The sequence below is a fragment of the Verrucomicrobiia bacterium genome, assembly GCA_019634625.1.
In the GTDB taxonomy this organism is placed as follows: Bacteria; Verrucomicrobiota; Verrucomicrobiia; order Limisphaerales; family CAIMTB01; genus CAIMTB01.
This window is the reverse complement of record JAHCBA010000011.1, coordinates 1-115,343: the sequence shown is the minus strand read 5'-3', so window position 1 is coordinate 115,343 and position 115,343 is coordinate 1. Positions and strand designations below refer to the sequence as shown.

Here is a 115,343-nt window from a genome sequence, read left to right as displayed (position 1 = left end):
GTGTTCCTCGCCGGTGAGGAGGAAGCCGCGCTGGCCCGTTTCGGCGTCCTGGAGGAGCGAAAGCAGTTCGTCGAGGTCCTCGAGGACCTTGTAGGCCTGCACCTGCCAGTGAACGGTGCGGGTCAGTCGGCGCACGCTGAGCAGGGCGACGGTGTCCACAAGGAGCAGGAGCGTGAGGGCGACGGCGAATCCGGCGCGGACTTTGGCTTCGGTGGACCAGGGCATAAGGCGCGGCGGCCTGGGGTTGGGTCGTCCGGTCCGGGCGATGGGATGGGGATACGGACCGGAACTGGGGGATCGGGGGTGAGGGTATCCGGCGAGAAGGATTCCCGCAATGACTGCGGGCCGCCGGCCGGCGGGCGTGCACATCTCCATGCTTCAGAAACTCGATGGCGCCGTGGAAATCGCTTCCTGCCGCGGATCGGACAATCGACAGGGCGACCCGGACGGCTTCTGGATGGTCCAGGTAGGGTTGGGCGTCGGTGAGGAGCTGGAAGGCGATGGAGCGCCGCCGACCGCCGAAGGAGTCGCGGGCTCGCCGGAATGCGAGGCATTCAACCGCATACATCACAAGTTCACCCAGAACCTCCCGTCGATTCCTCGTATCGGGCGGCGGGACGGCCGACAGCTCGTCGCTGGACCAGTAGGCGATCGAGGCGAGCGACTTCATAAGATGCTCCTCCGCGCTGGTGCTGCCGGGTCCGGGGCATTCCCGAACGGCGCGGACCGTCTCGATGAGCGCTCTCGTCTTGTCCGGATCGCTCGCCATCGCCCGGACGAATCGGTCCACTCCCCAGGCAGCGCTCCGGAGGGCATCGTCCCGATCCTCCATCGGCGGATCGACGAGGCACCGGCGGATGTCCATCAGGGCCAGTTCGAACTTGCGACGTTGTGGGGTCACGGTGGCTGCCGCCGATTTCCAGGGGACGCCGAGGAATCCCACGTGGGTGCTCTACTCCAGTGTCTCCCCGAGATCGGGCAGGTGACAGTCCAGACGGAAGTCCGACTGAATGCGTTCCGCCAGGGCGCGGCGGGGTGCGTCTTCGCCGTGGGTGAGGATCACCCTGGGCCGGGAGGGTGCGAGGTGGGAGAACCACTTGAGCAGGTCGCTTCGGCCGGCATGGGCGCTGAAGCCGCCGAGCGTGTGGATCCGGCCCCGGACGGCGATGCGTTCGCCATGGATGCTGACGTGTTCCTCGCGCTCGACGAGGCGGCGTCCGAGGGAGCCCCGGGCCTGGTAGCCGACGATCAGCACATGGGTGTCGGGCTTCCAGAGGTTCTGCTTGAGATGGTGCAGGATGCGTCCGCCGGTGCACATGCCCGATCCGGCGAGGATGACACACGGCCCGGCAAGATCGTTGAGCGTCTTCGACTCCTCGGCGGTGACCGTCGCGCGGAAATGGGCGGCGTGGAACGGTTCCACACCGCGGTCGCTGAGTGCCTGCATTTCCTCATCGAACAGCTCCGGATGCCGCACATACACGCGCGTCGCCTCGACCGCCATGGGACTGTCGAGGATGACGGGGAACCGCGGGAGGGTGCCGTCACGAAAGAGGACGGCGAGGTGATAGAGGATCTGCTGGGCGCGACCGACGGCGAAGGTGGGCACGAGGATCTTGCCTCCCTGCTGCACGACGCCGGAGACGATGCCGGTGAACTCGGCGACCGTTTCCGGGTAGCCGCGATGGTCGCGGTCGCCGTAGGTGGATTCGAGGAACACCCAGTCGGCCCGTTCGGGGGGTGCGAATTCACGAAGGATCGGCAGGGTGGTGGGGCCAAGATCCCCGGAGAAGACCAGGGTCCGCGTCGTGCCGGCGTCGTCCACGATCAGTTCGAGGCTTGCGGACCCGAGGATATGGCCGGCCTCGAAGAACCGGCCCCTGACCCCGCGAGCCACCTCGAACGGGGTGGCCAGCGGGTGGGTGCGGGCCAGGTCGGCCAGGGGCTCGACGTGTTCCGGTCCGTACAGGGGTTGAACGGGGTCTTCGCCGGCCCGTTCCCGCTTGCGATTGATCCGGATGGCGTCCTGCGCCTGGAGCTTGGCCGAATCCAGCAGGATGATGCCGGCCAGTTCCATGGTGGCCGGCGTCGAGAACACCGGGCCCTCGTATCCCAGCTTCACCAGGAGCGGGAGGCGCCCCGTGTGGTCGAGGTGGGCATGGGTCAGCACCACGGCATCGATCGAGGATGGCGGCACCTCGGCCGGCCAGGTATTGCGGCCGTCGTCGGAGTCCGCCCCTTGAAAGAGACCGGCATCGACCAGCACGGTGGCGTGCGCGGTGCGAACGAGATAGGCGGAGCCGGTGACTTCGCCGCCGGCGGCGCCGAGGACTTGGATCTTCATGCGGTGCGGTGCCGTCCATGGCAGGCTTGGGGAAGACAGGCAAGACCCGGTTCCACCGGTCAGGGGCGACCCGTTCATCCCGGAGTTGGGGGGAGCGGTGCGAGCATCGGGAATCGCGGCCCCGGAGGGCCGGGATCCACGAGGCCGCAACGGTGTGGAGCGTTGGGCTGAGGACTCGCGGAGCTCGTCCCTCGGATTCGCTGCCTCCTCACCCACCACTCCGGGACGCACGGGACAGCACGGCACGGAATACACGGCACTTGCGGGCGACGCCACGATCCGTCTACCTAGACCGCAATGCTCTACGATCGGTGGCGCCAGGTCGTTCAGGCCCGATCCCGTGAGGTGGCGGTGGTGGACCTGGCGGAAGGGCAAAGTCTGACCTTCAACGAACTCGACGGCGCGGCCGGAAGGCGTCCCGCCACCGCAGGTCTGGCACTCCCGTCCGGAACCACGACCGGGTTCGTGCTGACCGTGCTGCGTGCGTGGCGGGACGACCGGCCCGTCTGCCCGTTGGACCGTGGACAGAGCCTTGACCGGATGCCGGCTGTGCCGACCGGGGTGGCGCATCTGAAGCTCACGTCGGCGACCACCGGCCCCCCCCGCCTGGTGGCCTTCACGGCGCAACAGCTCGCGGCCGATGCGGACCAGATCGTCGCCGGGATGGGGTTAAACGCCGAAAGCCCGAACCTCGGGGTCATCTCGCTGGCGCACTCGTACGGTTTCTCGAATCTCGTGCTGCCCCTGCTGCTCCACGGGATTCCCCTGATCCTCGGCGAGTCGCCCCTGCCGGAAGCAATTCGGCGGGCTGCGGTCAACCGGCCGCCCCTGACTCTTCCCGCGGTCCCGGCCCTGTGGCGAAGCTGGCACGATGCGGACGCCATTCCGGCCAATGTCCGGCTCGCGATCTCGGCCGGGGCGCCGTTGTCCGTTGCGCTCGAGGAGTCCGTCTTCCGCAGGCAGGGCCTGAAGATCCACAACTTCTACGGCGCCACCGAGTGCGGCGGGATTGCCTACGACGCCACCGCGATCCCGAGGCGCGGCGACGGAGGGGTCGGAACGACGCTGCCCGGAGTTCGTGTCGGCCTGGACCCCGATGGCTGCCTCGAAGTCAGGAGCCCGTCGGTGGCGCTCGGCTACGTGCCTCCCGAGCCCGCCCATCTCGGGCATGGACGCTACCGCTCCCGGGACGTCGCCGAACTCGACGAAGCCGGGGTGCGGTTGCTGGGGCGGCTCGGCGACCTGATCAACCTGGCGGGACGCAAGGTGGCCCCGGAGACCGTCGAGGCCGTGCTGGCCACCCACCCGGATGTCGAAGCGTGCCTGGTGTTCGGCGCACCGGATCTCCGGGATGTCCGTGAAGAGCGCCTCGTCGCCGTGATTGCACCCCGTCCGCGGGCGACGGTGTCGGAGTCGGACCTCCGCGCCCATGCGCTCCGGCGTCTGCCGGCATGGCAGGTGCCGCGCGAGTGGCGGTGGGTGGCGGCGATTCCGGTCAATGGCCGGGGCAAGGTCTCACGGCTCGCCTGGCGGCAACGCTACCTCGCGGGCGACGTGGCGTGATCGGGTGAGGCGTCGCCGGCCAGCGTCAGTTCACAACGAGCCACCGGGACGCCCCGGACATGCGCCGCGGCCCGCGCCTGGATCAGGGGTCCAAGGCGCCCGGTGACCTCGGCGGTGACCGCGACGATTTCTCCCGGAACGGCGGAACCGAGCAACCGGGCACCGCGGACCGCCGCCAGCTTGAGGTTCGTCAGGGGCACCCGGCCGGGGTCGCTCTGGGCCACGATCCCGGCGAGCTGGGCGCAGGCCTCGATGAGCAGGACGCCGGGAAAGAGGGGCGCATCCGGGAAGTGCCCGGCGAGGAACGGTTCGTCGCCGCGCACCCGGTATTCGCCGGCGCCGCGGACCCCGGGTTCGAGAGAGGTCAACCGATCGACAAAACGAAAGGACGGCCCGTGGGGAAGGCGTGACAGGGCGTGTTCCAGGCCGGGCGGCTCCCCGTTCACGGCCCCTCCCGACGCTGCGGTTCGACCACGCGAATGGCGGGGTCCAGTTCCAGCGAGAACAGGTCGGGATCCAGTGACGGATTGATCCGGCCGCCGCTGAACTCATTGAGCAGCGACGAACCGTCCGCGAAATGCATCTCCGCCGACCGCAGTTCGAGATCCGCGACGGCCAGCACGATTCGAAGGCGGCTGAGCCAGCGGCGGCCGGCGGCGGTCCGAGGTTCGAGCAGCAGGGTCACCTGATCCCCTTCGACCCGTTGCGACGCCACCCGGAACCGGCGCCGGAACGCCTCGCGGGAATCCGGGAACCCGGCCTCGAGCAGGGCAACCGCCTGACGCCACGGACCTTCGCCCGTGAGGGAGTAGCGTTCCGCCCGGCCGAGCGGCGGGTAGAGCAGGACGATCCCGTCCCCCTGGCGCACAGCCACCGATTCGACCGGCTCGCCCAATTCCCAGCGGAACCGGTCGGGGGTGGCGAACCAGACCCGACCGGTCGTGACCAGCGGTTGGGCGAGCGCCTTGAAGCTGCGGGTCTGGGTGAACCCGGCCGACCACGTCCGAACCTCCCGCCGCCGTTCCAGCCAGCGTTCCACCCAGTCCTCCGTGGCCGCCCCGGCGACGCCGGACAGCGACGCCGTCACGGTCAGGGCGAGGACGGCCAGACGGGAACGAAGTGAAACCATTGGTCCGGATGCTGCCGCAGCGCGGGCTCGAAGGCACGCAGGATGTCCTCCGTGAACCGACCCTGGTTTTCGCGCGGGCGCAGGGACGCCGCATCGTAGGGCACCGGCGGATACAACTGGGCGGCGTACCGGCCCTCGACCTCGACCATCACCGTGGGCAGCACCGTGCAACCGGTGGCGCGGGCCAGTTCGGCGACCGCCACCGACGCGGCAAAGGGACGGCCGAACCACTGCACCGCCACGGACCGGGCGGGTGGCGGCCGGTCCATGAGCAGGGCCACCACGGCGCCGTCCCGCAGCCGACGGCTGATTTCGACCGCATCGAACGGGTCCTCGCCGACGATCACCGTCTCGATCCCCCGCTGCGCCCGGGCCGCTCGGCGGTGTTCGGTGAACCCCGCTCCCGGTTCCGGGCCGCTGATGACCACCACAGGAATGCCGCGCGAGGCGAGCAACGGCGCCCCCAGTTCCCAGTTGCCCACGTGCAGGGTCACGAGGAGCACGCCCCGCCCCCGTTCCCGGGCCGCCACCAGGTGCTCCCACCCGGAGAACGTGGCGAACCAGCGGTCCACGGTTGCACCCGATTCGCAGCCCCACAGGTCCACCAGCTTTCCACCGAACCGCGCAAACACCCGCCAGGCCGCTCGCCGGGCGGCCCGGACGTCGCCATTCACCAGGGGAAGGAGATTCCCGGCCACCACGCGACGTCGTCCCGGTCGGAGGGCTGCGTAGGTCAGCGCCACCACCGCCGCCGCCCGTCGCAGCCACGGGCGGGGGAACGTCCGCGCCAGCCGGCACGCGGCCCGCCAGGTTCGCGGGCCATACAACTCCGAAGGGCGCGGATCCGCCTTCCGATGCCACCGGCGCCACCACGCGGGGAGCAGTTGGCCGGAGACGAGATAAATGCAGATCAACCCGGCCGCGCAGACGCTTCCCAGACTCGCCAGCCCGGCGTTGTTCGATCCCGACAGGGAGGCGAATCCAACCGCCGTGGTGGCGGCGCAAAGCAGGATGGCCCGGCCGACGGTGCGCTGGACCGCCGCCAGGTCCCCGCCGTGCCGCCGCAACGCCAGTTGCAGATGGATGGCGTAGTCGGTGCCCGCCCCCACGAGCAGCGGCAGGGCCATCAGGTTCATCAGGTTCCATTCCCAACCCGCCACGGCCATCCAGGCCAGCAACAGCAGCGTGCCGCCCCCCACCCCGGCCGCTGCCAGCACCACGCCGAGCACGGACCGAAACGCCAGCCACAGAAGGATCGCCCAGACCAGCGTGCACAGCCCCCCGACCCAGACCAGTCGCGAGGCCACCCGGTCGATCAATTCCTCACCCAGGCTCTCCCAGCCGCCGATCGAAATCCCGTCGCTCCGCAACGGCGCCTGCCATTCGCCCATCCCCGGGCCCGGATCGGACTGCACCATGCCCAACGCCAGCCACACGTCGCCGGTTCGGGACGTCGGGTCCCGCGCGGTGAACCGGGACAGCAGCCAGGCATTCGAGTCGCCTGCGGGCCAGGTCACACCGGTATCCGGAGCCGCGCGGACCCAGAACTCCAGGAGCGCGTCCGCCGTCCGGAACGCCTCCTCGGTGAATCCCGCCTCCAGCACGGCGGAGCGAAGGCGTTCCCGCTCGAGCCCCAGCGCGGCGAGGCGGGGACGGTTGATCGCCTGGCGTTCGGGATCCGGCCACAGCGCCGTCGGAAGCTGGTGGCGGATCGACGCTCCGGCCCGGGCAGCATCCTCCAAACGGCGTTCGGCAACCCGCAATTGCGCCGCGACGGATCCCACATCCGGCCCCGACGCCACCAACCATCGGACCCGCGTCCAGTCGGTGCCCTGCGCCCGGGCCATCTCATCCCATGCGTCCTGCGCCTCGCTGCGGCCGGGGCGCAGGGGATCGGCCGTGCGATCGATTCGCGGCCAGCCGGCCACCGCGAGAACCCCTCCGGCGACCACCGGCAGCAGGATCGTCAACACCCATGCCGCCCGGTCCGGCAGGTGCAGTCCGCGCCCGGGCGGCGCATGACTTCGATCCACCCGGATCCGTCCGGGATAGAACGCGAGCAGGATTCCCGCGCCCAGCAGGGCTCCGCCCGCCACCAGCACGCCCAACTGGACCAGCCCGGGCAGGCCGCTGAAGCCCAGCATCCCGAAGGCCGCCGCCGTGGTGGCCGCCGCCCACGCGATGCCCGGCCCCACCCGGCGCCGAACGGTATCGGGCGCCGCCTCCGGATGCGCCGCCGCCTCCTGGTACAGCACCAGGCCGAAGTCCGCGGCCAGGCCGAGCAGGATGGCCGCGAATCCGAGACTCACCGCATTGAGCCGTCCGAGCACCAGGCCGCCCGCCGACAGCGTGGCCACGAGGGTGAGTGCCAGCAGCGCGAGAAGCCAGGCCAGCGGTCGGAGGCGCCGATGCATCCAGCCGAAGGCGATCGCAATGAACGCCGCCGTACCCAGGGCGGAGCGTCGCATGTCCCGTTCCATCCCCGCGGAGATCTCGGCCGTGAAGGCGGGCCCGCCCGTGTACCGGAACTGCAGGTCCTCCTCCGGGAAGCCGCTTTGCCGCACGCCGTCCACCACCGAACGCACCTGCCGGAGCCATTCGCGGGTCTCCCGGTATCCGGCGAGCCGCGCCGGCGGCGTGACATGCACCCATCGCCACCGGCCATCGTCCCGGGCGAAGCGAAGCGGTATCGGCCCCGCTCCTTCATCCCCGCCCGGTCCCTCGAGGAGCCGCATGGGATCGTACCCGCGCCGGGCGAGGAGGTCCGGGGACAGCGCCGTAGCCAGTTCCCGACGCGCGGCGGCAAGCGTTGCCGCCAACGGGTCCGGGGCCAGGCGGGCGACGAGGCGTTCGACCTCCGCGGGTTCGCCCTGCAGCCATGCGAAGGCCACCGTCTCGATGGCGTCCTCGGGATGTTCCTCCCAGGGGGCGGTCCAGACCGCCCATCGGACCAGTCCCGGAACGCCCCTCAGGGCCTCGGCCACGGTCCGTGCGGCTTCCCGGTTGACGTCCGGATCGTCCCCTTCAATTCCCAGCACGAGGTCGCGCTGGGGAGTGAAGTGTCGATCCTGCAGCTTCAGCGCCGCCACGGTCGGAAGATCGTCGGGAAGCAGCCCGAGCACGTCCGTGTCGAGCCGTAATCGAAGCAGCCCCGCCGCCAGCAGCAGCCCCAACGCCCCGCCGATCAGCCATCGCCAGCCTCTCATGGAAGGCGGGTCCCCATCAGCCATTCGCCCGTGGTGCGATGTTCCAGCCGCCATTCCCCCTCGATCGAACCCGTCCAGTCCCATGGATCCCCCGGCGCACCGCCCGCCAGCACCCGGAGCAGCGCCGTCCACACTCCCCGGTCCGGAACCCCGCGGCTCCCCCCAATGGGCGGGAATCCGGGCCGGTTCGCCCTCCAGCGGTCGCCGTCGGATCGCGCCTCGACCAGGGTGAGGGGTCCCTTGGCGAACTGGATGTACGCACGGCGGGGCGGGGCGGACGCCGCGAGGAATTCGCCGGTCCATTCGAGGTCCGCCCCCGCCGGCTTCCACACCGCAAGGCCCCGGTGGGACTGCCAGTCCGCAGCGGTCAGGTCGATGGGATCCGGCTGCCAGGTCCGGCAGCCCGCCAGCGCCGCGAAGGGCGCGGCGACCAGCGCCCGCAACAGCGCGCGCCGCGCCAGAGGACGGACGGCGGATCGGCGGAACGGCTTGGAAACGGCGTCAGTCAAAGGTGAGTCTCGGGACCAGCGGCCAGCGCCGCTGGAGGCGGACCAGCAGGAAGAACAGGCGCAACCGCCAGCGAATCGTCCAGTTGCCCTCCAGTTCCCCCGCCAGGAAGGCGTTGACCGCGCCGGGCAACTGAAGGCGATGACGCGGTTGCAGGAACAGCTCCATGAACGGCCGCGTGTAGAAGGCCTCGACCATCCGCCAGTAGAAGCGCATGGCCCCCATCACCCGGCGTTCGTACCGGACCAGACTCCGCTCCCGCCCGCCCGGTCGCCGCGCGCAATCGAGCAGCGTCTCCGCCGCCAGTTTCCCGGAGAACATCGCGAGATACACCCCCGCCGAGAAGATCGGGTCCATGAATCCCGCCGCATCGCCCGCCCGCAGCAGCCTCCGGCCGACCAGGCGCCGGTTGACGTACGAGAAGTCCGCCGTGGTCTGCAGCGCCCCCAGCGACACGGCGTCTCCCATGCGTTCCTGCATCGGAGGCGAGCGGTCGATCGATGCCCGGAACAGATCCGCCGGCCTCACGTCCCCGCCCAGCCTCGAGGCCTCGACGACCAGGCCGACGCTGGTCCGCCCGGGCGACAACGGAATGATCCAGAACCAGGCGTCCGCGAGCCGGATGATGACGGTGTCCCCGCCGGACGGACCCGGGTCGCGCCGCACGCCGGAGAAATGGCCGAAGATGGCGACCTTGCGATGCCGCGGATGGACGATCCGGAGTCCCTCCTGGTTGCCGGTCACGTTGCCCCGTCCACTGGCATCGATGAGCCAGTCCGCCGTCAACCGGACGGTGCGCCCCCGATCATCGGCGGCCTCGACGGTCACGCCCTCAGAATCCTCATCGAATCGGCGCACCGTCCACGCCTCCCTCACGACCGCGCCCGACGACTCGGCATGCCGCAGCAGCACGGTGTCGAATGTCGCCCGGTCCACCTGGAACGCCTCGGGTTCGCGGGTGAAACAGCCTTCCCGAAAGACGAAGGCCGTGCCCGTCGAGCCGTTGCCAAGATGGAACTGGGCGCCGTATTTCCGCTGGAACCCGGCCGCTTCGAGCTGCGGCAGAACCCCCAGCGCCTCGAAGATCCCGCGGTTGTAGGGCAGGAGCGACTCGCCAATGTGAAAGCGCGGAAAGCGTTCCCGTTCGAGCACCAGCACCCGCCGCCCGGCCTTCGCCAGGAACGTCGCCGCCGTGCTCCCCGCCGGCCCGCCTCCAATCACCAGCGTGTCCCAACGGTCCTCGCTCGACACCAGCGCATTCAAGGGCCCCGGCTCCATCGGTGGCAAGCGGCGAAGCCCCAGTCCCCTTGGCTGGTCCGTCGCCAATTCGCTTCGCTCCCACCCGGCCCCGTGATTCATTCCGCCCATGGCGGCCTTGGGACGGCGGCGTTGGATCGTGAACGCGGATGACTTCGGCGTCAGCGCCTCGGTGAACGCCGCCGTGCGCGACGCCCATGACCGCGGCGTACTGACCTCCGCGAGCCTCCTGGTCAACGGAGCCGGATTCGAGGAGGCCGTGGAGATTGCCCGGGCCCGACCGGGGTTGGGAGTCGGACTTCACCTCGCCCTGGTCCAGTCCGCCGCCACCCTCCCCGCCGCGCGGATTCCGGGCCTCGTGGATTGGCGGGGACGTTTCCCTGAAAGCGGATTCCGGACCGGGTGGCGGTATTGGCAGGACCGGCGGCTGCGCCCGGAACTCGAGGCCGAGATCGGGGCGCAGTTCGAACGGTTCCATTCCACCGGCCTGACGCTCGATCATCTCGATGGACACCTGAACCTCCACCTTCACCCGGTGGTGTTCGACCTTCTCATGGTCAACCGGGACCGCTGGCGCATCCGGCACATGCGCCTGGTCCGCGATCCCCTACGGCACAACCTGCGGCTGGCCTCCGGACGCCTCCTCTCCCGCGTCCTGCTGGCGACCGCCTTCGGCGCCCTCGCCCGCCGTGCCGCACCGCGCCTCGCGGCGGCCGGCATCCGGCATCCGGACTCCGTGTACGGCCTGCTTCAGAGCGGAAGGGTGGACGAGCCGTATCTCTTGCGCCTCCTGGCGACCCTGCCGGAGGGGGATCACGAGTTGTATTGCCACCCGGATCTCGCCCCACCGCGGACCGAGTTCGAGGCCCTGGTCAGCCCGCTCGTGCGCCAGGCCCTGGTCGATAAGGGCGTCACGTTGATCCGGTACCAGGACCTGTAAGAACATCCCCTGTGCGAGTTTCCCGCCGGGCGGTCGCCGCAACGCATGCCGGCGCCTCGGTGGGCCGGGATCTCCGCCGCGCCGATCCCGATCCCACGGCAACCAGGCGCCCGCCTGCCGTCACCCGGTACCTCCGGTCCTGCCAGACCACTCCCCGTCCGATCCACGCGAAGGCCCAAATCACCGCCCGCAGCAGATCGATGCCCGGCATGCACCACACGATCCCGGCCCCCGAACGGCCACCCGTCATCCGGCGATGCAAACCCCGGGCAACCGCCAGCCTCAGCAGCGTGGCCGCCAGCAGCAATCCTGGCGCCAGAGAGGACCCCGCCATGGCGATCCCCCACAGCACGGGCCAAAGGGTCGCGTTGGCCAGAATACTGAAGGCATAGGGCACGGGTTGGCAGAACCGGATCGTCCGCGCCCACCGAAGCTGCCGGCGCCAGACCGTTCCCCAGGACAGTCCGGGAGGAACGAGGCAATCGACCACCACGGTCGCGAGTTCGACCCTCAACCCCGCCCGGCCCATGCGACGGCCCAGTTCATAGTCATCGGCGAGATGGTGCCCCACCCGGGCGAGTCCGCCGATCGAGGCCAGCGCCGACCGGCGGGTCATCACGACCGCGCCCAGCGCGAACTGGATCCGGCCAAGGGAACGTCCCTGAAGCACCTGACCCCAGAAGTCCGCATTGACCAGGAGTTCCTCGACCCGCCCCGGCCAGCCGTCGCGCGACACCACCCTGAACAGGCAATACACCAGGCCGACCGACGGATTCCGAAGCCGGGACAGCTCCTGACGCAGCAGGTCCGCCGGCGCCCGCACGTCGGCATCGGCAATGACCACCCAGGGCGTCGTCACGCACGACTCCATCTGCAGCAGCATCGCCACCTTCGGGTTCGGCACCGGCCGTTCCGGGCAGACGACCATCCGGATGTCGCGGTCCGGATGGTCCGTCCGCAGGGTTTCCACAAGGGCGACTGCTGGATCCTCCGCGGATTCCACGCCGAACAGGATCTGCATCGGACCCTCATGCTCCTGCCGCACCCAGCTCTCGAGGCATTCCCGTGTCGTCGCATCCACCCCCCGCAGCGGCTTGAGAATCGTCACCGCCTCGCTGCCCTCGAGTGGCACCCGACGTTCGTGCACCGGAAACGCCCGCGCGACGCGGTGCTGCCACGCCAGCAGGAGCAGACTCACACCGGCCGCCAGGGCGAGGACGATTTCCATGGGCAAGACTCCGTCCCGCACGGGTCGGATCGAGCCGAGAAACGCACACCGCACCGTCCCGTGGCAAGCGGCCCCTGCCCAGCCTGATCCAGTCCAATCCTTACAGGCCTCTTGTGGAGCATGGCCTTGCGCCTTGGACGACGGGAGAACGAGTCACTGAGCCGGTCTCATCGGACGCCTGGAGACCGGTTCATAAGACCGATGCCAGCGAACATTCCACATCGCCTCAAGGGGTACCTGACGGACATGGCCGTCGAAGAAGCCCACATTGGAAGCCCCGGGCAGGCGCTGCCCGGGTTCCCAACGTTCCGGGATCCGGGCCGGACGCCGCCCGTGACGGCAGAGAAGCGTGCGATCGATCCCCGTGCTTGAAGTCCCCAAGCCGGGCAAGGAAACCATGGGGTGGACATCCGGAACATGTTTCCAGGTCGGCGGGAACTCCGGGCCGGGCTGTGGTCTTGGCTGGGGAAGGTAACTCGACGCAATGTTATCGGACAGCAATGGGGTGTTCGAGGGCTGAAGGATCCCGAGTTCGGTCATGAAGGAATGCGTCGGGATCGGGACGGTCAGCATGCTTCCGTAGGCGGGTTCGTGGAATTGATCGAAAGTCCGGAACAGATGGAGATTGAGGCCGTAACTGCCGACGGTCACATGGTCCGGATCCGGAACGGGCGTACCCGGACGCAGTCGCCACGCGCCGTTCCCCCAGGCCTGATCGACGCGCCCCCAGTAGGGGCCAAAAGGCGCCTGCCGGTCCAGGCGCGGAGGTGCACTGGGGCAGATCCACACCTTCCCGCGTCCCACCGTCGCAAAGTACCAATCCGCCACCGCCGGTTCATCCAGCCGATCCCCGGGGTCCTCATCGAGGGCGAGGCGGTGGGAAAGGGTGATCTGTCGCTGATTGCTGAGGCACTGGACGCCGTGGGCGGTGTGGCGGGCCCGGCCGAGGGCGGGAAGGAGCAGACTGGCCAGGATCGCAAGGATTGCGATCACCACCAGCAGTTCGATGAGCGTGAAGGCATCCGGAGGACGATTCGAAACACGGGACCCGACTCCCCAATTCCCCAGCCGCCGCCGCCGGGGCGCTGCCCTTTGAACGACGAAGCGCAAAGGTTGAGGCAGCCCGGGCATTTCATCGGCTCGTATCCGAAAACGGAAAACGGCTGTCAATGGTTTTCCGTGTTCCCAGATGCGTCCGATGCGCCCGGGAGGGCGGGCAGGGTCTTTGGCATGGTCCCCAAGGATGACCTGAGGCTTTTGATCAACGCCGACCTTCAACCCGCTCCCGAAGAGCGGCGCATCCGACATTCCCAGAACTCTTGGAACCCGCCCAAACCACCCCTCGCATGACTCGTACTCAGCCCGAAGGGCGGTACTCGTACTCGTCATCGATCCCGCAGGCGCACCTCTTCATTGGGGACTCGCAGAGCTCGTCCCTCCGATTCGTTGCCTCCTCACCCACGACTCCGGGATGCACGGGATCGGCGTCAGCAAGGGGGGTGATCCCCCGGTTGACCCCCGGGGCCCTTCATGGGTATCTACCCTTCGCGCCGCGCCCCGGGGCCGGCCACCTGAAACCCTTTCATTGCCCAGGCTGACCATGACCACCTACGTGTACGAGATCGTCCCACAGAACCCCGGCGATGCCCCCCGCCATGTCGAGATCCGGCAAAGCATGAAGGACGAGCCCCTGACCCGGCATCCCGAGACCGGCGAACCGATCCGACGGGTCGTCTCCGGTGGTCTGGGCCTGATGGGAACCCGCTCGGCCGAACCGGCGCCGAGTTCGGGTCATTCGTGCTGCAGACGCTCCAACTGCTGCGGCTGAGCCCCGCCGCCGTCGGGGCACGCCTTCCCGACTCGTCCCCGTTTCGCCCCAGACTGCTTGTTCAAACCTTCCGGGCGGCGGAAAAAGGGTTCAACCCTCCCGCCCCATGAACGCGCACCTTCAGGCCTGGGCCATCCCCGCGGAAGCGTTTCCCAGCGACGGCTTTCTGTCGGACCGACTCGAGTTTCTCCTCCGCTACGCCATCCTCGCGCCGTCGCCGCACAACACCCAGCCCTGGCTCTTCCGCCTCAACTACAACGACGTCGAGATCCTTGCCGACCCCGGCCGGCTCCTCCGCGTCGTGGACCCGCACGGCCGTCAGCTTCACCTCGCCTGTGCGGCGGCCCTGTTCAATCTCCGCGTGGCCGCCGAGTACTTCGGGCAGGGCTGGACCGCCGACATCCTTCCGGACCCCGCCCATCGAACCTTCCTCGCCCGCTTCACGCTTCATGCCAGCATCGACACCAGCGCGGAGGACGTCCTGCTTTTCCACGCCCTGACCCGCCGCCGCACCCATCGCGGCCCGTTCCAACCGGACCCTCTGCCCCGCGACCTTCCCGGGGAACTTGCCCAGGCCGCCTCCCGGGAAGGGGCCTGGTTGTCCGTCATCGACGCCGAAGACGGTCGCCACGCCCTCGCGGAACTCATCTCGGAAGCCGACCGGCTCCAATGGGCCGACCCTGCGTTCCGTCGCGAACTCGCCGAGTGGCTTCGTTCCGACGAATCCCGGCCCGATGGCATCCCGGTCCGCGAACTCGGCATCCATGACTGGATGGCCTTCGCCGGACCCGCCCTGATCCGGACCTTCGACCGTGGGAAGGGCCAGGCCGCCCGCGATGCCGACATCGCCGTTCACTCGCCCGCCCTTGCTGTCCTGGGCACCGCCGAGGACGATCCCCGCGCCTGGATGGCGGCGGGACAGGCTCTGCAAAGCGTCCTGCTCCGCGCCCAGTCGGCGGGAATCGCGGTCTCGCATCTCAATCAACCCATCGAGATCGATGCCCTGCGATCCCGGGTGGCCCAGCTTGCGGGTCGGGAAGGCCATCCCCAGGTGCTGCTTCGTCTCGGGTACGGCGCCGGGGTGCCGCCCACCCCCACCCCGCGTCGCGAGCTGCACCGCGTGCTGTTGGCCCAGGACACTTCGAAGGCACCGCCTCACTGACCGCTCCCGACGACCCGTGCTGCCGGCCTGTTTGGGTTGCCTGCCGGCTCGCGGGTCCGCGAATCTCCCGCGATGATCCCGGCTCGGCGGACAACCTGCCCCCTCCGGCTTGCCGCGCTCCTTGGCATCCTCCCTGCCGCCTTCTCCTCCGAGCCCCCGCGGACACGGCTCGCCGACGAGTTTCTGCCTCGTCCTTACACCAAGGAACACGGCCTGCCCGACAACGAGGTGCGCTCCATTCTTCAGACACGGGACGGTTCCCTCTGGGTCGTCACCCAGCGCGGGGTGGCGCGGTTCGACGGATTGCGCTTCGTCAATTTCGAGCGGATTCACGCTCCGGAGATCGAGGACGAACACCTGCATCACCTGGCGGAGGACTTCGACGGCCACCTCTGGATCGGTGCCCGCGATCGCCTGCTCCTCTACTCGGAATACCGGTTCCGTGCCTGGCGACGCTCGGAGGGCTGGCGACCCGGCGCGGTCCTGTGCCTCGAACCCAGCCGCAAGGGAGGGGTCTGGAGCGGCGCCCAGGGGATTCTCGCCCACACCAACCGTGATCGGTCGGAGTGGTTCGGTGAGGAGATCGGACTGGACCCGGGCCATGCCATCTTTGCCCTGAACGAATGCCCCGCGGGAACGCTCTGGATCGGCACCATGGCCGGGCTTTACCGGCTGGATCCCGGGCATGCCCGCGCCGAACCCGCCGATCCCGTCCCGCGTCCACCCGGCCACCTCCTTCCCACGGTCGCGCTGCATCGCAACCGGGCCGGAGATCTCTGGGCGCTGTTCACCGATCTGGATCCGGCCAAGGCCTACCACGGCACCAACGCATGGCTAGGCCGGCTCCGAGAGGGGCGGTGGGAACGCCATCCCGCCTCGGACACCTTTCCCATCACTCAGGGACCCCAGGTCATCCTGGAAGACAGCCGCGGCGATGTCTGGCTCTCCGCGACGGGAGATCGGATTCGCCGCGTCCGGAACGGCTCCGTTCAGCCTCTCGATCTTGATCTGCCCGACGGCCCGGACGGTGTGATGTGCCTCCATGAAGACGGCGAGGGCAACCTCTGGATGGGAACCGGCTGGAGCGGCCTCTGGCGCTGGCAACCGCGACGGGTCACCACCCGCACGGTTCTCGCCGGTCTTCCCCATGACAACACCTGGACCCTCTGCCAGACCTCCGACGATGCCGTCTGGATCGGCACCGATGGCGGCCTCGCCCGCCTGGACGAGGGCACCGTACAAACCTGGACCGCCTCGGACGGACTCGCTCGCGCTCATATCCGGGCCCTGGCCGTCGATCCCGATGGCACCCTCTGGATCGGCACAGGTTCCGGCCTGCATTCCCTGCGCGATGGCCAGCTTCACGATCACCCGTTCCCGGGAGAATGGTTCGACGGCAAGATCCGCGCCCTCCTGGCCTCGAAGGACGGCTCCCTCTGGGTGGCCACCGCAACCGCCCTGCACCGCCTCCAGGGGGCGTACCGAACCACCTTCAACACCGCCGACGGACTGGCCCACCCGGACGTCCGGGCCCTCCACGAAGAGGCCTCGGGCACCCTCTGGATCGGCACCTTCGGAGGGGGTCTGCAACGCCTGGACCAGGAGGGGTTCCGGACTTACGACACGGCCGACGGCCTTTCCGATCCCTACGTCTGGGCCCTCCACGAAGATGCCGATGGCACCCTCTGGATCGGCACGGCCTCCGGCCTCAACCGCCTCCGCCATGATCGGCTCACCGCCTTCTCCACCCGGCATGGGCTGCCGGACAACCTCGTGAACTTCATCCTCGAAGACCACCTCGGCCGGCTCTGGATCAGCCACGATCGCGGCATCTACCGGGTCGCCCGCGCCGAACTCAATGCCGTTGCCGAAGGTCGTGCCCACCAGGTCCGCTGTGTGTCGTACACCACCGCAGACGGGCTTCCCAGCGAGGAAACCAACGGCCAGAAGAGCTATCCCGCCGGCCTCAGGGCCCGTGACGGGCGCCTCTGGTTCCCCACCACCCGCGGCGTCGTCATCTTCGATCCCGCACTTCATCACGAGGAATCCGCCCCGCCCGCCTCCGTCATCGAACAGGTCCGCGCCACCGGCACCCTCGTCCACAACACCCTCCCCCGTGATCCGTTTGCACCACCCCCGACGATGCTGCCCCGTCACCGGGACGGACTCCCGCGTCTGCCAGCCGGAAGCGGGCGGGTCATCGAGTTTCAGTTCACGGCCAATACCTTCGTCAGCGCCGACCACGCCCGCTTTCGGTGTCGTCTTGTCGGGCTCGGCGAGGAATGGCTCGATCTGGGCACCCGGCGCGAGGCCTTCTTTACCAATCTCGATCCGGGCCGGTACCGCTTCGAGTTGATCGCCGCCAACCACCACGGCGTCTGGCAGGACATCCCCGCGGTGTTCGCCTTCCACCTCGCCCCGGCCTTCCATCAAACCGCCGCCTTCCGGACCGCCGGCGCCGCGGCCATCGTTCTCTCGGTCGTCGCATTCCTCCGCTGGCGGACCCGTGCCTGGCGCGAACGCCAGCAGCTCGAACAGGCCCTCGCCCTCGCCCGCGAACGCGCCCGTATCGCCCAGGATCTGCACGACAACCTCGGTGCCAACCTCACCCAGCTCTCCCTCATGGCCAACCTCAGCGGTGGTGACCCCGTGGAACCTCACTCCCTACACGAACGTTTCCGGCACCTGTCCCATCATGCCCACCAGACCATCCACGCCCTCCGCGACCTTCTCTGGCTCGCTCATCCCCGCCACGACACCGTCGCAAGCCTCGTCCACCGCCTTTCCCAGCACGTCCAGAACGCCCTCACCCCTGCCGGCATCCGCTGCCGGATTCATGTCCCTCCCTCCCTCCCCGACGCCCCGCTCCCCCCCGACCAACGCCATCACCTCTTCCTCGCCATCAAGGAACTCGTCACCAACATCCTCAAGCACGCCCGCGCCACCGAAGCCCGCTTCGTCGTCCAGAGTCAGCCATCCGTACTCCGGCTCGAACTCCACGACGACGGCCGGGGATTCGATCCCGCGCCGGCATCCCTCCCAGGCCCGACGGGCTACGGCCTCGAAAACGTCCGCTCACGCATCTCCCAGCTCGGCGGCCGCTTTCATCTCACCAGCACCGCCGGTCATGGCACATGCGCCCGCATCGAGGTTCCAGTCCCTGTTTCCTCCGTCAGATGACGTAGTTCCTTTGCCTATCTCGGGGAGGAAAGCGTGAAACGGGAGAATTAGGACTCGACACGGCGTGCGTTCCCCGGACTTATACGTTTCCACCAAGGAGCGCCGGTCTTCCCTTCCTTCGAAGGTCGTCTTCCGTGCGTTGCATCACGCGTCATCCCCATCCCCATCCATCCCTGCTTACCATGGAACAACTCATCGGAGAGATCCGCATGTTCGCCGGCAACTTCGCGCCCCGAGGCTGGGCGTTCTGTGACGGTCAACTCCTGCCCATCGCCCAGAATGCCGCCCTGTTCTCCCTCCTGGGCACCACCTACGGCGGCGACGGCCGTACCACCTTCGCCCTGCCGGATCTCCGCGGCCGCCTCCCGATGCATCCCGGCAATGGCCCCGGGCTCACCCCACGGACCCTCGGTGAATCCGGCGGCTCTGAGTCTGTGACCCTGATGGCCTCCCAAATGCCCGCTCACAACCATTCGGTGGGCTGTCACAGCAACGCCGACCAGGCCGCCCCGGCCGGCCATCTCCCCGCCACAGAAGTCTCCGGCGCCGCCCCCATCTACTCGGATCAGCCCGCCGACGGCACCATGAACCCCGCCATGATCGGCCTGGCCGGCGGCAGCCAGCCCCATGACAACATGTCTCCGTTCCTGTGCGTCTCCTTCATCATCGCCCTGGAAGGCATCTTCCCGTCGCGGAACTGATCCCGTATTCGACGCATCCCCTCATCCGGAGGGACGAGCTCCGCGAGTCCACAACGCCATGCACCACCCCCTTGCGGCCTCGTGGAACTCGGCCCTCCGAATTCATGCCCTCGATTCCCTTCGACCTCATGACTCCGCCTGATCCGGAGAAACGCGCTCCCACGGGGCTTCTCCTGTTCGCCATCGCGTTCCTGTTGGCGATGAGCCAGGCGACACCCGCTGCCGCCGCCACGCTCTACTTCACCCAGGCCAGCGGCACCGCATCCCTGGATGCCCTCAAGTCCGCCAATCTGGATGGCTCCAGCCTGACCACGCTCGCTTCCGATTCCGGCAACTTCATCCAGCCCAGAGGCCTCGCCATCGACGCCGCCAACGGCCATGTGTACGTCGCCGATGCCTCGGTCACCGGCGCGGGGATCGTACGCTACAACCTCGACGGCTCCGGCCGCACCGTGATCGTCGCCCCTACCGCCACGGCCCTTTACAACGGCGTGACCGTCGGCGGCGGCAAGCTGTACTTCACCCAAGGCAGCGGTACGAGCTCTCTCGATGCCCTCAAGTCCGCCAATCTCGATGGCTCAGGGATCGTCACCCTCGCCTCGGACTCCGGCAACTTCACCCAGCCCAACGGCATCGCGCTCGACCTCGCCAACAGCCACCTCTACCTCGCCGACACCCTCGGCATTCTGCGCTACAACCTCGACGGGACAGGCCGCACGGTGGTCATTGCCCCCACCGCCTCGGCGACCTACTCCGACGTGGCGGTCGCCGGTGGCAAGCTCTACTTCACCCAGGGCAGTGGCACGTCCTCCCTCGACGCCCTCAAGTCCGCCAATCTCGACGGCTCGAGCATCGTCACCCTCGCCTCCGACGCCGCCCACTTCGCCCAACCCAGCGGCGTGACCGTGGACACCGTCAACAACCACCTCTACGTCGCCGACGGGAGCCCCCCAACGGCAGGCCAGGGCCTGTTGCGCTACAACCTCGACGGGACGGGCCGCACGCAAATCGTCGCCCCGGTGACTTCCGCGACCTTTCAGATGGTCGCCATTTACCGCCCCCCGCCGCCCAATCCTCCCTCCACCCCCGACCTCGCCGCCGCCAGCGATACCGGCGCGTCCTCGACCGACAACATTACCGCGGACAACACCCCGACGTTCATTGGTACCGGACCCGCCGGTGCCACGATCACCGTCTCGAGCAGCGTCCACGGCACAGTGGGCAGCGGCCCCGCCGACGGCAGCGGCAACTGGTCCGTCACCACCTCCACCCTTTCCGACGGCACCCATCTCATCACCGCCACCGCCACCACCGGCGCCGGCACCAGCGTCCCGTCCGACGCCCTTTTCGTCACCATCGACACCCTCCCGCCCACGGTCCTCATCGGCGCCCCGTCCCTTTCCCAGACCACGGCCGGCGGGGGTCCGGTGACTTACACAATTTCCTACGGTGGCGCGCACTCCGTCAGTCTCGCTACCGGGAACATCACCCTCAACACCACCGGATCCGCCGCCGCCACCACCGTCGAGGTCACCGGCTCCGGAGCCGCCGCACGGACGGTCACGCTCTCGGGGTTGTCCGGGGTCGGCACGCTTGGGCTCTCCCTGGCAGCGGGAACCGCCACCGACCTCGCGGGGAATTCCGCGCCCGCTGCCGGGCCCGGGGACACCTTCCATCTACTGGGTCTCGATTTCGGCGACGCCCCCACCGCCGCCCAGTCCGGCTTCGCCTCGAGTTATCCCGTGCTCCTTGCCCACGACGGCGCCCGTCATCGCATCCCTCCCGGAGGCGCCACCCTCCACCTCGGAACCGTGCCCCTGGATGCCGAACCGGACGGACAACCCGATGCCACGGCGACCGGCGACGACCTCGCCGACACCGCGGACGAGGACGGTGTCTCGCTCCCCGTCTCCTTTCCCGGGGGGCTGGCGGTCAATCTGACCGTGACCGTGACCGGCTCCGGCACGCTCAACGCCTGGATCGACTGGAATCGGGACGGCGACTGGAACGACGCCGGTGAACAGGTCTTCACCGACCTCGCCCTGTCCGAGGCCGGCAATCCCCACGTCCTGGCCGTCAGCGTCCCGTCCGGCGTCGTCAGCGGCGTCACCTTCGCCCGGTTCCGGTTCAGTTCCGTGGCCGGCCTCAGTCCCCTCGGCGAAGCCTCCGACGGCGAGGTCGAAGACTATGCGCTGACCCTTCTCGCCAATGGGGTTCCCACCGCAGGCACCGACACGCTCCAGACCGACGAAGGCGCGCCGTCGGCCGTCTTTGTCGCCAAACTCCTCGTCAACGACACCGATCCCGACGGAGACGCGCTCTCGATCACGGCCGTTGATGCCACCAGCACCGCGGGCGGAACCGTGGCCCTCTCCGATGGCGTGGTCACCTACACGCCCCCAGCCGATTTTTCCGGCGACGACTCATTCACCTACCTGCTCTCCGATGGCCGCGGCGAAACGGCCGTCGGCACCGTCCTCGTCAACGTGCGCGATGCGGAGGCCGCCGGCGACAATCCCGCCCGCGTGGTCCCGACTGAAGATGGGTTCCTGATCCGTTTCGCCGGCATCCCCGGCGTCGCCTACCAGGTCCAGTGGTCGGATAACGTGAACGGTCCCTGGCTTCCCCTCGGCGATCCCGCCACGGCGGATGCCCAGGGACGCATCGAGGTCGAAGACACCACTGCGCCCCAGCCGAACCTGCGATTCTACCGGATCATTCCGCTCCCCGGCGCGCCCTCCTGAACCGACTTACCCCCTGCCGCCCCTCGCCATGAACGCGCCCGCCTCCCATTATCCCAGGCCTGCCGAAAGCCCGTCCTACCGCGTGTCCGCTGTGCCCCGGCGGACCTGGTCGTCTGCCGCGCTGGCGGCCGGGCTTCTTCTCCCGATCGCCCTCTGCGCCCAGGTCATCCTCGAATCCCAGTCGTACACCCCGGGCCTTGCGGTCCCCGACGGCTCGCTGGTCGGCATCTCCCACACGATCCAGTTTCCCGCCACCATCGCCGATATCACCGGGGTGTCGGTTGAACTCGAGATCACGGGCGGGTTCACCGGCGACTTCTATGCCTACCTGCAACACGACACGGGTTTCGCCGTATTGCTGAACCGCCCTGGCCGCACCTCGAACACGGGCCTCGCCAGCCTCGGCTACCTGGATTCGGGCTTTCAGGTCTCCTTCGCCGACGACGCCGCAAACGGCGACATCCACTTCTACCAATCGGTCAGCGACCCGGCCGGGGGCGCTCTCACCGGCCTGTGGCAGCCGGATGCCCGCGCCACCAGTCCCCTGTCGGTGGTTGGCACCGAACCCCGGGACGCCCTCCTCGCCTCCTTCGTCGGACTCGCGTCCGGCGGTGCCTGGACCCTGTTCGTTGCGGACCTTTCGCCGGGAGGTGTGGGCACCCTGGATGCCTGGAGCCTGCACGTCACGGGAGTCGCCGTTCCCGAACCTCGCACCCTGGTGTCCCTGGCCGGAATGGCGCTCCTTGCGATGGCGGTCCTGCGTCGTCGGACTGGGACACGGCGCGAACCGGTAGGTTGAGCTCCGGGAGTCCGCAATCCATCGCACCGCTCGCTCGCGGCCTCCTGGAACTCGGCCCTCCGATTTCACACCCCAGCTCCACCCTTCGGAGGGACGAGCTCCGCGAGTCCTCAAGCCATTGCACCACTCCCCACGACTCAGGGATGCACGGGTCGTGATTGGCCATGGCCGATGTGCCCTTGGACCGACAGGTGCACCGTGCTAGCCTGCTGCGGAATCCCGGGAGGCATTCCCAACCGGACAACGGAGCAACCGACCATGAGCGACTGCAAGATTCACCCTGACCACGCCCACCAGCACGGACCCCACTGCGGCCACGTCGCCGTCGAACACGCCGGACACGTCGATTATCTCCACGATGGGCATCTCCATCATCCCCACCAGGGGCACGTCGATGAACACGTCATCGAGGTGGACGCCCAGCATCCCGACCGGTGCACTCCCGATCACCAGTGCGCCGGGCACGAAAAGGGCCATGTCCACGGGCCGGGCTGCGGTCACCCGGCGGTGCCGCACGGGGATCATGTGGACTACCTGGTGGACGGCCATCTCCATCACCCCCACGGCGACCACTGCGACGACCATGGCGCGGTGAAGGTTGTTTCGGGTGGTTGAAGAGCCCTGGCTTCACCTTTCGGAGCGGAACCATTCGATGGTCCGGCTCAATCCTTCGCGGAGCGGCACCTTGGGTTCCCATCCGAGCAGGGCGCGGGCACGTCCGGCATCGGCGACCATCCGCCAGATTTCGGTGGGCCGGTAGGGCAGGGCCCCGATCTCGATCGGCGAGGTGGTGCCGGTCAGTTCGGCAATCAGCATCACGAGATCGCGGATGGGGACTTCAACGCCGGTGGCAAGGTTGAGAGGACCTTCGATCGGGTGGGGATGGAGGGCGGCGCGAACCAGGCCGTCCACGATGTCGGTGACGTAATTGAATTCGCGGGTCTGTTCGCCGCGGGTGGTCCGGACGGGAATCCCGCGCAGGCATTGGTCGATGAGTTCCGGGATGACGGCCTTGCTGCTCTGGGAGGGTCCGAAGACGTTGAAGGGGCGGACGATGACGATGGGGAAGCTGCCGGCGACGCGCTGTTTCATGCGGCAATAGAGTTCGCCGGCGTACTTGGTGATGGCGTAGGGCGACAGCGGGTCGGGCGTCATCTTCTCGACAAACGGCACGGCGGTCTGATGGCCGTACACCTCGGACGTGGACATGTACACGAAGCGGTCCACGGGCCCGCAGGTGTCGAGGACATTGGCGGTGCCCTTGGCGTTGACGTCGAAGCACTCCTCGACCTGGGTGAAGCTCTGTCCGACGTGGTTGTAGGCGGCGAGATGGAAGAGGATGTCGGGTTTCCACTGCCGGACCTGTTCGAGGGCGCCGCGATTGCGGAGATCGGCCTCGATGATATCGAGGTCGTCCCACCAGGCGCGGAGACGCTCGTTCTTCACGACATTGCCGTAGCGCACGGTGACGGCCACGCGGGCGCCGTCGTCGAGGCAGCGGCGCGCGAGGTGGCTGGGGATGAAGCCGGAGCCGCCGGTGATGACGACGCGGCGGCCGTGGAGGGAGGGGTTCATGGGACGGTGATCATCCGGGCGAGCTGCCGTTCGGCGAGGGCGCGGTCCTGTTCGGTGTTGACGGTCAGGTGGCGGCCTTCGTGCCGGTGGGCGTACAGGCGGCCGGTGGCAGCGAGGCGGGCCAGGAAGGCGGGCATGTCGGAGCCGCGTTCGAGCGGGTGCCAGGCGGCGGGTTCGAGGACGAGGTAGCCAATGTTGATCCAGTAGGGGAGGACGGGTTTCTCGCGAAAGCGGTCGATCCGCCCGTCGTCATCGGTGTCCACGACCCCGTACGGGCTCTCGAATGGAAACGTGGCGAGCGTGGCGAGGGCGTTCCGGCGGCGATGGGCGTCGAGGAGGGCGGAAAGGTCCACGTTGGCCAGGGTGTCGCCGTAACACACCAGCGCCCGGCCTGGCACGTGGGGCTGCGCGTCCAGCAACCGGTCGGTCATGCTGGCGTCACCCGAGTCCACCACCCGGATTCCCACGGACTCCGGGAACTGGGCGGCGAGAAAGGTCCGGATCATTTCCGCGCGGTACCCGACGCAGAAGACGAAACGTTCGATGCCGCCGGCGCGGAGGGACTCGATCAGGTGCTGGAGGATGGGCTTGCCGGCGAGCGGGACCAGGGGTTTCGGGCAATTCTCGGTCAGGGGCCGCAGGCGTTCTCCCTTGCCCCCGCACAGAAGTATTGCCGTCAGGTCCTCCACACCGCCGATTGCAGCCCTGCCGGGCGCGGAGGTCAATGATGCCGTCGCCATGGAGCGTGGCGGATGGCGCGGCAATGGTCATCGAAGGTGCCCGCCGTCCGGGCCAGAACCGCCCAGCGCCCGAGAGCCTGTTCCACCTCGAGGATGCGCGGGTCGCCTTCCCCCCCGCGACGCCGCCAGGTCCGGGGCCAATGGGCCATCCAGCGCGGCAGGATCCGGAGTTCGCGCAGCACCGCCATGAGCCAGGTCCGGCGCCACGCGGGCACGCCACGCCATTTCGGGTCGAGTTCGTGCCAGTACGGATCGAGGAAGGTGGCGCCGAATCCCCGGTTGAGCCGGCGCAGGTAGGTCCATTCGAGGCGGGACCGCGGAATCCAATGGTCGAGGCGCAGACCGGGATCGTACCACAATTGCCAGCCGGCCAGCCGGAGGGCCAGGCAGAGTTCGGTGTCTTCGCCTGCCTCCAGCCGGCCCAGGGTGCGCCCCATCGACAGGGGTTGGAAACCGCCCTCGCGAAGCGTTTCGAGGGCGGACCGGCGGAGGACCAGACCCGCACCCCAGAGTTGGGAACGTGGGCCGGGTTCGTCCGGCCCCCCTCCGCCCTGCGGACCGACGGCGTAGGCATGGGCATGCCTCGGGAACCAGTCCGGGGGCGGGACCTCGCAGACGGCTTCCGACCGGCCTCCGCAGGCGGCCACCTCGGGATGGTCCGTCATGAGGCGTGCCGCCCGCTCGAGGTAATCCGGGGCAAGCCAATTGTCGTCGTCGATGAAGGCCACCAGTGGCCAGCAGGATTCACGCAGCCCGCATTCCCGGGCCCGTCGCAGGCCTGGGTTCGGCTCCGTCACCACCCGCAACCGGGCCGGGGCCCCCGGGGGCCAGCCGCTCCGGGCGGTTGCGGCGGTGTCGTCGGTGGATGCGTTGTCGATGACGAGCACCTCCCAGGGCAATCCGGGCGGGGTCTGTTGCGCGGCGAGATGCCGCAATGTCGCGGGCAGGCGCGCGGCGGCATTGTGGGCGCAGACCAGCACACTGATCCCGGAGGTCTCCGAAGGCATCGAGGGGCTCACCCTGCCGATGCGGAAGGAGGGGCTCAAGCCGGGGGGAATGGGGAGTGGGGAATGGGGAGTGGCGATGCCCCATTCCATCTCCTCAGGCGTCCACTTTGCGTCCTGGCGTCTTCGCGTGAGATGATGTCCTCATCCCGATGCACCACTCGTTTGCGGCCTCGTGGAACTCGGCCCTCCGAATGCGGACCCCTGATCGGGCCAACCTGGAAATGGGCGCTTGCGTAATCGGCGACGACACCGCGAGGGTTTAGGGCAGTGACGGAGCGGCGCGGCGGGAATTGTTCCTGACGGCAGCGTGCTCGTTCGACCGGACATGAGCCGGCCCCCCCAGGTTCCCGAACCCGATCCGACCAACACCTCGCACGGCCCCGAGCGGCAGGAGGTGATGACGCTGGTCTTTACCGATCTGGTCGGTTCCACGCGGCTGAAGGAGGAGTTGGGGAACAGCGAGGCGTTGCGGCTGATCCTGGAGCATCACCGGCTGGTCCGGGACCTGTTGCGGGAGTATCAGGGCGGGCTGGAGGTGAGCACCTCGGGGGATTCCTTCTTCCTGGCGTTCCGGCGTCCTTCGGATGCGGTGGCCTTCTCGCTCCGGCTTCAGGCCAGACTGCACGCGTGGAACCGGGAGGCGGGACGCCCGGTGCAGGACCGGGTCGGGGTGCATGCGGGGGAGGTGACGGTCGAGGCCAACGCGCAGGGGGGAATCCATGATCTGCACGGGCTGGAGGTGGACAAGTGCGCCCGGGTGATGTCGCTGGCGCAGGGGGGTCAGGTGCTGTTGACGCGGTTCGCCTTCGAGAACGCGCGGGCGGGTTTGAAGGGGACGCCGATTCCGCAGGTGGACCGGGTCGAGTGGGCGAGCCATGGCCACTATCAGTTGAAGGGGGTGGCCGAACCGATCGAGATCTGTGAGGTCACCGATCCCGGCCGGGCGCCGCTCGAGGCGCCGGCCGATTCGGACAAGGTCAAGCGGGTGGCGGTGGCGGAGGAGCCGGAGGAGGAGGAGGCGACGGGCTGGCGGAGGTGGCTGGTGGGACGGCGGGTGAGCCGGCGTCTGGCGTGGATTGGGGCGGCGGTCTCGGTGTTGGTGGGATGGGCGGGCGTGATGGTGCCCGGGATCGTGGAGGCGAGTTACGACTGGGGTTACCTGTTTCGGAAGACCGAGGTGCCGACGGAGGCGGCGATTGTGCGGATGGATTCGGAATCGCACGACGAGCTGGGGCAGCCCTGGTTGCAGCAATGGGACCGCCGGGTGCATGCGGCGCTGATTGATCGCCTGGCGGAGATGGGGGCGCGGTGTGTGGTGTTCGACGTGTTGTTTGATCTTCCGGCGGAGGATCCCGGGCAGGACCAGGCGTTCATCGAGGCGGCGAAGCGCTTCGGAAAGGTGGTGGTCGCGGGGGTGCTTCAGGCGGAGGAACGGCCTGAGATTTTTCTGGGGCACCGGACCCAGGGCCCGATCCCGGAAATCGAGGAGGTGGCGGTCTGGGGTTTGGTCGAACGGGCCGGGGCCGACCGGACGATTCGGCGTCCAGGGCGGGAGGTCGAGCTGAAGGAATCTCTTTCGAGCGCGGTGATGCAGGTGCTCGGGGAGCGGGGCGGCGTGGCCCCGCGGAACCCGTGGCTGAACTACTACGGGCCGGCGGGAACGGTGCCGTCGCACCCGTATTCCGCCGTCTTGGGAGGGCGGATCGACCCGACGAGTCTCTCGAACCGCGTCGTGTTCGTGGGGGCGGTGTATGACCTGCCGTTCACGGGCGGGAAGGGGACGGACGATTTTCTGACGCCGTACAACCGGTTCTCGAAGAGCGAGCGGCGATCGGCCGGGGTGGAGATTGTGGCCACGGCCACCCTGAACCGGATGCGGGGCGACTGGCTGCGGCTGCCAACGCCGTGGATGCAGCTCAGCCTGGTGACGGTGCTGGGCGGGGTGGCGGGGTTCGGGCTGTGTTTCCTGCGTCCATTGCCCGCCTTGATCCTGGCGGTGGGGGCGGGCACTGTGGTGGGCCTGCTGGCCATGACCAGCGTATGGGTGACGCAGATCTGGTTCCCGTGGCTGGCGTTCAGCGCGGTGCAGCTCCCCCTGGCGCTGGGCTGGTCGGTGGTGGCCTGGGCCCAGGTGACCGGGCGCCGGGCGTCTCTCCGAACGGAAGGCACGAAGTGAACCGCATGCGTTGTTGTTGGTGGTGGGCCTGTTTGTTCCTGGTGTTCGCCGTTCCGGCGGAGGCCGCGGATTCCGGACGGGTGGCCCAGGCGACCGTCGTTGCCCTCAGTGGCCAGGTGCAGTTCCAGCCTGCCGGCACGGCAACGTGGTACACCGCGGCGACCAACCAGGTGCTGTACGGGGGCGACATGCTCCGCACCGGGCCGCGGAGCCGGGCCACGCTGCAATTGCGGGACCGCTCGATCATGCCGGTGCGGGAGATGTCCATGCTGCGGTTCGCGGACCGGCCGCAGGGGACGCTGTTGCAGATCCTGCGCGGGATCATTTCCTTCTTTCATCAGGGGCAGGCCGGTCAGGTCACCATCGAGGGCGGCGGGGTGAGCGCGGTCGTTCGCGGCACGGAATTCGCCTTCGAGGTGCGGGAGGCAGGCGGGATGCGCCTGACGCTCTTCGACGGCGAGGTGGATCTCACCGACGCCGAAGGTCGGTCGTTGTCCATCGGGAGCGGCGATGTGGCCGAGGCGGGCGACGGCATGGCACCGCGGCGCCTCGCGAGGATCGAGGCGGGCGACTGGTCGGCCGTGCAGTGGGCGTTGTATTACCCGGCGATCCTGGATCCGGCGGATCTTGGATGGGGGGAAGCCGGGGTGCCTGTGCCCGAACTGGCGGCGGCCTGGGCGGCGTACCGGCGCGGCAACCTGCCGCAGGCCATGGCCGGGTACCCCGCGGACCGGTGGCCGGAACGACCTGACGAGAAGGTGTTTCTCGCGGCCCTGCTGCTGGCTGTTGGATCGGTCGAGGAGGCGGAGTCGGTGCTGGAAGGAATGGAGCCGGAGGATGAGGACGATCCGTGGGGCCGGCTGGCAGTCGCGCATCGGCGGTTGATCGACACCGTCCGGCGGGGATCGACCGACGGACCGGATCACGAGACGCCGCTGGCGACCGAACTGCTGGCAGCCTCGTATGCGCGTCAGGCCGGGGCCCGGCTGGCGGCGGCGCGCGACCTGGCGCGGGCGGCGACGGACGTATCGCCGGACTTCGGGTTGGCATGGGTGCGGCTGGCCGAGCTGGAGTTTGTGCTGGGGAACACGCGGGCGGCGGAACAGGCGCTCGAGCGCGGGCTGGCCCTGGTGCCGGAACACGCCGAAGCCCACACCCTGCGCGGGTTCCTGGCGGCGGCGCGCCATCGGGTGCGGGAGGCGGAAGCGGCGTTCGAAGAGGCGTTGCGGCTGGATCCCGCGCTGGGGAACGCCTGGCTCGGGCGCGGGCTGGTCCGCATCCGGCGGGGCGAACTCGAGGCCGGGCGGGAGGATTTGCAGGCGGCGGCGGCGCTGGAACCGCAGCGGGCGGCGTTGCGGAGTTACCTCGGGAAGGCGTTGTCCGATTCCCGCGCCTTCCGGACCCCGGCGCTGGCGGGCAGGGCGGAGCATGAACTCGATCGGGCGAGGGAACTGGATCCGGGCGATCCAACGCCGTGGCTGTATTCGGCGTTGATGCGCCAGCGGGAGAACCGGGTGAACGAGGCGGTGGCCGACCTCGAACGGTCCCTGGACCTGAACGACAACCGGGCGGTCTATCGGTCGCGTCTGGGTCTCGACCAGGACCGTTCTGTCCGGGGCGCGAACCTCGCCGCGCTCTACCGGGATGCGGGTCTGGAGGCGTACGGGGAACGGGCGGCGACGCGGGCGGTCGAGGACGATTACCTGAGTTTCTCGGCGCACCAGTTCCTGGCCGACAGCTACAACGCGCGGCGCGACGCCAACCAGGTGGATCTGCGGTACGAGACCGCGTGGTTCAGCGAGTTCCTGGTGGCCAATCTCCTCGCGCCGGTGGGAGCGGGCCGGCTTTCGACCACTCTGGCGCCGAACGAGTATTCGCGGTTGTTCGAGCGAGACGGACCCGGGTTGGCGGGCAGGACGGATTATTGGAGCAACGGCGACTGGCAGCAGACCGGATCGCAGTTCGGAACCTTCGGGTCGTTCGGATACGCCCTCGACGTCATGTACCGCTCCGCCAACGGGCAGCGCATCAATGACGACGCCGAGCAACTGACCCTCTCGCTCCAGGCCAAGCAGCAGGTGGGCGCCCGGGATGGAGCGTTCCTGCAACTGATCTATTCCGATGCCGAATTCGGAGACGTGGCGCCGTACTACGACCCGGCGGACGCCAACCCGCGGTTGCGGGCGACGGACCGGCAGGAACCGCAGGTCCTGGTGGGCTGGCATCGCGCCTGGGCCCCGGGTTCCGACACCCTGTTGCTCGTCTCCCGGCTTCACGACCGCTACACCATGGACGATCCGCTGGCGACCAGTTCGGTGCTGTTCCGCAATCCGGATGGCAGCCCGTTCCGGCAGGTCACCGTCCCCACCCCGCTCCGGTACGAAAACGAGTTCGTGACGTGGTCCTTCGAGGGTCAGCACATCTGGCAGCACGAGGCGCACACGGTGATCGTCGGGTTGCGGCAGCAGACGGGATCCTTCGAGACACGGACCGAACTGGGACCGGGCAACGCGGCCGGGGTGCCGGTGCCGGGGTTGAGCCAGGACCTCGAGGCGGATCTGCTGCGGTTCACCGCCTACGGGTACGAACACTGGCAGGTGCTCGACTGGCTGCGGTTGTCGGCGGGATTGAGCTACGACCGGTTGCGGCAGCCGGTGAACTACCGGATCGCGCCGGTCATCGAGGGCGAGGAAACCCTCGACCGCGTCTCTCCGAAGGCCGGGGTGACCGTGACCCCGTGGCGGGACGGGGTGTTGCGGGGGGCCTACACGCGATCGCTGGGCGGGGTGAGCTTCGATCAGAGTTTCCGGTTGGAACCGACCCAGATTGCCGGGTTCAACCAGGCGTACCGCGGATTGATTCCCGAGGCGGCGGCGGGGTCGGTGGCCGGACAGGCGTTCGAGACGTGGGGGGTGAGCTTCGAGCAGCGCTTCCCGACCCGCACCTATCTGACCGTCGGCTGGGAACGCCTCGAATCCCGGGCCGACCGGAACCTCGGGGTGCGCGAACTGCCGTTCGGGGCGGCCCCGACGGTGGGGACACTGCGTCAGGGACTGCGTTATGATGAGGACTCGGTGACGGTGACGGTCCATCAACTGCTGGGCCGGGACGTGTCGGTGGGGGCGGGGTACCGGATGAGCGAGGCCACGCTGGTGGACGCGCTGCCGGCGTTCCCGGGATCCGGGCGGGAGGTGGAGTCGCTGCTGCACCAGGTGCGGATCGAGGGGCGCTACACCCATCCGACCGGGTTCTTCGCGCTGGCCGAGGGGGTGTGGACGCAGCAGTCGAACCGCGGGTACAGCCCGGACCGGCCGGGGGACGATTTCTGGCATGTGAACCTGCATGCGGGCTGGCGTTTCGACCGGCGGAACGTCGAGATTCGCGCCGGGGTCCTCAACCTCACCGACCAGGATTACCGGTTGAACCCTTTGAACAGCTACCGGGAGCCGTACCGTGACCGAACCTTCACCACATCGCTGCGCTTCGATTTCTGAGGCGGGCCCGGCACGGGAGGCGACGGCGCTGGCGGGCTTAGGGCCCGGGATGAGGCCCCTTGAACGGAATGCACCTCGGAGGATGAAGTCGGGGGGTGCCCCCCTTCCTCCGGAGCGCGGACAGCCCTGTCCGCCCGGGCCCCAGTCAGGCTGCGGGACGCGCGGACCCGGTTGTCCGCAGCCCGAGCCACGACGTTCGCACCTGATGGGAAGGTGGCGTTGGGCTGCCGTGCTGTTGGCGGGCGGGCTGGAGCGCGGACAGCCCTGTCCGCCTGGGCCCCTTCCAGGCTGCGGGACGCGCGGACCCGGTTGTCCGCAGCCCGAGCCACGACGTTCGCACCTGATGGGAAAGTGGCGTTGGGCTGCCGTGCTGTTGGCCTGCGGGCTGCCAGGGCTCTGGCCCGGGCGCGCCGACGAGGAGATGCCCCCGCCGATCATCACCGTGCAGCCGGTCGGGACCGAAGCCGGAATCGGCGAGGCCGTGCGACTGCGGGTCGGGGCCCAGGGAAGCGGATTTTTGCGGTTCGCCTGGTTGTTGGAGGGCGAGACGGTCGAGGGCGCCACGGAGGATCAACTGCTCCTGCCCGCCATCCGTGAGGACCAGTTTGGCGTGTACCGGGTGCGAGTGACCGACGCGTTTGGCTCGGTGTTGAGCGAGCCCGCCCTGGTGTCACCCGCGGTGGACCGACTCCTCTATTGGGCACGGCAACCGGCCGACGCGCGGGCCGTGGTGGGAGGCCCGGTCCGGTTCGAGGCGGAAGCCCAGGGTTCGGACTCCATCCGCTACGTGTGGCGGGTGAACGGGAATGACGTCCCGGGCGCCAACCAGCCGGTCCTCGAGATCCCCAACGTGCGGCTCGCGGACGGCGGACGGTACACCGTGCTGGCGTCCACGCCGGACGGGACCCTGGAAAGCCGATCGGTGGTGCTCGAAATCGACGTGCCGGAACTGCCCTTCGCCGATGCCTTCGCCGATCGCGGCTTGATCGGGGACGCCACGGGCGTGGGACGCGGGAACAACCGTGGCGCCACCTGGGAGGGAGCCAGTGGCGAGCCGCGTCACGCCGGCAAACGCGGGGGCCGATCCGTGTGGATCACCTGGCGTGCCCCGGCCAGCGGGGTGGCCACATTCGCGACTGCGGGTTCGACCTTCGACACGGTGCTGGCGGTGTACACGGGAAGCACGCCCGGCAGCTTGATCGAAGTGGCGGCCAACGATGACGGCGGCTCCTACCTGACCAGTGTGGTGCGCTTCAATGCCGTCGCGGGAACGGACTATCACGTCGCGGTGGACGGCTTTGCCGGTGCGGAAGGCAGCGTGGTGCTGAGCTGGGAGTTGGAACCGGGCGCGCCGCCGCTGCCGCGGATCGTGGCCGCCCCGGAGTCGGAGATCGTGGTCTCGGGAGGCACGCTTCACCTCGCCGTGGTCGCCGAGGGCGAAGGACTGCAGTTCCAGTGGCTGTTCAACGGGGAACCCATCGAGGGCGAAGGGGATGCCCTGCTGACGGCCCAGAGTGTGACCTCGGCCCAGGCCGGTCAGTACTCCGTCCGCGTGGCCAACAGCGCGGGTCAGGTGGTCGAATCCCCATGGGCGCTCATTGAGGTGGTGTCCGGTCCGGCAGCCCCGGCCCGCGACAAGTTCGAGGACCTTTTCGATGATCCCCTGAACGGGGGGGCCAGCCTCCATGGGGCCGGAGGGGGCGGCTTCACCTCCGTGGCGCCCGGGTTGCCAGGCTGGCGGGATACCACGAATGAGGGAGCGACGCGGTCGCCGGAGGATCCGCTCATCTTTGGCGAGGTGGGGGGCGCCTCGCTGTGGTTCCGGTTCCGGGCCATGGCAACCGGCTGGATGCACCTGAGCACCGAGGGCAGCGTCATCCCGGCGGTTCTCGGCGTGTACACCAACCGGTTCGCCCTGAGCGTCGTCACGGAGAGCCGGCCGGTGCCGCCGCGGTCGCATGCCGAAGTGGTGTTCGGTGCCCATGCCGGCGAGGACTACCTGGTGATGATCGATGGCGTGAACGGCGCCCGCGGCCCGGTGCGGCTCGCCTACTCGGTCCAACTCGCCGAGGTGCGGCCCCCCGTCATGGGCTTGTCCCCCGCCGGGTTCAGTCTCGAAATGATCGTGCCCCCGGGAACCTATGAAATCCTGCGCGGCGACGCGATGAGCCGGCTGACCCCGGTCACGACGACCAATGTCACCGGCGGGGTGCTGCGATTCTTCGACGCCGGCGCCTCCGACCGGCCCCGCCGCTTCTACTGGATTCGAGGTGTGCCATGACCCCGCCGCGATGCGAATCCCCAGGTGCGATCGGACCCGACCCCGGTCGCAGGGTTCCCTGGCGCCTGTTTCTGGGTCTGGCCTGCTGGCTTGGAACCGCGCCGGCTGCGTGGGCGGCCACGGTGACCTGGATTGGCCGGGGCGCCTCCCTGGCTTGGAACGACGCCGCCAACTGGAGCGGCGGCGCGGTGCCGGGAACAGCCGATGACGTGGAGATCCCCCCGCGCACCGGACCCGTCGAGATCCGGAGCGGTAATGTCACGGTGCTGAGGATTCAGGCGCCGGACGGTGTGCGGGTGTCGGGCGGCACGCTGACGCTGACCGAGGGGGAATCGCGGATCGGGGGGAACTTCACCGTGTCCCAGGGAGCTTCCCTGGTGGTGCGGGGGGCGAAGACGGTCCTGCTGGGGGGCGGCGCGGCCGTGGAATGGGGAGGGGACCTGACCGTTCGCGACGGTGCCCAGGCGCGGCTTTCCAACGTGGCCCAGGTGCGGAGCGCGATCTCACGCTGGTGGGCGCACGGCATCGGCTCCTGGATCGAGGCGCCATCCCTGGGCGAAGTCCACCTCACGGCCAACGGGTATTTTGAGGTCCAGGCCACTGGCGAAGGGCGCATCGATCTGCCGAAGTTTCCCGGCCTCCTCGGACCCATGCGGGTCACGGCGACGGAAGGTGGAACGGTGGACCTGAGCAGCCTGCGGGGCCGTTGGAGCAGCGAGGGCTTCGCCTACCGCTCCCTGCTGCGGGCCCGGAACCGGGGGACGATTCTGGTGCCGCTGCTGACCGAGTTCGACCGGGGCGAGGTGGACATCGACTCGGACGACGCGTTGCCAACCCGGCAATGGACCGCGTTGACCGGCGGCACCCTCACAGTCCGCGGGACCAAGGGGGCTTTTGCGTCGCTGACCCGGGTGGACGACACGGATATCACCGTGGCGGCGGGTGCGACCCTGAGCCTGGGCGGGGTGACCGGAGTGCGGATGACCTCGGCGAACTGGCGGGTTCAGGATCCCGGCTCGGTTCTGGACGTCTCGGCACTCGGGACCGTGGCATTTGCCACCGCCTCGTACTTCGACATCAACGTCTCGTCCCAGGGCCGGGCGATCCTGTCAGGGCTCAAGGAAGTGCGCGGTCCCATTCGCATTACCGCCAGCGGCGGCGGTCTGGTGGACCTTCAGTCCCTGGAGGGACGGTGGACCAGCGAAGGATTCGCTTACCGCCAGATGCTCAAGGCCGACACCGGCGGGCGCATTCTGGTGCCCGGGTTGAGCGGGTTCGATCGGGGGACCATCGACCTGGATTCCCTCGAGGCCATCCCGACCGGGAAGCTGCAGGAGTTGACCCAGGGCGCGCTGGTGGTGCGCGGGTTCAAGGGCGGGTTCGAAGCGCTGGGCAATGTCGATGGCAGCGACCTGACCGCCCTCGGCGGCGGGGTGCTGGCGTTGCCGGGGGTGACCTCGGTTCGGGCCGGAGGCCAGACCTGGCGGGCGCAGGATCCGGGTTCGATGATCGATGGGGGTGCGGTGAGGCAATTGACCTTCGCCAACGCCACGTACATGGACATCAACGCGACCACCGACGGCCAGGTGAACCTGGGGAGCGTGGAAGCCCTGCTCGGCCCGCTGCGCGTGACCGCCAGTTCGGGCGGCCTGGTGGAGCTGAGCGGCGCCCGCGGACGCTGGACCAGCGAGGGCTTCGCTTACCGGCATTCCCTCAAGACCAGCACCCGGGGCAGGATCCGCATCCCGGGCATCACCGAGTTTGACCGGGGAACGCTGGACCTCGATGCGCGGGACGGCATTCCGACGGCCCAGTTGGCGGCGCTGACGCGGAGCACCGTGCATGTGCGGGGGGCCGAGCCGTCGTTCGAGGCGTTGACCGTCGTGGACGACAGCGATCTGTCCGTCTGGGAGGGCGGCGTGTTGCGTTTGCCGAAGGTCGCCGAGTTGCGGTGCTCGGGCATGACCTGGCGGGCCCGCGATCCGGGCTCCATCCTCGATGCGAGGGGCCTGAAGTCCGTGCAGTTCTCGAGGACGGGCTACTTCGACCTCCATGCCGAGACCGCGGGACGCATCGATCTCAGCGGACTGACGCGGATGGTGGGGCCGTTCCGGGTCTCGGCCTCGGGAGGCGGGGTGGTGGATTTCAGCGGGGCGACGGGCTTGTGGCGCGGACCCGATGTGGCCTACACCCCCTGGCTGCGGGCGACGTCGGAGGGCCGCATCCTGCTGCCCAACGCGCGGGAGTTCGAGGGAGGCCAGTTGTTGATCGCCCTGAATGCCTTCATCTCCACCGGGCAGTTCGTGCGGATCGCCGACGCCACCGTGGTGCTCGACGGCGGAACGGTCGCCTTCCCAAGTCTGCGGGATCGTCTTGGCACGACCTTCGAGCTGCGGGCCGGCGCGCAGGCGATCTTCACCCCGCTCCCCCTGCTGGTCACCGGGCCCCTCAGCCAGCGCGTTTCGACCGGGGCGACGGTTGAATTCTCGGTGGTCGCCGAAGGGGAAGGGCCGCTGGTGTACCAGTGGAGAAAGAACGGTCAAAACATTCGCGATGCCCGCGGTCCCACGCTGCGGTTGGAGGGCGTGACGGTCGAGGACGCCGGGGCGTACAGCGTGGTGGTGGCCAACCGCGCGGGCCTCGTGGAGAGCCAGCCCGCCACCCTCAGCCTGGCGCTGCCCACGCTGCCGTTTGCCGATGCCTTCGTGAATCGAGGCCGCCTGTCAGGAGCCCAGGGATCGGGAACGACCACCACGATCGATGCCGGCCGGGAGGCCGGAGAACCCGCCCACGCCGGAAAGCGGGGCGGCCGTTCGGTCTGGCTCACCTGGCGCGCCCCGGACAACGGGCGGATGATCTTTTCCACCGCCGGTTCCAGCTTCGACACCCTGTTGTCCGTGTACACCGGCTCCAGCCTGGGGACCCTGGTCGAGGTGGCCAGCGACGACGATGGCGCCGGATTCCTGGCCAGCCGGGTCGAGTTCGATGCCGTTCGGGATGTCGATTACCACATCGTCGTGGACGGTTATGCGGGGGCCGCCGGAACGGTCGTGTTCAGTTGGGACTGGACCATGGGGCTCGCTCCCCTGCCCCGTCTGGTCGCACCCTTGCAGGGCGGCACCGTTCAGGAGGGTGCGGCCTGGACTTTGTCCGCGCCCGTCGAGGGCGAAGGGCTGCGCTATCAGTGGTACTTCAACGGCACTCCCGTGCCGGGCGGCACCCAGCCCGTCCTGGTCCTGCCCACGGTGACCCGCGTCCAGGCGGGCCTCTACGCCGTCCTGGTGACCACCGCACAAGGCCAGTCCGTCCGCACCCGGGACGTGCTGCTCGAGGTCGTGTCGCGCCCTGACGAAGCTCCGGCCCGGGACAAGCGTGAGGACCTGTTCCCCGAGCCGGTGGCCACCACCCAGCGGGCCCTCTTCGGAGGGGGCGGTGCCCCCTTCACCTCGGTCGCCCCGGGAATCCCGGGTTCACGTGAGACTTCCAACGGCGGCGCCCACCGGGCTCCGGACGATCCGATGGTGCTGGGCGAACTCGGCGGCGCGACCTTGTGGTTCCGGTTCCGGGCGTCCAGCTCCGGCTGGATGGCCATTTCCACCGAAGGCAGCGAAATTCCCACCGTCCTCGGGGTGTACACCAACCGCACCACCCTTCAGGAAGTCGCGCTGGCTGTGCCGATCCCGCCCGCCACCCACAGCGAAGTGATGTTCGGCGCCCATGCCGGCGAGGATTATCTCGTCATGGTCGATGGCGTCGAAGGCGCCCAGGGCCGCATCCAGCTCTCCTACTCGCTGGCCCTCGCCCCTGTGAACGGCGCCGTTCTGAGTCTCGTGGACGGCGGACTGCTGATCCAGCAGACCGTCGGCCCCGGAACCTACGAGGTGGCGGTCGGCGACGACCTGATCTCCTGGACCCCGATGCTCACGACCAACGTGTTCGGGGGCATGCTGGAGGTCCTCGAAACGCAGCCCCACACCCATTCCCGCCGGTTCTACAGGGTGAACGGGGTGCCGTAGGGCACGGGAGGCCGTTCGGAGGGCCGAGTTCCACGAGGCCGCAAGCGTGTGGAGTGTTGGATTGAGGACTCGCAGAGCTCGTCCCTCCGAAGCGAAGCGAGGGTGTGAGATCGGAGGGCCGAGTTCCACGAGGCCGCAAGCGTGTGGAGCGTTGGATTGAGGACTCGCAGAGCTCGTCCCTCCGATTCGCTGCCTCCTCACCCACAATTCCGGGATCCACCACGGGAGGCGGTTGTGGAAAGCAGGTTCTCGACAACCCGCTTTGCGTTAAGGAAAATCGGTTTTACTTAACACAAACCGTCTTGAGGCAAGCCGGCTTTCGACAACGCCGTCACCCATGCACCCTTTTCAACCCGAGTCACTTCCGCCATCCGACCTCGATCTGGTGGCGCTGATGCCTTGGGCGGGGCGGGCCAATCGCGCCGTTGCCACCTTGGAAGGCCTGTTTTACGGCCTGCCCAATCCCGAGCTGTTGCTCTCGCCGCTGACGACCCAGGAAGCCGTCCTTTCCTCCCGCATCGAGGGCACCCAGGCGGATCTCGAAGACGTCCTCAAATTTGAAGCAGGCGAAGAGCCGGCCGATCCGTCGCGCCGCGAAGACATTGATGAGATCAGGAATTATCGGCAAGGGCTTACGCTTTCCAGCGAGCTTTTGAAGGACCGGCCCTTCTGCCTGAACACCCTGCTCCGGCTCCACGATGTCCTCATGGACAGCGTCCGCGGGCACAGCAAAGGCCGCGGAAAAATACGCACGGGCCAGAACTGGATCGGCGCTCCCGGCGCTCCCATCGAGCAGGCCGTCTTCGTCCCACCCTCGCCCCTCGACCTGCAGGATCATCTGAACCGCTGGGAAGCCTACTGGCATGCCGATGCTCCGGATCCATTGATCCAACTGGCCATCCTCCACGCCCAGTTTGAAATCCTTCATCCGTTCAACGATGGCAATGGCCGGCTTGGGCGGATGATCATTCCGGTTTTCCTCTTCGAGAAGAGGATCCTCAGTCGGCCATGCTTCTACCTGTCGGCGTACCTGGAAGCGCGGCGTGAGGAGTACATCGCCAGACTTCGGGCGCTTGGGGCACCGGGAAGCTGGACCGCATGGTGTGCCTTTTTCCTCGAGGGCATCGCCGTCCAGGCCGATGCCAACACCCGCAAAGCACGGGAGATTCAGGACCTCTACGAGCGCCTGAAGAAGCAGATCCTGGAGCTGACGCATTCCCAGTTCGCCGTTCCGCTGCTCGATGGGATGTTTGAACATCCGATCTTCCGCAGCAGTGATCTTGCCCGCCGCAAAGACATGCCCAGTGCTCCCATGGTGGCCCACCTGCTGAAGACACTACGACAGAGTGGGGTGCTGCATACGGTTCGGGAGGGAGCCGGGCGCCGACCCCATGTGCTCGCGCTGGCCGAACTCATCAATCTGTGTGAAGGCCGGAAGGTTCTGTGAGCCTTTGGTACCTGTCGCTCCGGATCACGGTGGTCGGACCCGCAATCCGGAAGGCCCGCCGGCCCTACGGTTGCAGAATTGACCGAATGCCACGGGGCAACCGGCGCACCTGCTGAATCTCGCTCTGGGTCAGCGCCCGGTTGAACACCGCCAGGTCATCGAACCACCCGAGATACCCGAGCCCCACCAGGAGCCGCGGCGTTCCCGAATCCCAGGTGAAGGTCTGGGTGCGCGGCGACAAGCGTCCGACCTGGGCGCCGTCGAGGTACAGGGTGGCGACGCCATCGGGCTGGCCGGTGTTGAAGCGTTCCCAGGTGAAGGCCACGTGGGTCCAGCGGTCGGCGCTGAACGGCGGCCCGGGGATGGTCACCAGCGGTCGTTCCGCCGGGGGAATGTCCTCCCACCGCCGGTTGCGCGGGTTCCACACGTTGAAATCGGCGTAGGCTCCCAGCCGGAATGGGATGTTGTTGCTGCGCTTCTCGAACTCGACGAAGAACGCGGCGTCGTTCCATCGGCGCGGCGTGATCTGCACCGGGTCATTGAAGCCTTCCGGCAGACTGCCCAGATCGGTCCGCAGCCAGAACGAGACCGTGCCGCCCCAGTTGCGGGCGCTCCAGGGCACGTTGCCTTCGGCTTTGTAGAAGATCACCGGGTTGGTCCGTTCGAGGAACTGGAGAGCACCGCCGAACTTGCCGGCTTCGGGCACCACCCGGATCGCCGTGCCTGAAGGCAGCCCGGGCCGGGTCTCCTGCCACTGGTCCATCGCGGGAACGTGATACAGCCACCCGTCGCCCAATGCGTAATCGGCGTCGGTGCCCCGATCGAACGAGGCATGAAAGGTCAGCGCCCGACGCAATTCGGGATCCCGGCTCGAGAAGGCCGGCCGGTTGGCACAACCCGCCAGCAGGACCGCCAGGGCCATCGTACCCACCATCGCCGACCATCTCGGGAGCAAGGACATGCCCGCAGACTACCGGGCCCGTCCATCCAGGTCACGCATGGCCGTGGCATGTCCGCCCTTCAGCCCTCCCCCCCCTCGCCCCCGTACTCGCCCCCGTACTCGTACTCGTACTCGTACTCGTAATCGTAATCGTAATCGTAATCGTAATCGTAATCGTGCTCGTACTCGTGCTCGTGCTCGTGCCCGTACTCGTACTCGTACTCGTAATCGTAATCGTGCTCGTGCTCGTACTCGTGCTCGTGCTCGTGCTCGTGCTCGTGCTCGATGGCGGGAAGGAAATGGGTGCTTTGGGGTGTCGAGGACGAGTACCGCCCTACGGGCTGAGTACGAGTACGATGACGATGGGATGGGGAAATGGGGTGGTTGAGCGGGGTTGGGGATCGTAATCGTAATCGTAATCGTAATCGTAATCGTAATCGTACTCCCCCTCCCCCCTTGCCACCGCACCACACCCTTGCGGCCTCGTGGAACTCGGCCCTCCGATGTCGCTTCCCCGGTTCAGTTCGGAGGGACGAGCTCCGCGAGTCCTCAAGCCCATGCACCGCTCGTTTGCGGCCTCGTGGAACCCTCCCCTCCGAAGTGACGTTTCGCGAAGTTCGCAACTCTCCCCTCAACTTGGGGATGCGCCCGGGCGGGAGGGGCGCATCTCCATGTTGTCGGAGAAGCGATCGGTCGGGGAATACGACGACGGCACCGTCGGGGTCGGGGTCGGGGTCGGGATCGGTATCGGAATCGAACCGGAACGAACTCCGGGAATGCGCGAAGCTTCCTGGCTCCTTTCGATACCGATTCCGAGTGCGACCCCGACCCCGATTCCGTTGCACCTTCCGACAACTTGGAGATGCGCCCGGGCGGGAGCGACCGCCAACCCGCTGCTTGCGGCTGACCTCGACTTCGGAAAGCCTGTTCGGCGGCGTTTCCTCTCCCATGGCCATTTTCCTGACCGCTTCCATCACCGCTGTCGTGGTGTCGTTTCTGTGCTCCCTCCTCGAGGCCACGCTGCTCAGCCTTGACGACATCCACCTCGAAACCCGACGCAAGGAGGGACACCGCTATGCCGCGATCTGGCAGGGAATGAAGCGCCGGATCGACCGGCCCATCGCCGCGATCCTCATCCTCAACACCGTGGCTCACACCGGCGGTGCAACGGTTGCCGGGAGCGCTTTCGACGAGATTTACGGGGACGAGTGGATCTGGGTGTTCTCGGTCATCTTTACAGCCATCGTCCTCATCGGCACCGAGATCATTCCCAAGATCCTCGGCGTCAGCTATTCGGATCGCCTCGCACCCGTCCTCGCCCCGGTGCTCGCCCTCATGACGACCCTGCTCACCCCGGTCATCGCGGTGACGGAATGGCTCGCGCGGCCGTTCAAGGCCAAGGGGGGGAAACGCCGGATGAGCCTGGCGGACCTCCGGACCATGGCCGAACTGGCGGAGGACCAGCGGGTGATCGGGGTGGAAGAGGAGGCGATCATCATCAACGCCACCAAACTCCGCCAGGTGACCGTCGCGTCCGTCATGATGCCCGCTGACCGGATCGTCATGTTCGATGTCCGGCAGCCCAACATCAGCAATTTTGAGACCGCCGCCTCGTCCCTCCACACCCGCTATCCCGTCACCCGCGATGGCACCGTCGATGGAATCGCCGGCTATGTGAACTTCAAGGAATTGGTCGCCATGATGCCCAGCCGCAGGGAGGCCGAAATCGAACGGTTCACCCGTCCGCTGATCCGCGTGGCGGCGTCCGCCAGCCTCAATGATGCCCTCCGATCCCTCCTCGGCCGCCGCGAACACATGGCCCTGGTCGAGGACGAGCGCCACCGGATCGTGGGCCTGCTCACGATTGAAGACCTGATGGAGGAACTGCTGGGCGAACTCTCCGATGAATTCGACAGCCTCTCCGACGAAATCCTCGAAGTGGCGCCGCGACGCTGGAAGATCGGAGGCGGTGCCGCGATGTCCGAAGTCGCCCGAATCTCCGCCGCCCGGTCCGTCGATGACGATGCCGCCTCGAACCTATCCGATTGGATCACCCGACGTCTCGGTCGTGAACCCCGGGTCGGCGACACCGTGGTCGAGGCTGACGCCATGCTGACTGTGATCCAAACCCGCCGACGCCGGGCCAACCGTGTTCTGGTGGAACTGCTGCCGGCATCTCCAGGGACGTCGTGAAATCGTTGAAACGCCGGACCGGCGTGAGGACCGCACCGTCCGTTGTCACGGCGCCCGTTCGCGGGCCCGACGCTTGGCGGCCAGCAGACGCTGGGTGGTGGCCTCGGATACGCCCCGGGCTGCCGTGACCGGCGGCGTGTCGGACGCCACGGGCGCCGCGGAGGAGGACGTTGCCGCCCCCTCGATCGGCACCTGGACCGGAACCGATTCCGGCCGCGGCAGCGCCTGGCGTTCGGCGTCCCGGCGGGCAAGCAGTGTGGCCAGGCGGGGCTGGGAGGGGGCCGAAGGGGCGGTGGATGCCCGGGAGGGCAGCCGCGATCGGAGCCGACCCAGCCCATCGCGCCAAAGGCTGGGCTCCCATCGAACCCGGCGCACCGCCACATCCACCAGGAACAGGCCGATGACCGCCTGGAGGAGAAGCGGCCAGAGATCCACCGGTTGGCGGGTGCGTTGACGCCCATCCAGAAACGGTCGGGGATCCGCCGCGGGATCCAGCACCCGCCCGCCTGTCTCTTCGGCGATGCGGGTTAGGAGGGGAAGATTGGGTTCCGCCAGGGGACGCTCGATGTCGGGTCGCAGACTGGCACCCAGGAGGGTGCTGGCGCGGGGCACACCGCTTTCCCGTTCCTGAACCCGGGCCAGGTAGGCGCCTGGAAGATGGGCGTCGAATTCGCCCTCGTAACGGCCGGGAGCCGTCTGCCGCAGGCCCACCGGTTCCGACCGGCCGTCCGGGTGGATCACGACGGCATCCACGTCCAGGAAATCGCGATAGGAACCGTCCGCCGCCAGGGCGTCGGCAAGAATGCGTCCTCGTCCCCCGTCGAGCAGGATCTCCGCCAGGAGATCGGCGCTGTCGATGCGGCGCAACGCCCAGTGCACGACCTGGCGCCAGAAGGTGCCGTAATGCTCCCAGGCCAGCCAGGCTGCCGCCCATCGGTCCCTCGAGTCCGAGGTGAACGCCGCCACACGACCGAGTCCGTACTGCCAGTGAGCCAGCAACGGATCACCCCCCGGGGTCGCCAGCGGCGTCTCGGCGCGAGCCTTCGGTTCGGTCACCACATGGCCGAGGAGCATCGGAAACCCATCGAGACCGCGGACCGGTTCGGTGAGGAGGGATTGTTGGGGCTCGAAGGGTTCCTCGCTGACGGCGGTGCGAAGGACCAGCGCCGTCTCCTGGAGATAAATCCGGGGGAGGTCGGCGGGGGAGGACACGGCATAAAACCGGCCGCCGCCCAGTTCGGCCAGCGTTTCCAGCAGGACGCTGTCCACCTCATCGCCCAATCCCACGGTCGAGAGGGTGATCCGTTCGGACGCCATCTCCCGCGCCAACGCCTCGAACTCGGCGGGCTGCGAGTGTCCGTCGGTGAGAACGAGACAGTGCTTGAGCCCGGCGTGTACCGGGCTGAGAAGTTCGAAGGCCTGGCGCAAGGCGGGATACATGTCCGTTCCACCCCCGGATTGAAGGCGTTCGATGGCGTCGAGGATCGGCGTTCGGCGGGCCCCGACGGGCTGCAGGTCCACCACGGTGTAGGTCTCGCCATCGAAGGCGATGACCGCCACCTGGTCGCGTGGCCCCAGGAGATTCACGGCGGCGATGGCGGCCGCCTTGGCCATCTCGAGCTTGTCGCCGCGCATGCTGCCGGACTGGTCAAGAACCAGGGCGAGGGCCCCGGAGGGAAGGGTCTGGCGGTTGGCGAGTTCGACCTCCACCGGAAGCAGGGCCTGCAAGGGCGTTCCCCGGTATCCCCCGGCCCCGTAGCTCTGGTCACCTCCGATGCACACCACACCCACCCCAAGATCCCGAACCGCCTGTTCGAGCCAGACCCAAAGCTCCCGCGGCCAGTCCGGCGCGAAGACGTTCCCCAGCACCACCGCATCGAATGCCTGCAGCTCGGCGAGGGATTCCGGGAAGTCCGATCGGCCGGCGACGACCATCTCCACCTCCTCCGACCCGATCGTCTCGATCAGGGGACGATCGACAGTGGGGTCGGAGCTGAGCAGCAGGATCCTGGGCAGTCCGCGAATCTGGACGAACCCCTCGGCGCGGTTGTTGCCGGGCACTTCATCGAACGGGGCGTCCAGCGCCACCTCGTAGCGGTGAAACCCGCTCCCGGGCAACGTCTGCGAAAAGGTCACCAGGTTCTTGCCCGGCTCGAGGTCGAGTTCCTGCGCCCCCAGCCGATGCCCGTCGCGATGGATCGTCACCGTGGCCGGCCCGCCGGCATCGGACTGGATGAAGGCCAGAATCTCGAAGGTCTGTCCCCGACGCACCTGCGTCGGCGTGTGAAGCCGCGAAATCCAGGCGTCCGGCCGGGGCTCGCCTGCCAGGGGCAGCACATCGATGCGAACACCGGCCGCCCCGGCGGCCAGCGCCGCGTCGAGGGCATGACCCCGGTTCTCGTGCCCATCCCCGATCAGGACCGCACGGCGTTGGCCGGTTTCCGGAAAGGCGGCCGTCGCCAGCCGCAACGCAGCCCCAATGTCGGTCCGCGTCGTCGGCACCACCGCAGTCAGGGTGTCCACGGCGAACTCCGTGGTCGGTGTCACTTCGAGCGCAGCCTCGCTTCCAAACACAATCAGACCCGCCCGGTCTCCCACAGGCTTGGTGCTGGCCGCCCGCACCATCCAGTCCCGCGCCCCGGCCTGGATCGCCGGGGCCATACTGTCGGAGCGGTCGAGCAGGAAGAGCACATTCATGCCTTCGACCGGGCGAAGCCACTGGAGTCCGGCGAGGGCGGTGACCAGGGCGACGACGACGAGGGCGCGCAGGACGGTGGCCAGCCGGGCGGGGGCGGGTTCGAGCCCGGCGCGGGACGTGCGGGCCAGCCACAGCACCCAGGCCAGCGCGAATGGCAGCAGCCACAGCCAGCCGGGGTCGGTGAAGCGCACGGTCATGCGGTTCGACCTCCCGTCACGCGAGCGCCGTTCCCAACCCCACCGCCTCCCGGAGTTCCTTCAAGCCCAGGGTCGCCATGCGTTGCCGCAATCCCCGGACGATCGCCCGGGCGATCCCCGGACCGCGATACACCATTCCGGTGTACACCTGCACCAGGGACGCCCCCGCAGTGATCTTCTCCCAGGCGTCCTCGGCGCTGAAGATCCCGCCCACCCCCACGATCGGCAGGGCCCCGCGGCTCTGGCGGTAGAGGTGCCGGATCACCTCCGTGCTCCGTTGCGCCAGTGGGCGACCGCTCAACCCGCCCGTCTCCGCGTACAGCCGCTCGGTGCCTGGCGTCGGGTGCGCCGGTCGCCCCACCGTGGTGTTGGTGGCCACCACCCCCGCCAGGGAAACCGACAGCGCCAGGTCGAGCACCTCGTCCAGCGCCTCGAAACTCAGATCCGGCGCCACCTTCACCAGGATCGGCCGCGACGGTCCCGGGGTGTTCTCCTGGGCCTCGCGCAACGCCGCCAGGATCTCTTCCAGGGCCGCGCGGTCCTGGAGCTGACGCAGGTTGGGGGTGTTGGGGGAACTCACGTTCACCACGAAGAAGTCCGCCAGACCCCGCAGCCGCTCGAAGGAATACCGGTAGTCGGCAGCCGCCTCTTCCAGCGGGGTGATCTTCGACTTCCCCAGGTTGATGCCCACCGGGTGCCGCGGCCAGCGTCCCCCGTCCCGCCACCCGCCCAGGCGCGCCGCCAGCGCATCGGCCCCCGGATTGTTGAATCCCATCCGGTTGATCAGGGCCTCGTCCGGCACCACCCGGAACATCCGCGGTCGCTCGTTCCCCGGCTGCCCGTGCCGCGTCACGCCCCCCAGTTCACAATGTCCAAACCCCAGGCACTCCCAGACCGGCACCGCCTGGGCTGATTTGTCCATCCCCGCCGCCAATCCCACCGGATTCGGAAACGAGAGGCCGAAGACGTCCACCGGCAGTCCCGGGGCCCCGTGGACCGCCCGCAACAGGCCCCGCGCCAGTCCGCTCCGCGCCACCATTCCCAGCAGCCGGAGCGTCCGGTCGTGAATTCCCTCCGACTCCTGCCGAAACAGACAGGGCCGTACCACCGACCGGTAAATCCAACTCACCTCGCCGGTGTACCGTCCTCCCCGCCTGCGGGCAAGGACACGGACGCCACGGCCCCCGATATTTGGGCGATGGCGGCCAGTGCGGGGCGGTTCATGACCGATGGATTGTTGCGGCGCGCCACATGGAGATGCGGAACTGCCACCGCCGCGGCAGGACCGATCGCTCCCAGGGCCTCCACGGCCCCGACCCGGATCGACTCCACCGGGTCCTGCAGCGCCTCGATCAACGCCGCCACGGCAGGCGCCGCCTCTTCCCCGAAGGCGGCCAGGGCCCACACCGCGTTGCGCCGCACATAGGCATCCTCGTCGCGCATGGCGTTCGCCAGAGCCGGGACCGCCACGTCCGGCCGCCCGCCAATCCTTCCCAACGCCGCCATCCGGCTCCCGCGCAACAACGGCGAAGCTCCTTCCCGGACCTCCGCCAGCCCAGGAACCGCCTCGACCGCCAGAACCCCGATACGACCCAGACAATTCGCCACCGCCAGGCCAAGGGACGATTCAACGTTGCTCCCGCACAACGTCGCCAACACGGTCACCGCCGGTGCCGCGTCTGCACCGAACCGCCCCAGTGCCCCCGCTGCCGCCACCCGCACCCGGTCGTCCGCATCCTCGAGCAGGCCCATCAGGGCCGGGACGCTCCTCCCGGCGTCGCTGGCCAACGCTCCGATCGCCGCTGCCGTTGCGCTCCGAATCGATGGCGAGGGATGCCCCGCATTGGCCAGCAACCCGGGCAGGGCCACCTCGGCGCGTCGTGCCAGGACCCGGATCACTCCCGTGGCCAGCCGGACGGTCTCCGGATCGTCGTCTCCCAGCCTGCGAACCACCGCTTCCACCATCGGCAGATCCGAGTTCCGCACCGCAGGATCGCCGGTCACCAAACCCTCCAGGGTTCGCAAGGCACGGCGTCGCGCGACCGGATCCGCATGGCTCAACCCGATCAGCAACGCTTCCGCCGCCGGGGGACCCAGACGCAACAGGACGCCGTGAATCGCCTCGACCGTGCCCGCATGCCTGGCTCTGCCCAGTCCCCCAACCAATGCCCCTGCCGCCGGTTCCGCCAGTGGACCCATCGCGCCCAACGCCTCGGCCGCTCCCCGGCGCAGGGTGTCCGCGTCGCGAACCCGCAGTCCCGACTGAGGAAACGCGGTTGCCAGCCGGACCAGACGTTCACGCCAGCCCCCCGGACGGGCCGACACCCGTCGGGCCAGTGCCGGCACCGCCTTCTGCGGGACGGCGACGAGTGCCTCCAGGGCCCTTGAATCGCGTTGCCCGGACGGCTTGTCCCACTGTTCCAGCCAGTATCCCAGGGGCTTCCCAAACGGCGCCGCCGCCCCGCGTCTCAGCCGTTCCGCGGCCACGCCCGACACCACTAACACGCCGAGGGCGAGGCAGATGAGCAGGGTCCGATCGGATCGAAGATGACCCATCGCTCGCTTGACCCCTCCGGGTGGGCCGTTTATAGCCATGTCAACAAAGTTCTAGCGCCAGCGGCTTAACTCACCCCCCCACGGCTATGTCAATGACCAAACGCGACATCGTGGTCGCCATCAGTAGCGAAACCGGCTTGGTTCAACAGGATGTGGCCAAGGTTGTTCAACGTACCCTCGAATTGATCCGCCATGCGGTCAGCGAAGGCCGCACCGTCGAACTGCGGAACTTCGGCGTCTTCGAGGTCAAGGTCCGCAAGGCCCGGATCGGACGCAATCCCAATGCCCCCGAGAAGGATGTGCGCATCCCTCCCCGCTCGGTGGTCAAGTTCAAGCCCGGCAAGGAAATGCGGGACGAGGTCCTCAAGCTCTCACCTGAGTCCGCGGCCGCCGCCAATGCCGCACCCACACCGAACCCCGCCCTGCCTCCGCCCGAGTAAGTCTTCGCCCCGCACCCTCCCTCCGGTGCTGCCCGTGTCCCCTGCGACCTCGGGCCGGGCATCCATTCCCTTCATCCCCATGCAATCCCTACCCGGATTCCGAGACTTCTATCCTGCCCCCGTTCCCATCAAGGACGCCTGGAGCGCCGACCTGCGCCACCACATCCTCGACTCCTGGCGTGCCACCGCCCGCCGCTACGGATTCCGGGAATACGACGGTCCACCCCTCGAACCGACCGAGCTCTACACCCTCAAGAGCGGCGCCGAGATCCTCCAGCAACTGTTCCACTTCGAAGACAAGGGCGGACGCGCGGTGGCGCTGCGGCCCGAAATGACCCCGACCCTCGCCCGCATGGTCGCCCTCGGGGAACGGCACTACAAGAAGCCCATCAAGTGGTTCGCCATCCCCCAGCTCTTCCGCTACGAGAAACAGCAGCGCGGACGCCTGCGCGAACACTTCCAGTTCAATGCCGATCTCTTCGGCGAATCCGACCCCGCCGCCGATGCCGAGATCATCGCCCTGCTCATCGATTCCCTGCGCGATCTCCGCCTCGGCCCCGACGACTTCGTCGTCCGCCTCAGCAGCCGGCTCGCCTGGCAACGCTTCTTCGAGCGCGAAGGCGGCCAGCCCGACCGCGCCTACGACTTCTACCAGGCCGTCGATAAACTCGAACGCGATCCTCCCGAAGTCGCCGATGCCCAGCTCCAGGCCGTCGGCACCTCGCTCGAACGGGTCCGGCAGTTCATCGCCGATGCCGAACCCGACGAGGCCCTCGACGCCATCCGCAGCAACCTCGCCGCCCGCGGCCTCGCAGACTTCGCGCGCATCGACTACGGCGTCATCCGCGGTCTGGCCTATTACACCGGCGTCGTCTTCGAAGCCTTCGATTGCAAGGGACAATTCCGCGCCATCGCCGGCGGCGGCCGTTACGATCAGCTCGTCGGCCTCGTCAGCGGTGGCAAGGTCAACCTCCCCGGCCTCGGCTTCGGCATGGGCGATGTCGTCCTCGCCGAACTCCTCAAAGCCCGGAACCTCCTCCCCGAGTTCCGCGCCGGCCTCGACAGCTTCGTCCTCATCGAGGATGAGGCACTCCGGCCCGAGTCCCTCCGTCTGGTCCAGGATCTGCGGCAGGCCGGCCGCCCCACGGACTATCCGCTGACACCCACCAAGCCCGACAAACAGTTCAAGCGGGCCCAGGAACTGGGGGTCGCACGCACCCTCCGCCTCGAACGGCAGCCCGACGGTTCCCTCGTTGTCCGCGTCCGGGACCTCGCCACCCGCACCGACCGCCTCGAACCCCTCGACTCGTTCCGCAGCGCGCGATCCGACGGATGACGGCCCGCGTGCAGCGGTGCATCTCCAAGCTGTCGGTACCGAGCCAGCGAACCGGAGGGACGAGCTCCGCGAGTCCTCAACCCAACGCTCCACACCGTTGCGGACTCGCGGAGCTCGGCCCTCCGAACTTCCACGTACTCCATCACCAGGTAGTAGAAGCCGCCCGCCTGACCGAAGTCGTGAAGGGTGACGATGCCGGGATGGTTGAGTCGGGCGAGGGTACGCGCCTCGCGTTCGAAGCGTTCGGCGAAAGCCGGATGGCGCCCGGGCAGTTCAGGCAGGAGCTTCAGGGCCACCCAGCGGTCCAGCTTGGGCTGGCGGACCTTGAACACCGCGCCCATCCCTCCGGCGCCGAGGCAACGGACGATCTCCCATTGGGGGAAGGCAGCCGCCACCTGATCGAGTCCGGGAATCCGATCGGGCCGCGCCGAGGCCGCGCCGGCTTCGGTGGGTGCCGCCGCCGCCGCCAGCAAACAGCCCGGACAGAGTCCTTCGGCGGCGTCCTCAGGGACCGGGACGCCGCACTTCGGGCAGGATCGGGCTGACGGATGGGCGCTCATACACTCCCTACCTGAGGAAAGCGTGCGGCGACATTACCAGGACCGGCAAAGATGCCCAGTGAACGCTCGCCGCTCCGGAGAAGCGGGTTGGCACCCTGCCCGACAACCAAACCTTAATCTTAATCTCCCCCTCCTCGCCCCCCCCAGCTCCCACGCGGAATGGAAGCTCCGAACAGGACCCAACCCATCGCACCCGCCACAAGGCAGCGCTCGAAGAGGTGTGACTGCGGGTTCGATGACGGGTACGAGTACCGCCCTTCGGGCTGAGTACGAGTACGGAGGATGGAGAAAAGATGCCGAGCGATGGATTGCGGACTCGCGGAGCTCGTCCCTGCGATTCGCAGCCTCCTCACCCACAACTCCGGGATGCACCGGCCGTTGCCTGCCCGCTTGATCTTTGGTGGGCGGAAGGGGACCCTTGACCTTCGATGGTCTCGTCGAATGCCCTCCAATCATGAAAGCTCTCCTCCGCTCCAGTCTCCTGCTCATCGCCCTCCTTGCGGCGCCAGTGGCCGGCCTATCCCAGGGAAGTCCAGACGTTGAAGCCCGATTCGTCGCCTTGCTGACCAACGCCACGCTCAAGGGAACCTGGGCGCCCCTGCAATCGAATCAACCGGGTGCCTCGCGCCAGGACGACGGTTACCGTATTGCACGCGTCACCAAGAAGGACGGAGACCAATGGTCCCTCGTCTACCTCGTGACCTATCAGGGCAGGGAGATCGAGTATCCGATGCCCGTCACCGTAAAATTCGCAGGCGACACGGCGGTGCTCATTCTCGACAACGTCCGGGCCGGTCGCGGCAACGCCAACTGGTCGGCACGGGTGATGTTCCACGAGAATGTCTATACCGGGCGTTGGTGGGAGACGGACAACAAGGAGAACGGCGGCACCATCGAAGGCGTCGTCACGCACGCCCCGTGAGGCGTTGACCCGTTGGGGATCCCTGCGACGCCGCCATGCGCCCCCGCCTCGATCCAGGCGCGTTGCCTCCCGTTCCCTTCCAGTTTGTCCGGTCCCGTCCGGTCCCTACCGCACCCACGCCTCGATCCGGGTCGGTTCGCCCACGGGCAGGGTCACCGTCGTGGCCACCTCCGGCGGATTCGCGCTTCCATTGAGCACCAGGTTGTAGGTGGTCGAGGCGGTGTGCTCGGGATTCACCACCAGCGTCACGGGCACGTTCCCGCTGAACCCCTGTCCCCGCAGTCGAACGGTCTGCGTCGTCGGTGAGCCGGCCGGCAACTCGACGGTCACGCCCGATGGTGCCCCGACGGCGATTGTCTGCCCGGCCGCTTCGACAATGTGCAGGCTGGGCGGATTGACCGGGAACACGAACATGCGCGTGCCCCGTGTCGAACGACCGAACAGGCGCAGGTTGCGGAAGGCGTCCCACGCCGTGCAGTCGATCCGGATCCGGCCCGTGCCGGCCCCGGAGCCCCCCTGCACATCGATGGATCCGTTGCCGCCGCCCGTCGGTGCCACCAACCGGACCGCCCCCCCGCTGCCCGACCCGCCCGCACCGGAGAATCCGCCCATGGCCCGGATGTTGCCATTGACGGTGATCCGGGTGGCGGACGCGATCAGCAGCGCGCCGCCCCCACCCCCGCCGCCCGCCCCGGGATTCCCATTGGAACCGGCCCCGCCGGAGCCCCCGATCATCGGGAGGATAAGGACGTTGCCGTACACGTTGGTGTTGGATCCTGCCGCAGTCGCATGGGCGGCGTTGTTGAGTTGAGTGGCGTTCACTCCGCGCCCGGGACCATTGCCATCCCCCCCGCGGTTGGCCGGAGCGCTGTCGCCAAAGCCGCCAAAGCCGCCATCGAAGCCGCCCGGCCCTCCCACCCCGGGAATGGCCCCGCTGGCGGCTGCCCCGGTGATGTCGATGTTGCCGCTGATGGTCACGTCCCCGGTGGCCAGCAGAAAGATCGGCGTGTTCAGGGGATTGGGGGCGAACCGCAGGGTGACGCCGCCGGCCACGGAGATGGTGGTGCAGTGGAAGACGCCATCGGGCGGCACTTCGAGAGTCGTGTTCGCTGTGATGGTCATCGGCCCGTAGGATCCGTTGCTGCCGGGTGTGAACGCCGCCACCCGCCCGCCGCACAGGCTCAGGACAAGCGCCGCCACCCAGGCACCGGCACGGCCAACCGGCATTCGTCTCGTGTTCATGCTCGCGTCTCCTCGTTTCATGGCTGTCTTAAAGGTCAGGGTCTCAGAACTCTCAAAATCACCGGCGGTCGTCCGCGCCAAGGCCCCGGCGCCATCTCCTCCGCATCCGACCCGCGCAGGACGGTGACTTCCGGTCGCGCCACCCACGGCCCGGGCGCCGCTTCCTCGGCATCCGACCCCCGCAGAACCGTCACCTCCGGTCGCGCGATCCACGGCCCGGGCGGGGCCAGTTCGGTATCGGGTTCGACCAACACGCTTACCGGTGGCCTTCCGACAACGGGCCCGGGGTGGGGCGGCAGGATCTCCTGCGGGTCCTCGGCCAGCACCTCGACCCGGGGAAAGGCCCGCACCAGGTACGACGGAAAAGAGTTCGGATCCCGGGGATCGGTGCCCTCGTTGACCTCCACTTCGTCCACCCACCCGTCGCCGTCGGTGTCTTCCTCGAAGGGATTCGTTCCCGCCAGCCCCTCCTCGGAATTCGTCAGGCCATCGCCATCCGCATCACCGTCCGGCCCGCCGGGCGCGATCCAGAAGGACACCCGAACCGGTTCCTCCTGCATGTTGCCCGCGATGTCGCGGACCTCCCACACCTCGAAACGATAGCGCCCGATCGGCAGCGGTTCGGCAAACTCGATCGTGGCCGCCCACGCCGTCGGCGAGTACCCCACCGTTCCCGCCGTCACCAGGCGGTCATCGTCGGTTCCAAACTGAAGGTCCGGCCCGGCCGAGATCAGCCGGACCCGGGACGCGGTCAGCGAGGTGAAGTCGAGGGGCTCGCTGAACCGCGCCCACAGCGTCTGGACCGTCTCGGGCACGCCGCCATCGGGCGGGAACGAACCCACTGCGCGGGGCGGGGTCCGGTCGGGAAGCAGGGCGACATTCCATTCGTCGGACCACGTCGCGTTGCCCGCCGTGTCCACGGCACGGGCCCGGAAGCGGAACGTGTCCACGCCGGCCGACGGAGCCGGGGCCGTGAAGGTGTACACGAACGGCCAGGCCCTCGACACCGCCACCAGCCGTCCGTCCACATGAAACTCGACCTCCCGCACGAAGATGTCGTCGTTGGCCACCGCTGTGATCCGACCGCGCTGCCCCGCCTCGATGCCCGGTGGATCCAGCGAAAAGTCGGCCTCCAATACAAGGGTCGGAGCCACCGATCCGGTGTCGGCCGGGACGAAATGAATGACCTGCAGTCCCGCTGCCCCGTCGGCCAGGTACGCAACGCCCCGATCCACCACCAGGGCATGACTCACCCCCGGCGTGGGAAAGCTGCCCAGGAAGGTCAGTTCCGTTCCGTCCCCGCCCATCCCGTACATCGAGACGTCCTGGGAAGCCGTGCCCACGGGATCGAGGCCGTCGGCCGCGATGGCAAGGTCAGGCAGCACCGGCAGGAACTGTTTCCATCCGCGCTGCGGCGTGTTCCGCCTCGCCAGCAGCGCCGGAGCCGCGGGATTGCGGAGATCGAAGACCGCCACGCCTTCCGGATAGGCCCCGTACGCCAGTCCAAGACTCGGCCGGATCCGCAGGCGCCGTTCGGCGGTCCCTGCGCCCACCCCGCCGCTCGCCGAGGCCACCCAACGAAAATCGCCATTCCTCCCGGTCAACACGTGCAGCGTTCCGGCCGCCCATGCGAGCACCCAGTCGCCGTGATGGATGACGTCCTCGACCCGCGCTCCTCCCGGCAGGGCAACCCTTCCCCATTCCACCCCGGCCAGCAGATCGTTCGCCGTGACCTGCCCGTTGATGAGCCCGGCATACGCGGTGTTGTCCGCGGCGGTGACGGCCCGCGTCTCGGCGCCCTGGGGAACCCGCGCATAAATCCTCGGCAGCGTCGGGTCAATCAGGTCGAGCAGCACCAGTTCGTTCCCTGCCGCCGCCGCCCCCCGGGTGCCGTCGATCGCCACCGCCCGGGTGGTTCCGCCCAGCGCGAACTGGGCCGCCACCGTGGGTCGCAACGGGTCCGTGACCTCCACCACCGACACCCCGGCCGCACTTCCGGCCACCAGCAGCGTGTTTCCCGACAACGCCAGATCCACGGCCGTCCCGGGCAGGGACAGGGACGCCACCACGCCGTTGAAGCGCGGTCGCCCGTCCAGCGGATCGGTCCCGTTCTTCAATTCCTCAAGGTCGGACACCCCGTCGCCATCCGAGTCCGCCAGGTCATCCCGCGTCCCCAGCACAAACTCCGCCACCGCCGGGATCCCGTCGCCGTCCAGGTCCACCGCGGGCATTTCCAGAGCCTCGCCGTAGGGAATCCGGGTGACCCGGCCCGCCCGCTCACTGACGAACTCGGCTTCGTGATAGATCAGTGCCGGGCCAAGCAGCAGCCGGATGCGGTACGGCGCGTTGGCCCGCAGCACGATGCCGTTGAGGTAACCCCGCGGCTCGGTCCGGCCCCGCCGCACCAGCCCGGTCTCGAGATCCTCCAGCGCGTAATACCCCTCCACCGGCGGATACACCGCGTCGGCATGGAACGACTGGAGGACCCGTTGCTGGAAGGTCCGATGCTGGTCCGCGTAGTAGGCCTCGGGCGAACGGTTCCCGTACAGGGCATCCAATTGCCGCGCCACCGCCTCCGCAGCCGCCTGGTCCGGCAACGTCAGTTCCTCGAAGGTCGGCGCCCGATCCAGGATCGCCACCAACTGGTCCCACAAGGCCTCCTGCATCTCGATCTCATCCAGAATCCGCAACGCCGCCTCCACCACGGGATCCGCCAACTCCGCCCCGCCCTGACGCAGCCGGCCATGCAGCAACCGGGCGAACCCCCCGCCGCCCAGCACGCACGGGTCCCACCGGTCCCGGCAGCGGTTCCCGGAATCCTTGCAGTCCTTCGCGCAGCGCGCCGCCTTCTGGCACTCGTAACCCGCGCGTCCCACCTTGAACCAGCTCGTGATGGGCCCGCTGCTGCCGCACTTCTGGTAACACTTCATCGCGCACTCGGCGGCCTTCGACAGGCACTCCTGCTGGCTCCTCTTCGCCTCGCCGGGATCGTCCGGACACCCGTCGTCATCGTCCCGGCACTCCGAGGTGCCCGGTGCCAGAATTCCGGGCGGACTGCACGGCGGCGGGCCGCCGGGTCCCCCGCCTCCGCTCGATCCCGGCGAGGACCCGTGCCAGCCCGGCTGCCGGATTCCCACGCCCGGATCGGTCTCGGCGTACAACCCGTCCGCGGTCACCGTCATCGGCCCCTGCATCTCCCACCGGCCGGTGTCGTGATTGAAACTCCACAACGCCGTCTCCGCTCCCGGCGGAAGGCGCTCCCCCGTCACCGGGTCCGGCAGGTTCGGAAATCGCGCCGGCACCGGCCGGTCGAAGTTCTGCCCGCCCGTGGTCTGGATCGAGATGTCGAGCGCATGGGTCAACCCCGCCGGCAGCGGTTCCGGCAACCGGTCCGACGCCACCGGCGCCAGCCCGACACGCCCCCCGCGCGTTCCGTCGTCGCTGAACAGGCCGTTCGGCGGCACCACGATCTCGACCCCTTCCATGCCCGGCCACTCCGCCAGGACCGCCTCGGGAAACGTGACCCGCGTCTCCTCGACGGCGCTCACCGGACGAAGCGTTCCGGCGGCGACCTTCGGCAGGTAGAGGATCCCGGTCCCACCCGCCGGATTGTCCGGACGCCCCGCCACGGCCTCCCAAGCCTTCCCCAGCAGCGGATAGTACGCGCCGTCCGGCCAGTCGCTCGCTGTCGCCGTCCTCCCGTCGATGTTGACGAAGAACCGCCCCACCGGCGATGGATCGAGTCGAAATCGCCCCTCCGCGTCGGTCACCGTCCGCAACGCCTCCTCCTGGCCGTCCACCGTGATGGTCACACCCGGCAACGGCACGTCCACTCCGCCCGGTCCCGGTTCGGATGCCAGGACCCGCCCGATCACCGCCGTGTTCGCCAGCGGCGCCGAGTTCGCCGTCTCGAATCGCAACCACAACTGCCCCCCCGGAAAGCCGTCCCCATCCGGATCCACCGGCCGCCCGGATTCGTCCATCAATCCGTCCCCGTCGAACCGGACCCAGACCCGGGCTCCGGGTGGCAGCCGCTCCAGGTAGTACAGGGTCACCCGGCGCCGGTCACCGGACAGTTCAGCGCGAGCGAGCAACGTCCGGCCCAGCGCCTCCGCCACCACCCGCTGCGACCCCAGGACCGTCCCTGCCGCCAGCGGCTTCGAGAGTTGAAACACCGTCTCGCGCGTGACAGAGACCGAAGTCTCCCCCCCCGCTGGCGATGTCTCGACCACCGTCGTCATCGGCCCCGCCGCGTCCCGCAACCGCAATCGAAAGTACTGCGCTTCCGAGACAATCGGAACCTCGACCGCCCATCGCGAGCCCTCCAGGACCGGCACCCGCGTCTCGGTCTCCCAACCCAGCCCTCCCCCCACTCCCCCCGACCGCTCCAGGGCGTAGCCGCCGGCAGGATCCTCCCAGACCAGTCGAATGGCCCCTCCGGGCATCAGGGAGACATCCAGCCTCGGTTGCGCCCCCGCATCGAGCCCCATCGCCAGCATCGCCAGCGCGGTCAGCCTCCGCGCCCATCGCCATCGGGCATCCATGATTGCGCGCATCTAGATGGGAGCGCGTGCGTCGGACAAACCAAAAATTCCGGAATTTCTCGAACCCCGTGCATCCCGGAGTCGTGGGAAAAGGGATCGGTTGTTGAGCGTCCCCTCCTTCGACAGAATGGACGCCGCACTGCCCCCCGGGATGGCCCCGCGGCGCACTCTTCTCATGAATCACTGGCTCGTGAAACAGGAACCCGCCGATTACGCATGGACTGCCTTCGTCGCCGACGGCCGCACGGCCTGGACCGGCGTCCGCAATTTTCAGGCCCGCAATCACCTCCGTGCCATGCGGGAAGGTGACCAGGTGGCCTACTACCACAGCGGGGAGGGCAGGGAGGTGGTCGGTATCGCCTCGGTCGTCCGCGAGGCCTATCCCGATCCCACCGCCACCGAGGGCGACTGGTCCTGCGTCGATCTGAAGGCAGGCGAACCCCTCCCATACCCCGTTCCCCTCGCCGCCATTCGCGACGACGCGAACCTCCGGGAACTCGCCCTGGTCCGGCAATCCCGCCTCTCGGTCATGCCGGTCTCCCCGGCCCAGTGGAAACGCCTCCTCGAACTCGGCCGACAGGGTCAGCCGCCCGTCCCGGACGCCCCCGCCGGTTCCGGCGGAGGCAGGCGACCGCGACCACGGTAAGTGGCGAGGAAATAGCCCAGCACCACCGCGACGCTTCCCGCCAAGCCCAGCCAGAACTGCGTCCAACGCACTCCCGACGGCCCGTCGCACACGGCAAACCATGCCCCGGAGCCCAGATAACCGATCAGGTTCCCGCCGCCCAACGCGAGCAGCGACAACAGCGCCTGGGCCCGGGCCCGCCAGGCCGGGTCCACCCGTTCGTTCAGGTAGATCGGCACCGTGACGAAGAAAAGCGTGAAGGCCAGTCCGTGCAGCGACACCCCGGCCATGAGGAGAACCCGGTCGTCCGCCGCGTACAGCAGGTACCGCAGCAGCGCGAACACCAACCCGCACGCGAAGATCCACTTCAACCGCCAGCGGGTGATCAACACCCCAAGCCCCAGCATCGCCAGGATCTCCGTGACCTGGCCCACACTCATCCACGCCGACGTCCGTTCCAACCCCAACGCCAGCATGTGCGGCGGCGTGTACGGATAGAACGCCGCCAGCGGGACCGCCACCAGAAAGGCCGTCACCAGCACCACCCGGTGGTCCGGGTTCCGCAACAGCGCCAGCGCGTCCAGACCCAGCCGCTGCCGCACCGTCAACGGCCCCGAAGTCCCCACCGGCTTCACCCCCGGAACCGCCAGCGAGAAACCCGCCAGAACCACCCAGGTCAGGGCGCTCGCGTAGGCTGACAACGTCGAGGCATCCGCCCGCAAGGCGCTGATCCACCAGCACCCTGCCATCCAGCCCAGCGTTCCCATGGCCCGCAACGGCCCAAACTCCCGCCGCGCATCGCGCAACCGCGCCAGGACAATGGTGGTGGACAGCCCCCACGACGGCGCCGCCGCCAGCGCATGCAACTGGATCCACAGCAACACCACCCCTGCCGACCATCCCCGCTCAATCGCCACCGCCACCATCGCCATCAACGCCGCCGTCGCCACCGACAACCACCGCAACACTCCGATTGGCGTGGCGTGCCGGTCGGCGATGGCTCCGAAAATCAGCGGGGACACCAGCGCCGCCACCGCCGACGTCGCGAACGCATACGGCTTGATCCCCGACAACCCGTGCGCATCGAGCACCGGGCTCATCGGCACAAACCACATCCCCAACGCCATCCCGTGCAGGAAGAACAGCGCCCCCAATTGACCCCGGCTCGACCACCAGCTGGCGTCCCTCACAACGGACTCCATGAGGCGCCTTCCCCCGCCGTCGTGACCCACACCCGCAGGTCACGGCCGGTTCCCCTTCGGTAGCCGTCGCTCATGGCCTCCCGAAACGCCTCCACCGATCCCGCCTCGACCAGGTTCACCGTGCTGCCGCCAAACCCGCCCCCGGTCATGCGTGCCCCCACGGTCCCGGGTGCCATCCCCGCCAGTTCCACCAGCAGGTCCAGCTCCTCACAACTCACCTCGTAGTCGTCCCGCAGGCTCCGGTGCGAGGCCTCCATCAGTTTCCCCATCCCGGTTCGGTCCCCCCGTTCGAGCGCCACTGCGAACGCCTCGACCCGCCCGTTTTCCCCCACGACGTGGCGGCATCGGCGCCGGATCGTTGCGGGCAAGGCCTCCGCCCCTTCCGCCCACCGCTCCAACGTCACGTCCCGCAACGCCCGGATCTCCGGCCAGCGTGCGCGCAACCGTTCCACACCTTCCTCGCATTCCGCCCGGCGCCGGTTGTACTCGCCCCCGGCCAACTGATGCCGCACGCCGCTGTCGCAGATCGCCAGCCGCAGCTCCCCCGGAATCGGCAGGTGCCGGAACGCCAGCGACCGGCAATCCAGCAACAGGGCCGTCCCTGCCCGCGCATGCACCGATACGAAAGGGTCCATCACCCCACATTGCGTCCCCGCATATTCCCGTTCAGCCCGCTGTCCCGCCAGCGCCAGCCGCACCCCGTCCCAGGTCAACCCCGCCGTCGCCAGCAACGCCACCCCCACACTCATGGTCAGCGCCGCCGAGGAACTCAATCCCGCCCCCTCCGGCACCGTCCCGGACACCCTCAGATCCGCCCCCCGCAATCGATACCCGTCAGCCTCGATCGCCGCGGCGATGCCCCGCACATAGTCGCTCCAGTGCCCCTGCCGGGGAGCACCGGGCGCGTCGAGTTCGAACTCCACCGACTCCCCGGGATTGGCCGCCTGCACCCGCACCCGCCGGTCGTCCCGCGCCGCCGCCGCCGTCCAAGTGGCCTCGTCCAGCGCTGCCGGCAGGACCAGCCCGTCATTATAATCCGTGTGTTCCCCGATGAGATTGACCCGTCCCGGCGCGCGGCTCACGCCGCCAGGCTCCCGGCCGTACACCTGCCGGAACCCCGCCACCACCGTCGTTCCATTCACCGCGCCACCCTGCCCGGGCCCCGCCCCCGACGCAACGGGACAGACGCAACCAGGAGACTTGCTATTTGGCAGGCACGCTGTTGTTGACCAAAAAGCATGTTACAAGTCAGGCTTTTCCTCATTGACACCAATTCCCCGGCCGATACCCCCCGCAATTCCACTCGCCCGGCCCTTGGGGATGACCTGATCGCAGGTGGTCAATAATACATTTCCGAATCAATGAGGCAGGCATATAAGATGTTGACTCCGAAACTAAAAAATCCTCCGGCGTCGTATTGTTGACATCAAGACCCGCCCGATGTCCCCCAGCAGTTCTCATTTTGAGAGGGCGGCCTGAGCGCGAGGGTGATGGAAACGTAGCGTGATCGACGGGGAGAGCCCTGGGGGAGGGCAGAAGGGAGATTCGGGCAAAGCCTGAGCCCCGCGGACCGAAGGGCCGCGTTGCGGGAGGATCTCCCGGTCAGGCTTTCTTCGCGTACGGCCCCAGTTCGAGACCCCGCATCATGAAGTCCAAGAGCTCGCTCCAGCCGGGAAAGTGGATGTAGCGGGTTGAACCACCAAGCTTGGCTTGGCGCTTTCCGGAAATCGCGGAGTCGGTTAGCACGCGCTCGGTTCGGTGGGGAACCGTCACGGTGTCGATCGTCGTGGTGCGGGCAGGGTTCCTTCTTGCGGGCGGTTGGACGAATGCACAGGTTCTACTCCGGTTCAGGACGCACAGATCGGTCGAGTGCGGACCGTGGCCATGGCTATTGGGTACAAGTGTCTATGAACGCAAGGCGTGGTGGCGGGCGTGTGGCCGGGTGGATTGCGGGTTTTCTCTCATGGTTCCTGTTCTGGGCGGGGGGAGTGTATGGGGCCGAGGCGGATCCCGCGTCCCGGGTGTCCGTCACGCCCCAGCCGGATTGGGTTCGGACATTGGATGATGTCGCGATGCAGTCGGCTGGGGAGAGCGGCACCCGTTGGCAGGGGGAAGGCTCGCGGTATCGCATCTTGGAGAGACAGGATTACGCGGACCGTGGCGAGCGGTTTTTCCGATCGTTCGTGTCCATCGAGAACGAGTCGGGTCTTGAGGACACGGGGAATCTGACGTTCCCGTTCAATCCGGCGCACGAGGAGCTTCTTCTGCATCAGGTTCGGATCTGGCGGCGGGGTGAGCCGATGGACGTCCTCGATGCCGGGCGGATCCGGGTGCATCAGTCGGAGGACCAACTGCGGGACCAGATGCTCACGGGGACAAGCGTGGCGGTGTACCTGGTGGAGGGGTTGAGCGTGGGGGACGGTTTGGAGACCCGATACACGATTCGGGGGCGGAATCCATCGATGGACGGGCATTATTGGGCCGAGATCCGGATTTCCGGCGTTTCGCGGACCGACCGAAGGCGGATCCGGATGGTGTGGGATTCGGGACGGACCGTGCAGATGCGTGCGCGCGGTCATGTTCCCGAACCGGAAATTCAGCGGGACAACGGGCGAACGGTTTACCTGTGGGACCTGACGGATGTCCCGGGTGTGACGTACGAGGAATGGATGCCGTCGGGGTATGAGCCGTCGGCACGGATTGAGTTCAGTGATTTCTCGGAATGGCGGGAGGTGGTTGCCTGGGCGATCCGGGCTTACGGACTTGTGGAAGCGCCGCTGCCGGCGTCCTTGGAAGCCAGGATTTCAGAGTGGTCGGATGCGGGGGGGTCGGGGGAGGAACGGATTCTGCGGGCGCTGGAGTTCATCCAGGACGAGATCCGTTACACCTCGGTTGCGATCGGGCCGCAGGCATTCGAGCCCTCGCCTCCGGGGGAGGTGTTCGAGCGTCGGTTTGGTGACTGCAAGGACAAGTCCGTACTCTTGTGTTCGATTTTGAGGCGATGGGGTTATGACGCGGTTCCCGCGCTGGTGCACAGCGAGTCCGGAGGAGGATTGCCCTCCCGGCTGCCCACGCCGTTTGTGTTCGATCACGTGATTGTCCGGTTGGAGTTGGACGGACAGGTGATCTGGCTGGACCCGACGCGTTCGCACCAGGGAGGGAGTCTGGCGGAACGCGCGCTGGACGCGTTCGGGTGGGCGTTGCCGATCCGCGACGGCGTGACGGAATTGGAGCCGGTGTCTGTTCCGGTGCGAGCGGGCGTTTCGGAGTGGCTGATGACACGGTTCGACGTGAGCGATTACGGCGCCGCGGCGCGAATGACGGTGATGTCGGTGTTCCGGGGTGCGGAGGCGGATCGGATGCGGCGCCAGCTTGCGCGTCGGGACTGGGGGGAAATCGCGAAGGAGTACGAGATTTTTTACGCGGAGTATTATCCCGGGATCCGGGATGCGGAACCGCTGGACGTTGTGGACGACCGGCGGACGAACGAGTTGAGGTTGAAGGAACGGTATTGGGTGGAGGATCTGTGGGAAGCGGACGGGGACTCGGGCCGGGAGATGGCGACCTTCATGCCGGACCTGATGATTCATGCGCTGCGCGAGTCCGGATCGCGCCGTCGAACCGCGCCGCTGGCTTTGAAGCATCCACAGCATCTGCTTCAGGAGATCGAGGTGCATCTGCCCGACGGGGGGTGGGACGAGCTTGCCGGGATGGAAGAGGAGGTGGTTCATGACACGTTTCGATTCCGGTTCCGCCGGGTGCCGGCGGATACGAGAATGCGGTTCGAGTACGAACTCGAATCCCGTGCGGGTGAGATCGCGCCGGGGGCGTTGCAGGGCTATCTGCGGAAGGTGCGGGAGGTGCAGGATCTCTTGGGCGACACGCTGTACCAGCCTGGGTCAGGGGGGGAGGGCGGGTGGTTCGCGAACTTGAACGGTTACATGGCGGCATGGGTGATGTTGAATTTTCTCCTCGCCGTGGCGGCGGTCGGCATCGCGGCGATCGTCCTGCACCAACGACCGCCGCCTTTGCCGGGGCCCGGTTCGGGGGATCCCCGATGGAGCGGCATTGGGGGCTGGTTGATTCTGCTGGGGATCGGGGTTTGCATTTCGCCGCTGGTGCGATTGCACGGGCTCTGGGGTGCGAGGGAGGGCTTCTTTTCGATGGAAGTCTGGAGGGCGGTGACGACGCCGGGAAGCGAGGCATATCATCCGGCGTTCGGTGCGCTCCTGGTATTCGAGGTCACGATCAATACGTGGCTGCTGAGCCTGAATCTCCTGGCGATCACCCTGTTCTTCCGGCGGCATCGAGTGTTCCCGGCCGTGATGATGACGCTCCTGATCGGGAACGCGCTGTTCCTGGGAATCGACGAGGTCTGGGGAAACACGATTCCGTCGGTGGCGGAGAACGCCGACACCGCCTCGAAGCGGGACCTGATCAGAGCGGGGGTTGCCGCGGTGATCTGGACGACCTATCTGCTCCGTTCCCGGCGGGTGACCGCCACATTTGTGCGATAATCCGAGGCGTAGGGGGCGCCGAGAGTTTGTCGGTTACGGGTTCGCGAAGCGAATCGCGCGTCGCGTACGATTCCCCGGGGAGTCAAAAGGAAAAGGTATCGGTTCTCACTCTTGCCGGAAGCGGTTTGACGGCAAGGTCCGGTGACGCGTGGGGAGGCGTCGGCCCGATGTGTCGGCGAAGCGCGGTTGCGGTCGAAACCTGGCGTGTCTGCCGAAGGGTCGGGGATCGAGACGAGGGAGAGTTCGGGCGCGGCGGGGGCGGCTCCAAGCCGGGCGGAGTGGGGCAGTAGTGAGAACCGACCCCTTCGGCGCGATACGGCGGCAGGTGGGGATTGCGGGACACTACTCGAGGGGTTGGAGGAGGAGTTCGCCGAGATCGAGCACCGACGGTTCGGTGAATTCGGGGATGAGGACGGGCAACCTTATATGGCCGGGCTTATTATAGTGGAACGGTCAATGCAATGCGGTTCCTTCCACTGTTCTGTTCTCCCTGTCCCGTCGGACCGGGTATCCCATCGGCGGAATGGCGAATGCCAACCCGCCCCCACACCCTCCGCTCCGCAGAACCCCAAATCCCCATAGGAAATCAACCATCCTCACGCCCAACCGTTCGCCAGGGATTCGAGGTCCCTTCGGAGCACCCGGTGCAGGTTTGCCAACCGGACCGTCACGCCGAATAGTCGCCCACGTTTCGCGTGCCATGCAGATGCCAATCCGACGCCTCCTCGCCCTCGCCGTGCCCTTGGCACTCCTTGTCCATGCGCCCGGCGCTCATCCTGCCACGGATGCCGCCGACGCCGCCCCGCCCGATGCTTGGTCCTCCTTTCGCGGCACCCCTTCCCTCCGCGGCGTCACCCGGGCCACTCTCCCCGATGCCCCCCGGCTCCTGTGGTCCTTCACCACCGGCGGCCCGGTGAAATCCACCGCCGCTATCGTGGATGGCCTCGCCGTGCTGGGATCGGACGATGGCCATGTGTACGCCCTGCGAATGGCCGACGGCACCAAGGCCTGGTCGTTCCAGACGGATGGCCCCGTGCTTTCCTCCCCCCTCATCCGGGACGGGCGGATCTTCGTCGGATCCGCCGGCACCAACTTCTACGCCCTCGAACTCGCCACTGGAAAGGAAGTCTGGCGCCACGGCATCGACGCCGAAATCAAGAGCAGCGCCAGTCCGTTTGCGGCCCCGGACGGCAAGGGCACCTGGCTCGTCTTTGGCGGCTACGACAACCGCCTTCATTGCCTCGACGCCGCCACAGGCCGTTCCAACTGGGTCTATGAAACGGGCAACTACGTCCACGGCGTCCCCGCCGTCGGCGACGGCGTGACCGCCTTCGGCGGCTGCGATGCCATCGTGCATGTGGTCAACCTTGCCGACGGTACGCTGGCCCGGGAAATCGACGGGGGCGCCTACATCATCGGGTCCGCTGCGATTGTGGACGGCTTCGCCTACGTGGGTCAGTACGGCAACGAGTTCCTTGCCATTGACCTCGCCAAGGGAGAGGTCGCGTGGCGCTATCGCGACCGCAACTTCCCCTACGGAGCCTCGCCCGCCGTCACCGACCAGCTCGTGATCTTCGGCGGACGCGACCGGCGGATCCACGCGGTGGACCGTGCCACCGGCAAGGCCCGCTGGACCTTCGGCACCCGCGGAAGGGTGGAGAGTTCGCCCGTGGTTGCCGGCAACCGGGTCATTGTCGGCTCCGATGACGGACGCATTTACCTCCTCGACCTCGACGACGGACGCGAACGCTGGAGCTACGAGGTCGGTCAGGCGGTGCAGAGTTCCCCGGCCGTCGTCCAGGACCGCTTCGTCATCGGCGCCGACGACGGCGTCGTGTACGCCTTCGGGCGTTAGGTATTGCCGACATCGAACTCCCGTCTCGACACCCCTGCCGATTCCGACTACGCCCACCGGCGCATCATGAGCGCCGGAGGAGACAAACTCGCTGTCCGAATCCTGACCGGACTGGTCATTGGTGCGGTGTTGGGCGCCGCCGTGGTCCTCACCGGTTCCGAGGCCTTCATCGAGAATGCCCGCACCGTGGCGGTCCAGTTCTGCGACCCGATCGGCCGGATCTTCCTTGGCCTCCTGTTCTTCGTGGTGATCCCGCTGGTGTTCGCATCGCTCACCCTTGGCGTGGTCCAACTCGGCCGCCTCGACCGCCTCGGCCCCCTGGCCGGAAGGACCTTCGCGCTGTTCGGTCTCAACATGGCCATCGGGGTCACCATCGGTCTGGTGGTGATGAACACGGTCCGACCCGGTGGCCGGATCGACGACGCCACCCGCGACCGCCTCATGGAGGAATTTCAAACGGGCGCCAGCGAGGCCCGGGTGCGCTCCGAGACCGGGCCCGGCATGAGCTTCAGCACCCTGGTCGATATGTTCTTCCCACGGAACCTCGCCAAGGCGGTGGTCGAGTTCCAGATGCTCCCGCTGATCGCCTTTGCCCTGATCCTCGGGGTGGCCGGCACCCAGTTGCCCGAGGAGGAACGCAACGGCATCAAACGCGCCATGCAGGTGGTCTGCGACCTGATGACGCGAATCGTCCATTACGCCCTGCTGCTGGCCCCGTTCGCCGTGGCCGCCATGGTCTTCAGCGTAGCCGTCAAACTCGGCATCGAGTTCTTCGTCGGCAAGCTTCTCGTCTTCGTCCTCTGTGTCCTGGGCGGCATCGCCATCCACCTGTTCGGCACCATGTCGCTGCTGGTGACCCTCCTCGGCCGCCGTTCGCTCCGGGAGTTCTTCCCGGCGGTCACCACGGTGCTGGTCACCGCCTTTTCCACCAGCTCCAGCAGCGCCACCCTCCCGACCAGTATTCGCATCGCCCGGGAACGCCTCGGCGTTTCCCCCAGCACGGCCGGATTCGTCCTCCCCCTCGGCGCCACCATGAACATGAGCGGCACCGCGCTCTACGAGGGCTGTGTCGTGTTGTTCGTGGCCCAGGTCTTTGGTGGGATGATGCCCATCCCCCAGCAGATCGTGCTCGTGCTCCTGGCCGTCCTGAGTTCCGTCGCGGTCGCCGGCATTCCCGGCGGATCGCTCCCGCTCATTGTCGGACTTCTCATCAACTTCGGCCTTCCCCCCGAGGGCATCGCCCTGGTCATCGGCGTCGATCGCATCCTCGACATGGCCCGTACCGCCCTGAACGTTACCGCCGACGTGGTCACCGCCGTCATCGTGGACCGCTCGGTGCAAGCCGATCCCGGACCCTCATGACGGGTCGCCCCCGGCGGCACAGGCGCCCCGGATACCATCCGCCTTCCTCCCGATCGCGGCCCTCCGCCCGGCGTCCAGACGCTCCAGGTTCCGCAAGGCCATCGCCATCCGCGGGTTTCGTGTCAGCGCGTCCCGGTGCCTCGACAGGAAATCCCAGTACAGCGTGGTAAAGGGACACGCCCGCTCCCCGGTGGCTTGGGCCGGATCGAACCGGCAGGACGCGCAATAGTTGCTCATCCGCTGAAGGTATTTCCCGGAGGCCACGTACGGTTTCGAGGCCATCAGTCCCCCGTCGGCGAACTGCGACATCCCCAGGGTGTTCGGCAGTTCCACCCATTCGACCGCGTCGACATAGACCGCGAGATACCATTCGTGCACGGCACGCGGACGCACCCCCAGCAGCAAGGCAAACAAACCGGTCACCATCAACCGCTGAATGTGATGCGCGTACCCATACTCGAGGGTCTGCCCGATGGCTTCCTTCAGGCAGTTCATGCCCGTCTCGCCCGTCCAGTAGAACCGGGGCAGCGGTTGATCTGCACCCAGGTGGTTCCGATCGGCGTACCCGGGCATGAACCGCCAGTAAATCCCCCGTACATACTCCCGCCACCCGAGCACCTGCCGGATGAAGCCCTCCGCCGAGGCCAGCGGCACCCGTCCCTCGCGCCAGGCCCGCTCCACCGCCGCCACCACCTCCCTCGGATCGAGCAGCTTGAGATTCATGGCCGCCGAAAGCCGGGAATGGAACAACCAGGCGGATGACCCGCCATCGAATCCCGGCAGGCCGTCCCGACACCCCGCCCACATGGCATCCTGGTGCCGCCCAAACCGGTCGAGCCGGTGCCGTACGAAATCCTCCAAAGCCGCCCGCGCCTCGGTCGGCGTCACCGGCCAGTCGAACCGCGCCAACCGTCCCGGGTGCCCCGGAAAGCGCCGGTTCACCAACTCCAGGACCTGCCGGGTCACGGCATCCTGCGCGAACCCCCGTGGCATCGGAACTTCCCCCGGCCCACCCTTCCCAAAGGCCTCCCGGTTCTCGTCATCGAAGTTCCAACGTCCGCCCTCCGGTTCGGCTCCATCCATCAGCACCCCGTGGCGGCGGCGCATCTCGCGGTAAAAGTATTCCATCCTCAACTGCCGCCGCCCCGCCGCGTGCTGCTCGAACTCCTCCCGGGTACTCAGGAAGTGCCGGTCATTCCGCACCTCAAGCGGCACCCCGGTCTCCCGTGCCACCTCCTCGAGATCTCGACGCACCCTCCATTCGCCAGGCTCAACCGTGATCAGCCGTTGCGGCCGCCACCGGTCCACCGCCTCCCGCAGGGCCAGCCCCAGCGTGTCCCGACCGTCCCCCGACTCCAGCTCCCGGTAGTGAACAGGAATACCCCGTTCCTTCAGGTCCTCCCGGAAATGCCGCATGGCGCTCAGGAACAGCGCGATCCTCGCCTTGTGCGACCAGACGTGCGTGCTCTCCCCGCTCACCTCGGCCATCCACACCGCGTCGCACCCCGCATCGAAACCGTCCCAGGCCGCGGACTTTGCGTCCAGTTGGTCGCCAAGGACCACGATCAGGTTCTTCACGTTCCCAAGGTCGGTCGCGGTTGAATCGAACTGAGTCCGCCGTCCACCGCCAGCACCTGACCCGTCACCCAGGATTGCTCCGACGACAGAAACCATCGGATGGCCCCCGCCACCTCGTCCGCTTCCCCGATCCGCCCCAATGGGTGAAGGGCCACGGACGCCTTCAGGGAGGCCTCGTGCCGCGTCAATGCGGCTGTCAGTGGTGTCCGGGTCAGCCCGGGCGCCACACAGTTCACCCGAATCCGATGCCGCGCATAAGTCGCAGCCGCCGATTTCGCCAGACCGACCACCCCGGCCTTGGCCGCGGCGATCGCCTCGTGATGGATCATCCCCCGGATGGCCACCGCCGATGCCATCAGCACGATCGAACCGCCGTCCCCACGCATCATGATCCGCACCGCAGCCCGGAGTACATGGAAGGAACTGGTCAGGTTGGTCGCCAGCACCGAGGCCCATTCGGCGTCCCCGGTCGTGTGCGCGGGCTTCAACAGCAGGGAGCCTGCCGCGTTCACGACCCCGTCGAGTCGTCCCCACCGGTCCGTCGCTTCCTCCAAAAACCGATCCACCTCCCCCGACTGCGTGGCATCCACCAATGCCCCGTGGGCCCCCAGTTCCGCAACCAGCGGATCCAGCCTGGACCGGTCCCGGGCGGCCAGACTCAATTGGTACCCGGCCGAAGCCAACTGCCGTGCCAGTGCGCCACCTATGCCGCCCGTAGCCCCGACGATCGCCACATGTCGATTCATAAAAGACCTCGTCGTTTCACCCCTTCTCCGCCTGCATCGCCTCTGCACCCACCTGCCGGCCAAACCCCTGCACCGTGCCGGGTATGGTCGTTTTGTCAATATTTTGTCTATTATATGGCGACTCCGGGGCATCCGGCATCTCCCGGGGTCTTGTTCGAATATATCTGACTTAATGCGAGGATGATGCAGGGCTGTTGCGGTTGGCTGTTGCGAGTTCGCTCTTTTGATGTCTAAGATTTGTTCGTGATAGGACACGACCCAATGTCGAGGGTTCGATCCACCTCAGGTGGGATTCGCAGGTGGATCTTCGACCCCGGACCATGAGCGCGACCCTCTTCGAATCCGAACTCTGGCTCCCGCGGCCGCGCCATGAGGTCTTCCCCTTCTTCGCCTCGGCTCGGAACCTGCAAACCCTCACTCCGCCCTGGCTCCATTTCGAGGTCCTCACCCCGGAGCCCATCCCCATGCACCCGGGTGCCCTCATCGACTACCGCATCCGGGTCCACGGCATTCCTCTGCGCTGGCGGACGGAGATCGCCGAATGGGAACCGCCGCATCGCTTCGTCGATGTCCAGCGCCGCGGTCCCTACACGCTGTGGCATCACACCCATGCCTTCGAGGAACGGGACGGAGGCACCCAGTGCCGGGATGTCGTCCGGTACCGGCCACGCGGAGGCTGGTTGATCGACAAGCTTTTCGTGCGGCGCGATGTCGAGCGAATCTTCGCCTACCGCCGCAAGCGCCTTCTCGCCCTGTTCGGGGAGGAAGCCGCAGAGGCGGTGACTCCAAGGGTTGCTGGACAGTCCTGCCGCAAGAAACGGAGATGCCCCGTGTGATCCGGTGCATTCCGGAGTTGTGGATGAGGAGGCGCGAATCGGAGGGACGAGCTCCGCGAGTCCTCAATCCAACGCTCCACACCGTTGCGGCCTCGTGGAACTCAGCCCTCCAAAGCGACGCTTAGCGGCGGTCGCGCCTCTCCCCGCACCTCCGGGATGCACGGCGTGTGAAGCCAACCTGGGAATTGCTGGTGACAGGTCCGGCCCATTCCTTATAGTGCCCGCCGCTTCCGGGCGACCCCATCGTCTAGAGGCCTAGGACACCGCCCTTTCACGGCAGTAACCGGGGTTCGAATCCCCGTGGGGTCGCCAATTTTCTCCCAGTCACTCCTGTTCACTTTCTCAACCGATCCCGGTTCGCCAGCGTTGCGGTTCAGATGTTCTCGGCGATGTGGATCGGCCCCTCGGCCGGGGCGGGCCATTCGGCACCGAGCGGCGCATCGTCCCGAGCCAGAACCCGGTAGCTCTTGATCTGCAACGAGACTTCGCAGTCGTCGGTCAAGCCGAGTTGGGCGTGCTCCTCCTTGGTCATGCGAGCCCGCACGATCAATCCGGAAGGCAGCTCGAATTCGACCCGCAACAGGATGCCCAGGAAGTAGGTGTGGCGGAGCGTCGCGCGGTGGGGGTAGTGCCGTACGTTTCGGGACACGGCCACAGCGTAGGGCCGGAATCCGATGCGCACCTGGGCGCCATTGGCGGCGTTGGGGACAGGGAACGCCAGTTCCCCGGCCCGTGCCTGACCGTCATGCACCACGCAATCGAGCACATTCATCACGCCGATGAACCGCGCTACGAACTCATTGGCGGGCTGCTCGTACACCTCGCGCGGCGAGCCGATCTGCTCCATCCGACCCCGCGAAAAGATGACGATCCGGTTGCTCACCTCCATCGCCTCCTCCTGATCATGGGTGACGAAGACCGTGGTGACGTTGAGTTCGTGGTGGAGGCGCACCAGCCATTCCCGCAATTCCTGCCGGATCTTGGCGTCCACCGCGCCGAACGGCTCATCGAGCAACAGCACCCCAGGCTTCGGAGCCAGGGCCCGGGCGATGGCCACCCGTTGCCGTTGCCCGCCCGAAAGCTGGTGGGGATAGCGCTTCCGAAGCCCGTTCAGATCGAACAGCTCCATCAACTCGCCAATCCGCTCCTCGATCTGGGCCTGACGCCACTTCTTGATCCGCAGACCAAACGCGATGTTGTCGAAGACCGACATGGTCTTGAACAAGGCGTAGTTCTGGAACACGAACCCGATGTTCCGTCGCTGCACCGGCAGATCGTTCACCCGCCGTCCCCGGATGAGGATGTCTCCCGATGTCGGCAATTCGAGCCCCGCAATCATGCGCAGCACCGTCGTCTTGCCTCCACCGCTCGGACCCAGCAGCGCCACCAGTTCGCCCTCCCCAACCGTGAAGGTCACGTCGTCCACGGCGACCACGTCGCCGAACCGCTTCGAGATCCGTTTCAGTTCGATGCTCATGACGACTCCGCCGTCGGCAGTTCCTCGGAGGCGGCCACCCGTTGAGCCTCCGCGAACTGCGCCTCCTGCTTCCATTCGAGGTAGCTCTTGATCGCCAGGGTGATCAGCGCGAGCACCGCCAGAAGACTCGCCACGGCAAACGCACCCACCGCGTTGTACTCGTGGTACAGCTTCTCCACCCGCAAGGGCATGGTGTCGGTCTGGCCCGTGATGTGTCCCGACACCACCGACACCGCCCCGAACTCGCCCATCGCCCGGGCATTGCAAAGGATGATCCCGTACAGCAACCCCCACTTCACCGACGGCAACGTCACCCGCCAGAAGGTCTGCCACCCGCTCGCCCCCAGGGTCATGGCGGCCTGCTCCTGCTCCGTCCCGGTGGCCTGCATCACCGGAATCAACTCCCGCGCCACGAAGGGAAAGGTGATGAACAGCGTGGCCAGCACGATCCCCGGCACCGCGAAGACGATCTGGATGTCCCGCTCCATCAGCCATTCCCCGAAAATCCCCTGCAGCCCGAACAGCACGACAAAGATCAGCCCCGCCACCACCGGTGACACCGAAAACGGCAGGTCGATCAGTGTGGTCAGGAACGCCTTGCCCCGAAATTCGAACTTGGCCACGCACCACGCCGCCGCCACCCCGAACACCACGTTCATCGGCACGCAAATTCCCGCCACCAACAACGTCAATCGCACCGCCGCCAGGGTGTCCGGATGTCGCAGCGCCTCGAAATAGACCCCCAGCCCCTTGCCGAACGCCTGTGCAAACACGTTCACCAGCGGCAACAGCAGAAACAGCGCCAGGAACAACCCCGCCACCCCGATCAACGCCCACTTCACCAGGGGCGTCTCCTCCGCGCCCCGCGCCGACTTGCTCGCCGATTCGATGCGGCGCCGTTGAATGTGCCCTGCCATGACTGGGTGTCGTTTCGGTTCAGGATTGGTACCGGCTGGCCCAACGCTCGAGCAAGTTGATGATCGTCAGTGCCGCAAACGACGCCAGCAGCATCACCACGGCAATGGCCATCGCCGCCGGGTAGTCGTACTCCTCCAGCCGGATCACGATCAGCAGCGGCGCAATCTCCGACTCGTACGGCTTGTTGCCGGCAATGAAGATCACCGACCCGTACTCCCCAATCGCCCGGGCGAACGCCAGCGCAAACCCGGTCAGCAACGCCGGCAGCAGCGTCGGCGCAATCACCTGGAAAAAGGTCCGCAGCCGCCCCGCCCCCAGCGTCGCCGCAGCCTCCTCCGTCTCCCGTTCCAGATCCTCCAGCACCGGCTGCAACGTCCGCACCACGAACGGCAATCCCACAAACGTCAGAGCAATCACCACCCCCAGCCTCGTGTACGCCCCTTCGATCCCCATTGGCACCAGGTGACGTCCCAGCCATCCGTTGGCCGCAAACAGGCTCGCCAGCGTGAGACCCGCCACCGCCGTGGGCAGCGCGAACGGAAAATCCACCAGTGCATCCAGCAGCTTCTTTCCCGGGAAATGATACCGCACCAGCACCCATGCCGTGATGGTGCCGAACACCGCGTTGATCGACGCCGCCACAAACGACGCCCCGAACGTCAGGCGGTAGGCCGCCATCGCCCGCGGGTGCATCGCCACCTCCCAGAACTGCCCCCACGTCATCTCCCCCACCTTGAAAAACAACCCCCCCAGCGGGATCAGCACGATCAGGCTCAGGTAAAACAACGTGTACCCCAGCGTCAGCCCAAATCCGGGCAGCGTTCTGTATCGTGTGCGGGCCATTCTGTGCAGGACTGTCACCCTCCCTCTCGCCTAACCGACCCCTCCTACGCCCGGCGCAGGACCTGTCTGGGACTCGAACGCATTCACCAGTTCCGGCAGCACCCCCTCCAGAGCCCCCTCGATCCGCCGCCACTCCGGGATCATCGGCGACCCGAACAGGTGGTCCTGGTACTCCGAAAACGCCCGGTCCAGCGCCCCGGCGAACGCCTCGATCAATCCCAGCTCGTGGTGCCGGTCGAACTTCGCCAGGTGGTTCATCTCCGCGTAGGCCTCGTAGGTCCGCACATACGATCGAGCATTCGCCAGGTAGGTGTGCTTGAGCGTCCGCAGAAAATCGAGGGTCAGAATCGATCCCCCCGCCGACAGGCGGGTGAAAAACGTCCGGCCAATGTCCGAGGCCATCTTCTGCAACCCCGACCCCGGCCCGTCCCCGATGTCCTGGTGCTTGTGATCGTACCGACGCGTGATCTCCACCTGGCAGATCCGGTGCGGACGTGTCACCCGGTACATCTCCGCCAACACCCCCACCTCGATCCCCCAGTCGCACGGGAACAGCAGATCCGTGGCGATGCTCGTAAAGGTGGCGAACTCCCCGGAAAGCGGATACCGGAAGTCGGACATGTACTCGAGGAAGTCCAGCTTCCCCAGGATGTCCTTCAGCGCCTTGACGAACGGAAAGTAGAACAACCGCCCAACCCGCCCGTGCAGCCGGTCCGAGTACCGCGCATAAAACCCCTTCGCGAACTGGTACCGCAGCCGCACCACCGGATACAGCAGCCGCAGCAGGAAACCCCGGTCGTAGGTCAGGATGTCCGCGTCGTGAAACGCCAGCACCGATACCTCCCCCTTTCCCAACGCATACCCCAGCGCCGTCCAAACCGCCCGACCCTTGCCCCGCGTCCCTAACGGCACCGTCTGGTCGATCCGCTCCAGCACCGCCTGCACCTCCGGTGCGTCGTTCCACAACAGCACCCCCACCGACCCCAGGGGCCGGATGATCTCACGCGCCCGCTCAAACTCGTCCCGCGTGCTCCGATCCAGGCTGATGTACACCCTCGACACAAACGCCATCCCCGCCAGCTCCCGGATAATGTTCTCCATCGCCGCCGACGAGAAGTCGCTGAACAAAGCCGGAATGATCACCCCAATCGGTGCCCGACGCGCCGACCGCACGATGCTCCGCTCCAGGCGCCCCAGATCCTCCTCCCCCAGCAGGGTGAAGGTCGGCACCACGTTCTGTAAGAAATCCGCCATCGTTCGCTGTCCCGCATTCCAACCGCCCCAATCCCACGCCCGGCCACACCCGGTCCCATCCCACCGCTCAGATCGTGTAATCCAGCACCGTCGCCGCCCGCCCCAATTGGGCCTCTTCCTCCAGCAAATCCGCCAGCGTGATCTCATCCAGAATCTGGGCCGTCGCATCCCGCACCCGCTTCATCACCGCCCGGACCACGCAGGTCTTCTCGTCCAGACAATCCCGGCACGGCACGTACGCCGTCTGGCTTACGCACGGGATCGGGGCCAACGGCCCGTCAATCAGCCGGATCACCCGGCCCAGCCCGATCGATCGCGGTGGACGATTCAAGGTGTATCCCCCGCCCTTCCCCGGCCGGCTGTGCAGAATCCCCGTCCCCTTCAACTCTAACAAGATCGCCTCCAGAAACTTGCGTGGCAGATGCTCCCGCTCCGCAATCTCGCGGATCAACACCGGAACCCCTTCCCCGCGACGCCCCAGGTACAGGAGTGCCCGAATCCCGTACTTGGCCTTTTGTGACAACATCGTCCGCAAAATCTACCGAGATCCGGAGGATTCAGGGGAGCAAAATTTTTGGCCTAACTGATCCAAGGACCAAAAACAATTAGACAGGCGCCATATTACTGACAGCGCCAAGTCAACAATTAGTCAGGCAGACTATTAGACAGGCAAAATCTTGATGACGCCTGCCAACAATAGGCCTGGCATAATAAAACTGACGCCCCGCGTCAGTCTGTTCCCCCGCTCCCCTCCAACAACTCCAACTGGACAAATAGTGGAAGATTCGGGTCCCGGTCCCGGTGTTGTGTCCATGGGAACTTCTGGACGCCGGGTGCAGCCCCCGTTACGACAGCCCGCGTCGCTGGCGACCCGCTCCCGCCCATGTCCCCCAACGCGCCGTCCTCAAAACCTGCCGCACGACGTCCCCACACCCGCCCCCGTCGATGGATTCCCTACGCTCTCGGAGGACTTCTGATCGCCCTGCTGATCGCCGGCTTCCGGCCGCGCCCAGTGCCGGTCGAGACGGGCATCGTGGACCGTGGCCCACTCCGCACGGTCGTGCAGGAGGAAGGGCGTACCCGGATCCGCGAACGTTTCCGGGTCTCCGCCCCGGTCGCCGGACAACTCCGCCGCTTGCCGCTCAAGGAGGGCGCGGAAGTGGTGGCCCAAACCACGGTCATCGCGATCATTGATCCCATTCGCCCGCCGCCGCTCGACGCCCGATCCCGTTCCTTGGCGGTCGCACGGCGCGATGCGATTGCCGCCCAGGTCGAAAAAGCCCGCACCGCCCTCCGGTTCGCGGCGGGCGACCGGGAGCGCTTCGAACGACTGTTCCGGGAAGGCTCCGTCTCCGCCCAGGAACTCGAGTCTTTCCAGTGGCGCGAGGCGGCCGCCGCCCAGGAGCTCGCCGCCGCCGAAAGCGCCCTTCGGGAGGCTGAAGCCGAACTTGCGGACCACTATCCCACCGACGCGGGCAACGCCCCCGACGGATCGCGTCCGGTCGAACTCCTCGCCCCTACGTCAGGCCGGATCCTGCGCGTCTTCGAGGAGAACGCCCGCGTCGTCACGCCTGGTGTTCCGATCCTCGAGCTTGGCGATCCCGCCGACCTGGAAGTGGTCATCGAAGTCCTCTCCCGTGACGGCGCGGCCATCGCCCCCGGGACCCCGGTCGAACTGACGCATTGGGGCGGCCCCCAACCGCTTCAGGCCAGGGTCCGGCACGTTGAACCTGCCGCCTTCACCAAGGTTTCCGCCCTCGGCGTCGAGGAACAGCGCGTGAACGTCGTGGCCAACCTTGTCACCCCGCCCGCACAGCGCCCGGGGCTCGGGGACCAGTTCCGTGTCGAGGCCCACATCGTGACATGGTCCGCCATGGACACCCTGCGGGCCCCCTCGGGCGCGCTCTTCCGGCAGGGAACGAACTGGGCGGCCTATGGAATTATCGACGGCCGGGCCCGGCTTCGGACCGTCCGGGCGGGACACGCCAGCCCGGAAGCCACCCAGATCCTCGATGGACTCGATGAAGGGGACACGGTCATCCTCTATCCCGGCGACCGTATCACCGACGGCATCCGCGTCCGCCCGCTGAGCCTCGCACCGTAGCCGCTCACTTGACCTGCTTGACCTTCGTCCAGCTTCGCGTCCGGGCGGAGGCCAGCACGGCATCGACGACGTAATCCGAAGCCAGACCGTCCTTGAAGTCGGGTTTGGCGGGCTTCCCGGTTTCGAGGCCCTTGAGGAAGTCGGCAACCTGGTGGACGAAGCTGTGCTCGTAGCCGATCTGCAGCCCGGGCACCCACCAATGCTTCATGTAGGGCTGGTCGCCGTCACTCACATGGATGCTCCGCCAGCCGCGCACGACACCGGGGTCCCGGTGATCGAAATAGTCGAGCCGGTGCAGGTCGTGCAGATCCCACTTGATCGAGGCGTGCTCGCCGTTGATCTCGAAGGTGTACAACGCCTTGTGGCCACGGGCGTACCGGGTGGACTCGAACAGCCCGAGCGACCCGTTCTGGAAATGGCAGAGGAACGCGCAGGCGTCATCGATGCCGACCTTCTCGACCTTTCCGGTGAGGTTGTGTTTGCGCTCCTTGATGAAGGTCTCGGTCATGGCGGTAACGTCCTTGATCCCGCCGTTGAGCCACATGGCAGTGTCGATGCAATGGGCCAGCAGATCGCCGGTCACCCCCGAGCCCGCCGCCTTCACGTCCAGACGCCACAGCGCCGCCCCGCCCTGCGGCAAGTCCGCGCTGATGGTCCAGTCCTGGAGGAAGTTCGCCCGGTAATGGAAGATCTTCCCCAGCCGTCCCTCGTCGATGAGTTGCTTGGCCAGCACCACCGCCGGACAACGGCGGTAGTTGTACCAGACCATGTTTGGCACCTTCGCCTTGGTCACCGCCTCGACCATCTTCTCCGCCTCCTTCGCATTCAGGCCGAGCGGCTTCTCGCAGAGGATCATCTTGCCGGCCTTGGCCGCCGCGATCGCCATCTCGGCGTGCAGGTTGTTCGGCACCGCGATGTCCACCACATCGATGTCGTCCCGCTTGATCAGCTTCTTCCAGTCGGTCTCCACCGAGGCGTAACCCCAGCGCTTCGCGAAATCCTTCACCTTCGCCTCGTCCCGGGCGCAGGCCGCCTGCAACACCGGCTGGTATTCCAGATCGAAGAAGTTCGAGACCTTGCGGTAGGCGTTGGAGTGCGCGCGGCCCATGAAGCCGTAGCCGATGATGCCGATGCGAAGCGGTTTCATATGAGTTGTTTCTGGAAGCCCGGACGCTAGTGAACCCGCCCGCCGCCTCCAAGGTTTTCGTGGGTGGAAGGCGTGGACCCCGACCAGATCGATCCGAGGGGCTGTATCTCCAAGCGCTGCACCCGCACACGATTCCCCTCGGCGGACAACTCGATCCGACGGCCGGTCGCCGCGGGAAACATCAGGCTGCTGAAGACCACTTCGCCGTCGTGGGCGAACACCTCGACGGACGACGTATCGATGAGCAGTTGAAGCCCGAGACGCCCGTCCCGGCTTCGCCAGGGCGCCTCTGCCACCCCGGCGAAGCGTGCGTGAAAATCCACCCGGCCCGAACGGGTTCGGTCCAGACGCAGGCGCCCCCCGGCTGCGTCATAGGCCACCACGACTTCCTCGCCGTCCACCCCAAGGATGCGCACGGCGCAGGTGTCGGTCTCACCGAGTCCGCGCCATTCGAGGCGCACGTCCAGGAGTTCACCCGCATCGCCCCCGGCGGCCAGCCAGGCGTTGGCCGCGGCGACCGAGGAACGGCCGAGACGGCGACCCGGCTGGCGCAGGGATTCCAGTTCCCGCACCGGACGCTGGACGAGTCGGAGCCCGTCGGGGATGCGCCGAAGGGTGATGGAGCGGGGAACCGTCATGGCACTGCGCCATGGCGAGGTCGGAACGTCCTGGGCGTATTCCCAGTTGCTCATCCATCCGAGCCACAACCGGCGGCCATCCCGGGCCGGAACATCCGACCATGATACCGCGGCGTAGAAATCGGGTCCCCAGTCGGCCCAGAGCGCCGGCGTCACGGCCGGCCGGGCCGGGGCGTCGGCAAGGACCAGGTGATCGACATTGATGTGGCCCCATCCGCCGGATTCGCGATCAACGATCTCAAGGACGGCACGCCGGCCACGAAGCTCGCGGACGTTCCAGGATTTCCAGTCCAGGCGTTCCGCGGCGTCGCCGGTGGCAGTGCGGACAACCTGACCGTCGACCAGGAGGTTGAGGCAGGTGCGACCCGGATGAGCACCGCCGCCGATGAGGAAATTGAGGTGATCGCGGTCGATCTCGAATTCCGGCGAGGTGAGCGTGCCTTGGGGCCCGTCGCCGCCCCGGAACGTGTTGACCAGACCTTCCCCCCGATGGCCGGTAACCGGCTGCTGGCCCGGAAACGCGCCCCTCGCGGGGCCAGAACCGAAGGCGTCCCCGGTCGCCGTCCAGGCCCCGTAGTCGGAACCCTCGAAATCCGCGAGCAGGCGTCCCTCAGGGGCGACCGCGGGTTGGAACGGGGGAAGGGAATCGGGATCAAGCGTGAACCGGGTGCCGTCGAAGGAACCCACAAAGTACTGGCAACCCGAACCGCCGGCCGGGGCGCCGGAGCCGACATTGACAATCAGAACCCAGCGGGAGCGGTCACGTCCGCGTCCGTTCTCGACAGGCAGCGGGAACAGGTCCGGGCATTCCCAGATGCCGGCCACCGAGCCGGCGGGACCGAAGTCGCTCATGTGCGTCCATGCCTTGAGGTTTGGGGAGGCGTAGAAACTGATCTTTCGATCGACCGGGAGGGCGACCGCCATGATCCATCGCGACGTGGGTTCGTGCCAGAAGACCTTCGGATCTCGGAAGTCCGCCAGGCCAAGGTCGAGCACCGGATTGCCGGCGTACTTCGTCCATGTGCGGCCCCGGTCGGTCGAGTAGGCGATCTGTTGATCCTGGAGCGGGCGAGTCGTGTGGTGGCCGGTGTAGATGGCGACCAGCGGAGGCTGGGTGGCCGTCCCGAAGCCGCTGGTGTTGTGCCAGTCCACCACGGCACTCCCGGAGAAGATCATCACCCCGTCCTCCTCGGCGAGGGCGAGGGGCAGATGTTCCCAGCGGACCAGGTCGCGACTCACCGCATGGCCCCAGCTCATGTGACCCCAGCGGTCGCCGAAGGGGTTGTACTGGTAGAAGAGGTGGTACTCGCCGTCGTACACCACCATCCCGTTCGGGTCATTCATCCAGTTCCTTTCCGGCGTGAAATGGAACTGGGGCCGCCACGGCTCCCCATAGAGCGGAACCGCGGGGAGTGCTGGTCTGGCGAGCAGGGTGCCCGTGAGAGTGAGCGGGACGACGAAGGCGTGGGCGGAAAACCGGGTTCGCATGGCTCGGGCTGGGCGGGAGGATGGAGCGGGCGTGTGGGAACGGCTCGCGGCCCCGAGGATCAAACGCCGCCCACTCGCGAGGGTCAACGCCTATACCGAAGCTTTCTCTATAAAGCGCCAGTATAAATATAATTGACCTAATTGCTCAAATAATGCGCCCGGCAGAGTTACTTGACGAACTATTGCAGTATGCCTGGCCCATTATTAAGTAAGTATTGTTGACCGCCAAGGCGCTGGATCGCCTGCCGCCGCCAATGAGTTTCAGGGGGTGGGGGGGGCTGGCACGTCCAGTCAATAACGGTACCCTGCTGTAGATACGCACGGTTGGGGCGGGCGGATTCGCGATTCCGCCGTGGCGCCCGGTTTCGTAACCTGCGCCGGTGGATCTGGCTGAGAATCTGGCTGGGATACGGGAGAGGATCGAAGCGGCGTGCGCACGGGTGGGACGCGATCCAGCAACCGTCGAGTTGCTGGCCGTGAGCAAGAATCATCCGCCCGCCTCGGTGACGGCCCTGGCAGCATTGGGAGTAGGCCTGTTCGGGGAGAACCGTGTTCAGGAGGCACGCTTGAAGATTCCCCGCTGCCCGGGTCGCCTCCGCTGGCACATGATCGGACATCTGCAATCGAACAAGGTCCGGGACGCGGTATCGCTGTTCGAGATGATCCAGAGTGTGGACAGCCTGGAACTCGCCCGCGATCTGCAACGCCGTGCCGAGGCGGCGGCACGCACTGTCCGGGTTCTGATCGAAGTGAACGTGGCCCGCGAATCCACCAAGTTTGGCTACGCTCCAGCGCGGCTGATCGAGGAACTGCCGGAGTTGAACGCGCTGCGGCGTCTGGAGATCCACGGGCTCATGTGCATGGCACCCTACGCCACCCGGGCGGAGACGGTCCGCCCCGTGTTTCGCCGGTGCCGGGAACTCGCCCAGGAGGCCGCTCAGATGCTGGGCGCACCGCTGTCCGTGCTTAGCATGGGCATGAGCGGCGACTTCGAGGTGGCCATCGAGGAGGGGTCCACCCTGGTGCGAATCGGCACGGCCCTGTTTGGGGAACGACCGCCCCGCGATTCATCGGAGGGACGGGATGGGGAAGGGTGACGGCGGCGGGGCGGCGGGCGCCGCATCCTTGGTGACAATGCGGTGAATGCGATACCGGGCCATGCCCGCCGGCACCGGCCATTCGAACTCCGCGCCAGCGCGATAACCAATCATGCCCATCCCGAGGGGGGCGAGCATCGAGATGCGGCCCCGGGCGGGATCCGCCTCGGCGGGGAGCACCACGGTGTAGGTGTCGATTTCGCCGTCCGTCAGGTCCTCGACCTCCACCGTGGAATGCAGCGAAACCACATCGTCCGGCACTTGATCATCGGCAACGATCCGGGCGCGATCGAGTTCGGCGCGAAGCCAGTCGATGCTGGCGGCATCGACTCCCTTGGGCGGGCTGCTGACAAGGACGCGAAGGTGATGGGCATCGGTTTCCGACACGACGATTTGAGGATTGTTGCTCATGGCAGAATGGGGCGTTTGGGAATGGGATAACGGGGTTTCGGGTGGTCCGGATCCTCGCGCCTTCGAGCACCGATGATCGGCGCAGTGGCTGGAGGAAGGGGCCAGGGCCTGCCGGGGTCAGCGGCGGGTCCTGCCCCCAGACGGGCGACAGGCCGCCAAGCGGCTGGAGAGAGAACTCAAAGAGGCATCCCTTCCCGAAGCGGGCGCTTCGGGAAATCCAGCTCGGCTGGAGTGCCTCACGAGGAACATCGGTGACATTGGTAGCAAACGGACGGCGTACGGCAACCGCAGAGTGGGCAAAAATCGTCGCCCCATCCCCGCCGGTCGCCCTAACGTGTCGCATGCATCGTGCCGCCCGCCTCGCCGTTGTCGCCTTGGGATCCTCTCTCGTCGCCGTGTCCGCCGCGCCCCACTGGCCGCAGTTCCGGGGCCCGGAAGGGGATGGGATCGCCCGGGGAACGCGTCCGCCGATCCAGTGGGACGAGCAGCACAATGTGCGCTGGGCGACATCGATTCACGGGAAGGGTTGGGCTTCACCCGTGATCTGGGGCGACACCATCTGGCTGGCAACCGCGACGGAGGACGGACGGGAATTGTCCGTGGTGTCCGTCGATGCCTCGTCGGGGGCGATCCGGCTCGATCGGAAACTGTTCACGGTCGAGGAGCCGCAGTTCTGCCATCGCTTCAATAGCTATGCCTCGCCCACCCCGGTGGTGGAGGAGGGGCGCCTCTACATCACCTTCGGTTCGCCGGGAACCGCCAGTCTAGACACCGTGACCGGGCGGGTGCGCTGGGAACGCCGGGACTTCGTCTGCAATCACTTCCGGGGGGCCGGGTCATCGCCGATCCTGTACGGGGATCTCCTCCTGATGCATTTCGACGGGAGCGACGCCCAGTTCGTGGTGGCACTGGACAAGCACACGGGCGAGACGGTGTGGCGCGTGGAGCGGTCCATCGACTTCAAGGATCTCCTCCCGAACGGGGAACCCGAAGCCGAGGGGGACTTCCGAAAAGCCTATGCAACCCCCCACGTGGCGCGGATCGATGGGGTCCCGACGCTGATCAGCCAGGGAGCCAAGGCGATTTATGCCTACCTGCCAGAGACCGGGACCGAGTTGTGGCGGGTGGAGGAGCGGCTGAATCATTCCGCCAGCACCCGCCCGCTCTACGCAGCCGGCCGGATCTTCGTCACCACCGGCTTTTCGCAAGGACAGGTGCTGGCACTGCGGCCGGGCCGGGCCGGGGAGGTGATCGACGCCAACGTTGCAGCACTCCAGGGCTCCCAACTCGCGGTCCAGTGGAGCACCCGGCGGGGCGCCCCGAAAAAGCCGTCCCTGCTGCTGCACGAGGGTTTGCTGTTCGGGATCGAGGATGGCGGCGTGGCAACGTGCTGGGATGCGGCCACCGGCGAGGTGCTCTGGAACGAACGGATCGGAGGCAATCATTCGGCCTCGCCGATCCTGGCCGACGGGCGGATCTACTTCCTCAACGAAGAGGGGAAGACCACTGTGGTGTCGGCCGGCCGGACGTTTCGCAAACTGGCGGACAACGAGCTCGGGGACGGCTTTATGGCGTCACCCGCGGCAATCGGCGACGCGCTGGTGCTGCGTTCGCGCACCATGCTCTATCGCGTCGAGGAGACCGGACGTTGATCCGGACGAACGGACAGCCCCCACCCGCGATGTCCGGAAGGACGAGTTCCGCACATCCTCAAGACGTTGCGTCATCTCCCTTTCGACCTCATGAGCGGCGGTTCTGGGAGATCACTCTTCCGACGGCCTGTCGAATAGCGTCCGCACACGATCCAGGATGGCAGGATCCATGCGGATCAGCGGCGGCCAGGCGCGTCGGAAGCCTTCACCCGGGAGCTTCCGGGTGGCGTCGATGCCGAGCTTGGTGCCGATGGCAACGTCCGGCGTGGCATGATCAAGGACGTCCGCGGGCCCGCGGGTAAACAGGCAGTCCCGTTGCGGATCGGTGTTGGCGCAGAGGCGGAAGAGGACCTCGCTGGTGTTGTGGACATCGACATCGTCGTCCACCACGACGAGGTACTTCGAGAACATCATCTGCCCCATGCCCCAGAGCCCGTGCATGATCTTGTAGGCCTGCATGGGGTAGGTCTTGCGGATGCTGACGAAGACCAGGTTGTGGAAGACGCCCTCGGCGGGGAGCGCAATGTCAACGATCTCCGGAAAGTTCATCCTGAACACCGGAAGGAACAGCTTCACCGAGGCGCCGCCGATGTAAAAGTCCTCCATCGGCGGTTGGCCCACGATGGTGGCCGGATACACGGCATTCTTGCGATGCGTGATGGCCGTGACGTGGAAGACCGGGTACGGATCGGGGAGGGTGTAGAACCCGGTATGATCGCCGAAGGGGCCCTCCTCCCGAAGAGGTTCCCGTGGGTCCACGTAGCCTTCGATGACGAAATCGGCGTTGGCGGGAACGAGGAGGTCATTGGTCTCGCACTTGACTAGCGAGACGGACTTCTTTCGCAGGTAGCCGGCGAGAAGGAATTCATCGAGTCCGTCGGGAAGCGGGGCGGTGGCCGCAAAGGGGAACATCGGATCCCCACCGAGAAACACGGCGACAGGCATGCGGGTGCCGGTCTCGTAGTACCGGCGTCCGTGGCGCGCGCCAACCTTCTGCAACTGCCAGTGCATCCCGGTGGTGCGGTCATCGTAGACTTGAATCCGATACATGCCGACGTTGCGGTCCCCGGTGTCGGGATCCTGGGTCACCACGCATGGCAGCGTGACGAAGCGACCGCCGTCGAGTGGCCAGCACCGGAGAATCGGAAGGTTCAGCAAGGTGGGAACCGGACCTGACGGAACGGCGAGCCCATTGGAGTTGGCCAGAATGTCTGGGGCTGGGGGCCACGGGGTGGTGCGGGTTTCGGCGGGATCGAAGCGGTGAATGACCTCTTTGCATGGACCGTCGCGGATCACCTTGGGGCGGGCGTGACGCAATTCAATGGCGGTACCAAGGAGTCGCATGGCATCACGGATCGAGGTGGGGGGCTTGGCCTTGACGAGCGTGCCCAACTCGTCGGCAACTTCATCGACCGAGGCGGCGCCCATGCTGAGGGCCATGCGGCGCCACGAACCGAGGGTGTTGATGGCAACGGGAAAGGGGCTTCGTTCGCCGTTGACGGTGGGGTTCTCAAAGAGCAGCGCCTGGCCACCACCTGACTTCTTCATCTCCCGGTCGGCAAGCGCGGTGATTTCCAGTTCGGTGGCCACCGGCTCCGGTATCCGCCTCAATTCACCGGCTTGGTCGAGGTGTTGAACCCAGTCGCGGAACGAATCGAACGCCATGCCGCAGACTAGCAGCGGAGCTGTAGTGGGTCACGCCTCCTACAAATCGCCTGTCATAATGATATTGATCCGCCGCAAGCGGGCTGGTTACCGTCCCTCCCCGTCATCCAGTTCAACTGCATGGCACGCGTTCCCAATTCACAGCCCTCCCGCCTTCTCCCCATGAGAATCCCTCGCATCAAAGCCGATCCCTCCCTCCCTGCAGTCTATCACTGCATGTCCCGCGTCGCCGGCCGCCTCCCTCTCCTCGACGACTCCGCCAAGCACAAACTTCTCAACATCCTCCATCACCTCGCCCGCTTCTGCGACATCGACGTCATCACCTTCTGCATGATGTCCAACCACTTCCATCTCCTCATCCGCGTCCCCCCCAAACCCCTTCCCGACTCCATCCCGGACGACGTCATCCTCGCCAAACTCGAGGACTTCTACGGCCCCAAGGCCACCCTTCCCTCCCTCGCCCGCGCCGCCCTCAACAAGGGCCAACCCATCCCAGACGACATCCGCCAGGCCGTCCTCTCCCGCATCGCCGATCTCTCCATCTTCCTCCAGGAGTTCAAGCAACGCTTCTCCCGCTGGTACAACCGCCGTCACGACCGCACCGGCTACCTCTGGGGCGAACGTTTCCGCAGTGTCCTGGTGGAGGACTGTCCCAGCACCCTCCGCGCCATCGCCGCCTATATCGACCTCAACCCCGTCCGCGCAGGCCTGGTAAACGATCCCAAGGACTACCGCTTCTGCGGCTACGCCGCCGCCCTCACCGGCGACAAGGTCATCCGTCGCGGAATCATGGGCTTTTTGGGGACCTCCGACTGGAGCGCCGCGTCAGCAGAATATCGCCTGGCGCTTTACGTGATTGGTGGGACGTCGGGGCGCAGCGACAAGCGGGTGCTGGACCCGGAGGCGATCCGGGCGGAACTGGCGCGGGGCGGTCAACTACCGCTGGGTCAGATCCTGCGGTTGCGGATCCGGCACATGACCGATGGAGTGTTTCTTGGGTCGAAGGAGTTCGTGGACCAGATGTGGGAGCGGCACCGGGACAAGTTCGGCCAGCGGCGCAAGAGCGGCGCGCGGACCATTCGGGGCGCCCCCATCCCGGGGCTGACCGTGCTGAGGGATCTCCGCGTTGACGCGGTGGGATAAAGGGCGGCTTCAGGGCATCCCAGGATTGGCCCGCTATGCATCGGGACCACAGGACGCCCGGCGGATTTTGCATTGCACCCCCACCCCACCCCAAACACAGTGACATCCACCCTCCAACCCGCACGCGCCATGAAAATCAAACCGACGAAGTCAGGCAATGTGGTGGTGGAACTCGGTCAAAACGACGATCCCCTCCTCGAAAAAGCCGGCCAATCCCCCGAACTGGGGAGTATTCGCCGAATCCTGGTTCCGGTGGACTTCTCCACTCACTCCCGCAAGGCGGTGGCCTATGCCACCGCGTTTGCCCGCCAGTTCAGCGCGAGTCTCACGTTCCTCCACGTAATCCAAGTCAATTACGCCTACGGTGAGTTCGGCGCCATCGACTTCACCTCCCTCGAACGTGAAATGCGCGGCGGGGCCGAGAAAGAGCTGTCCGCACAGGTCGCCACGGCCACCTCCACTGGATTGTCCGCCGAGAGCCTCGTCCGCGAGGGAAGCCCCGCCAAGGTGATCGCCGATGTCGCCCGCGAACTTGGCGCCGACCTCGTCGTCATTTCAACCCACGGCTACACCGGGCTCAAACATGTCATCATGGGGAGCATTGCCGAACAGGTCGTCCGCTACACCCCATGTCCCGTCCTCGTCGTTCGCCGCGAGGAATCCGGACTCGACACCGCCGTTGCCCCGGCAGTCTGAATCCTCAGCGCCACCTTCGCCTTCGCCACGAAGCACGAAGCCGGCACGCACTGAACTGAGGCTTGCAAGGGCTCGCCGCGGCCATCGGGTTGCTCCCTGAATTGCCCCTTGCCGCCTGTCCGGGCGGACGGTCCTCTTTAGAGCCTGGGGCAGGAGGCAGACGGGGACGCAGCAGCATGAAGGGCCACCCCCTATTCACCAATCAACCTTGGCGACCTGCCATCGGCACGTTGCGTCGCCGTGGACACCGTCGATCTCCCTCCGTAGGATGACGGGTCATTCGAGTCGCGAAATTCCGGACTATGGCCCAGGACGTCATTCGCATCGGCGGCGCGCGCGAGCACAACCTGAAGAACATCTCGCTCACCCTGCCGCGCAATCGCCTGGTTGTCTTCACAGGGCTCAGCGGTTCGGGCAAGTCCTCCCTCGCCTTCGACACCATCTTTGCCGAAGGCCAGCGCAAGTACGTCGAGTCCCTCTCCGCCTATGCCCGCCAATTCCTGGACCAGTTGCGCCGGCCCGAGGTGGACTTCATCGAAGGCCTCTCCCCAGCTATCGCCATCGAGCAGCGCACCTCCGCCTCCAATCCCCGCTCGACCATCGCCACCACCACCGAAATCTTCGACTACCTGCGACTTCTCTTCGCCAATGCCGCCCAACCCCACTGTCCCGACAGCGGCGAACCGATTCGCCGCCAGACCACCAGCGACCTGATCGACCTGCTCCTCGCCTTCCCGCCGCGTACCCGTGTCATCCTTCTCGCCCCCATCGTCCGCGGAGAGAAGGGCGAATTCCGCGATGTCCTCGAACGTCTCGCCCGCGAGGGGTTCGTCCGGGTTCGTCTCGATGGCACCCTTCACGAACTGGCGGATCCGCAGCGCCCACCCCTCGATCCCCGCAAGCCGCATACCATCGATGTCGTGGTGGATCGCCTCGTCGTGGACGATCGCATCCGGGGTCGCCTCACCGACTCCGTCGAGACGTCCCTCCGATGGGGGGAAGGCGTGCTGGTGGTCCTCCATCAACCGCCCGCCTCGCCCGCGCCGGAAGTGTGGCAGGAATTGCGCCTCTCCAACCGCCATTACAGCCCTGCCACCGGGCGCAGCTTCGATGCCCTCACGCCGAAGCACTTCTCGTTCAACTCCCCCCACGGCGCCTGCCCTGTCTGCCAAGGTCTCGGACAGAAGCTCGTCTTCGATCCCGCCCTGGTGGTGCCTGACCCCGCCAAGTCCCTCGCCGACGGCGCCATCCTGCCCTGGCGCCGCGGCCCCAAACGCCTCCTCGCCTATTACGAAACCCTACTCCGTGGCGTCGCCACCCACACCGGCCAGTCCCCCGACACCCCTTGGAACGACCTCCCCGATTCCGTCCGCCACTGCCTCCTTCATGGCTCGGGCGACGCCGAGATCGAGTTCCCCTTCATCCGTGGCAACGCCCCCGCCCCCGCCCGCCGCCCCTTCGAGGGTGTCCTCCCCCACCTGGACCGCCTCTACCGCGAAAGCGACAGTGAACTGACCCGCAACCGCCTCAAGGCCTTCATGGCCCCCACCGATTGCGACGCCTGCCACGGCCTGCGCCTCAATCCCTCCGTCCTCGCTGCCACCCTCGGCACCCGCGAACTCGCCTCCCGATTCATTCCTTCCAATACCCCCCCGACCCCGGTCCCAGGGCTGTCCATCATGGACGTCTGCCGGCTCTCGGTGGACAACGCCTGGCAGCTCTTCGCCGAACTCGACTTCCCCCCCGCCCAGCGCGCCGTGGTGGGCGATGTCCTTTCCGAAATCCGCTCCCGCCTCGGCTTCCTCCGTCAGGTTGGCCTCGGCTACCTCACTCTCGACCGCGAGAGCGGCACCCTCAGCGGCGGCGAAGCCCAGCGCATCCGCCTCGCCACCCAGATCGGCGCCGGCCTCGTCGGTGTCCTCTACATCCTCGACGAACCCAGCATAGGCCTCCACCAACGCGACAACGACCGCCTCCTCGAAACCCTCCTCCGCCTCCGCGACCTCGGAAATTCCGTCCTCGTCGTCGAGCACGATGAGGACACCATCCGCAGGGCCGATTACCTGGTCGACCTCGGCCCCGGCGCCGGAGTCCATGGCGGCCAGGTTGTCGCCGCCGGCACCCTCGACCAGGTGCTCGCCTGCCGCGATTCCCTCACCGCCCGCTACCTCACCGGCGAACTCTCGGTCCCCGTCCCCCGCCGTCGCATGGCCCCCTCCCCCGACCGCGGCTGGATCGAGATCCTCGGCGCCACCGCCAACAACCTCGCCGGCATCGACGCCCGCATCCCCCTCGGCACCCTCACTTGCGTCACCGGCGTCAGCGGCTCCGGCAAGAGCACCCTCGTGGACGACATCCTTCGCCGCGCCCTCTTCCGCCTCTGGTACCGCTCCCGCGAACGCCCGGGCGGACACCGCGAAATCCGTGGCGCCGAGCGCCTCGACAAGCTCGTCGTCATCGACCAGTCCCCCATCGGACGCACCCCCCGCAGCAATCCCGCCACGTTCACCGGGATGTTCAACGAAATCCGCGAACTCTTCTCCCAGCTCCCCGCCGCCCGCGTCCGCGGCTACGGTCCGGGCCGCTTCAGCTTCAACGTGAAGGGCGGACGCTGCGAAGCCTGCGAGGGCGACGGCGTCATCCGCATCGACATGCACTTCCTGCCCCCCGTGTACGTCACCTGCGAGAAATGCGGCGGACGCCGCTACAACCGCGAGACCCTCGAAATCACCTACAAGGGCCTCAACGTCGCCGATGTCCTCGAACTCACCGTGGACGAAGCCTACACCTTCTTCCGGTCCATCCCCTCCCTCCACGCCGCCTGCCAGACCCTCGCCGATGTCGGCCTCGGATACCTCCGTCTCGGCCAGTCCGCCACCACCCTCTCCGGCGGCGAAGCCCAACGCCTCAAGCTCGCCTCCGAACTCAGCCGCAAGTACACCGGCCGAACCCTCTACCTCCTCGACGAACCCACCACCGGACTCCACTTTCACGACGTCGCCAAACTCCTCGAGGTCCTGTTCAAACTCCGCGACGCCGGCAATACCCTCGTCGTCATCGAACATAACCTCGACGTCATCAAGACCGCCGACTGGATCCTGGATCTCGGCCCCGAAGGAGGTTCCGGAGGAGGACGCCTCGTCGTCGAAGGCCCCCCCGAAACCATCGCCGCCTGCCCCCACAGCCATACCGGCGCCTACCTCGCCCGGCACCTCCCCCCCACGGACCCCTCCGCCACATCCCTCGCCCTGTAATGCCCCTCCTCCCCGCCCCAGCCCTTGCCTCCTTCCTGGCCCTGCTCGTCCTGGCGGCTTCCGCACCCGCGCCCGGCCAGACCCCCGGGCAGCAGATCGCCTTCGATGCCGCCATCCGCGCCCGCGAAGGCGGCTTCGCCGAAAAGGCCGCCAGCGACTTCGCCGAGTTCATCCGCCTCCACCCCGATTCCCCCCTCGCCCCCCACGCCTCCCTCATCGAGGCCCGAGCCCGTCTCGATATCGGCCAACCAGATGCCGCCATCGCGACCCTGACCCGTCACCTCGAACGTTGGGATTCCCTCAAGGACCAGGCCCTCCATCTCCTTGGCGAAGTCCAGCTCCACGGAAACCGCTTCCACGATGCCGCCCGCGCCTACCGCCGCCTGGTGACCGAAACCCCCGAGTCGCCCCTCCTCCTCCAGGCCGCCTTCGCCGAAGCCATGGCGACCTTCCGCGCCCGCGATTTCGAGCGCGCCATCTCCCTCCTCGATGATCCCAACGGCGCCTTCCGGCGCGCCGCCGAACGCCAGCCCGATGACGAGTCCTCCGTGCGCGGCACACTGCTCCTCGCCGAAGCCCAGATCCGAGCCGGCCTGCCCGCCACCGCCCGCCTCACCCTCGATCGCCTCGCCGATCGCCCCCTCACCCCCTCCCAGGCCTGGGACCGCGAGTGGATCGCCACCTCCCTCCTCCTCGCGCAACGCCAGACCGACGCCGCCCTCGTCGCCTCCTCCAACCTCCTCGCCCTCGCCCATACCGCCGCCTCCCGCGACCTTGCCGCCCGCAGCCATGCCATGCGCGCCGACGTCCTCCGCCAGGCGGGCCGCATGGCGGACGCCTTCGCCACCCTGACCAACAACCTCGCCAGCGACGCCCCCGCCGCCTGGCGGCGCGATGCCCTCCTTGCCGTCGCCGAACTCCCCCTCCTCCCGCCCCAGTTGGATCCCGCCATCCATCTCCTCTCGTCCCTCGCCTCCGGCCCGCCCCAGGACCTCACCGCCAGCGCCGCCCGGGTCGCCCTCGCCGAACTCCGCCTCCAGCAGCACTTCGGCCCACCGTCCCCGGCCTCCTCGAATGCCCTCCCCGAAGCCCGCTCCCTCCTCCAATTCGTCCTCACCAACGCCCCGTCCCCCGCTCTCGAAGGGCGCGCCTGGTTCAACCTCGGCTGGACCGAACTCGCCGCCGGACGCCCCAGCCCCGCCACCGATGCCTTCGCCCGCGCCGTCGCCCGGCTCGAAGGCTCGCCCCTTCAGGCCCTCGCGATCTTCAAGCTCGCAGACGGCCTCCAGCAGGCCGCCCAGCACGAACCCGCCCTCCAGCATTTCCTACGCCTCATCCGCGAGTTCGGCGGCCGCCCCCCCGTGCGCGGCGCCATCCTCGAACGCGCCCTCTACCAGGGCGCCCTCGCCGCCCTCGAAGCCGGCCAGCACGACATCGCCCACGATCTCGCCCAACGCGCCGTCGTCGAATTCCCCAATGGCGAGTTCCGCGACGATACCCGTGTCCTCTACGGTCAGACCCTCGCCCGCCTCGATTCCCCGGTCCGCGCCCGCACCCTCCTCCAGCGCCTCGGAGCCCAGTTCACCAACTCCCCGGCTCTCCCGGAAATCCAGCTCGCCGCCGCCCGGTCCCTCCTCCAGGACGGAAGCTGGTCCAATGCCCTCCACCAGCTCGACGACTGGACCCGCTCCTACCCCAACCATTCCGGGATGGCTCGCGCCGAATTCGAACGCGCCTGGGCCGCTTACAAGGCCGCCGACCACGCCCGCGCCCATTCCCTCTTCACCAACTTCCTCGCCCGCTTCCCCGACCACCCGTCCGCCCCCCAGGCCCAGGTCTGGGTCGGCGATCACCACTTCCGACAAGGCAACTTCGTCGCCGCCGAAGCCAGTTACCAGATCGTCTTCCAACGCACCAACTGGCCCGTCTCCCGCCTCACCCACGAGGCCCGCCTCATGGCCGGCCGCGCCGCCTTCGTCCGCCAGGGCTACCGGGATGCCAAGGACTACTTCCGCTGGCTCATCGAAAACGGGCCCCCCGCCGTCCCCAACTCCCTCATCCCCCCCGAACTCGTCGCCCAGGCCTGGTTCGCCTTCGGCGATTGCTTCATCGAGGAACCCGAAAGCGACTCCCGCCTCAGCGACGCCATGACGGCCTTCACCCGCCTCATTGAACAACTCCCCCATACCCGCGAAGCCCTCCTCGCCCGCGGCAAACTCGCCGATTGCCACCTCCAGTCCGCCTCCCTCGACCCGGCCCTCGCCCCCGCCGCCTACACCAACGCCGCCCTCCTTTACCTCGACGTCCTCCAGGCCCCGAACGCCCCCGTCTCCATCCGCAGCCAGGCCGAGGTCGGTCTCGGCCTGGTCCGCGAAAAACAGGCCGCACTCCTCGATCCCGCCCCGCGCCAGACCCGCATCGAGGAAGCCCTCGCCCATCACCTCAATGTCTTCCACTTCCGCAACCTCCGCCCCGGCGAACTCGCCTCCCCCTTCTGGGTCAATCGCGCCGGCCTCGAAGCCGCCCGCCTCGCAGAATCCCTCGGCCGACGCGACCAGGCCTCCCACGTCTACGAAACCCTCGCCCAAACCTTCCCCTCCTCCGCCACCGCCTTCCGCCAGCGCGCCGCCCAGTTGCGCGCGCCCTGACCCGCCTTCCCAGGGCCCATCCCCCCACCATGCATCCCGAAGTTGTGGGGAAAGGTGCGATTCTCGCGGAGCGTCGCCCCGGAGGGCCGGGTTCCACGAGGCCGCAGCGGAATGGTGCAACGGATGGAGGACTCGCGGAGCTCGTCCCTCCGATTCGCTGCCCCCCTCACCCGCAACTCCGGGATGCACCGTATCCCCCCTCCGGTTTGACCCTCCCATCCCTGCCTGCTAGCGTCCGACTCAATTGGTCATGAGCACAACCACCGCCGACACCATCGTCACCCTTACCGAATCCGCGGCCCGCGAGATCCAGTCCATGACCACCCGGGACCCCGCCCATGCCGGCAAACACCTCCGCGTCTTCGTCGAAGGCGGTGGCTGCTCCGGCCTCCAGTACGGCATGGTCTTCGATGAAGCCCGCGACGGCGACCGGCAATCCGAGTTCAATGGCGTCCGCGTCCTCGTGGACGAGTTCAGCGCCAGCTACCTCCAGGGCGCCGTGGTGGACTTCTCCGATGCCCTGACCGGCGGCGGCTTCAAGATCACCAACCCCAACGCCCGCCAGTCCTGCGGCTGTGGCAAGTCCTTCGAAGCCTGATCCCACACCCCATCCGTCCCCTCATGAAACGCTCCTCCTTCGCCCTCCCCGCCCTCGCCCTCGGCCTCGCCTGCCCCACCCTCCTCGCCGCCGATTGGCCCAATTACCGCGGCCCCAACCATGACGGCATCTCCACCGAGAAGCTCGTCGCCACCTCCTGGCCCGCGTCCGGCCCCCGCACCCTCTGGCGCGTCCCCACCCCCGACGGCTTCAGCTCCTTCACCGTCGCCAACGGCCGCGCCTTCACCCTCGTCAACCGCGAAATCGACGGCGTCACCCGCGAAACCGTCGTCGCCCTCGACGCCGCAACCGGCCAGGAACTCTGGGCCTTCCCCATGGCCGTCCCCGCCTACGGCCACGATGGCGGCAACGCCGGCACCCCCGACAACAGCGGCGGCGACGGCCCCCGCTCCACCCCAACCCTCGACGGCAACCGGGTTTACGCCCTCGATTCCCGCCTCCTCCTCGTCTGCCTCGACGTCGCCACCGGCGAACCCGTCTGGCGCAAGAACGTCCTCCGCGAATACGGCGGCCGCGTCATCACCTGGGGCGGTGCCGCCTCCCCCGTCATCGAGGGCCACCGCATCTTCGTCGCCACCGCCAGCTCCGAAGAGGGCCAGTCCATGATCGCCGTGGATAAGAACTCCGGCGAAACCCTGTGGAAGTCGGGCGATGACAAAATGACCCACGCCACCCCGGTCGTTGCCACCCTTCACGGACAACGCCAGGTCATCTTCTTCACCCAGGCCGGCCTCACCGCCCTCCATCCCGATACCGGCGCCATCCTCTGGCAGCAGGAACACCCCTTCCGCATCTCCACCGCCGCCTCTCCCATCGTCGTCGGCGACCTCGTCTATGCCTCGGCCGCCTATGAACGCGGCGCCGGGCTCTACCGCATCGGCCGCGATGGCAGCCGCTTCACGTCCACCACCGTCTGGATGAAGCCCAACGCCCTGATGAACCATTGGAGCACGCCGGTCCACCACGACGGCCACCTCTACGGCCTCTTCGGACACGCCAATTACGGCCGGAATCCCCTCCAATGCATCGAACTCGCCACCGGCGAAATCAAGTGGTCCCAGGATGGCTTCGGCCCCGGCAACGTCACCCTCGTTGACGGTCACCTCATCGTCCTCGGCGACGCCGGCCAGCTCGTCCTCGCCGAAGCCAGCCCGGCCGCCTACCGCGAAAAGGCCCGCGCCAACGTCGTCAGCGGCAAGTGCTGGACCACCCCCACCTACGCCGGTGGCCTCCTCTACGTCCGCAGCACCGTCGAGGGCGTCTGCCTCGACCTCCGCCCCCAGGTCGCCGCCCGCTAGGCGCCCGGCCCGCCGGCCATGAGCACCCTGTCCACCCACGCCACCATGGCGGTGTTCCTCGACCTCGAGAACATCGCCCTCGGCGTCCGCGACGCCCGCTACCCCAACTTCGACATCGAAAAGGTCATCGAACGCCTCCTCCTCAAGGGCCATATCGTCGTCAAAAAGGCCTACTGCGACTACGACCGCTATCGCGAATACAAACGCGGCCTCCATGAGGCCGCCTTCGAACTCATCGAAATCCCCCACCTCCGCCAGTCCGGCAAGAACTCCGCCGATATCCGCATGGTCGTGGACGCCCTCGACCTCTGCTACACCAAGGGTCACCTCGACACCTTCGTCATCATCAGCGGCGATTCGGATTTCTCCCCCCTGGTCAGCAAACTCCGCGAAAACGCCAAGAAGGTCGTCGGCGTCGGCGTCAAGAACTCCACCTCCGATCTCTTCCTCAAGAATTGCGACGAGTTCCTCTACTACGACGACCTCGTCCGCCCCAGCCCCATCAAGAAGACCATCCCCCGCCCCCCATCCGGACCCGCCAAGCCCACCGCCCGCACCGAATCCCCCAAACCCGAGCCGCGCTCCGAACCCAAACCGGAACCCCGGCCCGACACCCGGATCGACCCCAGGATCGACGCCAAAACCGACAGCAGGACCGAGGCCCCGGCCCGTTCCGAACCCGTCAAGGCCGAACCCAAACGCCTCGACCCCCTCCGCGCCCTCGACATGGTCGTCGAAACGCTCGAAGCCCTCACCGAGGAACGCGAAGAGGACGAACGCATCTGGGGCTCCATGATCAAGGATGCCATCAAGCGGCGTAACCCCGGCTTCAACGAACGCGCCTTCGGCTTCCGCACCTTCAGCGATCTCCTCATCGAAGCCGAAAACCGCGGCCTCCTCCGCCTCGAACCCGCCGACGACCGCTCCCGCGGCTACTCCGTCCGTACCGTCGATTCGGAACCCGTCCCCTCCCGGGCCGCTCCACCCCCCAAACCTTAGCCACGCCAGGCCGGCAGGCATTCGTCCGCCCGGTACCGATTCCGTCGGACGTGCTGTTTTGGCTCGCTGGACAGCCCCGGTTCCGGATGATCGCCCCCGTCAACCGTCATCGGCCCACCCTCATGCGACCTGCCTCCATTCCCCTGCTCCTTCGGCTTTTCACCGCCTCCGCCGCCCTGGCGCTCGCCCTTCCCACCCTCCACGCTGCCACCCCTCCACAGGGCTTCACCCCGCTCTTCAACGGGCGTGACCTCGGCGGCTGGTGGGGCCTCGGAACCGAGGACCCCGCCAAATGGCAGGCCCTCCCGCCCGATGACCTTGCCCGCAAGAAAGCAGCCAGCCTGCCCAACATCCAACGCCACTGGCGGGTCGAAGGCGACGAACTGGTCAACGACGGCGAAGGCCTCTACCTCACCACCGAAAAGGACTTCGGCGACTTCGAGCTGCTCCTCGAATACCGTACCGTCGCCGGCGCCGATTCCGGCATCTATCTCCGCGGCATTCCGCAGGTGCAGATCTGGGATTCCACCCAGGCCGGTGGCAAGTGGGGCGGGGATCTCGGGGCGGAATACGGTTCCGGCGGCCTCTGGAACAACTCCAAGGGCGCCCCGGGCAGGAACCCGCTGGTCGCCGCCGACCGGCCCTTCGGCCAGTGGAATCGCTTTCGCATCCGCATGATCGGCGAGCGCGTCTCCGTCCACCTCAACGACCAACTCGTCGTGGACCACGCCCGGCTCGAGAACTTCTTCAACCGCAGCCTCCCCGTCCCCGCCCGCGGCCCCCTCCAACTCCAGACCCACGGCGGCGAAATCCGCTGGCGCAACCTCTTCGTTCGCGAAATCCCCGCCGCCGAAGCCAATGCGATCCTCCGCCAGAAAGACCGCGCCGCCGGGTTCTTCCCCATTCTCTCCGCCGCCACCGGCACCCAGGGCTGGGGCGGCCCCATCGACGAGTACGAGTTCGTGGACGGCATGCTCCGCTGTCGCCCGGGCAAGGGCGGCACCGTCTATTATCAAGCCCAGGCATTCTCCGACTTCACCGTCCTCCTCGACTTCCTCCTCCCTCCCGGAGGCAACAACGGCCTCGCCCTCCGTTATCCGGGCCAGGGCGATACCGCCTACGTCGGCATGTGCGAACTTCAGGTGCTGGATGACACGGCCGAGAAATACGCCCGCCTCGACCCCCGCCAATACCATGGCTCCGCCTACGGCATGGTGGCCGCCCATCGCGGTCACCAACGCCCCGTCGGCGAATGGAACTATCAGCGCGTCTCCGTCCGCGGCAGCCGGATCGAGGTCGAACTCAACGGCACCCGCATCCTCAACGCCGACCTCGCCGCCGTCACCGAGTTCATGGGCACCCAGCCTTACCCCGGCAGAAATCGCACCGAGGGCTACTTCGGCTTCGCCGGCCATGGCGACCCCGTCGCCTTCCGGCAGGTCGAGGTCAAGCCCCTCCGCTGATTCCCCCTGCGGCGCGGGTCCGTCCGCGAAGGGTCGGTGAGCCGGCAGCAATTCGGGGGGACGAACTCCGCGAGTCCTCAACCCAACGCGCCACACCGTTGCGGCCTCGTGGAACTCGACCCCCGACACGCTAAAGCGTGCACACCAAACCAGGTCCGACCGACCCCGTGCCCCCACGTCCCCGCCCTGCCGGAACCGTTCGGTGGACTCGCTCCAGCGTGAGCCTCCCAAATCCGCCCCCGAGGCGTCCCTTCGCGAAGTTCGCACCTCGCCCCACGACTCCGGGATGCGCCCGGTGCGCCCCGTTCGTGCCGGCGTTCCGGGGCCGAATTCCGGCGTCGCCCCGGTCCCCCCACCCCCAAGGGCTCAGCGCGATCGCATCCCCCCTCCCATTCCGCCGGAACGGCCGCTCCCGCCCGCCGAACCTCCGCCCGCACCTCCGCCCGCACCTCCACTCCCACCCTGCCCCGTCCCCTCCCGGTTCTGGGCGTATATCCAGGTGTGGGCGGCGTCAGCCACCTTCGCCACCAGCAGCAGATCTTCCCGGCCAAAATTGTCGGTGTTCTTCCATTGCTCCCCTTCCCGATAGATCTTGCTCAGCACCGTGTTGAAACGCACTCCAGATTCGTGCTCGTTCCGCCAGATGGTGGCCTTGACCGCCCCCAGGCGGACCTCATGCGCGGGCTTGTTCGATGACGACATGGCAGGTTAACGGTTGGTGAAGGTTTGCGGTGATGTCGAAACCCCGCTCCCCCGCCCCCCTCCGGAACACCGGACGGATGGCGGACGGATGGCGGACGGTCGGTCGGTCGGTAAAGACGGACCTTCCTTGCCCCACAGCGACCCTTGGCGACTCCTTGATTCGCCCGGCCCGCAGCGGGCTCCCCCGGTAAACGCACGAAGGGGGCGATTTCTTACAAAGAAAATCGCCCCCCGCCGGAAAACCCGCGAGACCGCCCTAGACCCCGGCCAGCAGCCGATCCCAAAGCCGCTCGTTGGTCATCGCCCGCACCAGGAAATCCCGCGTCTCGTCCCCAGGCTCGCTCGGCTTCGGCCGCAAGGGCAGCGTCAAGGTCAACGCCAAACCCCGCCCGGCCGGTTGCCCCACCTGGATCCGCCCGCCGTGGTGGTACACAATGAAGTACACCGCCATCAGGTACATCTCCGACTCCGACGTGGGCTGACCGTCCACCTGCAGCGGGTCGAACAAGGACAACACCGTCTGCGGCGGAATTCCCTTGCCGTTGTCCGTCACGAACACGTCGATCTCCTCCGCCCGGTCCCCTCCGGAAGGACGCAGGCTCGCCTCGATGCGGACCACGGAACCCTCGGGCAGCGTCGCCAGCTCATGGCGCAGCAGGAACGAGAAGAGCTTCCGGAACCGCCTCGGATCCACCAGCACGGCCGGCAGATCCGCGGGAACCAGATTGGCCACCTCGATCCGTCGCGTCGCCAGATCCCCGGCAATCGGCTGGATCCCCTCGTCCACCGCCTCGCGCAACCGCACCTCCTGGTCAAACCGGAAGCTGGCGCCGCGGTCCTCCGCCAGGTCGTCCAGCAACCCCAGGATGAACCGCAGCCGCCCGTGGGCATGGTTGTGCAGCGCCTCCCAGAAGTTCGGCTCCCGCAACCGGTCCAGGTCCACCACTTCCGATCCCGCCATGTTCGGCGCCAGCTCGAGGAACGTCCCCACCGCCTCCAACGCGTGCCGGACGTGCCGGCCGAGACCCGCCGCCAGCACCCCAAGGCTCAACACCCGGTCGGTGATCAACAGCCGGTGCAGCACGGAGAGCTTCTCCCGCAGCAACAGGTCCCGCTCGATCTGCACCGAGAAGAACTCGAGACTCCGCTTCAGCGTGGTCTCCAGCTCCGTCGGCTCCCACGGCTTGGTCACGTACTTGTAGATGGCGCCGCTGTTCACCGCCGAGATTGCCGCGTCCAGGTCGGCGAACGCCGTGGCCAGGATCCGGATGATCTGCGGCCGCAGCCTCCGGGCCCGTTCCAGGAACTGCACGCCCTGCTCCCCAGGCATGCGCTGATCCGTCATCACCACGCCGATCTCATCCTGGTGGTCCTCCAGAATTCGATACCCCTCCTGCGCGCTGTTCGCCGTGAAGATGCGAAACGTGTCCGTGAATGCGCGCGTGAAGTACTTCAGCGACTTCTCTTCGTCATCCACATAGAGAATGGCGAACCGCTTGTAATCGTAGATCGAGTTCATGCCGGCACCGTCGATGCTCCGTGGGTCCTCTTATCCTTCGGCTTCCTTATCGTCAAACCGATCGGGAAAGTCCAAGACGAATTCGCAGTATTGCCCCTCCTCCGTGTCCACCGTGATCCGCCCCCCAACCTCCTCCATGATCCGGTAGCAGATGCTCAACCCGAGCCCCATGCCCTTGCCAACGTCCTTCGTCGTGTAAAACGGTTCGAAAATGTGCGCCAGGTGGTTCGCCGGGATGCCCGGGCCGTTGTCCCGTACCCCCAGCCGCCGTCGCCCGTCCTCCTGCCACGCCCGCAATTGCAGCCGCGCCTTGCCCTCCGCCGGCGGATGGTCCCGCATCGCGTCGATCGCGTTCTGACACAGGTTCAGCAACACCTGCACCAGCTTGTTCCGGTTCGCGTACACCACGAATCCCTCCGGAATCTCGTTCGCCACGTCCACCCGCCCGTCCTTCCAGTCCGCCGACAGGAACCGCAATGCCGCCTCCACCGCCGTCCCCACATCCACCTCCGCCACGGCGTCGCCCTGGGGATGACTGAACTGCCGCAAATCCCCCACAATCGTCGAAACCCGCACGATGCCGTCCCCGATGTCCTGCAACACCTCGTCGTACTCCTCGCGCAGTTCCGCCGGAATATGCTGGCTGTGCCGCTTCAGGACGTGCAGCCCGGTCCGCGCAAAGTTCAGAGGATTGTTGATCTCGTGGATGATCCCCGCGCTGAGACGCCCGAGCGACGCCATCTTCTCCGCCTGCACAAGCTGCATCTCCGTCTCCCGCAGCTCCTCCAGAGTCGAAGCCAGCTTCCGGTTCTGCCGCGCCAGCTCCTCCTGCAGCCGGTGCGCATCCACCAGGTTCTTCAAACGCAGCTTCAATTCCGCCGTCGAAAACGGCTTCGGCAAGAAGTCGCTCGCCCCCGCCCCCAGCGCCGCCAGCTTCGTCTCGTCGTCCGCCCGCGCCGTCAGCATCAGGAACGGCAGCGATCGGGTGGTGTGATTGGCCCGCAACTCCCGGCAAACCTGCAGCCCGTCCTTCTCCGGTAGCATCATGTCGCACACCACCGCGTCCGGCAGATACTGCGAGGCCATCACCGTCGCCTGATCGCCGTCCACCGCCTCCCGCACCTGGTAATCGTCTTCCAACTGGCTCCGCAGAAACCGCAGCATGTCCGGCTCGTCGTCCACCACCAGGATCTCCGGGCGATTCCCACCCCGTCCCGGATCCCACGGCCGCAGACTCGCCCGTAACGGCGTGATGCTCGCATGCAGCTCCGCCCGCTTGTACAGCGCCGCCAGGTGCCGCCGCGTCTCAAACCCCGCCGGCGTCCCCGACCCCCCAGCCTCGACCCCGGCCTCCACCCCCTCCCCTTCCACCTCCTCCTCCCCGGCCCCGGACCCGTTCCTCCCTCCGTCGCCCTCCACCGGCCGGGACGCCGCACCCACCGCCACGCCCGCGGGCCCCGCGTCGCCGCCTGCCGTCCCGTGTCCTGTCGCCTCGTTCCCCTTCTCCCCGGCCGGCGCCGCGGCCCGCCCCGTCCCCTTGGCAGCCTCCCCTTCGCCCTCCAACGGCAGCCGCACGGTCATGGTGGTCCCCTTCCCCACCTCGCTCCGCGCCATCACCTCGCCGCCGTGCGCCTCCACCAGCTCCTTCACCAGGGCCAGGCCCAGTCCGGCTCCCTGGTACTTCCGGTGCGACGAGCTGTCGGCCTGCCAGAAGCGCTGGAAAAGCTGCGCCAGGTTCTCCGGCGAGATCCCCATGCCCGTGTCCCTCACCTCGAAGACCACCCAGGGCCCGTCCCGATACCCGTTCAATCGCACCTCGCCCCCCGCCGGGGTGAACTTGATGCTGTTGAACAACAGATTCAGCAGGACCTTCTCCAGCTTGTCCGGGTCCCCGCACATCTCTGACAACTCCGGCGCGTTGTTGCAGCTCACCCGCAATCCCCGGTCCTCCGCAAACCGTCGCACCGCGTTCAGCAATCCCGCCGTGAAGGTCGCCACCTCGAACCGCACCTTGTGCAGACGGAACTGCCCCGCATCCAGCCGCACCAGGTCCAGCAGATCGTTGATCAGCTTCAACAATCGCAGCGCGTTGTCCTGCATCGTCCCCACATACTCCCGCAGACGCTCGTCCCGGACGATCGCCGGGTGCTGCGAAAGATGCTCGATCGGCCCCAGCAGCAGGGTCAGCGGCGTACGCAGCTCATGACTGATATTCGCGAAGAACCGGCCCTTCAGCTCGTCCAGCTCCCGCATGCGCTGGTTCGTCTCCGCCAGACGCTGGTTCGTCTCCCCAAGACGCTCGTTGGTCGCCTCCAAATCGTGCCGGCTCCGGTCCAGATTGTGCCGTGACACGAAGTCGCTGAACCGAAGCTTGCTGCTCACCTGGCTCCCAATCACCACGATGATCGAGGTCAGCAGCATGAACCAGATGTTGTTCAGGAAGATCCCCGCCTGGAACGACGACGGCGACAGAATCACCGCCCCCAGATACATGACGATGACCATCACCGCCGCCGACAGACTCTGTACCAGGGTCCACTGCATCACCATCCCCACCCCGAGCAGCACCAGATTCAGCCCGGCGTAATACGGCGACGCCGTCCCGTCGGTGACCCCGATGATCAACGCCATGCACAATGCCGGCGCCGCCGCCAGCAGCACCCCCAGCAGCCGGTAATGCCGGATTCCGAAACGCTGCCACGACAGGTACAGGATCGGCAGGATCGCCGCCGTGCAGATCAGCCGGATGAACAGCAGCACGATGATGTCCACCGACACATCCTGCTTCGGCTTGTAATACAGCACGTCGATCACCAGGCCCGGCGGCGTCAGCGCCATCGCAATCCAGCACCCGAGCCGGAGCCGCTGCAGCCCGATCGACCGCTCGTGCCGGCGAAATGCCGACAACACCTCCTTGCCAAGCTCAGCCATGCGCGGGCGCCGCCTCCGGGGGTTTGCGGGCCTCGAGATACAGGTTCACCTCGATCGGGTCCGCCAGCACGTTCCGCTCCACCGCCGACACGCTCTCCGGCAGCAGCGTCCGCATCTGGTTCCGGTCCCGGAAGATCAGGTGCCACTCCAACAGATAGTCCATCGAGTGCCGGAACGGCTTCGAAGCATCCACATTGGTCACCAGCATCAGCCCGCCCGGAGCCAGCATCGAGTAAAACAACTCCGTCAGCCGCCGGCACACCCGGTCGGAAACATAGTCGAACAACCCCGCGCAATACACGAAGTCAAACCCCCCGGCCATCGGCCCGTCCCCGCCCCGCATCGCCTCCTTCAAGAGCTGGTGCACCGACTTCTCCACATACTCCAGCCCGGTCCGCCGACGGTGCCGCCCCTTCAACTCCTCCAGCAATCCCCGCGCAAACCCCAGCGTCTCGGTGTTGAAGTCCGCCAGCACAAAGTCCGCCTCGTCCGATTCCCCGTTCTCCCCCAGGAACAACTGCACCTCCCGGGCCGGCCCGCACCCGAGATTGAAAATCCGCGCCCTCCGTCCCCGCGCCGCCACCCGCGCCGTCTCCTCCACCAGCCGCGCCCGCAAATGATGAATCCGGTTCCGGTGCGCCTGCGCCGGCGGATTCTGCAGAAACAACGCGTTCACCAGCTTGGCAAACAGCGTCGCCCCCTCGTGGGGCTCCCGCAGAATCATGTTCACCATCTCGTAGTCCCCGGCGTATCCCAGCGGCTTGTGGAACGTCCGGTACACAAACGGGGAACACATCACCAGCGGATGAATCTGCCGCCGCGCATACGCCCGGTGCGCCGGTCGCGTCTCCTCATCCACCTGGCTCGCCACCGCGTCGAACTTCCCGAACCATTCGTTCGCCTCCTCCACAATCCGCAACTCCAGCGACGTCAAAACCCGCTTCTCCATCTCCGATCGCATCCCCACCGGCTCGGATCGCACCCCCAGTTCCACCTGGTCCAGCCACCGCCGCAGCTCCGTCAGCAACATCTGGAAATCCGCCACCGCCACCTTGAAGTCCGGACTGATCGCCTGCAGCCGCCGCCAGTTGGCGATGAATCCCTGGAACTCCTCCCGCAACCGCTCCGGCTGCGCGATCGGCGAGAACAAATCAACGTCCAGCCACCCGTCGTCCAGCGTCACCTCGCACATCACCATGATGCCGGTGTTGACGATGCTGCTCACCACCCCCCGCCCCGCGTACACACACCGCTCCCCGATGTTGATCCGAAACTCCGCCAGCACCTCCGACAACTGAAGAATGCTGTGCGGATTGTAGATCTCCAGGAGCGCCGTGTACCGCGACAGTCGTACCGGCGTCGCTCGCACCGGCGCCCCAAGACTGTTCCGACACGTGACCAGTAAGTCGCGACTCACTAGCAGCGGATTGTCGCTGTTGCTCAGTCCCATGTAATGGAATCACTTAAGCGGGCGTGACTAAGGCGCACCCCCGGTTGCCCGCGCCGCTTCTTCGCCCCGGAACAACTCGCTTCGGCGCATGCGGCGTTCCTACACCATCCCTTCGTAGGAAAGCAAAACTCCGGTGAGAGTATTTTTGAAGAACCCTCATCATAGACGCCGCTTGCTTCCTCCATCCCCCCGCGGGCATAAGAATTCAGAAAGTCATGCACTCCCATCCCCTCCCGTCCCCTGTCTCGTCCCCCGCACCTCTCCCAGACCCCAGGCTCCCATCCCCTTGCGCCGCCGCCCACGGAAGCCTCGGGGTGTCGAGTTGCATCGTCTCCGCGAAATACCCTCGCGCCGCCGCCCGCGGGAGCCTCTCCGTCCTGACCGCCACCCTCGCCGCCACCGTCGGCACCGTCGGCACCGTCGGCACTCACGCCGAAGGCTTCCGCAGCCCCACCACCGGCACCGCCGGTCTCGCCGCCACCGGCGGCCGCATCGCCTTCATCGACGACGCCTCCGCAGTCTTTCACAACCCGGCCAATCTCCTCGAACTGCAGCGCTGGGAAGCCTCCGCCGAACCCACCTTCGTCCACCATTCCGTTCGCTACACCTCCCCCGCCGGCGCCTCCGCCCGTACCGAGGACCCATGGAAACTCCTCCCCCATTTCTTCGCCGGCGGACCCCTCGTCGATGACCGCGTCGCCCTTGGCTTCGGCGTCAGCGTCCCCTACGGCCTCTCCATCGACTGGGGCGAAGGCGACGCCCTGCGCTACACCGCCGCCCGCTACGTCGAGTTGAGCAGCTTCAATTTCAATCCCTCCCTCGCCGTCCGCGCCGCCGACGGCCTCCATCTCGGCTTCGGCCTCGATGTGATGTACTCCGAACTGTCCCTCCGCCGCTTCATGCCGCTCGGGCTCCTCACCGGCATCCCCGGACTCCCCGATGGCGACCTGCGCCTCGACGGCTCCGGCACGGGCATCGGCGCCAACTTTGGCGTCACCTGGGAGTTCGTCCCCAACCACCGCCTCGCCGCCACCCTGCGCACCCCCCTCAACGTCAACTACGACGGCAACCTCCTGGCCACCGGCGTGCCCGGCGTGCCCGGCGGCGCCCTCGGTGCCCCCTTCGCCAGCCGCATCCGTTTCCCCACCATCCTCGCCGTCGGCTACGGATGGCAGATCACCGACGCCTTCCGCGTCGAAGCCAACCTCGAATGGCTCGAATTCTCCCGCTTCGACACCCTGCCCATCGGCGTTCCCGCCGCCGCCCTCGGCCCCTTCGCCGGACTCCTCGCGCCCGAAATCCGTCAGGACTGGCGCGATACCCTCACCGTCGGCGTCGCCGGCACCTGGGACCTCGGCTCCGGCTGGCGCCTCCAGGCCAGCTACCAGTTCTTCGAAAGCCCCGTACCCGATCACACCTTCTCCCCCGAAATCCCCGACGCCAACCAGCACGCCATCGCCGCCGGAGTGGGATATCGGCATGGACGCCACCGCCTCGGGCTGGCCTACTCCCGGGTGTTCTATGCGGATCGCCGCATCGCCAGCAACCAGAACCCCGGCTTCCTCGGCCGCTACGAGGTGGATGTCCACCTCCTCTCCGGTGCCTACGGCTTCTCGTTCTGAGCCCCGGCTTTCCGCCTCGCGCCGCGTTGACCCAACCGCCTGGCGTCCCACGCCTTGAGCCAACACCACCCCTTGACGTCGCCCCAAGCCCCGCCCCCCGCCACGGCACCGCCCACCTCCGGTGCCGAGGCCTTCCTCGACCTCTACGAAACCGCGCCCGACCGCGTCGCCATCCTCGATTCCAAGGGCCGGGTCGTGTTCGCCAATCGCGCCCTCCGCACCCTGATCGCACCCGCGGACGCCCCGCTCCAGGGCGTCAGCCTCTTCGATATCGTCCATCCCCACGACCACGCGGCCTGCCAGGCCTGGATGCAGTCCGCCTGCCGCCAGGTCGCCGGAGGCCGAACCCGCTTGTTCCTCCTCGCCTCGGATGGCCGCCAGATCCCCGTCGAAACCGCCGGCACCCCCATCCTCGAAGGCGATCACCGTGGCGGAGTCCATGCCGTCTTCACCGACCTGACCGAACGCCACAAAGAGGCCGAGAGCCTCCGCGAAAGCGATGCTCTCCTCCACCTCCTCAGCCAGCACGCCCCCTGCGGCGTCTTCATCACCGACGCCGCCGGCCGCCTCCGCTATGCCAACCGCCGCTGGCGCACCCTCGCCGACCTCCTCCACGTGCCCCAACCCCAGGGCGTCTGGTGGCAGATGGTCCACCCTGAAGACCGCGACCGCGTTCTCACCCAGTGGCAGAGCGCCCAGCACGGCACCCGCGAGTTCACCTCCGAGTTCCGCGTCAATTCCCCCGGAACCGATGTCCGCTGGGTCCGAACCCGCATCGCCCACTCCTGGACCCCCGAAGGCCGCATCGCCACCAGCGTCGGCGTCACCGAGGACATCACCCTCCAACGCCAGGCCGACGAAGTCCTCCGCCAGGCCCAGGAACAACTCGAGGAGTTGGTCCATGGCCGCACCGAAGCCCTCCAACAGGCCAACCGCGAGCTCACTGACCTCGTGTACGCCGTCACCCACGACCTGAAAGCCCCCCTCCGCGGCGTGGCCCGCCTCGCCGAACTCCTCAGCGAAGACCACGCGGAACGCCTCGGCGACGATGGCCGCCTCCTCATCGGCAAACTCCAGGGCCGCGTCCGCAAACTCCACGCCCTGATCGACGGCATCCTTGCCTACAGCCGCGTCGGACGCGGCCTCGGCCCGGAGTCGCTCGTCGATCTTAACCGCCTCGTCGCGGAACTCTCCAAGCTCCTCGATCCACCCCCCAACTTCACCATCCGCACCCCCGAACCCCTCCCCACCGTCTCCGGTGTCCCCCACCAGCTCCATCAGATCTTCCTCAACCTCTTCGACAACGCCATCAAGTTCCTCGACAAACCCGAAGGCCGCATCCAGGTCACCTCCCGCCGCGTCGGCCCCGCCTGGGAGTTCAGCGTTTCCGACAACGGCCCCGGGATCCCCGCCCGCTTTCATGAGAAGATCTTCGGCCTCTTCCAGCGCCTCGAACTCCTCCCCGACCGCCCCGGAACCGGCGTCGGCCTCGCCCTCGTCAAACGCATCGTCGAGCGCCGCGGCGGCCAGATCCATGTGGCCTCCGAAGAGGGCGTCGGCACCACCTTCCGCTTCACCTGGCCCGATGCCCCACCCAGGACTGTTCAGCCACTTTGAAACCTGAGACCTGAAACCTGAAACCTGAAACCTGAAACCTGAAACCTGAGACCTGAAACCTGAGACCTGAACCTGAAGCCTGAGGCCGCCTCTCGGCCCCGCACCCTCCCGCCGCCATGAATGCGCTCCCCCGACGCCGGTTCCTCACCCAACTCTCACTCGCCACCGCGTCCCTGGCCACCCTCCACCGCCTCTCCCTCGCCGCCACCCTGCCCCGCCGACGCTTCACCCTCGATCTCACCCCCGGCGCCATCGGCGTTTCCGCCGAACCCCTCGCCCTCCTTCGCCTCGCCCATGCCCACGGCTTCGAATCCGTTCAGCCCGACGGCGCCTTCCTCGCCCGCCAGGACCAGGACGGTCTCGCCCGGGCGATCGAAACCCTCCAGGCACTCGGCCTCCGCTGGGGCTCCGCCGGCCTTCCCGTCGAATACCGGCGCGACGAGGAAACCTTCCGGCGTGATCTCGACCGCCTGCCCCCCGTCGCCGCCGCCCTTCAACGCGCCGGGGCCACCCGTATCGGCACCTGGATCTCGCCGGGCAGCAACGACCGTCCCTACGCCGAAAACCTCCATCTCCATGCCTCCCGGCTCCGGGCCGTCTCCCGGATCCTCGCCGACCACGGTCTCCGCTTCGGCCTCGAATACGTCGGCACCCCAAGCCTTCGCGCCCGCTTCCAGTTCCCGTTCGTCCACAACCTCTCCCAAACCCGCGAACTCCTCGCCGCCATCGATGTTCCCGGGACCGGCCTCATCCTCGACTCCTGGCACTGGTGGACCGCCGGCGAATCCCCCGAAGACCTCGCCGCCGTCCGCAATGCCGATGTCGTCGCCGTCGATCTCAACGATGCCCCCGCCGGCATCCCCCTCGCCGAACAACAGGACAACCGCCGCGAACTCCCCGCCGCCACCGGCGTCATCCCCGTCCGCGGCTTCCTCCGCGCCCTCCTCACCATGGGCTACGACGGACCCGTCCGCGCCGAGCCCTTCAATGCTCCCCTGAACCAGCTCGATAACGACCCCGCCTGCGCCCAAACCATCGCCGCCCTCCGATCCGCCGTCGCCTCGGTCCTGGATTAACCCCCCCCTCAGTCCCTTCCGTCCCTTCCGTCCCTTCCGTCCATCGGCTCGCCCCGCCAGCCGTGGCCCGCTACGCTCCCCCCATGTCCGCACCCCACGGCATCGCCCACCCCGATCGCCCGGTCTCTCCCGCCGAGGTCGCCGCCTGCGTCGCCCGCGCCTGTCCCCTCGACACCTTCCGCGGACGGCGCCTGCTGCTGATCGTCCCGGACCTCACCCGGACCGCCCCGATTGGTCTCCTTTTTCGGGCCCTTCACGACCACCTCGGGGACGCCTGCGCCGCCCTGGATGTCATGATCGCACTCGGCACCCATCAACCCCTGTCCGAACCCGCCATCTGCCAGCGCCTCGATCTCTCCGAAGCCGAACGCCAATCCCGGTACCGCAACGTCCGTTTCTTCAACCACGAATGGGACAACGACGCCGCCCTCCAGACCCTCGGGACCATTCCCGCGGCTGAAATCGAGCACCTGACCGGTGGCCGGTTCGCCATGGATGTCCCGGTCCGGGTCAACCGGCGGCTCTTCGACTACGACCACATCCTCATCGTCGGCCCGGTGTTCCCCCACGAAGTCGTCGGCTTCTCCGGCGGCAACAAGTACCTCTTCCCTGGCGTCGCCGGCCCCGAAATCCTCAATTTCTTCCATTGGCTCGGCGCCGTGGTGACCAACCCGATGATCATCGGCCAGGCCCGCACCCCGGTCCGGCAGGTGGTCGATCGCGCCGGGGCCATGGTTCCCCTCCCCAAAACCTGCTTCTGCCTCGTGGTCCGCCCCGACCGCTCCCTCGCCGGCCTCTTCGCCGGAACCCCGGAGGAGGCCTGGGCCGCCGCCAGCGACCTCTCCCGCGACGTTCACATCACCTACCGGGACCGCCCCTTCCACACCATCCTCTCCTGCGCCCCGACCATGTACGACGAGCTGTGGACCGGAGGGAAATGCATGTACAAGCTCGAACCGGTCCTCGCCGATGGCGGCGAATTGATCATCTACGCCCCCCACATCCGCGAAATCTCCGCCACCCACGGCCGGCTCCTCCTCGAAATCGGCTACCACTGTCGCGATTATTTTCTCCAGCAATGGAACCGCTTCCGCGACTACCCCTGGGGCGTCCTCGCCCATAGCTGCCATGTCCACGGCCTCGGCACCTACCACGAGGGCATCGAAACCCCTCGCGCCCGCGTCACCCTCGCCACCGCCATCCCCCCCGAAACCTGCCGCCGCATCAACCTCGGCTATCGCGACCCCGCCTCCCTCCAGCCCGAGGACTTCCGCAATCGCGAAGAAGAAGGCGTGCTCCTCGTCCCCCGCGCCGGAGAAATGCTCTTCCACCTGAAACAAAAACCGGCCTGGGCGGGTGGTGCCTGACAGATCAATTCCCCCGCCATGAACCCCACCTCACCCCCCCCGCCGCCCGATCCGCCCGATCCGCCCCATCCGTCCGCCCCCTCGCCCCCCATGACCCCCATCACCACGCCAGCCCTGCCCGAAAAGGAGGTGCGACTCTGGAGCATGCTCTGTCACCTCGCCGCACTCACCGGACTCCTCATCCCGTCCTTCGGCGCCGTCGTCGGCCCGCTGGTGTTCTGGCTCGTCAAACGCAACGACCACCCGACCATCGACGCCAACGGCAAGGAAGCCCTCAACTTCCAACTCTCCGCCCTCATCTATTCCTGGGGACTCGGCCTCCTCGGCGCCGCCACCCTGTTCATCCTCGTCGGCTTCCTCTTCCTGTTCTGCGCCTTCGTCGTCAGCCTGGCCGCCCTCATCCTCGCCATCGTCGCCTCCATCAAGGTCAGCAACGGCGAGACCTTCCAATACCCCTTCACCATCCGCTTCTTTACCTGACCGTCACCCTCCCAGCACGCCCGCGAGGCGCTCCCGGATTGCTCAGGCGCCCGGCACGCCCCACTCTCGCGCCGTGCTTGCGTTGATCGACTACGGCTCGGGCAATCTCCGCAGTGTCCATAAGGCCCTCCTTCAGGTCGGCGCCGAGGTCCGCATCGTCCGGCACGGCGACGAACTGGCCGACGCCCGCGCCGCCGTCCTCCCCGGCGTGGGCGCCTTCGACGACTGTCTCCGCGCCCTCCAGGCCCAGGGTTTCCTCACCGTCCTGAAGGACTTCATCGCCGCCGACCGGCCCTTCCTCGGCATCTGCGTGGGATACCAGGCCCTCTTCAATCGCAGCGAGGAGTTCGCCTCCACTGAACCCGGCCTCGGCATCCTACCCGGTCCCGTCGTCCGCTTCACCCCCACCCCCGACCTCAAAATCCCCCAGATCGGCTGGAACCGGCTCCACTTCGCCCGCGCCGACTGCCCCCTGTTCCGCGGCATCCCCGACGGCAGCCACGCCTATTTCGTCCATGGCTACTTCCCCCGCCCAGCCGATCCGTCCGTGGTGGCCTGCTGGACCGATTACGGCGAACGCTTCGCTTCGGCCATCTGGCGCGGACGCCTGTTCGCCACCCAGTTTCACCCGGAGAAAAGCCAGGAGATCGGTCTCACTCTCCTCCGAAACTTCCTCGATCTGAGCCGTTAGGCCTTTCACGATTTCCCCCGTCCCCGGCCGAACGCCTTCTTGCCAACGCGCGAAGGCCCTCCCCAAACTCCCCCCTCCGTCGCCTATGCCCGCCCGGCAACATTCCCGATTCATTCATTTCGCCCTTCCCTGGCTCATCGCCGCAGCAGGACTGGCCGTCTTCTGGATCACCCTCCACCCCTGGGTCAGCCTCGAAAGCGTGCCCATCGTCGGCAAAATCGCCGGCTGGGACTGGAGTACCTACCGCCTGCCTCCCGTCACTCTCCTGCTGACCTTGCCCCTGCGCGGACTGCCGGACGCCTGGCTGCCCACCGCCCTCAACCTCCTCGCCGCCCTCCTCGCCGCCGGCACCCTCGGGCTCTTCGCCAAATGCGTCGCCCTCCTCCCCCACGACCGCACCCGCGACCAGCGCCAGCGCGAACGAAGCGACTTCAGCTTCCTCTCGGTCCCCATTGCCTGGGTCCCTCCGGTCGCCGCCGCCATCCTCCTCGGCGCCCAATTGACCTTCTGGGAACATGCCACCGCGTTTACCGGCGAAATGGTCAACCTCTTCCTCTTCGCCTTCTGCATCTACTGCTTCCTCCGCTTCCGCGTCCTCCAGGAGGACCGCTACCTCGCCTGGCTCTCCTTCGCCTTCGGCGCCGGCGTCGCCAACGACTGGGGCCTGATCGCCTTCTGCCCGCTCTTCGTCGCCGCCATCGTCTGGGCCAAGGGCATCGCCTTCTTCGACGGCCGGTTCCTCACCCGTACCACCGCCGCCGGCCTCGCCGGCCTCCTCCTCTACCTCGTCGAACCCATCGCCCTGAAAGTCTCCGGCCAGGCCGACGCCTCCCTGTTCGAAATCCTCCGCACCTCCCTCAGCATCCAGCGCAATCTCATCCTCGCCTTCCCCCGCTGGATTCTCCTGTTCTGCTGTGTCACCTCCATCGTCCCCATCGTCTTCATCGGCATCCGCTGGCCCTCCACCTTCGGCGATCTCAGCGCCGCCGGAACAGCCCTGACCAATTTCTTCTTCCGCCTCATCCACGCAACGTTCCTCGTCTTCTGTGCCTGGGTCATGTTCGACCCGCCCTTCAGCCCCCGCGCCCTCGGCACCGGCCTGCCCGTCGCCTTCCTCCGCTTCTATCTCCTCACCGCCCTCGCCATCGGTTACCTCGTCGGCTACGTCATCCTCATCTTCGCCCAGGAGCCCGACCGCAAACTCAAACGCGCCTCCGATGGTATGCAGGCCCTCAACCAGATGGTCGGCGGCTTCGCCGCCCTCGCCGCCCTCGCCGCCGCCGCCGGCCTCGTCTTCCACAACCTCCCCGCCATCCGCGGCCAGAATGGGCCCTTGACCCGCGAACTCGCCGAATCCCTCCTCCCCCCCGCGGAACCCGACGGCCGATCCCAGGCCATCCTCAGCGACGATCCCACCCTCCTCCTCCTTGCCACCGGCCTGTCCCGTCAGTCCCCACGCCCAACCCCGCCCATCTTCCTCAGTACCGACGCCTCGCGCTGGCAGGTTTACCACCGCCGCCTCGAACAAACCCTCGGAGACCGCTGGCCCGCCCTCGTCCTCGAGGAACTCTCCGATCCCCTCCCCGACATCGCCCTCCTCCGCCAGCTCGTCGTCCTCTCCCAAGTCCACCGAATCTACTACCTGCACCCAAGCTTCGGGTACTACTTCGAGCCCTTCCACCAGGTCCCCGCCGGCACCGTCTTCGTCCTCGATCCCCAGCCCACCAATACCTACGTCCTCCCCCGCCTCCCCGACGACTCCTTCGAGGCCACCCACGCCGCCTGGACCCGCATCCGTGAACGCCTCGTGGACGAACCCCTCATCGCCCGCCTGAAACGGCACCGCGTCACCGACGCCGCCCGCGTCGCCTCCCACTGGTCCCGCGCCTTCAACACCTGGGGCGTCACCCTCCAGGAAACCGGACAGCTCCAGGAAGCCGCCCGCTTCTTCGCCGCTGCCATCGAACTCAGCGAGGACAACACCGCCGCCCTCATCAATGCCGCCTACAACGAGCAGCTTCGCGAAGGCAAACGGGATGCCCTGATCCTCGACAAGGATGTCTCCGCCCAGCTCGACCGGTTCCGCGGCGACATCGGCCTCTTCCTGCGGGTCTGCGGTCCGGTGGACGAACCGTCCTTCCGCTTCCGCCAGGGCCGCACCTTCTCGGATGGCAATCTCCACCGCCAGGCCGCCCGCCAGTTCGCCCGCGCCGCCACCCTCCAACCCGGCAACATCGAAACCCGCCTCTGGCTCGCCAGCGCCACCCTCCAGTGCGGCCTCTACGATGAGGTCCTGCGCATCGTCGCCGGCATCCGTACCCAGTTCTCCGACATCCATTCCGCCCATGCCACCGACCTCGCCAGCCTCGAAGCCTGGGCCCGCTTCCATCAGGGCGACCTCCCCGAGGCCGAACGCATCCTCCTCGAAGCCCAAAGCCGGTTCCCCGAACGCCTCGACGCCCTCCGCACCCTCAACGATATCTATATCTCGGCCAATATGACCAACGCCGCCCTCGCGGCCGCCGAACGCCTCGTCGCCGCCACCCCCGGCGATCCCCGCCCTCTCATCACCAAGAGCGCCATCCAGATGCACATCGGCGCCCTCCCCGAAGCCATCCAAACCCTCGACCGCGCCCTCGAAATCCAACCCGGCTTCTTCCCCGCCCTCGTCAATCGTGCCCTCGCCAATTCCCGGCTCCAACGCCTCGACGACGCCGAAGCCGATTACCGCCGCCTCCTCGAACTCGCCCCGCGCATGAATGCCATCTTCTATCACCTCGGCGAAATCGACTTCCAACGCGGCAATGCCACCAGCGCCCGCCGCCATTACCGGCAGTTCCTCGAAAACGCCATCCCCGGTTCCCCTGAGGCCCGTACCGCCCAGGACCGCCTCAACGACATCGCCGCCGGTCGCCTCCCCAACGGCTGATCCCCCTCCCTCCCTCCCTCCTCCCCCACACCCCCCCCCAACACCCGGTCCCAATTCCCGGACCCCACGCCCGGACGTCGCCAGGTCCCCGTACCCATGCGCGTCCTCCACCTCATCACCCGCCTGATCATCGGAGGCGCCCAGGAAAACACCCTCGCTTCCGTCCTCGGCCTCCGCACCCGCCACGGCCTGGACGCCCGCCTCCTCTCCGGACCCACCTCCGGCCCCGAAGGTTCCCTCGAACCCGCCGCCCAAGCCGTCCCCAATCTCCTCACCGTCCTTCCCTCCCTCGTCCGCCCCATCCATCCCGTCCTCGATCCCATCGCCCTCCTCGCCCTCGCCCGCCACTTCCGTTCCACCCAGCCCCACATCGTCCATACCCACAGCGGCAAGGCCGGCTTCCTCGGCCGGCTCGCCTCCCGCCTCGCCCGCGTCCCCGTCGTCGTCCACACCCTCCACGGCCCCTCCTTCGGACCCTTCCAGGGCCGCATCCCCAACCTCCTCCTCCGCGCCGCCGAACGCCTCGCCGGCCGCCTTACCACCCACTTCGTCACCGTCGCCGACGCCATGACGCGCCAGTACCTCGCCGCCGGTATCGGCATCCCCTCCCAATACACCCGCATCGTCAGCGGCTTCGATCTCCAACCCTTCCTCTCCGCCCAACCCGACCCCGCTCTCCGCGCCCGCCTCGGCCTTGACCCCGATCACTTCGTCGTCGGAAAAATCGCCCGCCTCTTCGCCCTCAAGGGCCACGACGACCTCATCGCCGCCGCCCCGGATCTGATCCGCGAAATCCCGCGCCTCCGCTTCCTGCTCGTCGGCGACGGTTCCCACCGCGCCCGTCTCCAAACCGCCATCGACCGCCTCGGTCTTGCCCCCTACTTCATCTTCACCGGCCTCGTTCCCCCCTCCCAGATCCCCGCTCTCCTCGGCGTCATGGACATTCTCGTCCACCTGTCCCTCCGCGAGGGCCTCGCCCGCGCCCTCCCCCAGGCCCTCGCCGCCGGCCGCCCCGTGGTCGCCTACGACTGCGACGGCGCCCCCGAAGTCTGTCTCCCCAACCAGACCGGCCACCTTGTTCCCCCCGGACGCCTCGACCTCCTCCGCGCCGCCATCCGCCGGCTCGCCAGCGACCCCGATCACCGTGCCACCCTCGGACGCCAGGGACGCGACCTGGTCCGCGACGTATTCCCCGTCGAGCGGATGATCGACGATCTCCACGCCCTCTACCTCCGTCTCCTCCCCGGCCAGCCGTGACCTTCCCCTTCTCCCTCTACCTGGCCTCCCTCCTCGGCGCCTTCCTCGCCTCCTGCCTCACCCTCCCCGCCTGGCGACGCTGGTGCCTCCGCGCCGGACACGTGGACGATCCCGGCGCCCGCAAGATCCACGGCGAACCCATCCCCCTCGCCGGGGGACTCGCCGTCATGACCGGCATCCTCCTGCCCCTCCTCCTGGCCGCTGCCCTCCTCCTCCTCGCCGCCGCCGGCACCCCCCTCCCCGGACTCGGTCCCGACGACATCGAACGTCTCAACTACGGGTTCGGCGCCCGTCGCTGGCAGCTCGGGGCCATCCTCCTCGGTCTCCTCGCCATGACCCTCCTCGGCTGGCTCGATGACCGCCATGAACTCGGCCCCCTCCCCAAGTTCTCCGCCCAGATCCTCATCGCCCTCCTCGTCGCCGCCGCCGGCATCCGCGTCACCCTCTTCGTCCCCAGCGTCGCCTTCAGCTACCTCGTCACCGTCCTCTGGATCGTCGGCATCACCAATGCCCTCAACTTCCTCGACAACATGAACGGCCTCTGCGCCGGCATCGGGGCCATCGCCGCCGCCTTCTTCGCCCTCGCCGCCGTTCGCCAGGGACAATACCTCGTCGCCGCCATCGCCCTCCTCGTCGCCGGCGCCCTGCTCGGTTTCCTCCCCTGGAACTTTCCCCGTGCCTCCGCCTTCCTTGGCGATGCCGGCAGCCACGTCACCGGCTTCCTCCTCGCCGTCCTTGCCATCCTCCCCACCTTCCATTCGCCCGAACGTCCCAACCCCTGGGCCGTCCTCAGCCCGCTCCTCGTCCTCATCGTCCCCCTCGTGGATCTCGCCAGCGTCGTCTGGATCCGGCTCCGCGCCGGACGCCCTCCCTGGATCGGGGACACCAACCACCTCTCCCACCGCCTCGTCCGCGCCGGACTCTCCCGCCCCCGGGCCGTCGCCCTCCTCTGGCTCACCGCCCTCCTCGGCGGCCTCACCGCCCTGCTCCTGTAGCCTCCTCTCCGCCCTCCTCCACGGCCTCAACCTCACCAACGCAAACTTCGTGCATATGCACGATAATTCCGTCCATTTTCACCCACCCCCTCCCCACACCGCGCCCCTGCCTCTCATCAACCCCAACTCCAACTCCCACACGTCCCCTCCTCTCCACCAACTCAAACTTCGTGCATATGCACGATCATTCCGTCCATTTTCACCCGCCCCTCCCCAACAC

78 protein-coding genes, 1 tRNA gene and 1 pseudogene (1 of these 80 running past the window's edge) are annotated in these 115,343 nt (G+C 67.5%); 44 read left to right on the top strand and 36 right to left on the bottom strand.

Annotated elements, in window-relative coordinates; translation table 11 throughout:
* On the bottom strand, positions 1–225 hold the 5' end (the start) of the coding sequence (locus tag KF833_08920) for a sigma 54-interacting transcriptional regulator (protein ID MBX3745420.1). The gene continues 1,911 nt to the left of window position 1, outside the view; only the first 225 of its 2,136 coding nucleotides appear in the window; its start codon is at positions 223–225; its stop codon lies off the left edge, out of view.
* Between the two features lie 727 nt (positions 226–952).
* Complete coding sequence (locus KF833_08915; GenBank protein MBX3745419.1) at positions 953–2,344, bottom strand: MBL fold metallo-hydrolase; 1,392 nt, start codon at positions 2,342–2,344, stop codon at positions 953–955.
* Positions 2,345–2,641: 297 nt separating this feature from the next.
* Between KF833_08915 and KF833_08910 the strand changes: the two genes are divergently transcribed.
* Positions 2,642–3,907 (top strand): long-chain fatty acid--CoA ligase, encoded by a 1,266-nt coding sequence (locus KF833_08910; protein ID MBX3745418.1) that lies wholly within the window; start codon positions 2,642–2,644, stop codon positions 3,905–3,907.
* Here KF833_08910 and KF833_08905 read toward each other — a convergent pair.
* Genes KF833_08905 through KF833_08885 form a run of 5 tightly spaced genes read right to left on the bottom strand, consistent with a single transcriptional unit; the run spans position 3,883 to position 10,027 of the window.
* Positions 3,883–4,332 (bottom strand): beta-hydroxyacyl-ACP dehydratase, encoded by a 450-nt coding sequence (locus tag KF833_08905; protein MBX3745417.1) that lies wholly within the window; start codon positions 4,330–4,332, stop codon positions 3,883–3,885. The two genes, KF833_08910 and KF833_08905, sit on opposite strands and share 25 nt — an antisense overlap.
* Before the next feature lie 17 nt (positions 4,333–4,349).
* The gene (locus KF833_08900; GenBank protein MBX3745416.1) at positions 4,350–5,036 is read right to left on the bottom strand and encodes an outer membrane lipoprotein carrier protein LolA; all 687 of its coding nucleotides are present in this window, start codon (positions 5,034–5,036) and stop codon (positions 4,350–4,352) included.
* Positions 4,997–8,242 carry an MMPL family transporter gene (locus KF833_08895; GenBank protein MBX3745415.1) on the bottom strand — a complete coding sequence of 1,082 codons (3,246 nt, stop codon included), beginning with the start codon at positions 8,240–8,242 and terminating at the stop codon, positions 4,997–4,999. The genes KF833_08900 and KF833_08895 overlap by 40 nt, the downstream gene beginning before the upstream one ends.
* Complete coding sequence (locus tag KF833_08890; protein ID MBX3745414.1) at positions 8,239–8,751, bottom strand: hypothetical protein; 513 nt, start codon at positions 8,749–8,751, stop codon at positions 8,239–8,241. The genes KF833_08895 and KF833_08890 overlap by 4 nt, the downstream gene beginning before the upstream one ends.
* Positions 8,744–10,027, bottom strand: a complete 1,284-nt coding sequence (locus KF833_08885) for a tryptophan 7-halogenase (protein ID MBX3745413.1) — start codon at positions 10,025–10,027, stop codon at positions 8,744–8,746. Before KF833_08885 ends, KF833_08890 begins: the two co-directional genes overlap by 8 nt.
* 88 nt (positions 10,028–10,115) lie before the next feature.
* Here KF833_08885 and hpnK point away from each other — a divergent pair, with 88 nt between their 5' ends.
* Positions 10,116–10,946 carry a hopanoid biosynthesis-associated protein HpnK gene (hpnK, locus tag KF833_08880; GenBank protein ID MBX3745412.1) on the top strand — a complete coding sequence of 277 codons (831 nt, stop codon included), beginning with the start codon at positions 10,116–10,118 and terminating at the stop codon, positions 10,944–10,946.
* On the opposite strand, the gene KF833_08875 is transcribed toward hpnK, so the two are convergent.
* Together KF833_08875 and KF833_08870 are read right to left on the bottom strand one after the other, a co-directional pair.
* On the bottom strand, positions 10,918–12,174 hold the full coding sequence (locus KF833_08875; GenBank protein ID MBX3745411.1) for a glycosyltransferase: 1,257 nt from the start codon (positions 12,172–12,174) through the stop codon (positions 10,918–10,920). The genes hpnK and KF833_08875 overlap by 29 nt on opposite strands.
* A 153-nt stretch (positions 12,175–12,327) precedes the next feature.
* Positions 12,328–13,305, bottom strand: coding sequence for a prepilin-type N-terminal cleavage/methylation domain-containing protein (locus KF833_08870; GenBank protein ID MBX3745410.1), 978 nt, complete (start codon positions 13,303–13,305; stop codon positions 12,328–12,330).
* Positions 13,306–13,774: 469 nt separating this feature from the next.
* Between KF833_08870 and KF833_08865 the strand changes: the two genes are divergently transcribed.
* From KF833_08865 to KF833_08835, 7 genes are all read left to right on the top strand, one after another.
* Complete coding sequence (locus KF833_08865; protein ID MBX3745409.1) at positions 13,775–14,002, top strand: zinc ribbon domain-containing protein; 228 nt, start codon at positions 13,775–13,777, stop codon at positions 14,000–14,002.
* 106 nt (positions 14,003–14,108) lie between these two features.
* Complete coding sequence (locus KF833_08860) at positions 14,109–15,164, top strand: nitroreductase family protein (GenBank protein MBX3745408.1); 1,056 nt, start codon at positions 14,109–14,111, stop codon at positions 15,162–15,164.
* Between the two features lie 72 nt (positions 15,165–15,236).
* On the top strand, positions 15,237–18,344 hold the full coding sequence (locus tag KF833_08855; protein ID MBX3745407.1) for an ATP-binding protein: 3,108 nt from the start codon (positions 15,237–15,239) through the stop codon (positions 18,342–18,344).
* A 182-nt stretch (positions 18,345–18,526) separates the two neighbouring features.
* Positions 18,527–19,045, top strand: a complete 519-nt coding sequence (locus tag KF833_08850) for a phage tail protein (GenBank protein ID MBX3745406.1) — start codon at positions 18,527–18,529, stop codon at positions 19,043–19,045.
* 104 nt (positions 19,046–19,149) lie between these two features.
* Positions 19,150–21,789, top strand: a complete 2,640-nt coding sequence (locus KF833_08845; protein ID MBX3745405.1) for a cadherin-like domain-containing protein — start codon at positions 19,150–19,152, stop codon at positions 21,787–21,789.
* A 28-nt stretch (positions 21,790–21,817) separates the two neighbouring features.
* On the top strand, positions 21,818–22,588 hold the full coding sequence (locus KF833_08840) for a PEP-CTERM sorting domain-containing protein (GenBank protein MBX3745404.1): 771 nt from the start codon (positions 21,818–21,820) through the stop codon (positions 22,586–22,588).
* A gap of 258 nt (positions 22,589–22,846) precedes the next feature.
* The gene (locus KF833_08835) at positions 22,847–23,203 is read left to right on the top strand and encodes a hypothetical protein (GenBank protein ID MBX3745403.1); all 357 of its coding nucleotides are present in this window, start codon (positions 22,847–22,849) and stop codon (positions 23,201–23,203) included.
* A 12-nt stretch (positions 23,204–23,215) separates the two neighbouring features.
* Here the strand turns inward: KF833_08835 and KF833_08830 are convergent, their stop codons facing one another.
* From KF833_08830 to KF833_08820, 3 genes are read right to left on the bottom strand one after another with little or no spacing between them, the layout of a single operon-like run.
* Complete coding sequence (locus KF833_08830; protein MBX3745402.1) at positions 23,216–24,163, bottom strand: GDP-mannose 4,6-dehydratase; 948 nt, start codon at positions 24,161–24,163, stop codon at positions 23,216–23,218.
* Positions 24,160–24,903, bottom strand: coding sequence for a nucleotidyltransferase family protein (locus KF833_08825; protein MBX3745401.1), 744 nt, complete (start codon positions 24,901–24,903; stop codon positions 24,160–24,162). Before KF833_08825 ends, KF833_08830 begins: the two co-directional genes overlap by 4 nt.
* Positions 24,885–25,949: a glycosyltransferase family 2 protein gene (locus KF833_08820; protein ID MBX3745400.1), complete on the bottom strand. Its 1,065-nt coding sequence runs from the start codon at positions 25,947–25,949 to the stop codon at positions 24,885–24,887. The genes KF833_08825 and KF833_08820 overlap by 19 nt, the downstream gene beginning before the upstream one ends.
* A gap of 286 nt (positions 25,950–26,235) precedes the next feature.
* On the opposite strand from KF833_08820, the gene KF833_08815 reads away from it, so the two are divergent.
* From KF833_08815 to KF833_08795, 5 genes are all read left to right on the top strand, one after another.
* Positions 26,236–28,086, top strand: coding sequence for a CHASE2 domain-containing protein (locus KF833_08815; GenBank protein MBX3745399.1), 1,851 nt, complete (start codon positions 26,236–26,238; stop codon positions 28,084–28,086).
* A gap of 5 nt (positions 28,087–28,091) precedes the next feature.
* Positions 28,092–31,580: a tetratricopeptide repeat protein gene (locus KF833_08810; GenBank protein MBX3745398.1), complete on the top strand. Its 3,489-nt coding sequence runs from the start codon at positions 28,092–28,094 to the stop codon at positions 31,578–31,580.
* A 343-nt stretch (positions 31,581–31,923) separates the two neighbouring features.
* On the top strand, positions 31,924–33,861 hold the full coding sequence (locus KF833_08805) for a hypothetical protein (GenBank protein MBX3745397.1): 1,938 nt from the start codon (positions 31,924–31,926) through the stop codon (positions 33,859–33,861).
* Positions 33,858–37,877 carry a hypothetical protein gene (locus KF833_08800; GenBank protein MBX3745396.1) on the top strand — a complete coding sequence of 1,340 codons (4,020 nt, stop codon included), beginning with the start codon at positions 33,858–33,860 and terminating at the stop codon, positions 37,875–37,877. The genes KF833_08805 and KF833_08800 overlap by 4 nt, the downstream gene beginning before the upstream one ends.
* Before the next feature lie 337 nt (positions 37,878–38,214).
* Positions 38,215–39,324 (top strand): Fic family protein, encoded by a 1,110-nt coding sequence (locus tag KF833_08795; protein ID MBX3745395.1) that lies wholly within the window; start codon positions 38,215–38,217, stop codon positions 39,322–39,324.
* Between the two features lie 64 nt (positions 39,325–39,388).
* Here the strand turns inward: KF833_08795 and KF833_08790 are convergent, their stop codons facing one another.
* Positions 39,389–40,285 (bottom strand): LamG domain-containing protein, encoded by an 897-nt coding sequence (locus KF833_08790; GenBank protein ID MBX3745394.1) that lies wholly within the window; start codon positions 40,283–40,285, stop codon positions 39,389–39,391.
* A gap of 59 nt (positions 40,286–40,344) precedes the next feature.
* On the bottom strand, positions 40,345–40,737 hold the full coding sequence (locus KF833_08785) for a hypothetical protein (protein MBX3745393.1): 393 nt from the start codon (positions 40,735–40,737) through the stop codon (positions 40,345–40,347).
* A 475-nt stretch (positions 40,738–41,212) separates the two neighbouring features.
* Between KF833_08785 and KF833_08780 the strand changes: the two genes are divergently transcribed.
* Positions 41,213–42,457, top strand: coding sequence for an HlyC/CorC family transporter (locus tag KF833_08780; protein MBX3745392.1), 1,245 nt, complete (start codon positions 41,213–41,215; stop codon positions 42,455–42,457).
* Positions 42,458–42,502: 45 nt separating this feature from the next.
* On the opposite strand, the gene KF833_08775 is transcribed toward KF833_08780, so the two are convergent.
* The 3 genes from KF833_08775 to KF833_08765 are packed head-to-tail and all read right to left on the bottom strand — an operon-like array spanning position 42,503 to position 47,908.
* Positions 42,503–45,352 (bottom strand): VWA domain-containing protein, encoded by a 2,850-nt coding sequence (locus KF833_08775; GenBank protein MBX3745391.1) that lies wholly within the window; start codon positions 45,350–45,352, stop codon positions 42,503–42,505.
* A 16-nt stretch (positions 45,353–45,368) separates the two neighbouring features.
* Positions 45,369–46,481, bottom strand: a complete 1,113-nt coding sequence (locus KF833_08770) for a quinone-dependent dihydroorotate dehydrogenase (GenBank protein ID MBX3745390.1) — start codon at positions 46,479–46,481, stop codon at positions 45,369–45,371.
* Complete coding sequence (locus KF833_08765) at positions 46,478–47,908, bottom strand: HEAT repeat domain-containing protein (protein MBX3745389.1); 1,431 nt, start codon at positions 47,906–47,908, stop codon at positions 46,478–46,480. Before KF833_08765 ends, KF833_08770 begins: the two co-directional genes overlap by 4 nt.
* A gap of 92 nt (positions 47,909–48,000) precedes the next feature.
* Here KF833_08765 and KF833_08760 point away from each other — a divergent pair, with 92 nt between their 5' ends.
* From KF833_08760 to KF833_08750, 3 genes are all read left to right on the top strand, one after another.
* Positions 48,001–48,348, top strand: a complete 348-nt coding sequence (locus KF833_08760) for an integration host factor subunit beta (protein MBX3745388.1) — start codon at positions 48,001–48,003, stop codon at positions 48,346–48,348.
* A 79-nt stretch (positions 48,349–48,427) separates the two neighbouring features.
* The gene (locus KF833_08755; GenBank protein ID MBX3745387.1) at positions 48,428–49,684 is read left to right on the top strand and encodes an ATP phosphoribosyltransferase regulatory subunit; all 1,257 of its coding nucleotides are present in this window, start codon (positions 48,428–48,430) and stop codon (positions 49,682–49,684) included.
* Positions 49,685–50,698: 1,014 nt separating this feature from the next.
* Entirely contained in the window at positions 50,699–51,166 is a 468-nt protein-coding gene (locus tag KF833_08750) for a hypothetical protein (protein MBX3745386.1), read from the top strand.
* A gap of 105 nt (positions 51,167–51,271) precedes the next feature.
* Here KF833_08750 and KF833_08745 read toward each other — a convergent pair whose 3' ends face one another.
* Together KF833_08745 and KF833_08740 are read right to left on the bottom strand one after the other, a co-directional pair.
* Entirely contained in the window at positions 51,272–52,408 is a 1,137-nt protein-coding gene (locus KF833_08745) for a hypothetical protein (GenBank protein ID MBX3745385.1), read from the bottom strand.
* A gap of 35 nt (positions 52,409–52,443) precedes the next feature.
* On the bottom strand, positions 52,444–56,952 hold the full coding sequence (locus KF833_08740) for a hypothetical protein (GenBank protein ID MBX3745384.1): 4,509 nt from the start codon (positions 56,950–56,952) through the stop codon (positions 52,444–52,446).
* A gap of 175 nt (positions 56,953–57,127) precedes the next feature.
* On the opposite strand from KF833_08740, the gene KF833_08735 reads away from it, so the two are divergent.
* Positions 57,128–57,598, top strand: coding sequence for an EVE domain-containing protein (locus KF833_08735; GenBank protein MBX3745383.1), 471 nt, complete (start codon positions 57,128–57,130; stop codon positions 57,596–57,598).
* Here KF833_08735 and KF833_08730 read toward each other — a convergent pair.
* Positions 57,535–58,779 (bottom strand): MFS transporter, encoded by a 1,245-nt coding sequence (locus KF833_08730; protein MBX3745382.1) that lies wholly within the window; start codon positions 58,777–58,779, stop codon positions 57,535–57,537. The two genes, KF833_08735 and KF833_08730, sit on opposite strands and share 64 nt — an antisense overlap.
* Positions 58,764–59,921 (bottom strand): galactokinase, encoded by a 1,158-nt coding sequence (gene galK / locus KF833_08725; protein MBX3745381.1) that lies wholly within the window; start codon positions 59,919–59,921, stop codon positions 58,764–58,766. Before galK ends, KF833_08730 begins: the two co-directional genes overlap by 16 nt.
* Positions 59,922–60,686: 765 nt before the next feature.
* Here galK and KF833_08720 point away from each other — a divergent pair.
* The 3 genes from KF833_08720 to KF833_08710 all read left to right on the top strand — a co-directional run bounded on the left by KF833_08720 (position 60,687) and on the right by KF833_08710 (position 66,513).
* Positions 60,687–63,296, top strand: coding sequence for a DUF2569 family protein (locus KF833_08720; protein MBX3745380.1), 2,610 nt, complete (start codon positions 60,687–60,689; stop codon positions 63,294–63,296).
* 700 nt (positions 63,297–63,996) lie between these two features.
* A complete protein-coding gene (locus KF833_08715) occupies positions 63,997–65,151 on the top strand; it encodes a PQQ-binding-like beta-propeller repeat protein (GenBank protein MBX3745379.1) in 1,155 nt (384 codons plus the stop codon).
* A gap of 66 nt (positions 65,152–65,217) precedes the next feature.
* Entirely contained in the window at positions 65,218–66,513 is a 1,296-nt protein-coding gene (locus tag KF833_08710) for a dicarboxylate/amino acid:cation symporter (protein MBX3745378.1), read from the top strand.
* On the opposite strand, the gene KF833_08705 is transcribed toward KF833_08710, so the two are convergent.
* Together KF833_08705 and KF833_08700 are read right to left on the bottom strand one after the other, a co-directional pair.
* Complete coding sequence (locus tag KF833_08705) at positions 66,508–68,187, bottom strand: cryptochrome/photolyase family protein (protein ID MBX3745377.1); 1,680 nt, start codon at positions 68,185–68,187, stop codon at positions 66,508–66,510. The genes KF833_08710 and KF833_08705 overlap by 6 nt on opposite strands.
* The gene (locus KF833_08700) at positions 68,088–68,837 is read right to left on the bottom strand and encodes an SDR family oxidoreductase (protein ID MBX3745376.1); all 750 of its coding nucleotides are present in this window, start codon (positions 68,835–68,837) and stop codon (positions 68,088–68,090) included. Before KF833_08700 ends, KF833_08705 begins: the two co-directional genes overlap by 100 nt.
* A 320-nt stretch (positions 68,838–69,157) precedes the next feature.
* On the opposite strand from KF833_08700, the gene KF833_08695 reads away from it, so the two are divergent.
* Positions 69,158–69,673 carry an SRPBCC family protein gene (locus tag KF833_08695; protein MBX3745375.1) on the top strand — a complete coding sequence of 172 codons (516 nt, stop codon included), beginning with the start codon at positions 69,158–69,160 and terminating at the stop codon, positions 69,671–69,673.
* Positions 69,674–69,909: 236 nt separating this feature from the next.
* Positions 69,910–69,985: transfer RNA gene (locus KF833_08690), tRNA-Glu, on the top strand.
* A gap of 61 nt (positions 69,986–70,046) precedes the next feature.
* On the opposite strand, the gene KF833_08685 is transcribed toward KF833_08690, so the two are convergent.
* From KF833_08685 to KF833_08665, 5 genes are all read right to left on the bottom strand, one after another.
* Positions 70,047–71,150: an ABC transporter ATP-binding protein gene (locus tag KF833_08685; protein MBX3745374.1), complete on the bottom strand. Its 1,104-nt coding sequence runs from the start codon at positions 71,148–71,150 to the stop codon at positions 70,047–70,049.
* Complete coding sequence (gene cysW / locus KF833_08680) at positions 71,147–72,067, bottom strand: sulfate ABC transporter permease subunit CysW (GenBank protein MBX3745373.1); 921 nt, start codon at positions 72,065–72,067, stop codon at positions 71,147–71,149. The genes KF833_08685 and cysW overlap by 4 nt, the downstream gene beginning before the upstream one ends.
* Positions 72,068–72,086: 19 nt before the next feature.
* Entirely contained in the window at positions 72,087–72,911 is an 825-nt protein-coding gene (cysT, locus tag KF833_08675; GenBank protein ID MBX3745372.1) for a sulfate ABC transporter permease subunit CysT, read from the bottom strand.
* Positions 72,912–72,941: 30 nt separating this feature from the next.
* On the bottom strand, positions 72,942–74,165 hold the full coding sequence (locus KF833_08670; protein MBX3745371.1) for a glucosyl-3-phosphoglycerate synthase: 1,224 nt from the start codon (positions 74,163–74,165) through the stop codon (positions 72,942–72,944).
* Positions 74,166–74,232: 67 nt separating this feature from the next.
* Positions 74,233–74,691: an Rrf2 family transcriptional regulator gene (locus KF833_08665; protein ID MBX3745370.1), complete on the bottom strand. Its 459-nt coding sequence runs from the start codon at positions 74,689–74,691 to the stop codon at positions 74,233–74,235.
* A 357-nt stretch (positions 74,692–75,048) separates the two neighbouring features.
* Here KF833_08665 and KF833_08660 point away from each other — a divergent pair, with 357 nt between their 5' ends.
* The gene (locus tag KF833_08660; GenBank protein ID MBX3745369.1) at positions 75,049–76,269 is read left to right on the top strand and encodes an HlyD family efflux transporter periplasmic adaptor subunit; all 1,221 of its coding nucleotides are present in this window, start codon (positions 75,049–75,051) and stop codon (positions 76,267–76,269) included.
* A gap of 4 nt (positions 76,270–76,273) precedes the next feature.
* Here KF833_08660 and KF833_08655 read toward each other — a convergent pair whose 3' ends face one another.
* Positions 76,274–77,416, bottom strand: coding sequence for a Gfo/Idh/MocA family oxidoreductase (locus tag KF833_08655; GenBank protein ID MBX3745368.1), 1,143 nt, complete (start codon positions 77,414–77,416; stop codon positions 76,274–76,276).
* Between the two features lie 26 nt (positions 77,417–77,442).
* Positions 77,443–79,542 carry a GH32 C-terminal domain-containing protein gene (locus tag KF833_08650; GenBank protein MBX3745367.1) on the bottom strand — a complete coding sequence of 700 codons (2,100 nt, stop codon included), beginning with the start codon at positions 79,540–79,542 and terminating at the stop codon, positions 77,443–77,445.
* A 380-nt stretch (positions 79,543–79,922) separates the two neighbouring features.
* On the opposite strand from KF833_08650, the gene KF833_08645 reads away from it, so the two are divergent.
* Positions 79,923–80,639, top strand: coding sequence for a YggS family pyridoxal phosphate-dependent enzyme (locus KF833_08645; protein ID MBX3745366.1), 717 nt, complete (start codon positions 79,923–79,925; stop codon positions 80,637–80,639).
* Here the strand turns inward: KF833_08645 and KF833_08640 are convergent.
* A complete protein-coding gene (locus KF833_08640; GenBank protein MBX3745365.1) occupies positions 80,610–81,050 on the bottom strand; it encodes a GreA/GreB family elongation factor in 441 nt (146 codons plus the stop codon). The two genes, KF833_08645 and KF833_08640, sit on opposite strands and share 30 nt — an antisense overlap.
* Before the next feature lie 341 nt (positions 81,051–81,391).
* Between KF833_08640 and KF833_08635 the strand changes: the two genes are divergently transcribed.
* On the top strand, positions 81,392–82,702 hold the full coding sequence (locus KF833_08635; GenBank protein MBX3745364.1) for a PQQ-binding-like beta-propeller repeat protein: 1,311 nt from the start codon (positions 81,392–81,394) through the stop codon (positions 82,700–82,702).
* A 111-nt stretch (positions 82,703–82,813) separates the two neighbouring features.
* Here the strand turns inward: KF833_08635 and KF833_08630 are convergent, their stop codons facing one another.
* Positions 82,814–84,367: a UbiD family decarboxylase gene (locus tag KF833_08630; protein ID MBX3745363.1), complete on the bottom strand. Its 1,554-nt coding sequence runs from the start codon at positions 84,365–84,367 to the stop codon at positions 82,814–82,816.
* Between the two features lie 162 nt (positions 84,368–84,529).
* On the opposite strand from KF833_08630, the gene KF833_08625 reads away from it, so the two are divergent.
* The 8 genes and pseudogenes from KF833_08625 to KF833_08590 all read left to right on the top strand — a co-directional run bounded on the left by KF833_08625 (position 84,530) and on the right by KF833_08590 (position 96,487).
* Entirely contained in the window at positions 84,530–85,510 is a 981-nt protein-coding gene (locus tag KF833_08625; GenBank protein ID MBX3745362.1) for a transposase, read from the top strand.
* A 129-nt stretch (positions 85,511–85,639) separates the two neighbouring features.
* A complete protein-coding gene (locus KF833_08620) occupies positions 85,640–86,206 on the top strand; it encodes a universal stress protein (GenBank protein MBX3745361.1) in 567 nt (188 codons plus the stop codon).
* Positions 86,207–86,508: 302 nt separating this feature from the next.
* Positions 86,509–89,460: an excinuclease ABC subunit UvrA gene (gene uvrA, locus KF833_08615; GenBank protein ID MBX3745360.1), complete on the top strand. Its 2,952-nt coding sequence runs from the start codon at positions 86,509–86,511 to the stop codon at positions 89,458–89,460.
* On the top strand, positions 89,460–92,108 hold the full coding sequence (locus tag KF833_08610) for a tetratricopeptide repeat protein (protein MBX3745359.1): 2,649 nt from the start codon (positions 89,460–89,462) through the stop codon (positions 92,106–92,108). The genes uvrA and KF833_08610 overlap by 1 nt, the downstream gene beginning before the upstream one ends.
* A gap of 250 nt (positions 92,109–92,358) precedes the next feature.
* The gene (locus KF833_08605; protein ID MBX3745358.1) at positions 92,359–92,706 is read left to right on the top strand and encodes an iron-sulfur cluster assembly accessory protein; all 348 of its coding nucleotides are present in this window, start codon (positions 92,359–92,361) and stop codon (positions 92,704–92,706) included.
* Between the two features lie 23 nt (positions 92,707–92,729).
* Positions 92,730–94,025: a PQQ-binding-like beta-propeller repeat protein gene (locus KF833_08600; GenBank protein MBX3745357.1), complete on the top strand. Its 1,296-nt coding sequence runs from the start codon at positions 92,730–92,732 to the stop codon at positions 94,023–94,025.
* A gap of 18 nt (positions 94,026–94,043) precedes the next feature.
* A pseudogene (locus KF833_08595) lies at positions 94,044–94,835 on the top strand (NYN domain-containing protein).
* A 311-nt stretch (positions 94,836–95,146) separates the two neighbouring features.
* Entirely contained in the window at positions 95,147–96,487 is a 1,341-nt protein-coding gene (locus tag KF833_08590) for a DUF1080 domain-containing protein (protein ID MBX3745356.1), read from the top strand.
* A gap of 366 nt (positions 96,488–96,853) precedes the next feature.
* Here the strand turns inward: KF833_08590 and KF833_08585 are convergent, their stop codons facing one another.
* From KF833_08585 to KF833_08570, 4 genes are all read right to left on the bottom strand, one after another.
* Positions 96,854–97,189, bottom strand: a complete 336-nt coding sequence (locus tag KF833_08585) for a hypothetical protein (protein MBX3745355.1) — start codon at positions 97,187–97,189, stop codon at positions 96,854–96,856.
* Positions 97,190–97,445: 256 nt separating this feature from the next.
* A complete protein-coding gene (locus KF833_08580; GenBank protein ID MBX3745354.1) occupies positions 97,446–98,708 on the bottom strand; it encodes a response regulator in 1,263 nt (420 codons plus the stop codon).
* A gap of 30 nt (positions 98,709–98,738) precedes the next feature.
* A complete protein-coding gene (locus KF833_08575) occupies positions 98,739–101,639 on the bottom strand; it encodes a response regulator (GenBank protein ID MBX3745353.1) in 2,901 nt (966 codons plus the stop codon).
* On the bottom strand, positions 101,632–103,056 hold the full coding sequence (locus tag KF833_08570) for a class I SAM-dependent methyltransferase (GenBank protein ID MBX3745352.1): 1,425 nt from the start codon (positions 103,054–103,056) through the stop codon (positions 101,632–101,634). The genes KF833_08575 and KF833_08570 overlap by 8 nt, the downstream gene beginning before the upstream one ends.
* A gap of 347 nt (positions 103,057–103,403) precedes the next feature.
* Between KF833_08570 and KF833_08565 the strand changes: the two genes are divergently transcribed.
* From KF833_08565 to KF833_08525, 9 genes are all read left to right on the top strand, one after another.
* Positions 103,404–104,711: an outer membrane protein transport protein gene (locus tag KF833_08565; protein ID MBX3745351.1), complete on the top strand. Its 1,308-nt coding sequence runs from the start codon at positions 103,404–103,406 to the stop codon at positions 104,709–104,711.
* A 72-nt stretch (positions 104,712–104,783) separates the two neighbouring features.
* Positions 104,784–106,328 carry a PAS domain-containing protein gene (locus KF833_08560; protein ID MBX3745350.1) on the top strand — a complete coding sequence of 515 codons (1,545 nt, stop codon included), beginning with the start codon at positions 104,784–104,786 and terminating at the stop codon, positions 106,326–106,328.
* A gap of 116 nt (positions 106,329–106,444) precedes the next feature.
* A complete protein-coding gene (locus tag KF833_08555) occupies positions 106,445–107,404 on the top strand; it encodes a sugar phosphate isomerase/epimerase (GenBank protein MBX3745349.1) in 960 nt (319 codons plus the stop codon).
* An 83-nt stretch (positions 107,405–107,487) separates the two neighbouring features.
* Positions 107,488–108,771, top strand: a complete 1,284-nt coding sequence (locus tag KF833_08550; protein MBX3745348.1) for a DUF2088 domain-containing protein — start codon at positions 107,488–107,490, stop codon at positions 108,769–108,771.
* Positions 108,772–108,861: 90 nt separating this feature from the next.
* Complete coding sequence (locus KF833_08545; protein ID MBX3745347.1) at positions 108,862–109,251, top strand: DUF4870 domain-containing protein; 390 nt, start codon at positions 108,862–108,864, stop codon at positions 109,249–109,251.
* 73 nt (positions 109,252–109,324) lie between these two features.
* Positions 109,325–109,942: an imidazole glycerol phosphate synthase subunit HisH gene (gene hisH / locus KF833_08540; protein MBX3745346.1), complete on the top strand. Its 618-nt coding sequence runs from the start codon at positions 109,325–109,327 to the stop codon at positions 109,940–109,942.
* A gap of 85 nt (positions 109,943–110,027) precedes the next feature.
* Positions 110,028–112,871 carry a hypothetical protein gene (locus KF833_08535; GenBank protein ID MBX3745345.1) on the top strand — a complete coding sequence of 948 codons (2,844 nt, stop codon included), beginning with the start codon at positions 110,028–110,030 and terminating at the stop codon, positions 112,869–112,871.
* Between the two features lie 96 nt (positions 112,872–112,967).
* Positions 112,968–114,128 (top strand): glycosyltransferase family 4 protein, encoded by a 1,161-nt coding sequence (locus KF833_08530; protein MBX3745344.1) that lies wholly within the window; start codon positions 112,968–112,970, stop codon positions 114,126–114,128.
* Positions 114,125–115,123 carry an undecaprenyl/decaprenyl-phosphate alpha-N-acetylglucosaminyl 1-phosphate transferase gene (locus KF833_08525; GenBank protein MBX3745343.1) on the top strand — a complete coding sequence of 333 codons (999 nt, stop codon included), beginning with the start codon at positions 114,125–114,127 and terminating at the stop codon, positions 115,121–115,123. The genes KF833_08530 and KF833_08525 overlap by 4 nt, the downstream gene beginning before the upstream one ends.
* Positions 115,124–115,343: the final 220 nt, after the last annotated feature.

Coding starts and splice junctions, on each gene's coding strand:
- KF833_08915 (MBX3745419.1), bottom strand. CDS start 2,344: ATGAAGATCCAAGTCCTCGGCGCCGCCGGCGGCGAAGTCACCGGCTCC.
- KF833_08910 (MBX3745418.1), top strand. CDS start 2,642: ATGCTCTACGATCGGTGGCGCCAGGTCGTTCAGGCCCGATCCCGTGAG.
- KF833_08900 (MBX3745416.1), bottom strand. CDS start 5,036: ATGGTTTCACTTCGTTCCCGTCTGGCCGTCCTCGCCCTGACCGTGACG.
- KF833_08895 (MBX3745415.1), bottom strand. CDS start 8,242: ATGAGAGGCTGGCGATGGCTGATCGGCGGGGCGTTGGGGCTGCTGCTG.
- KF833_08885 (MBX3745413.1), bottom strand. CDS start 10,027: ATGGAGCCGGGGCCCTTGAATGCGCTGGTGTCGAGCGAGGACCGTTGG.
- hpnK (MBX3745412.1), top strand. CDS start 10,116: ATGGCGGCCTTGGGACGGCGGCGTTGGATCGTGAACGCGGATGACTTC.
- KF833_08875 (MBX3745411.1), bottom strand. CDS start 12,174: ATGGAAATCGTCCTCGCCCTGGCGGCCGGTGTGAGTCTGCTCCTGCTG.
- KF833_08870 (MBX3745410.1), bottom strand. CDS start 13,305: ATGCCCGGGCTGCCTCAACCTTTGCGCTTCGTCGTTCAAAGGGCAGCG.
- KF833_08865 (MBX3745409.1), top strand. CDS start 13,775: ATGACCACCTACGTGTACGAGATCGTCCCACAGAACCCCGGCGATGCC.
- KF833_08860 (MBX3745408.1), top strand. CDS start 14,109: ATGAACGCGCACCTTCAGGCCTGGGCCATCCCCGCGGAAGCGTTTCCC.
- KF833_08855 (MBX3745407.1), top strand. CDS start 15,237: ATGATCCCGGCTCGGCGGACAACCTGCCCCCTCCGGCTTGCCGCGCTC.
- KF833_08850 (MBX3745406.1), top strand. CDS start 18,527: ATGGAACAACTCATCGGAGAGATCCGCATGTTCGCCGGCAACTTCGCG.
- KF833_08845 (MBX3745405.1), top strand. CDS start 19,150: ATGCCCTCGATTCCCTTCGACCTCATGACTCCGCCTGATCCGGAGAAA.
- KF833_08840 (MBX3745404.1), top strand. CDS start 21,818: ATGAACGCGCCCGCCTCCCATTATCCCAGGCCTGCCGAAAGCCCGTCC.
- KF833_08835 (MBX3745403.1), top strand. CDS start 22,847: ATGAGCGACTGCAAGATTCACCCTGACCACGCCCACCAGCACGGACCC.
- KF833_08830 (MBX3745402.1), bottom strand. CDS start 24,163: ATGAACCCCTCCCTCCACGGCCGCCGCGTCGTCATCACCGGCGGCTCC.
- KF833_08825 (MBX3745401.1), bottom strand. CDS start 24,903: ATGGCGACGGCATCATTGACCTCCGCGCCCGGCAGGGCTGCAATCGGC.
- KF833_08815 (MBX3745399.1), top strand. CDS start 26,236: ATGAGCCGGCCCCCCCAGGTTCCCGAACCCGATCCGACCAACACCTCG.
- KF833_08810 (MBX3745398.1), top strand. CDS start 28,092: ATGCGTTGTTGTTGGTGGTGGGCCTGTTTGTTCCTGGTGTTCGCCGTT.
- KF833_08805 (MBX3745397.1), top strand. CDS start 31,924: ATGGGAAAGTGGCGTTGGGCTGCCGTGCTGTTGGCCTGCGGGCTGCCA.
- KF833_08800 (MBX3745396.1), top strand. CDS start 33,858: ATGACCCCGCCGCGATGCGAATCCCCAGGTGCGATCGGACCCGACCCC.
- KF833_08795 (MBX3745395.1), top strand. CDS start 38,215: ATGCACCCTTTTCAACCCGAGTCACTTCCGCCATCCGACCTCGATCTG.
- KF833_08790 (MBX3745394.1), bottom strand. CDS start 40,285: ATGTCCTTGCTCCCGAGATGGTCGGCGATGGTGGGTACGATGGCCCTG.
- KF833_08780 (MBX3745392.1), top strand. CDS start 41,213: ATGGCCATTTTCCTGACCGCTTCCATCACCGCTGTCGTGGTGTCGTTT.
- KF833_08775 (MBX3745391.1), bottom strand. CDS start 45,352: ATGACCGTGCGCTTCACCGACCCCGGCTGGCTGTGGCTGCTGCCATTC.
- KF833_08765 (MBX3745389.1), bottom strand. CDS start 47,908: ATGGGTCATCTTCGATCCGATCGGACCCTGCTCATCTGCCTCGCCCTC.
- KF833_08760 (MBX3745388.1), top strand. CDS start 48,001: ATGACCAAACGCGACATCGTGGTCGCCATCAGTAGCGAAACCGGCTTG.
- KF833_08755 (MBX3745387.1), top strand. CDS start 48,428: ATGCAATCCCTACCCGGATTCCGAGACTTCTATCCTGCCCCCGTTCCC.
- KF833_08750 (MBX3745386.1), top strand. CDS start 50,699: ATGAAAGCTCTCCTCCGCTCCAGTCTCCTGCTCATCGCCCTCCTTGCG.
- KF833_08745 (MBX3745385.1), bottom strand. CDS start 52,408: ATGAACACGAGACGAATGCCGGTTGGCCGTGCCGGTGCCTGGGTGGCG.
- KF833_08740 (MBX3745384.1), bottom strand. CDS start 56,952: ATGGATGCCCGATGGCGATGGGCGCGGAGGCTGACCGCGCTGGCGATG.
- KF833_08735 (MBX3745383.1), top strand. CDS start 57,128: ATGAATCACTGGCTCGTGAAACAGGAACCCGCCGATTACGCATGGACT.
- KF833_08730 (MBX3745382.1), bottom strand. CDS start 58,779: ATGGAGTCCGTTGTGAGGGACGCCAGCTGGTGGTCGAGCCGGGGTCAA.
- KF833_08720 (MBX3745380.1), top strand. CDS start 60,687: ATGAACGCAAGGCGTGGTGGCGGGCGTGTGGCCGGGTGGATTGCGGGT.
- KF833_08715 (MBX3745379.1), top strand. CDS start 63,997: ATGCAGATGCCAATCCGACGCCTCCTCGCCCTCGCCGTGCCCTTGGCA.
- KF833_08710 (MBX3745378.1), top strand. CDS start 65,218: ATGAGCGCCGGAGGAGACAAACTCGCTGTCCGAATCCTGACCGGACTG.
- KF833_08705 (MBX3745377.1), bottom strand. CDS start 68,187: ATGGTTTCTGTCGTCGGAGCAATCCTGGGTGACGGGTCAGGTGCTGGC.
- KF833_08700 (MBX3745376.1), bottom strand. CDS start 68,837: ATGAATCGACATGTGGCGATCGTCGGGGCTACGGGCGGCATAGGTGGC.
- KF833_08695 (MBX3745375.1), top strand. CDS start 69,158: ATGAGCGCGACCCTCTTCGAATCCGAACTCTGGCTCCCGCGGCCGCGC.
- KF833_08685 (MBX3745374.1), bottom strand. CDS start 71,150: ATGAGCATCGAACTGAAACGGATCTCGAAGCGGTTCGGCGACGTGGTC.
- cysW (MBX3745373.1), bottom strand. CDS start 72,067: ATGGCAGGGCACATTCAACGGCGCCGCATCGAATCGGCGAGCAAGTCG.
- cysT (MBX3745372.1), bottom strand. CDS start 72,911: ATGGCCCGCACACGATACAGAACGCTGCCCGGATTTGGGCTGACGCTG.
- KF833_08670 (MBX3745371.1), bottom strand. CDS start 74,165: ATGGCGGATTTCTTACAGAACGTGGTGCCGACCTTCACCCTGCTGGGG.
- KF833_08665 (MBX3745370.1), bottom strand. CDS start 74,691: ATGTTGTCACAAAAGGCCAAGTACGGGATTCGGGCACTCCTGTACCTG.
- KF833_08660 (MBX3745369.1), top strand. CDS start 75,049: ATGTCCCCCAACGCGCCGTCCTCAAAACCTGCCGCACGACGTCCCCAC.
- KF833_08655 (MBX3745368.1), bottom strand. CDS start 77,416: ATGAAACCGCTTCGCATCGGCATCATCGGCTACGGCTTCATGGGCCGC.
- KF833_08650 (MBX3745367.1), bottom strand. CDS start 79,542: ATGCGAACCCGGTTTTCCGCCCACGCCTTCGTCGTCCCGCTCACTCTC.
- KF833_08640 (MBX3745365.1), bottom strand. CDS start 81,050: ATGAGCAACAATCCTCAAATCGTCGTGTCGGAAACCGATGCCCATCAC.
- KF833_08635 (MBX3745364.1), top strand. CDS start 81,392: ATGCATCGTGCCGCCCGCCTCGCCGTTGTCGCCTTGGGATCCTCTCTC.
- KF833_08630 (MBX3745363.1), bottom strand. CDS start 84,367: ATGGCGTTCGATTCGTTCCGCGACTGGGTTCAACACCTCGACCAAGCC.
- KF833_08625 (MBX3745362.1), top strand. CDS start 84,530: ATGAGAATCCCTCGCATCAAAGCCGATCCCTCCCTCCCTGCAGTCTAT.
- KF833_08620 (MBX3745361.1), top strand. CDS start 85,640: ATGAAAATCAAACCGACGAAGTCAGGCAATGTGGTGGTGGAACTCGGT.
- uvrA (MBX3745360.1), top strand. CDS start 86,509: ATGGCCCAGGACGTCATTCGCATCGGCGGCGCGCGCGAGCACAACCTG.
- KF833_08610 (MBX3745359.1), top strand. CDS start 89,460: ATGCCCCTCCTCCCCGCCCCAGCCCTTGCCTCCTTCCTGGCCCTGCTC.
- KF833_08605 (MBX3745358.1), top strand. CDS start 92,359: ATGAGCACAACCACCGCCGACACCATCGTCACCCTTACCGAATCCGCG.
- KF833_08600 (MBX3745357.1), top strand. CDS start 92,730: ATGAAACGCTCCTCCTTCGCCCTCCCCGCCCTCGCCCTCGGCCTCGCC.
- KF833_08590 (MBX3745356.1), top strand. CDS start 95,147: ATGCGACCTGCCTCCATTCCCCTGCTCCTTCGGCTTTTCACCGCCTCC.
- KF833_08585 (MBX3745355.1), bottom strand. CDS start 97,189: ATGTCGTCATCGAACAAGCCCGCGCATGAGGTCCGCCTGGGGGCGGTC.
- KF833_08580 (MBX3745354.1), bottom strand. CDS start 98,708: ATGAACTCGATCTACGATTACAAGCGGTTCGCCATTCTCTATGTGGAT.
- KF833_08575 (MBX3745353.1), bottom strand. CDS start 101,639: ATGGCTGAGCTTGGCAAGGAGGTGTTGTCGGCATTTCGCCGGCACGAG.
- KF833_08555 (MBX3745349.1), top strand. CDS start 106,445: ATGAATGCGCTCCCCCGACGCCGGTTCCTCACCCAACTCTCACTCGCC.
- KF833_08550 (MBX3745348.1), top strand. CDS start 107,488: ATGTCCGCACCCCACGGCATCGCCCACCCCGATCGCCCGGTCTCTCCC.
- KF833_08545 (MBX3745347.1), top strand. CDS start 108,862: ATGACCCCCATCACCACGCCAGCCCTGCCCGAAAAGGAGGTGCGACTC.
- KF833_08535 (MBX3745345.1), top strand. CDS start 110,028: ATGCCCGCCCGGCAACATTCCCGATTCATTCATTTCGCCCTTCCCTGG.
- KF833_08530 (MBX3745344.1), top strand. CDS start 112,968: ATGCGCGTCCTCCACCTCATCACCCGCCTGATCATCGGAGGCGCCCAG.